We start from the raw sequence: 108,679 nt of genomic DNA, 5'->3' as shown, positions 1-108,679 counted from the left end.
GATTATCTGGACACCGGCCTGTTCCTGGACCATCGTCCGCTGCGCTGGCACATGGCGCAGGAGGCCCAGGGCAAGCGCTTCCTCAACCTGTTCTGCTACACCGGCGTCGCCTCGGTGCAGGCCGCCGTGGCCGGTGCCGCGACCACCACCAGCGTGGATCTGTCCGGCACCTATCTGCAGTGGTGCGCCGACAACCTCGCGTTGAACGGCAAGGGCGGCAGCCAGCACCAGCTGATCCAGGCCGATGCGCTGGCGTGGCTGGAAGCCGAGCGTCACCGCTTCGACGTGATCTTCTGCGATCCGCCGACCTTCTCCAACTCCGCCCGCGCCGATGATTTCGACATCCAGCGCGAACACGTGCGCCTGCTGCGTGCGGCCGTGGCGCGGTTGAGCCCGGAAGGCGTGCTGTATTTCTCCAACAACTTCCGCCGCTTCAAGCTGGACGACGAAGCGATCAAGGAATTCGCGGCGTGCAAGGAGATTTCGCCCGAGACCATCGGGGCGGACTTCGAGCGCAACCCGCGCATCCATCGCGCGTGGGAACTGCGCCGCTACGGCGCCTGACGGACCGGGGGGCTGACATGGACGCCAGCCCGCTTCACGCCGAGGGACTGCTGCTGCGTCCGTTCGAGGCTTCCGATGCCGCCCCCTTTGCGGCGGCGGTGCGCGAATCGGCCGAGGGCATGCGGCGCTGGATGCCGTGGAGCGCGGTCGACTACCGCGCCGAGCAGGCGCTGCAGTGGTTCCAGGCCTGCCGCGATGGCTGGGCGGCAGGCACCGCCTGCGAATACGGAATCTTCGACCAGGACACGGCCGCCTTCGTCGGCGGCGCGGGATTGAACAAGATCCAGCACGACCCCCGGTTCTGCAACCTGGGCTACTGGGTGCGGCAGTCGTGCCGTGGCCAGGGCGTGGCGCCCCGCGTCGTGCAGGCGCTGGCTGCCCAGGCATTCGGGCCGCTGGGCCTGCATCGGGTGGAGATCGTCGTGGCCGTGGGCAACCTGGCCAGCGAACGGGTGGCGGTAAAGGCCGGCGCCCTGCGCGAGGGCGTGGCGCGCAACCGATTGGTCATCGACGACCGGCCTGCCGCCGCGCACATGTTCTCACTGGTGCCCTGATCGGCGATCGCGATGCGGCTGCGTGGCTGCTCCCTCAGCGCGCGACCAGCGCCACCGCCAGCCCCACCACCGGCAACGCGCATGCCAGCGGCGCGATCCAGCGCGGGCGGTACGGGTACAGCCCGAACGCGATCACCACCCCGCTGATCGTCAGCGCGCCCAGCCACAGCACCGGGCCGATCGCCCAGCCGTGGTCCATCACGCACAGCGCGAACGTGACGGCCAGCAACGTCCACCCCACCCAGCGCCACACCCGCATGCGCGATGCGCTGGCGCCGGCTTTGCCGTGCAGGTCCAGCTGGTGCTTGTCCATGGCCAGCGACAACGCCGTGAACGCGGAGAAGGTCAGCGTGATTGCGAGCAGCATCATGCCGTCGCCCCCGCAGCAGCGGCCTGCTGGCGGCGCCTCTTCTCGGCCGCGCTCAGTGGTGGCTGCCAGCGCTGCATGCGATGGCCGCAGTAGGCCAGCATCGCGCCGAACGCGAGCATGGTCAGATCGAACCCGGCCAGGACCCAGTCACCGCTGCGCAGGGTGACGCCCAGATGCGCATGCGTGGTGAGTGCGTTGACCACCGGAATCAACGCAAACAGCGCGCCGCCCAGGTACAGCTGCCAGGTCCACATCCTCCGTTTGGGCCAGAGGAAACCGGCCAGCAATGCGGCGGCCCATGCATAGAAGAACGCATTGACCTCGGCGTTGGCGCGCTCGGCCATCTGGACCGGCAGCAGACGATTGGCCAGGAAATAGGTGGCGAACGCGATCGGCAGGCCAGCCACCGCGCCGATGTTGAGCGCATCGACCAGGCGCAGGCCGAACCCGGTCTTGCCGGACTTGGCGTGCTTGGGCCGTTCCTTCACCGCCCACAGCACCACGCCGCTGGCGACCATCAGGCAGCCGATCAGGCCGGACAGGAAGAACAGCGCACGCAGGCCCCAATCGGCGAAGCGCGCCAGGTGCAGGCCGTACATCACGCCGCGGGTCTGGGTGGCGCCGCCCGAGGCCGGGCTGGCCTCGAGCAACTGGCCGGTGATCGCGTTGAAGCGCAGCGACGGTGTATCCACCGACAGGCGCTTTCCATCGCGCTGGGTGATATCCACGATCGCATTCGCCGCCCCCGGGTGGTACAGGGTGAAGCCGGCCACATCCGCACCCTTCCATTCGGCGCGGGCGCTGTCCAGCAACTGCTGGATCGGCAGCGGCGTGGCGCGTCCTTCGGCCGGGGTCTCGATCTCGGCCAGACGCGCGAAGGCCTCGCTGAAGAACGCCTCCTCATCCTTGGGGTAGGCCACGCTCACGCCCCATGGCAGGTACATGAACATCAAGGTGACGATGCCGGTGTAGGTGATCATCGCGTGGTACGGCAGCGCCATCACCGCGCTGACGTTGTGGAAGTCCAGCCACGACCGCAGGCCCTTCTCCGGGCGGAAGGTGAAGAAGTCCTTGAAGATCTTCTTGTGCGTGATCACGCCGGTGATGATCGCCACCAGCATGAACATCGCGCAGAAGCCGACCAGATAACGCGCCCAGTACACCGGGATGTAGTGTAGGTCGAAATGCAGGCGGTAGAAGAAGTCGCCACCGCGGGTTTCGCGTGCGGCGATCTCCTCGCCGGTGTTCGGATCGACGGTGGCATCACCGAAGCGGCCACCGCCGCGCCGGCGGCGCTCGCCTTCCACCGGCGGCTTGACCATCGATTCGGGATTGCGCCAGAACATGCGCATCGCCGGGTTGCGCGGGTCGGGCAGGGTGACGTTCCAGCTCTCGGCCTGTGGGGCCTTGTGCTGCAGGAAGGTCAGGGCGCGCTCGGCGGCGACGTCGGCGGTGACGCTGCTGCGCGGAAGCTCCGGGCGCATCCAGCGGCTGATTTCCTCGCGGTAATAGCTGGCCGTTCCGGCCATGAAGATCAGCAGCAGCAGCCAGCCGACCAGCAGGCCGGTCCAGGTGTGCAGCCAGGCCATCGATTGGCGGAATCCGTTCTTCATGCGGCCCCCTGCAGCAGGCGGGTGCCCACCCAGAACAGCAGCGTGGGAATCAGGATGCCCACCCAGGCGCGCAGGGCGGTGCGGGTAGCGAACGCCCACAATGCCGCGCAGGCGCACAGCACGATCGCCACCAGCATGCCGGTCAGCACGGCCTGCCCGCGTGCGATCGGCAGCGCGACCGCGAAGAACATCGAGCAGGTCGCGGCCAGCGCGTAGCCGCCGAAGATCGCGGCGAGCGAACGTGACAGGACACCCAGCCAGGGGCGGGTGAAGAGGGAACCAAGACGGTTGAACCTGGCGCTGGCGTGCGGCGTGCTGTCCACGGAAACCTGCTGATCAATCGGGGAAACGGGCATCACCGGCCGCAGCCGGTGATGAAGGATAGTGGCCATCCGTGGCCGTGTTCACTGCGCGTCGCAGTGGTCCCTTGGAGCCTGTGTCAGAGCTTCCAGCGCAGGTTCAACATCACGTTGCGCGGTTCGCCCCAGTACACGCCGTTGTAGAAACCGACGTTGCTGTAGTACTTCTTGTCGAGCAGGTTGTTGACGTTGAGCTGCGCGGAGAAGGTGTCGTTGAAGCGGTAGCCGGCGAACACATTCACCAGGTAGAACGCATCCTGGGTGATGAACGCCGATTCGGTACGGCCGCTGGTCGCGTAATCCGCGCGCGGCTTGGTGCTGGTGCGGTAGATCCGGCTCTGCCAGGTCACCCCGCCGCCCAGCGAGAGGCGGTTCCATTCACCGCTCGGGCGCCAGCTGGTGTTGAGGCGGAACGTGTCCACCGGGTTGGTGGTGTTCTGCGCCACGCCGGCCTGGTTGCGGATGGTGGTGTGCGCGAAACCGGCCGAGAGGTTCCAGTTCTCGGTCAGGCTGCCCTGGGCTTCCAGTTCCCAGCCCTTGACCTTGTTGCCCTTGCCGGTGGACCGGTAGGCACTGCCGCCATCGGGCAGCGAGGCGGCCGGTACCGAATCGTCGAGCTCGGCCACATTGTCCTTCTCGCCCTTGAACACCGCGGCGGAGGTGTTCAGGCGGCCACCGAAGAATTCCCCCTTCAGACCGGCCTCCCACATGTCGCCGACCACCGGCTCCAGGTAATCGTTGTTCTTGTCGCGGTAGTCCTGCGGCTGGAAGATGTCGGTGTAGCTGGCGTAGGCGCTGAACTGCCTGCTGAAATCGTAGACCAGGCCGAAATAAGGGGTCAGCGAATCGTCCGGCTTGTAGCCGCCGCGGGTAGTACCGGTGCGGTTGCCGGCCGCATCGTTGGTATAGCGCCAGCTGCGGGTTTCCCAGCTGCCATAGCGCGCGCCGAGCACGGCCAGCAACGGATCGGCCAGCTGCAGGCGGGCGGCCACGTAGGCAGCCTTCTGCGTCAACTCGTTCTCCGAGGCCAGCCAGTCATGCCGGGTGAGCGGCAACGGGGCGACATCCCCGGTCCAGGTGCGCCAGTCCGGTACCACGTCGTAGCCCGGCGGCTGCGTGAATTCCGAGGCAGGCGATTCGCCCTTGCGAACCGACTGGCCGACGCCGAACACCAGTTCATGCTCGCGGCCGAACAGCTGGAACGGGCCGCTGGCGTTGAGGTCGAACACGTTCATTTCGCTGCGTTCGGCGAAATGCGAGAGGTAGGCGCGCACACCGGTGCCATCCGGCGCGGGATAGCCCTGCGCGCCATACCAGACGTCGCCATCGGTGTTGCGCTTGGCCTGGGTCGCGCTGGCCTTCAGCGACCAGCCGTTGCCGAGCTGCTGCTCCAGGCGCACGAAGGTGGTCTTCTCCACGATCGGCCAGCTGCTCCAGCGTGCCGAGAGGTTGGTCGAGCGCGGCAGGTTGGCCGGCTTTCCGTCCGGACCCCAGTACGGCACCACGCCCCAGGTCACGCCCTTGGTTTCCGGCGACTGGTAGTCATAGCCGACTTCGAACAGGGTGCTGTCGGTCAGGTCGGCCTGCACGATGCCGTAGAACACGTCCTTGTCCAGACGGTACACATCGCGGAAGGAATCGCTCTGCTGCTTGGCGGCGACGAAGCGCGCACGCACGCGGCCGTCCAGCGCGACCGGGCCGCCGATGTCCGCTTCCAGGCGCTGGTTGCCCCAGCGGCCCAGGGTCAGCCCGGCGCTCATCGCCATCTCCTGGGTCGGGCGCTTGCGGACCATGTTGATGGTGCCCGACGGGTCACCGGCACCGGTGGTCAGGCCGGTCGCGCCGCGGACCACTTCGATGCGCTCGTAGATCGCGCTGTCGGTGTTGGTCTTGAGCGAGCCACCAAACGTGTTGAGCATCCCGTCGATCTGGAAATTGGTGATGCTGTAGCCACGCGAGATGTAGTTGATGCGCTCCGAATCGGTGACCGATACATGCACGCCGGTGACCTGGCCCATCACATCGGACAGCGCGTACAGGCCCATGTCGTCCAGGCGCTGGCGGGTCAGCACGGTGACCGACTGCGGCGTGTGGCGCAGCGACAGGTTCAACTTGGTGGCGGTGCTGGCCTGCTTGACCGTGTAGGCGTTCGGGATCTCCCCGTCGGCGGTCACCTTGATCGTGTCCAGGGTGGTCGCATCGCCAGGTTCGGCCTCGGCGAACGCCGGCAGCGCCGGGCCGGCGAGGGCAGCAACGAGCGCGATCGCCAACAGCGATGGCCGGGACAAAGGTGAAGCGGACGAGCAGGGCATGGCAACACTTCCAGTGTGGGAGAACGTCAGCGCGCCACGCACAGCGGCGCTGCCGAAGGCAGCAGGGCAGGCAAGGCAGCGGATCAGGGGGTGTACACGGGGCGTTGCGCGGGGAAGGCGTGGTGCATCCGGGCGCCGGTTGGCTAGGCGTACAGCCGATCAGTGAATGATAGTCATTATCATTTCGTTAGACAAGCGTTATGCCGCTGTCGAAGCCATGCAAGGCCGTGCGCTGGCGTATGTGTGGCGGCCCGCAGCCACCGTCGCCTGCGTGTCACTGCCGGGCAACATCGCGTCAACAGACTGTGAGGATGTCGTGACACTCGGTCACGCCCATCCCCACCTGTTCGTTTGCGGAGTCGTCAGTGAATCGTTGTGTGCTTGCTGTAGCGGTGTTGTCAGTCCTTACCTTCGCCACGGCCGCCGATGCGCGCGCCGAGGCCGCCCCGGCAGGGACTGCCGCGGCCCCCGCCACCCTGGACACGATGATCGTCACCGGCACGCGCGGCAGCAACCGCACGCAGTTCGATACGCTGGCCCCGGTGGACGTGTTCTCGCAGGAAGAGATCCAGGCGATCGAGTCCTCCGACCTCAACGACGTGCTGGCCCAGTTGGTGCCGTCGTTCGTGGTCCAGCGCATGCCGATGAACGACGGGCTGGTGTTCGTGCGGCCGGCCACGCTGCGCGGCCTTTCGCCGGACCAGACCCTGGTGCTGGTCAACGGCCGCCGCTTCCATCGCTCGGCGCTGCTGGGCGCGCGCGGCGCGCAGGGGCCGGACCTGGCCCAGATTCCGGTGCACGCCATCCAGCGCATCGAAGTGCTGCGCGATGGCGCGTCGGCGCAGTACGGCTCGGACGCCATCGCCGGGGTGATCAACATCATTCTGGATGACCGCGTCGGCGGGGAGCTGTCGCTGGGTCTGTCCGAATACAGCGAAGGCGATGGGACCGGTCGCAAGATCGGCGGCCGCCACGGGTTCGCGCTGGGTGACAAGGGCAGCCTGTCGCTGTTCGCCGACTGGGACAGATCCGATGCGACCTCGCGCAGCCGCCAGCGCGCCGATGCGATCGCCTTCCAGAACGCCCACCCGGATCTGGTCGTGCCCGATCCGGTGCAGCGCTGGGGCCAGCCGGACCTGGAAAACCGCCATTTCGGCTTCAACCTCAACCTGGCCTTGAACGACAGCGTCGATCTCTACGGCTTCGGTCTGTACGGGCACAGCGAGGGCGTCAGTGATTTCAACTGGCGCAATCCCGATGGCACTGCCTCGGTCTACAACCGCAGCCGTGTGTTCCCCGGTTGGGATGCGCGCAGCCTGTACCCGACCGGCTTCAGCCCGAAATACGGCAACGAACAGGACGACCTTCAGGGCGTACTCGGTCTGCGCGGCTACTGGGGCGAACGCTGGCGCTGGGATGTGAGCGGCTCCTACGGGCGCAACCGCATCGACTACACGCTGGGCAACTCGATCAATGCCTCGCTCGGCCCGGACAGCCCCACCTCGTTCTACCTCGGCCGCCTCTCGCAGGAAGAGAAGAACCTCAACGCGGATATCGTCTATTCGCTGCCGGTCAGCGCGCTGGCCGCACCGATCAACATCGCCTTCGGCGCCGAGACGCGCGAGGAAACCTACGGGGTGGATGCCGGTGATCCGGCGTCGTATGCGATCGGCCCGGGGGCGGTGACCGGGCTGGCCGGGGGCGCCAACGGTGCGCCGGGCTTCAGCGCGGCCAATGCCGGCCGCTGGAGCCAGCGCAGCCGCGCGGCCTACATCGATGTCGAAGCACCGTTGACCGCCCGCTGGACCGTCGGCGCGGCGACCCGTTACGAGCACTTCTCCGCCTTCGGTGAAAGCCTGGACGGCAAGCTCTCCAGCCGCTTCGAGTTCACCCCGGACCTGGCCGTGCGCGGTTCGCTTTCCACCGGCTTCCGTGCGCCCACGCCGGGCCAGCTCTACACGCAGAGCACCCAGCAGGGCCTGGACACCGTGACCCTGCAGGTGTTCACCACCGGCCGCCTCTCGCCCAGCGATCCGCTGGCGATCCAGCTCGGTGCCCAACCGCTCAAGCCGGAGCAGTCGCGCACCGCCTCGCTCGGGCTGACCTGGAAGAACGAGCTGGGCTTCTCCGGCTCGGTGGACCTGTACGACATCAAAGTCACCGATCGTTTCAGCCAGTCGGCCTCGTTCGCAGTGCCGGCCGGCGTGCCCAATCCGCTGGCGTACACCTCGGTGAGCTTCTACACCAACGATTTCGACACCACCACGCGCGGTGTCGACGTGGTCGCCAGCCACGCCACCGCGCTCGGCGCGGGCCGGCTGAGTACCACGCTGGGCTACAACTACAACCAGACCCAGGTCGACAGTGGTGCCACCGGCGTGGCCACCAATGAAAGCCAGCGCCGCATCTTCGAAGAGCGTCTGCCGCGGCAGAAGGCCACGCTCAGCAGCACGTATGCGTGGGGCCGCTTCAGCGTGCTCGGCAAGCTGCGATACTACGGGGCATGGACGGACTCTTCGGGCAATGCCACCGGCGACATCTTCCAGCGCTTCGGGGCGATGAGCTTCGTCGATCTGGCGGTGAGCTGGAATGTCACCGAGCAGCAGACGCTGCGGATCGGCGCGGACAACCTGTTCAACCGCTATCCGGACGAAGCCAGCTTCCAGGCCAGCCGTGGCCTGATCTACTCGCGGAACGCGCCGTATGACACCGACGGGCGCAACCTCTACGCCGAATACCGGATCCGTTACTGATGGACCGGCAACGACGACACCTGCTGCGTGGCGCACTGGCCCTGCCAGTCGCTGCGGCACTGACCGGTGCGACTGCCATGGGCGCTGAGCCGATGACGCTGCCGGCAGTGGGCACGCGCACGCCGGCCGAGCTGGCCGCCGACGAAACCTGGTGGGCCCAGGTGCGCGCGCTGTACGACCTCACCGACGAGGTCGTGATGCTGGACAACGGCTACTGGGGCGCAATGGCGCGCCCGGTGCTGCAGGCCTACCAGCAGGCCACCGCCACGGTGAATGCCGGTAACGCCTGGTTCGGGCGGCTCGCGTTTCCACCGCTGTTTGAACAGGCGCGCGTGCGCCTGGCACAGGTGCTGGGCGTGGAGACCGACGAGATCGTGCTCACCCGCGGTGCGACCGAGGCGATGCAGGTGTTGATCGGCAGCTACCGCAGGCTGTCGCCGGGCGATGCGGTGATGTACGCCGACACCGACTACGACAGCATGATCAGCGCGATGCAGTGGCTGCAGGCGCGGCGCGGCGTGCAGCCGGTGGCGATCACGCTGCCCGAGCCGTTCGACCACGACAGCATCGTGGAGACCTACCGCCGCGCGCTGACCGCCAACCCGCGCGTGCGCCTGCTGCTGCTGACTCACGTCAATCACCGCAACGGCATGCTGCTGCCGGTGGCCGAGATCGCCGCGCTGGCCAGGGCGGCCGGCGTGGAGGTGGTACTCGACGCCGCGCACGGCATTGGCCAGGTGGACACGCCGCTGCGCGCGTTGGGCGTGGATTTCATCGGGATCAACCTGCACAAGTGGATCGGCGCGCCGGTCGGTGTCGGGGCGGTATATGTCCGCCGCGGGCGGGTGCGTGACCTGGATCCGTACATGGGGGAGCAGGACCACGACGACATCCGCACCCGCGTGCACACCGGCACGGTCAATTTCGCCGCTTACATGGCGCTGCCGGCCGCACTGGACCTGCACGAGCGCATCGGCGTGGCCAACAAGCGGGCGCGCCTGCTGCGCCTGCGCAATCAGTGGATGGACGCGTTGCGCGGCGACGCGCGCATCCAGCTGCTCGGCTCGGACGACCCGCGCCTGTCCAGTGCGATCACCTCGTTCCGGCTGCGTGGGCAGACCACGATGCGCGACAACACGGCCACCTCGCAGCGGATGGTGAAGCAGTCCGGCGTGTTCGTGGTGCCGCGCGAAGGGCTGGCCTCGGGCGCCTGCCTGCGGGTGACGCCAGGCATCTTCAGTACGCCGGCGCAGATGGACGCACTGGTGGCGGCCGTACGCGCGGTCGCGGGCTGACGTACCCAACGACGCTGGCGGTGTTTCCGCCAGCGTCGCCAGCCGACGCGAGCGGTTATCGCGTTACCAGTGGAACCATACCGTCAGTGCATGCAGGATCACGCCGATCAGGCCACCGACCAGGGTGCCGTTGAAACGGATGAACTGCAGGTCGCGGCCGACGCTCAGTTCCAGCTGCTCGACCAAGTGGCGTTCGTCCCAGCTTTTGACGGTCTGTGCGATGTGCTCGGTCACGCCGCTGCGCAGCCGCGTGGTCAGGCGCTCGGCACCGTCCATCAGGTGCTGGTTGAGCGCCTCGCGCAGCGACGGGTCGGCCTGCAGTGCCTCGCCCACCGAGGCCAGGCTGCGGCGCAGATGGCCGGCCAGTGCGGAGTCCTCGCTGGCCAGGTCGGCTCGCAGGCTGGCATGGATGCGCGCCCACAGGCCCTGCACGTACTCCTGCACGGCCGGGTGGTCAATCACCTGCTGCTTGAGCTGTTCCACCTTCTCGGCCAGGGCCGGGTCTTCGCGCAGCCGCTGGATGTAATCGCTCAGCCAGGTTTCGTAATCGCGCCGCAGCGGATGCTCGGGCTGGGCCAGGATCTGCTGCAGTTCTTCCAGCACCGCATGCGCCAGGCGCTCGGCGAGGGTGTCGCCGATCTCATCGATCGGTTTGACCCAGTTGACCGTGCTGGCCAGCTTGGGCCACTCGCGCTGGATGTAGCCCACGATCAACGTGGACGCGCGGTCTTTGACCTTCTCGTTACCCAGCCATTCGCTGATCCGGGTCAGGCCTTCGTCCAGCACGCGCTGGTGGCGGTTGTCGGCGGTGAGCAGGCCGAGCAGTTCCCCCGCGGTGGCGGCCGCATTCCATTGCCGCAGCTGCTGGATCACGAAGCCCTGAATGCTGCGCCGGACGGCCGCTTCATCGAGGAAGTCCAGCGCCTGCAGGGCCCAGCCGCGCGCCATGTCGGCCAGCATGCGGGCTCGCGCCGGCTCGGCCAGCCAGCTGCCCAGGCGGCTGGCTGGATCGAATACCTGCAGCCGGGCCAGCAGGGCCTGCGGTTCCAGGAACTGGTCGCGCACGAACAGCGCCAGGCTGTCGGCAATGCGGTCCTTGCTGCGCGGGATGATCGCGGTATGCGGGATGGGCAGGCCGAGCGGCCGACGGAACAGGGCCACCACCGCGAACCAGTCGGCCAGCGCGCCGACCGCGGCAGCCTCGCAGAAGGCCGAGACCCAGGCCCAGATGCCGCGTTCGCCGTGCCAGTGGCTGACCGCGAAGCCGGCCAGCATCGCCACCAGCATGGCCAGGGCGATCAGTTTGAGCCGACGCAGCTGGGCGCGGCGCGGGTCGGGAGGGGAGGTGGGCGTCATTGCGGCAGTTTAACGACCCCGGCATGAGCAACAGGTAGTGCCGGCCGCTGGCCGGCAACCACGCCTCAGATGTCCGCCACCTGCTTGCGCAGCGCGGCCAGCTGTTGGCGCAGGGTGTCGTTTTCCAGGGTCAGCGCGATGATGCGCTGGCGCAGCTCGGCCGGCCCTTCGCCCAGGGCGTTGAGCGCATCGGCGATCTCGGCGGCGCGGCTGGGGTCGGCCTCGGCCTCGCCGTCGGCACTGTGCAGCACCTCCTGGACCGGCTTGCGCGGCTTGCGCTTGGACTCGCGCACGCGCTTGGCGGCCTGCTTGAGCTCGTCCTTGCCGGCGGCGGCCGCGGCGCGCTGCTCGTCTTCGGGCAGATCAGCCACGGCGGCTGCGGCGCTGATCGAGATCACACCGGTCTTGACCGCTTCCACCAGCTCCGGTGCGGCCTGCTTGTGGATGCGCTCGATCATCGTCACCTGGCTGCTGCTCAGGCGCGCTTCGCGGGCCATGTCGGCGCGGCTGACCTTCGGCGCGGCGGCCCACGGCGGGCTGTCTTCGTCACCGGCATCGGCCGGCCCGCTGATCTCGCCGTCGCTTTCCTTCTGCAGCTGGGCCTGGTCGGCGCGGTGGCGCTCGGCCAGGATGTCGCGCTTGCGCAGCGCCAGCACGCCACGCTGGAAATCGGAGACGCTGCGGCGCCCCAGGTGCTGTTCGATCATCCACAGGTGGACGTCATCCATCGACTGGAAGCGGGTGTTCTGGATCGTCTGGAACGGCAGGCCGTGCTTCTGGCAGATGCCGTAGCGGTTGTGACCGTCCACCAGCACCTCGCCCCACAGCACCAGCGCATCGCGGCAGCCTTCGGCCAGGATGCTGCGCTCCAGCGCGTCGTGCTCGTCCTGCGTCAGCGGGTCGATGTAGGCCTTGAGTTCTTCTTTGACGACAATGTCCATGCAATCCGGTACGCGAGCGAAACGTGACCGACCATTGTAAGGATCGCGGCGGTCGCCGTCGTCGCCGGCGGATTCAGCCTCAGCCGGTGGCGCGGATCATCTCGCCCAGCACGTCCACGATCCGGTCGATGTGGCTGCGCTCCAGGATCAGCGGGGGGGACAGGGCGATCACATCGCCGGTGCAGCGCACCAGCAACTGACCATCGCGGAAGCAGCGCTCGAACACCTCGTAGCCACGCGCGCCCGGTGCGTCCTTGCGCGGCATGAGCTCGACCGCGCCGATCAGCCCGAAATTGCGGATGTCGACCACATGCGGCAGCCCGCGCAGGCTGTGCAGCCGCTCCTGCCAGTAGTCGCCCAGCTCTAGGGCGCGCTCGAACAGATGCTCCTCGGCGTAGGTATCCAGCGCCGCCAGGGCCGCTGCGCAGGCCAGCGGGTGGCCGGAATAGGTGTAGCCATGGAAGAACTCGATGGCGGCCGGTGGGCCCTGCATGAAGGCGCCGTGGAGCGCGTCGCTGGCCAGCACCGCGCCCATCGGCACCGCGCCGTTGGTCAGCCCCTTGGCCAGGGTCATCAGGTCCGGGGTAACCCCGAAGCGCTGCGCAGCGAAGGCGTTGCCGACCCGTCCGAAACCGGTGATCACCTCATCCAACACCAGCAGGATGCCGTGCTGGTCGCAGATCTCGCGCAGGCGCTGCAGGTACCCCGGTGCGGGCAGGATCACCCCGGCCGAGCCGGCGATCGGCTCGACGAACACCGCCGCGATCGTGGACGCATCGTGCAGTGCGATCAGGCGTTCCAGGTCTTCTGCGAGTTCGGCGCCGTGGCGCGGCAGGCCGGGGCTGAAGGCATTGCGCTCCAGATCGAGCGTGTGGCGCAGGAAGTCGCTGCCGGCCAACAGCGGCCCGAACGTCTTGCGGTTGTTGGGCAGGCCGCCGATCGACAGGCCGCCGAAGCCCACGCCGTGATAGGCCTTTTCGCGGCCGATGAAGCGGGTGCGGTGGCCCTCGCCGCGCAAGCGGTGGTAGGCCAGCGCGATCTTCATCGCGGTGTCGACTGCTTCGGAGCCGGAGTTGGTGAAGAACACATGGTTCAAGCTCGCCGGTGCCAGCGCAGCGAGGCGCTGGGCCAGCACGAACGGCAAGGGCGAGCCCATCTGGAACGGTGGCGCGAAATCCAGCGTGGCCGCCTGCTGCTGGATCGCCTGCACGATCCGCGGCCGCGCATGCCCTGCGTTGCAGCACCACAGGCCGGCCGCGCCATCCAGGATCGGACGGTCGTCGATGTCGTGGTAATACATGCCCTCCGCACGCACCAGCAGGCGCGGGGCGGCCTTGAACTGGCGGTTGGCGGTGAATGGCATCCAGTAGGCGTGGAGACTATCCGGCTGCGTGGTGGCCAGGACGCTGAGCGGCGGGGTCGGGGAGGGCATCGCAGACTCCAGAACGGCGGCGGTTGGTCCGACTGTAGCGTAGGGATGCTCCGCTCTGTCGTGTCGGACGACGGAAAATGAGCAGCAGGTTCAAGTGCCTCTCGGCGATTCCGCAAATGATTCACAGACGGAGTGGTTCGTCCGGCTTGAATCCAGATAAAAGCGGTGAACTGCTGCAGTCTGCACAACAATCGAAAAAAGGGGTGACGCCACCGCGGAATGAAGCGCAGGTGGATCACAAGACGCCGCGCGCAGCGGGTGGAACAAATGACCCAAAAAAACGCGCAGGTCCTGTCGAGGAAAGAAAACATACAGAAATCGGACAAAATAGAATGAGCAAGTTCAGTCAAGTTGGCCCAGCAATGGCGGCGATCGTTCGTGAGCATATTGCGAAATCAGGGGCGGTGATACTATGCGCAAATCGCGAGGTTCCAGAGGAACCCGCAGATAGCGGTTGGCAATTCTCTTGTGGTTCGATGGATGAAAATGTCGATGGCGCGGAGGTTTGGAGTGTTCGTGAGGTTCTGGATGTCGCGCCAGAGTTGGAGGTCTTTATCAATCTGCCGCCAGGTGTTGAGCTGAGTCGTGCTGGACCATCCAGCTTGTGGATTGCCACCAATACCGATGATCCTGTCAATGAGTGAACCGGGCAGTTCTTTGCATCGCTGAGGTGGGTGGCGGTCCTGGTGTGCCGCCGTGTAATCCATGTGAGTGATCCCGTGAGCATTGGAGCAATGATGCTGAAGAAGCTGCTCAAGACCTTCGCGATGATGGGGATTGCGCTCGCCATGGCGGCTCCCCACGCTCAGACGACGGTGCGCTACCTGCATACCGATGCGCTGGGTATGGTGGTGACGAAGACGGATGCCAACGGCAACGTTTGTCGAGCAGACTACGTTCGAGCCGTACGGGGCGATGGTGGTCGGCGCGGTGGCTGACGGCCCGGCGCGCCTTGTGAATAGCCCGGTGATAACTAAACATATGTGCAAGCTGAATGATTTTGTAGCAGGAGCGGCTGATAAGGGCTCTCCAGCGCCTCCCGCATCTTCGGCGGGTTTGGCCGGGGCGGCCGTGGGTGAGCGAATTGAGAGTATTGGCGGTGAGTAGCAACAATGAAGACGGTTAATAGCCTGTTTGGTGTAATGTTCATTGTTTACGGGTTGTGTTTGATTTTTGGAGTTGGCGGCCAGCCTGGATTTCTCAAGGTAATTGACTTGTCAATTGATCCGGTTGGGTTTGGTGCCTTCTTCTTGCTGCTTGGAGTATGGATTGTGATGAACGATAAGAGGGGGGCGCTTGATCAGACTGCTGTGGAAGTACTTCACTTCAATCTTGTTGATCTTATTCGGCTTGTCAGTCCTGATTGCTGATGCTGACAAGCCATACTCTGAGACAGTTCCGATAATTCTTGGTTCCTATCAAACCATTGTCGGGGCTGCTCTCCTGTTCGTTGGATTTTTGGTGGGATTCGCAATCCATCATTACTCAGGAGAGAGTAAGTGAGAGGGTGATCCCTCCGCTTTTAGCGGTCGCCAAAACTGGAACTACGCGCCCAGTGCAATCCTCTGCATTGGCGTGATACCGCCAATACTGCGCCGGGCCACACAACACGGAGCACGGCAACTGGCGGCCCCCGGCTACGCACACCCGTCTCACGTCATCCCGTGATGGCGCCGGGTATAACCTGGAACGACCAGACTTCTCAGATAAACCCAAACCGCCACCACCTCGTGACGACCTAAAGCGTTGAGAATGCACATGACAGGTTATCGAAGAATTTCTTTCAGATTGGAGAGGGATGAAGGCGGATATCCGCATTCTGATTACGAGCGACTGTGGATGGTTCCACTTCCTATGGGACAACGATGGGGACTTCGACAAGGCCAAAGCGCAAGTCGACAGGCAACATGCGACGGACCTTAAGGTGGCCGAGACAATTGTTGACTTCACTGCTGTGGGGCTAGTGAAAGATGCTGTTCAAGTGTCCGTTAAAGTTGCTAACGGTGAAGATGCTTTGGGGCAGGGAACTGGCTCTGTAACGGGTGAAGTAGCGGGTCAGGTGACGGAGAGAATTCTGGGCGGGAAAATAGGTAAAGGTGCTGCGCAAGCGGTTGGCGCCGTAGTCGGGAAAGCTGTCGGGGATACCGTTGAGGCCACAGTTGATCGATCTCGCGCTGGCAATTTTCCTGGTGTCTCAGCAGTTGGCAACTCAGACCCAGTGAAGCCATCCGAGCCTATAAATCTGCGTGACAAGCGATAATTTTGCCTTGAGTACGTTATAGGGTGAGCGCCTTGAATATTTCTAGAGTTATGTTGTTTGCGATTGTTCTTCTAGTACTGCGGGTTATTGTCAGTGCCGTGTTCGCCAGTCCAGGAGGGAGCGAAGACCTTACTGCGCAGCTTCTTCTGAGGCATTCGCTTGGCTATTTGTTGGACGCGGTCGTTGTGCTTGCAGTATTTGCGAGGTTGGCGCGAGTGCAGGTGCAGTCGCCGTACATTCATGCTTTTTGTGTAGTAGCGCTTCAAGAATTGTTAGGCTTTGCATTGCTGTTCGCAATTGGTGGGACTAATCCTGAGTCTCCGCTCTGGTTGCTGGATTGGACGGTCTTGGGGGTATCGGTTTTGCTGGGTACAGAGTTTGGGCGGCGTCGGCGTGTCATCGTCGAAAAGAAGGCAAAAAGCAGAGGTGCGTTGACTGGCCCCCCATAAAGCGCCTTGCAGCGACACGAAGCCCGCCGCGCAGGGGTGTCTGTTGTCGGTTTGGCCGGGATGGGCAATGCGGCAAGTTAGGCGTGAGTGTTGCTCTGGCGATGATTCTATGTGCATATCGCGAATATTTCATGGGGCGCAGATGGCATTTGGCAGTTCATTGCAGAGTAATAACTAAATATATCGATGGCGCAGAGGTTTGTCGTTTTCACGAGTTTCTTGCTGTTCCGCCGGGCGTGAATGCTTCCCAGTCTCCGGCCATGTGTGGAACTGAGTCGTGCTTGACCATCCAGCGTGTGGATCGCTACCGACACGAATGGTCCTGCCAACGAGTAAACGAGCCAGCGCTTTACAATGCTGTGGCGGCCTGCCACCGCCCGACGGCGGTGTGCTAGCTGCATGCCTATCCATGACGTACGGTCGTCGCGAAGACGAAGAAGGCCAATGGCAAGGTTGTGGAGCGGACTGCATTCGAGCCGTGTAGGGACGGCAACTGGCGGCCCCGGCTACGCACACGCGCCTCACGTCATCCCGTGACGGCTACGGGTATAACCGCCTTACCCGACTGAGTGGATGAGGACGACGCCGATGACCACCGCACGCACCCGCGACGACTGGCAGCGCCAGGCCGATGCACTGACCTTCCAGGGCCAGGCGTTCATCGATGGACGCTACGTCGACGCGGCCAGCGGCGCACGTTACGACTGCATCAGCCCGATCGATGGCCGCGTGCTGGTGCAGGTGGCCGATGCCGATACGGCGGACGTCGACCGGGCGGTCGCGGCGGCGCGGCGCAGTTTCGATGCGGGCGACTGGTCGCGGGCTGCGCCCTCTCATCGCAAGCAGGTACTGCTGCGGCTGGCCGATCTGGTCGAACAGCACGCCGATGCGCTCGCGTTGCTGGAGACCCTGGATATGGGCAAGCCGGTACGCGATGCGCGCGAGGGCGATCTGGCCGGTGTCGTGCGCTGCCTGCGCTGGACCGCCGAGGCGGTGGACAAGGTGTACGGCGAGGTTGCCCCGACCGCGCTGGATACGCTGGGCCTGATCACCCGCGAGCCGGTGGGCGTGGTGGCGGTGATCGTGCCGTGGAACTTCCCGCTGTTGATGGCGTCGTGGAAGATCGCCCCGGCGCTGGCGGCGGGCAATTCCGTGGTGCTCAAGCCCTCCGAGCGCTCGCCGCTGAGCGCGATCCGGCTGGCCGCGCTGGTGGCCGAGGCGGGGGTGCCCGATGGTGTCTTCAATGTGCTTCCCGGTCATGGTGAGCGGACCGGCGAGCCGTTGGCGTTGCACATGGATGTGGATGCGCTGGCGTTCACCGGTTCCACCGCCGTGGGTCGCCGGTTGCTGCAATGCGCCGGGCAATCGAATCTCAAGCGCACCTGGCTGGAGTGCGGCGGCAAGAGCCCGAACCTGGTGTTCGCCGACGCGCCCGATCTGGACAAGGCTGCGCAGGCGGCGGCCACCGCGATCTTCTACAACCAGGGCGAGGTGTGTACGGCTGGCTCGCGTTTACTGGTCCAGCGCTCGATCAAAGACGCGTTCGTGGCCCGGGTACTGGCGCATGGCCGGCATATGCAGCCGCAGCACCCGTTCGAACCGGACGCTGCGATGGGCGCATTGGTCGACGAGGCGCATGCGGGCCGCGTGCTGGGTTACGTGGCACGCGGCGAGGCCGATGGCGCGCGGCTGCTGCTGGGCGGCAAGCGGCTGGAGGTGGTGCCCGGTGGCAGCTACGTGGAGCCGACGGTGTTCGACGAGGTCGATCCGCAGCACACCATCGCCCGCGAGGAGATCTTCGGGCCGGTACTGTCGGTGCTGACCTTCGATCATGAAGACGATGCCCTGCGCATGGCCAATGATTCGATCTACGGGCTGGCCGCCGGGGTGTGGACACGCGACCTTTGCCGTGCGCATCGGGTAGCACGCGGGCTGCGCGCGGGCAGTGTGTGGGTCAATCAATGGGATGGTGGCGACATGACCGCCCCGTTCGGTGGCTACAAGCAGTCCGGCATCGGCCGCGACAAATCCCTGCATGCCTTCGACAAGTACACCGAGCTCAAGGCGACCTGGATTCATCTGGGCGGCTGACGCCGCTCAGCAGTCCTGGCTGTGGCGGATCAGCGACTCGCGCAGCAGGTCGCGATCCATTTCATCCACGGCGTTGCGCAGGTAGTCGATCTGCTGCCGCGTCAGGCGGCACGGGTCCACCGTGTAGCCCGGGGGCCAGGCGCCGATCAGCTGGAAGATGCCGTGCACGATCTGCTCCGGGGTCATCCCCGCCTTCATGCGGAAGCGCTTGGGTTTGGGCTGGAATGCCGGGTGTACCTCCCGGTCGCCCAGCCCACGCGGAACCAGCAAGGCGGCATCGATGCCGTTGCCCATCAGCGAGCCCGGCACGCTCAGGTCCAGTGCGGCGCGTGGCGCCTGCGGATCCACCGCCGCAGCATGTGATGCGATGGTGGGCGTGGCCACGCGTGGCCCAGGCAAACGCTGCGAGGCGGCGGGCTGCGGCATAGGGGGCGCGGGAGTCGCCAAGGGTGGGGGAACCGGCGCAGGCAACGGCCGCGGCAGCCAGTACACCGCCAGGCGGGCGTCCTCCGCGACGCCACCGGGCTGCGGTGAACGCAGCAGCACGCCCAGCATCAGCCCGTGCACAACGATCACCACCGCGATGGCGGCCGGCTGCGCCCAGCGCGAGGGGGCGGTACTCTTCCGTGAGGCTGACATCCGGGACCGTCCTGGTGGGGTGACCGCGGTCAGACCCTGCGGTGCCGGGGAAGTTCCTGCCCGATGCGCAGGCCGCCGACCCGGTCACAGGCTGACAGTCTCGTCTGCAACCATTGCGGCAGCCAGCGGAAGGCCGTGGCAGAATCCGGCAGCTGCCTTTTTCTGCGTACCCGATGTCCACACCTGCTGTCGCCCCTGTCGTGAACTCTCCCCGCCGCATCCTGCTGGCGAGCCTGATCGGCACCACCATCGAGTTCTTCGATTTCTATATCTACGCCACGGCGGCGGTGCTGGTGTTCCCGCACCTGTTTTTCCCGGAGAGCAGCGATGGTGCGGCGATGCTGCAGTCGCTGGCGACCTTCGCGGTGGCCTTCATCGCGCGGCCGGTCGGCTCGGCGGTGTTCGGTCACTACGGTGACCGCATCGGGCGCAAGGCGACGCTGGTCGCTGCGCTGCTCACGATGGGCATCTCCACCGTGGCGATCGGCCTGCTGCCCACGCATGCCAGCATCGGGTTGGTGGCGCCGGCCCTGTTGGCGCTGTGCCGCTTCGGCCAGGGCCTGGGGCTGGGTGGGGAGTGGGGCGGCGCCGTGCTGCTGGCCACCGAGAATGCGCCGCCCGGCAAGCGCGCCTGGTACGGCATGTTCCCGCAGCTGGGCGCACCGCTGGGCTTCCTGCTTTCGGCCGGCATCTTCCTGCTGCTGGGCCGCGCGATGAGCGAGGCCGACTTCCTGCAGTGGGGGTGGCGCGTGCCGTTCCTGGCCAGTTCGCTGCTGGTCGGCATCGGCTTGTGGGTACGCCTGAACATCCACGAGACCCCGCAATTCCAGGCCGCGCTGGACCGCAACGAGCGGGTCAAGCTGCCGATGTGGACGGTGCTGCGCGAACATCCGCTGACGCTGGTGCTGGGCACCCTGGGGGCATTCGCCACCTTCGTGCTGTTCTACCTGATGACGGTGTTCACCCTCGGCCATGGCACCACCGTGCTCGGCTACTCGCGCGAGCAGTTCCTGCTGCTGCAGATGGTCGGCATCCTGTTCTTCGCCGCCGGCATTCCCATTTCAGCCTTGTATGGCGACCGCTGGGGCACGCGCCGCACGATGATCGTGGCCAGCGGCCTGATCCTCGCCTTCGGCGTGGTGTTCGCGCCGCTGTTCCAGGCCGGCAGCCCGTGGCTGGTGCTCGGATTCCTGGCGCTGGGGCTGTTCCTGATGGGCCTGACCTACGGCCCGTGCGGCACCTTCCTGGCCGAGATCTACCCGGTGCAGGTGCGCTATACCGGCGCCTCCTTGTCGTTCAACCTGGCCGGCATTCTCGGTGCCGCACCGGCGCCGTATGTGGCCACCTGGCTGGCCGAGCGCTATGGCCTGGTCGCGGTGGGCTATTACCTGTGCGTGACCGCACTGGTCACCATCGTTGCCTTGCTGGCGATGGGGCGGCGCGGGCGCTGATCAGCGGAAGAAGCGCTTGAGCGTGCGGCCCAGCCAACTACCCTGCTGGTGGTCGCGCGCGAACTGGTTGAGGTGCTGTTTGACCTGCGGCGCGTACGCCTTGTCATCGCCACGGATATGGTTGAACAGCCAGCGCGACAGCATCGTACGCAGCTCTTCGGTGATGTCCTCACCGGCCTGGAAACGGAGCCGGTACTCGCCCACGCGCTTGCCGAAGATCTCGTGCACACGCTTGTGCGCCGAACAGAACGGGTACCCGGCTTCCTCCATCAGTTCTTCTTCGAAGGCGAAGTGGGACATCGTGTAGTCCACCAGTTCGTCGATGACCTCGGCCACGGCCAGCCGCTCCAGGCTCTTCTGGGCGACGTGCAGGTGGTTGAGCATCTCCACGATGCGCATGTGCTGGTGATCGATGACATCGATACCGATGTTCAGATCGTCCTGCCAGACCAGAAGTGCCATGGTGCGTTCCCCGCGCTGTTCAACTGGGGGCGACTCTAGGCAGTCGCGGCCGGGGCCGCGTTGATCTCGATCAAGGCGCCAAGGCAGGCTCGCGCTGGCGTGGGCCGGTCGCCACGGTAGCGCAGTGGACGCGATTGCGGCCGCCGGCCTTGGCCAGGTACAGCTGCCGGTCGGCCTCGGAAATCAGCCGGTGCAGGGAATCGCGCTGCGGCCGCAGGCAGCACAGCCCGATGCTGACCGTCATGCGCAGGGTGGTGTGGCCCAGGTCGACCTCCAGCGCGGCGATGGTCTGGCGCAGTTCGTCGAAGTACTGCACGGCCTGCACTTCATCCATGCCCGGTACCAGCAGGCAGAACTCCTCGCCCCCGAAGCGCGCGATCAGATCGTCCTCGCGCGCATGCTGGGCCACCGCTGCGGCCACCGCGCGCAGCGCATCGTCGCCGGCCTCGTGGCCATGGGTATCGTTGATGTGCTTGAAGTGATCGATGTCGATCATCGCCACCGCGACCTGTTCACCGTCCAGGTGAAGCTGCGGCAGCTGGCGCTGACTCTGCTCCAGGAAGCAGCGACGATTCGGCAGGCCGGTCAGGAAATCGCGGGTGGCCAGGTCCTGTAGCGTGCCGATCAGCTCGAGCTGATCCACGTTCTGCGAGACGCGGCAGAAGAACTCCTCGCGCGAGAAGGGCTTGCGCAGGAAATCGTTGGCGCCGTTCTTGAGGAAGCGCGGAATCAGCGACGGATCGGTATTGCCGGAAATCCCGATCACGGCGAGCTTGTCGCGCGAGCGCATCGTGCGCAGACGGCGGGTGAATTCCACCCCCTCCATGCCGGGCATTTCCTGGTCGACCACGGCCAGCCGGATCGCCGGGTGGGCCTCGATCGCCTTGAGTCCCTCGGCACCGTCGGCGGCCTCGTAGACGTCGTGCCCGTACATGCGCAGCAAGGAGGCGGCGTACATCCGTGCCGACATCGAGTCGTCCACCACCAGCGCGGCAATGCGCCGGTTGCGCTCCAACCGCTGCACCAGCCACACCAGATAATCGATGCTGCCCGGAGTGTTCTTGAGCACGTAATCGATGATCTGCTGCTGCAGCACGCGCTTGCGCAGATCCTCGTCATACACGCCGCTGACCACCACCGTGGGCAGCCCGCGCGACAGGAAGTAGTCCACCACGGTATCGCGGTCGCCATCGGCCAGCACCAGCCCGGTCAGGACCAGGAACCAGCCCTGTTCCTCATCCAGCAACCGCCCGGCCTCGGCCAGGCTGGTCGCCACCGAGACCGGCAGCTCCAACCGCTGCTCGATCGCCTCGCGCAGCATGCTGGTGAACGTGCGCGAGTTTTCCACCAGCAGGATCCGCTGGGGCAGGGCATCACCGGGGTCGCTGAGAACAGCGCCCTGCAACAGTGCCGGCATGAGGCGTACGCTCGATTCCGAGTGGGTCGGGACTGGTAGCGGCCGTTTCACATGCAACTTTAGGGGGAGGGGGTGCCGCGCAATGTCGCAGCCTCCGCCTGGCTGCCGTGTGGCTCGTCGTCCTGTGCTGGCGGCTCAGGCGGTCCCCGTTTGCTCGATGGACGTCCGCTTACGGTTACTATCGCTGAAGTTCCCCTCGACGTTTTAATCAGGAGGTAAATGTGCGCATTCCAAGGATTGTGGGTGTTGTGGGTGTCGTTATTCTCGCGTCGGTTCCAATGGTTGGAATGGCGCAGTCAGATAGTCACGGAACTCCTCTGGCGAGAAGTGGACTCGGCCAGGCACAACCCATGGCTGTCAACTTAAGTCAGGATCCGAACTGGCTCGTGTACGGATTCCAGCGAGACGGTATCTCGTATTTCCAGGTGAATGATCTTGCCGGGCGTGTGCAGGTAATCATCGGGAATACCGATGATGTGTTCTGGACATTGCCCGCCGGCGACGGCCGGGCTCGGGTTTCGTTGCCGATGCAGCAAGTACGGCATTCCACGAACGCATCACGCGTCGAAGTGTATCGGGGGCCCAAATTCTCGTTGGTGCGCTACGGACACGGCGGCGACGCCGTGTGGGCTGTCGAAGCCAAGGATGACCTGAACTAGGAACTCGCTGACAGGTCAGTCATGACGTGCTGTCATCCCAAGGGTGACAGCACGTTGTTCAATGAAAAGCTGGTGCAACGGGCCGTCCAGTAGCTGACCTTGGTCATCGGGAGCGAGCGCAGAAGCATGCGTCAGACCGCGATTAGGTCAACGCTTTGCTATTGTCCACGTCAGATGTTCCGCGGCCCGCCGAGTGGTAGCGGGCGGCTCTGTTGGAGGAGCGTGTTGGTGCTTCCGTGAGCACCATTCTGATCCGGTTGCGACGGCACTGCACGACGCCGCCATATGCGAGAGGCAGGCCGGCCAAGCGTTCATCTGCCATAGCGATAGTCGTCTCAGACAATCCACTTCCAGAATCAAGACGAGCGACCACCACGAGGATTCCCCGCTGCGGTCCGAAGCGTCCGCAGCGCGCGCGAACCAATACCTGTCCCTTCTCATGCTCCAGCAGAAGGGATACGGCATCGGTCAGTGCGCGATAGGCAGCCAGCTGCAGGCCATTGCTCAGCATGCAAGGGTCGCCCTCCAGCCGAGGCCGGGTCACCCGGTCGCTCTTCTCCCACGCTTCGCGCACGCCACCGGTCTGCAGGGCTACATAAAGACCCAGTTGGTCCAAAGTGGTGGGATAGACCATGCTTGCCTGCTCCCGAAACAGGCGCGAATGCACCGTTGCAGTGTGCAGCAGGCCGCTGGCGATTTCATGATGTCCATGCAGCTTCAACCAGTTCACGACTTCGTTGAGGGAGACATCAATGCCATCTCCAAGCTTCCGGAGGCTAAGCGCACGCTCGCGCAGACCGTTTTCCCTCGCCATATGGGAGTTTCTGGCCAGCTTGATAGCGTTCTTCTCACCATCGTCCCGGATTCGGTAGCGGTGATAGTAATGAGTGATCCGGGAGCCGAACATCAGTAACGCGGCACCTGCAATGGCCATGATCATCTGCGTGGTAAACGTCGAGGGATCAAATGCCGACGGATAGGGCTTGGGCGTGGTAAGACCAATGATCAGATTAAGTGTTGGCACCGCCACTGCTGCGCCACGCCAGCCGAGCAGGCACGTCAGTGCAATGGCCGGGAGCGCCATGAACAGCTGCAGGCTGCTCTTGGCTGTGGGCGATTCCGCAGGGGTCAGCGTCATGCATATGCCTAACATGATCATCAAGGCGAGTGCGGCAATGATTGGCGTGAGTAATCTGCTAGTCCATGCCGGCTCCGTGTGCCGCTTTGCCCAAAGCAAGGCCAGCGGCGCCACGGTCAGGATCCCGATGAAGTCACCTACGATGTAGCGCGCGATGCCAGTGAGCAATGGCATATCCGGCGTTGTCCAAAGCAATTCCGCCAGAGCAAGATTGATTGACGTAACGGCTACGGCGGATGCCGCGCCAACTGAGAGCAACCAGGCCTGCGTGGTGGCGGCCATCATCTTGCGATGCAGTCGCACGATCATTGCCACCGTGGGCATCAGCGAGACGGAGGCGAGAACGACCCACGTCAGCCCGTACTTCTCCACCATCGGGTAACGCATCTGGGCGAAGTAGGCGTACTCACCCAGGAACAGATAGGGCCACAGTCGTGGTGGACAGAGCAGGAGTGCAGCCACGCGTATGCCAGCAGGCAGGTAGAACTGGTCGAGGGACAACTTGCGCGCGCCCCAACATGCAAAGGCGTAGATGACGGCAAGAACAAGCCCGATCGGCTCGATGCGCAGATTCACCTGAAGTCCATTTTTCCACCATTCTCCTCGCACCGGCTCCCCCTGTTCGTGCCTTCAACGTCCCTGTGTATCAATGCCGCGATCAGATTGGACGGTATATATACGCGCCGGATTATGCAATTGCGCAAGTGGTCCGGCGTGATGGCGCGCACAGCGTATGGATACACATGTAGACACGTGTCACGCCCATGGGCGTGACAAATATCTCATTTTTTTATGAAACTCTTCACGCCGGTCATGGGGGCCGCATTCGAGCTGCGCCGCGGACATGCAGATGACTCCCCGTGGTTGAGGAGTGCCAATCTCTGCCACTGAGGGCATTGATATGACGCATTCTCCACACTTCGCTGGTCTGTGACGCGCGGCGTGCACAGCACGGCAAGCGCTCCCATACCATCTGCTGGCACTCGCCGTTCTGGAGCTGCCGGGAAATGGAAAGCCCGTTTTCAGATCCCGCGCCGTGTCTCACTTTTCCAACGTGGCACCCTCGCCGAGCCCGCCACCCCGAAAGCCCCTTAAGCCCTCACCACAACGCGTCCCGCAGTTTGCACCAGGACATCGCCGCCACCAGCAGCGGGGTCCGCAGCATGCGCCCGCCGGGGAAGGGCCGGTGGGGAATGCGTTCGAACACATCCAACCGCTCTGCCTGCCCGGCGATGGCTTCGGCCAGCACCTGGCCCGCCAGGCCCGCCGCGGCAACACCGTGGCCCGAGAAGCCCTGCGCGAAATAGACATTCGGGGTCAGTCGGCCCCAGTGCGGGGCGCGGTTGCGGGTGATGTCCACATAGCCGCCCCACACGTACTCCAGCTCCACGTCGGCCAGCTGCGGAAACACCGCGCGCATGCGCCGGGTCATCACACCGCGCAGGCCAGGCGGGGGCAGGGCGGAGTAGCTGGCTTGGCCGCCGAACAGCAGGCGGTGATCGCGGCTGAGGCGGAAATAGTCCAGTGCCCAGCTGACGTCGGCCACCGCCATGCCGTTGCGGATCAGCGATTCCGCCCGCGCCTGCCCAAGGACCGCACTGGCGCCGATATAGGTGCCGACCGGCATGATCCGCGATTCCAGCTCCGGCGCGATGCCCTCCAGCCAGGCGTTGCCGGCGATCACCACGTGGTCGGCGCTGACCGTGCCGTGTGCGGTACGCAGCTGCGGCCGGGGCCCGCGGATCAGCTGCAGGACCGGGGACTGCTCGTGGATCACCGCGCCGGCCGCCTCCGCGGCACGGGCCAGCCCCTGCGCGTAGGCCAGCGGATGCAGGTGGCCGCTGTGGGGATCGAACATCGCCCCGCGATAGCGGGGGCTGTCCAGCTGCCCGCGCAGCTGCGTGCGGTCCCACCATTGCAGGGGATAGGCGTAGCGCTGGGCCAGATCGATCAGCCCGGCGCGCAGCATGCGCTCCTGGCGGGGTTTGATCGGCACGCTGGCGTGGCCATCGCGCCAATCGCACTCGATCTGGTGATGGGTGATGCGATCACGCAGCAGGCGCATGCCATCGCGCGAGAACTCGAACAGCGCCCGCGCGTCTTCAGCACCCACCAGATGCTCGAGCGTATCCACTTCGCAGCCGTAGCCGACGATCGCCTGGCCACCGTTGCGGCCGGACGCACCCCAGCCCACGCGGTGCGCCTCCAGCAGCACGACGCGATAACCGCGCTCGGCCAGGGTCAGGGCGGCGGACAGGCCGGTGTAGCCGGCACCCAGCACGCAGACATCGGCGCTGAGATCGCCCGTCAACGGTTCACGTAGCGGCGCGCCCGGCACGCTGTCGGCGTACCAGCTGGGTGCATGCGCCTCGCCGGCAGCCGTCATGCCGGGCACCGGCGGGAAGAGGACAGGACAACAATCATGGACAAAGGATGCCAGCAACCGGCGCGCGGGACAGGGGTCAGTCTGTCGCAGCTACTGCCGCCGGCGTGTGAGGGGCGCGCGCGCCGGCGGTGGCGCGCTGTGTTGCGCGAGGTCTGCGCACGGGGGTAACGTGGCTGCAGGTCATCCGAGCATGACGCATGGTCTCGCCCCCTTGGGTCGGCCTGCCCACCGACAGCACGATGCTGGGCCATCACCGCTTCGCGGCGGCGGGTGAGAAGTACATCCGCGCGCTGGCCGAAGCGGCCGGTGTTACCCCGGTGCTGCTGCCCAGCCTGCAGCCGCCGTTGCCGGCCGCGCATTGGCTGGACCGCCTGCACGGCCTGCTGCTGACCGGCGCGGTGAGCAATATCGAACCGCATCTGTATGCCGGGCCCCCGAGCTGGCCCGGCAACCGCCATGATCCGGCGCGCGATGCGAACGCGCTCTCCCTGTTGCATGAGGCGCTGGCCCGCGACCTGCCCGTGCTGGCGATCTGCCGGGGTTTCCAGGAATTGAACGTCGCGCTCGGTGGCAGTCTGCACCCGCGCGTGCACGCGGTGCCGGGCATGAACGATCATCGTGAAGACCCGGAGGCGCCGGTCGAGGTGCACTATGGGCCGGCGCATGCGGTCCAGCTGTGTGAGGGTGGTTGGCTGGCCGGCTGGGCCGGCGCGCCCACGGCACGGGTCAATTCCGTGCACGGGCAGGGCATCGATCGTTTGGCCGAGGGCCTGCAGATCGAGGCCGTCGCTGAGGATGGCCTGATAGAAGCCGCCCGCAGCACCGCGCATCGTTTCGTGCTCGGGGTGCAGTGGCATCCGGAGTGGCGGGTGGCCGACAATTCGTTCTATCACAGCATTTTTCACGCTTTCGGCGATGCTTGTCGCCGCAACTCTCTTACAGCAGACCGGTCATGACCACCCGAACGCGTTCGCGCAAAGCCGCCGCCCCCAAGCCTGTTCCGCAGGAGAGCACGCTGCTGCGCTGGCTCAAGGACCGGCGTATCACCGAGGTGGAGTGCCTGGTGCCGGATATCACCGGCAACGCGCGCGGCAAGATCATTCCGGCCGACAAGTTCTCCCACGATTACGGCACCCGCCTGCCGGAGGGCATCTTCGCCACCACGGTCACCGGCGAATTCCCGGACGACTACTACGAGCTGACCTCGCCCTCGGACTCGGACATGATCCTGCGCCCGGATGCCGATACGGTACGGATGGTGCCCTGGGCGACCGATCCGACCGCGCAGGTCATCCACGACTGTTTCACCAAGACCGGTGAGCCGCATGAGCTGGCCCCGCGCAATGTGCTGCGGCGCGTCCTCAATGCCTATGCCGAACTGGGCCTGCGCCCGGTGGTGGCACCGGAGCTGGAGTTCTTCCTGGTCCAGAAGAACACCGACCCGGATTTCCCGCTGCTGCCGCCGGCCGGCCGCTCCGGGCGTCCTGAAACCGCGCGCCAGTCGTACTCGATCGATGCGGTGAACGAGTTCGATCCGATCCTCGATCTGATGTATGACTACTGCGATGCGATGAAGCTGGACGTGGATACGCTGATCCATGAATCCGGCGCCGCACAGCTGGAGGTCAACTTCACCCACGCCAATGCGATGGATCTGGCCGATCAGGTATTCCTGTTCAAGCGCACCATGCGTGAGTCGGCGATGCGCCACGGCATCTATGCCACCTTCCTGGCCAAGCCAATGGAGAACGAGCCGGGCAGTGCGATGCATATCCACCAGAGCCTGCTGCGGATCAGCGATGGCAGCAACGTATTCACCGGCGAGCATGGCGGTGAGGATTTCAGCCCGTTGTTCGGCCATTACCTGGCTGGCCTGCAGAAGTACGTCCCGGCGGCGATGGCGTTTTTCGCTCCGAACGTGAACTCCTACCGCCGGCTGATGTTCGGCGAGGTTTCCCCAAGCAACGTGCACTGGGGCTTCGACAACCGCACCTGCGGGCTGCGCGTGCCGCTGGATACGCCGGAGAACATGCGGGTGGAAAGCCGGTTCGCCGGTTCGGATGCCAACCCCTACCTGGCCATCGCCGCGACCCTGGCGGCTGGGCTGCTGGGCATCCGCGAGCAAGGCTCCCCGACCGCGCCGATCAGTGGCAGCGCCAAGGAGCTGGGCTATGACCTGCCGCGCTCGCTGGGCGAGGCGCTGGACGGGCTGGAAGGCTGCCCGGAACTGCGCGAGATGCTCGGCGAGCGCTTCTGCCGCGCCTACGTGTCGGTCAAGCGCAAGGAGTACGAGACCTTCTTCCGGGTGATCAGCTCCTGGGAGCGCGAGTTCCTGCTGCTCAACGTCTGACCCGAGGCACCTGATCCGGCATGGCCGTGAGGGCCATGTGCTGGGAAAATGGGGGCATGCCCGGTAGGCTGGCACCCGTTGCGCCGGTCCGGCCGGTTCCCCCCAACTCGCACCTGACCTGTGGAGAGTCCGATGAAGCTGCGAATCCTCACCCTCGGCATTGCCGTATCCGTGCTGACCGCCTGTGGCGGCGGTGACAAGCAGGACGACGCCAAGGTGCTGAACGTCTACAACTACAGCGATTACATCGCCGAAGACACCATCCCGAACTTCGAAAAGGCCACCGGCACCAAGGTGACCTATGACGTGTTCGACAGTGATGAGATGGTCGAAACCAAGCTGTTGGCCGGCAACAGCGGCTATGACGTGGTGGTGCCAACGCTGAACTTCTTCGGCCGCCAGATCAAGGCCGGCGTGTTCCTGCCGCTGGACAAGAGCAAGATCCCGAACCTGGCCAATCTCGACCCGGAGGTGATGAAGCGCATCGCCCAGCAGGACCCGGGCAACGAGTACGGCGTGCCGTACATGATCGGCACCACCGGCATCGGCTACAACGTGGAGCTGCTCAAGCAGCGCTTCGGTGGCAGCACCGACATCGCCAACAGCTGGGATCTGATCTTCAAGCCGGAAAACATCGCCAAGATGAAGGACTGCGGGATCACCATCCTGGATACGCCGTCGGACATGATCCCGATCGCACTGCACTACCTGGGCGAAGATCCGCACAGCCAGGACCCGGTCACGCTGGAGAAGGCCGCCGCGCTGCTCAAGACGATCCGCCCGTACGTGCAGAACTTCCACTCCTCGCAGTACGTGGGCTCGCTGGCCAACGGCGGCACCTGCCTGGTGGTGGGCTGGTCCGGTGACATCATCCAGGCGCGTGACCGTGCAGCTGAAGCCTCCAATGGCGTGACCGTGGCCTACTCGATCCCGCGCGAAGGTGGCCCGCAGTGGTTCGACATGCTGGCCATCCCCAAGGATGCCAAGCACCCGGAGGCCGCCTACGCCTTCATCAACTACCTGCTGGAGCCGAAGGTCGCCGCGGCCAACACCAACTTCATCCATTACGCCAACCCGGTGACCGCGGCCACGCCGCTGGTGGACGAATCGATCCGCACCGACCCGACCATCTACCCGCCGGCCGATGTGGCGGCGAAGATGTTCACCTATTCGATCAACACGCCGGAAGTGGACAAGCTCTACACCCGGTTGTGGACCGAGGTGAAAACCGGGCGCTGACCGCCCCCGCGACGCCGGCCCCGCGCCGGCGTCGTCGTTTCAGGGGGTAGGACATGACGCGGCCACCACCGGTAAAATGGCATTCTCCCCCCGTCCCGCCGCCGCTCCCGGAGCCGCTGACCATGCCATTTGAAGCCAAGCCGGAAGGCGCGGTCCTGCCGGTCCTGGAACCGGGCTACCTGTCCATCCGCGCGCTGCGCAAGGAGTTCGACGGCTTCGTCGCGCTCGACGACGTCACCCTGGACGTGCGCAAAGGCGAGATATTCGCGCTGCTGGGTGGCTCGGGCAGTGGCAAATCGACGCTGCTGCGCTGCCTGGGCGGCTTCGAGACCCCCACCCAGGGCACCATCGACCTGGACGGCCAGCGCATCAACGCGCTGCCGCCGTACCAGCGCCCGATCAACATGATGTTCCAGTCCTACGCGCTGTTCCCGCACATGACGGTGGAGCAGAACATCGCTTTCGGCCTGAAGCAGGACGGCATGGCGCGTGATGCGATCAACCGCCGTGTCGGCGAAATGCTGGAGCTGGTGCAGCTGGGCAAGCTGGCCAAGCGCAAGCCGCACCAACTCTCCGGCGGTCAGCAGCAGCGCGTGGCGCTGGCGCGGTCGCTGGCCAAAGGCCCGAAGCTGCTGTTGCTGGATGAGCCGATGGGCGCGCTGGACAAGAAGCTGCGCTCGCAGATGCAGCTGGAGCTGGTCAACATCATCGAGACCACCGGGGTGACCTGCGTGATGGTCACCCACGATCAGGAAGAGGCCATGACCATGGCCACCCGGATCGCGGTGATGGATGCCGGCTGGATCCAGCAGGTCGGCAAGCCGGATGAAATCTACGAGCAGCCGGCCAACCGCTTCGTGGCCGAGTTCATCGGCTCGGTGAACCTGTTCGATGGCGTGCTCGATGAGGACCTGCCCGAGTACGTCACCGTGCGCACGCCGCTGTTCCCCGCACCGATCTACGTCGCCCACGGCATCACCGGTTACGAAGGCCAGCCGGTGGCGTTCGCGCTGCGCCCGGAGAAGGTGATGATCGGCAAGGACGAGCCGGCCGGGGATACCAACAAGGCCCAGGGCGTGATCGAGGAGATCGCCTACTTCGGCAGCCACTCGGTATTCCATGTGCGCCTGCCGAGCGGGGCCAAGGTGCTGTCCAACTTCGCCAATTCGCAGCGCTGGGCCAGCGATGGCCTGACCTGGGGTGACGCCGTCTGGGTGCACTGGCGCGACAACGACGGCGTGGTGCTGACCTCATGAGCGCGACCGGCTGGAAGCGCTGGCTCCCGGGCACGCGCGCCGGCGTGATCGCCGCGCCGTACCTGTGGCTGCTGCTGTTCTTCGCGGTGCCGTTCGTGATCATCCTGATGATCTCCTTCGCCCGCAGCCAGGTCGGCTCGCCGCCGTACACCTGGCTGCTGGAGTACGTGGACGGCGCGTTCTCGCTCAAGCTCAACCTCGGCAGCTACGCGGCCCTGGTCAAGGACAACCAGTACGCGCTGGCGTACCTGAGTTCGATCAAGATCGCGGTCATCTCGACCCTGCTCACGCTGCTGATCGGCTACCCGATGGCCTACGTGATCTCGCGGATGAGCCCGGCCGCGCGCAATGTGGCGATGATGCTGGTGGTGCTGCCTTCGTGGACCTCGTTCCTGATCCGCGTGTATGCCTGGATCGGCATCCTGGACCGCAATGGCCTGCTCAACCAGCTGCTGCTCAAGCTCGGCCTGATCGATGCGCCGCTGCAGATCCTGTACACCCCGACCGCCGCCTACATCGGCATCGTGTACTGCTACCTGCCGTTCATGGTGCTGCCGCTGTACGCCAATCTGGTCAAGCTGGACAACCGCCTGCTCGAAGCCGCCTACGACCTCGGCGCCAAGCCGTGGCAGGCCTTCGTGCGGATCACACTGCCGCTCTCGCGCACCGGCATCATCGCCGGCTGCATGCTGGTGATGATCCCGGCCGTGGGTGAGTTCGTGATTCCGGAAATGCTCGGCGGGCCGGATACGTTGATGATCGGCCGCGTGCTGTGGGGCGAGTTCTTCAACAACCGTGACTGGCCCACGGCCTCGGCGGTGGCGATCGTGATGCTGGCCCTGCTGCTGGTACCGATCCTGCTGTTCAACCGCATGCAGCAGCGCGAGCTGGAAGGAAAGCTGGCATGAGCATGGTGCGCAGCAACCGCTGGTTGGGCTGGAGCCTGCTCGGGCTGGGCTTCGCCTTCCTGTACCTGCCGATCCTGTTGTTGATGGTGTACTCGTTCAACGCCTCCAAGCTGGCCACGGTATGGTCGGGCTTCTCCACGCGCTGGTACGGCGAGCTGTTCAACAACCGGCAGATCCTGGACGCGCTGTGGATCAGCCTCAAGGTCGCGTTCTGGACGGCCTGCGCGGCCACCGTGCTGGGCACGATGGCGGCGATGGTGATGACCCGCATGCGCCGCTTCCCGGGCAAGACCGTGTTCGGTGCGTTGATCACCGCGCCGCTGGTGATGCCCGAAGTGATCCTGGGCTTCTCGCTGATGACCCTGCTGGTGGCGATGGGCGGCATTCCCGGTTTCCCCAGCCGCGGCGTGACCAGCATCTGGATCGCGCATGTCACCTTCACCCTGTCCTTCGTGACGGTGGTGGTGTCCTCACGCCTGCAGGAGCTGGACCGCTCGCTGGAGGAAGCCGCGATGGATCTCGGCGCGAGCCGGTTGAAGGTGTTCTTCCAGATCACCCTGCCGATCATCGCCCCGGCGCTGGTGGCCGGCTGGCTGCTGGCGTTCACGCTGTCGCTGGATGACGTGGTGATCGCCAGCTTCGTCGCCGGCCCGAACTCGACCACCCTGCCGATGAAGGTGTTCTCCTCCGTGCGGATGGGCATCAAGCCGGAGATCAACGCGCTGGCCACCTTGATGGTGCTGGCGGTGTCGATCGCGGCGGTGGTGGGCTGGTACATCACCTCCCGCGCCGAGAAACGCCGCCAGCGCGACATGCAGATGGCGCTGCAGGACCCCAGCTGAACGTCATCCCGATCCGGCAACATCCGGATCACGGGGCCGGGCGCACACTACGGGTCTGACTTTTGGAGACCCGCGATGACCGCTGACATCATCAATCCCGCGACCGGCCAGGTCACGTATCGCCATGAACTGCTCACCGCCACGGAGGTCGAGCAGCGCCTGGCCGCGGCCGCCGAGGCGTTCCCGGCCTGGTCAGCGCGTTCGCTGCAGGAGCGCGGGGCGATCCTGCGCGCCATCGCGGCCCAGCTGCGCCAGCGCAAGGGGGACATCCAGCAGGCGATGACCACCGAGATGGGCAAGCTCAAGGGGGAAGCGCTGGGTGAGATCGACAAATGCGCCGAGGCCTGCGAGTTCTACGCCGATCACGCGGCCGACTACCTCAAGCCGCAGCTGATCGATACCGAGGCCCAGTGCAGCTACGTGCGCTACGAGCCGATCGGCTGTGTGTTCGCGGTGATGCCGTGGAACTTCCCGATCTGGCAGGTATTCCGTTTCCTTGCGCCGGCGTTCATGGCCGGCAATGTGGCGCTGCTCAAGCACGCCAGCAACGTGCCGCAATGCGCCGACCTGATCCTGGCGGTGTGCCGCGATGGTGGGCTCCCCGAGGGCGTGTTCGATGTGCTGCATATCGACAACGACCAGGCCGCCGAGGTGCTGCGCGACAAGCGGGTCAAGGCGGTCACGCTGACCGGCAGCGAGCGCGCCGGGCGGTCGATTGCGGCCAATGCCGGTGACCAGCTCAAAAAGTGCGTGATGGAGCTGGGCGGCAGCGATGCCTTCGTGGTGCTGGACGATGCCGATCTGGACAAGACGGTGGCCGCAGCGGTGAAGTCGCGCTTCGACAACAGTGGCCAGACCTGCATCGCGGCCAAGCGCTTCATCGTGGTCGATGCGATCGCCGATGCGTTCGTGGAGAAGTTCGTCGCCGCCGCCGGCAAGCGTGTCTACGGCGATCCGCAGGACGAGAAGACCACGCTCGCGCCGATGGCGCGCGCGGACCTGCGCGACGAGCTGCACAAGCAGGTGCAGGACAGCATCGCCAAGGGCGCCACGCTGCTGCTCGGCGGTGAGCCGGTAGCCGGCTCGCATGCGGGCTACCCGGCCACCATCCTGGACAACGTGACGCCCGGCATGCCGGCCTATGACGAAGAACTGTTCGGCCCGGCCGCCGCGATCCTGCGCGTCAGCGATGACGCCGAAGCACTGCGCGTGGCCAACGACACCACCTTCGGCCTGGGAGGCAGCGTGTGGACCACCGATGCGGCGCGCGGCGAAGCCATCGCCCAGCAGCTGGAATGCGGTGCCGCCTTCGTCAACGCCATCGTCAAGAGCGACGTACGCCTCCCCTTCGGCGGCAGCAAACGCTCCGGCTTCGGCCGTGAACTCGCCGAACATGGCATCCATGAGTTCATGAACATCAAGACCGTTTACGTGGCCTGATGCCATGAACCGGGTAGTGCCGGCCGCTGGCCGGCTCACGCCCATGCCCCGGACGGCCGCGAACATGAGATGAGGGTCATGCCACCGGAGGAGCCGGCCAGCGGCCGGCACTACCCACCGTCGTGGCCAGCCGTCGCCCGCCGTAGCCAGCAACGGTCACCACCGTAGCGACCAACGGTCGCCTACCTACACCTACAACCAGCGCGCACGCTTGAACAAGCGGTACAGCCCCACGCACACCGCACCGACGCCGATGATCATCGCCGGGTAAGCCCACGGCTTGTCCAGCTCGGGCATGTTCGTGAAGTTCATGCCATACCAGCTGGTGATCAAGGTCGGGGCGGCCAGCAGCGCCGCCCAGGCGCCCAGGCGCTTGACCGTCTCGCCCTGCGCCAGCGTCACCAGCGACAGGTTGACGCTCAGCGCGGTACCCAGCATTTCGCGCAGGGTGTCGATCACATCACTGATCCGCACGGCGTGGTCATGCACATCGCGCAGGTACAGCTTCACTTCGTCCGGCACCAGCTCGCCCTGGTAGCGCTTGATCTGCGAGAGCATGTCCTGCAGCGGTGCGACGGCCATGCGCATCTTGTTGAGCTCGCGCTTGAGCTCGTACAGCCGCACCACGGTCTGGCGCTTGTAGTTGTCGGAGAAGATGTCCTTCTCCAGCAGCTCCAGCGTGTCGCGGTAGCGCTGGGTGATCGGCAGGTAGTTGTCGACCACGAAATCCAGCACCGCATACAGGCAGTACGACGGGCCCATCGTGCGCAGCAGCTCCGGCTCGCGCTCCACGCGGGCGCGCGGGGCGGCATAGGACAGCGATGCGCCATGGCGCACCGTGACCAGGAAGCGCGGCCCGAGGAAGGCGTGGGTCTCGCCGTAGCGGATCCGCTCGTCCACCATCTGCGCGGTCGTGACCACCACGAACAGCGAATTGCCGTAGGCCTCCACCTTGGGCCGCTGATGCGCATTGCGGGCGTCTTCGATGGCCAGCGAGTGCAGGCCGAATTCTTCCTGCAGCTTCAGCAGCACGCTGTCGTCGGGTTCGTACAGCCCCACCCACACGAAGCCGTTGTCGCTGGCGATCACATCGCTGATCGCATCCAGGCCGATGTCGTGGCGCTTGCCCTGGTCATCGTAGTGAACGCAGTTGATGACGCAGGCGGGGTTTTCAGGTGTGACGGTATCCATGGCGGGCATCGTGCGTCAGCGGCCCGTGACGGGCAGGTCACGGCGGCTCAGCACCCATGCCAGCGCCACGTGGATGGGCAGCAACAGCACGATCCACTGCAGGTTGTACTGCGCCTGCAAGGTCAGCCAATGCAGCACCAGGCCGAGCAGCGACACGCCGGCGACCGCCCACAGCACGAACCGGAACCACGCGCGCGGCACGCGGCCGCGCAGCAGGGTGATCGCAGCGGGAACGAGCAGCAGGCACAGCGGCGAGAGCTGCAGCAGGTTGCGGTTGGCCCAGGCGGCCTGGTGCGCACTGAAGCCCCACAGGTAGGTCAGCAGGGCGCCGCCAATGCCGCAGAACAGCCAGAACGGCAGCGCCAGGCCACCCAGCAGCCGGTGCCGGCGGCGCAGTGCAACCACACCCGCAGCGGCGATCAGGCCGCACAGCAGCCACGGCCACCAGCGGCGCGGGGACTCGGTCGGCTCCGGGGCGATCCGGTGCGGCAGCAGTTCCTGCTCGGCCTGCACCAGCGGGCGACCTTCGCTGTTGCGCACCTGGCGCAGCGCATCGGCCAGGCGCATCGGCACGAAGGCTTCCTGCCAACGCGACAGCGGCTGGTCGGCGAACGGCCCCAGGCCGATATCGAAGCCCAGCCACATCCACGGCGACGGCGAAGCCAGGCGCACCGATTCACTGCGGTAGGTGTTGCCGCGCGAGCGCCCGGACAGCTGCGAATGCAGCCCGCCGCCCAACGCGCCGTCGATCGCATCGCGGACCATGGTGGCGCAGTTGGCGGTGTAGTAATCGTAGTGGTAACGCGCGTTCTCGGGCTTGGCCCGCTCGGCCAGCGACGCGGCCAGGGTACGCGCCTGCGCAGGCGTCAGATCCAGCCACTGCACGCTCGCACCGCGGCCGCTCTCCTGGTAGTACGACAGGTCCTGCCCAAGCGGCAGCGCGACCAGGTAGTACATCATGTCGCCGCGCACGAAGTTGCCGATGAAATCGGACTCGCTCGGGTCGAAGTAACCGAAGTTGTACGAGGTGGCGTCGCCGGTGACCGGATCGACTACGACCAGTGCGTCATGTCCAAAGCGTTCAAAGAAGATCTCGCCCGGCTGCATGGTGACCACGCCGATGCGTGGCGCCTCGGCGGAAGTGGCCGGGGCGGCATCCTGCGCGGCCAGCGCCCCGAAGGGCAGGCTGGCCATCGCAAGCAGCGACAACACGAACAACAGGCGGCACGGCGACCACCGATTCAAAGGGGGCCGCATGGCGTGGGTCAATCCTCGTTGTGGGTGTCGGGCGGCAGCACGGTCACATGGAACGCCTGCACGCGTCGGGCATCGGCACGCGCCACCCGGAACACGAAGCGGTCCAGGGTGAGCTCGTCGCCGGTTTCAGGCAGGTGCCCGATCGCCTCGGTGACCAGGCCACCGATGGTGTCGTAATCATCGTCGGGGAACGTGGCACCGAAGCGCTCGTTGAAATCCTCGATCGCGGTCAATGCATCGACCACGTACTGGCCGTCGGCCTGGATCGCGATCTGCGAGGTGTGGTCCTCTGCCTCGTCGTGCTCATCGTCGATCTCGCCGACGATCTGTTCCAGCACGTCCTCGATGGTAACCAGCCCGGCGACACCGCCGTACTCATCGACCACGATGGCCATGTGGTTGCGCGAGAGCCGGAACTCCTTGAGCAGCACGTTGAGCTTCTTGGCCTCGGGGATCAGCACCGCCGGGCGCAGCAGCTCACGGATGTTGGCCGGCCCGTTGTCGGCCACCACGCCGCGCAGCAGGTCCTTGGCCAGCAGGATGCCGAGGATGTCGTCCTTGTTGTCGCCGTGCACCGGGAAGCGCGAATGGCCGGATTCGACCACCTGCTTCATCAGGTCAAGGAAGGGGGCTTCGACCGGCAGGGAGACCATCTGCGAGCGCGAGATCATCACGTCGCCGACGGTGAGCTCGGCCACCGAAATGGCGCCTTCCATCATCCGCAGCGTGTCGGCGGCGATCAGGCCGTCTTCGTGCGCGGTGTGCAGTACCGCCACCAGTTCGTCGCGGGTGTGGGGTTCGCCGGAGAAGGCAGCGGTCAGGCGTTCGAGCCAGCTGCGCTTCTTTTCATTGTGCTCCTGGGTGGAGCTACTACTGTCGTCTTCAGACATCTCTGGAAAAAAAGGCACCCGGCGTGCCGGGCGTTGGATTTAGTCTATCAGGATGCGGGCGCCTGTCAGCGCCCGGCCGAGGGCGGATTCACGCCCGGCAAGGGGGCCGGGGCGGCGCCCGCCGGTGGGGTGTCTTCCTCCGGTGGCAGGTCCAGGCTGTAGGTACAGCCGGCCAAGGTCTTGCCGGGGTGGGATTTGACCGTGGACAGGCTCAGGATCACCGATTCGATCAGGGCCTCGCCGGTACGCGGGTCGGTGACGTCGCGGCTGACCAGCTCGCGCCCGGCCATGAACTTCGCCGGGGTATCCACGCCGTCTTCCAGGGCCAGGCGCTTGGCCAGCGGGCGTGGGTCGGCCAGGTCCAGGATCGCCATGATGCTGGCGCCGGCCACCGTGATGTACTCGGCACGCTCGCCGAACACCGTGATCGGGGCGGCCAGGCGGAATTCGGTCATGAACTGGTTGGTCTGCGGCAGCGGCTGCAGGCCGTTGGCGACCGCCTTGAGCGGGTCGGCCACGACCGGGGCGACGGCATCGTAATCGCTCACGCTCTTGCGGCATTCAATCAAGGAGGGCAGGTCCAGCGGCGCCGCCTCGGCGAAGGCCGGGGTGGGCAGCAGGGCGAGCAGGCCCAGGCAGGCACATCGGAACGGGATCATCGGAACAGGTCCATCAACTAAGGCGTGCAGCGCACGGACGCGGCGACGATCATAGCCGGCACCGGCCGGCGGTGGCAGGCGTCAACGACGGCGGAACAGCCAGCGCAGGGTGGCGGAGAAGGTGACCACCGCGATTCCCGCCGCCCACAGCACCAGGGCCGCGGCAGCCAGATGCAGCGCGCCCGGCCCGTCGGCGGTGGCCGACAGTAGCGCGCGCCCGAACACCAGGGCGAATGCAGCGGCAAGGACGAACAGGAGCGCGACCTGCACCGGCCGCGCGTGGAAGGTCGATGACTGCGCCGGGGAGGCGCCGTCGCGACGTGACCAGCGATACAGCGTGCGCCAGCCCAGCGGCGCCACCAGCGCGGCCGCCAGCCCCGACCAGATCACCACGCTCAGGCCGGCGGCGCTGAGGGTCGCTTCGTCAGCACCGGCCAGCAGATGCGGCAGGATCAGGCCCGCCACCACGCAGGTCAGCGTGCCCAGCACGAACACGCCGGCAGCCAGGCCGGCCAGACGTCCGGCCCATGCGGCGGACAAGGGGGCGCGTCGCTGCCGCGCCGCCCACCAGCTTCGCGCGGGCGCCAACGACAGCACGGCGATCACCGCCGACAGCGCAAGCATGCCCAGCTGCAGCGCGCCCGGGTCACGGCCGGCCGGCGTCAGCGCGGCGAGCCCGGGGGCACCGATCGCGGCGTACAGCAATCCCACCCACGACAGTGCGAGCAGCACGGGGCCCAGTACAGAGCGACGATCAGGAACCAGCATGGCGGCATACATCCTTGTATGGTTGAGCAATCAGTGCACGCAACGCAGGGGACGCTCAGCGTTCGCCGGCATACGGATCGGCAATGCCCAGCTCGGCCAGGATGTCCCGCTCGAGTTGTTCCATGGCGTCGGCTTCTTTCTCGTCCTCATGGTCCCAGCCGAGCAGATGCAGCACGCCGTGCACGGTCAGGTGCGCGTAGTGGGCGTTGAGCGCCTTGCCCTGCTCGTCGGCCTCGCGGGCGACCACCGGGGCGCAGATCACAAGATCGCCGAGCAGTGGGAACTTCACGCCCTTGGGCAGACCCTCCGGCAGTTCGGCCGGGAAGCTGAGCACGTTGGTCGCGTAATCCTTGCCGCGGTAGTGCCGGTTCAAGGACTGCCCTTCCTTGGCATCGACCAGACGGATCGCCAGGTCGGCCTCGCGGATGCGGCCCTTCAGTGCGGCGGCCACCCACTTGCGGAAGCTCACCGCCGAGGGCAGGCCAGCCCGGGGCAGGGCGTAGCTGATGGCGACGTCCAGTCGCACGGGACCACGGGTCATGGGGTCGCTCCGGGTTGGACCTGCTGCAGATCGCGGCGGTCGTAGGCGCTGACGATGCGGGCCACCAGCGGGTGACGGACCACGTCGCGCGCTTCGAAAAAGGTGAAGCTCACGCCCTCGACATCACGCAGCACATCGATCGCATCGCGCAGGCCGGACTTCACGTGCTTGGGCAGATCGGTCTGGGTGAGGTCGCCGGTCACCACGGCCGTGGAGCCGAAGCCCAGGCGGGTCAGGAACATCTTCATCTGCTCGACCGTGGTGTTCTGCGCTTCGTCCAGGATCACGTACGCATCGTTGAGCGTGCGGCCGCGCATGTAGGCCAGCGGCGCGATCTCGATGACGTTCTTCTCCAGCAGCTTGAGCACTTTCTCCACGCCGAGCATTTCGTACAGCGCGTCGTAGAGCGGCCGCAGATACGGGTCCACTTTCTGGCTCAGGTCGCCGGGCAGGAAGCCCAGCTTCTCGCCGGCTTCCACCGCCGGGCGGACCAGGATCAGGCGCTGCACGCGCGCTTCATTGAGCGCTTCCACCGCGCTGGCCACGGCCAGGAAGGTCTTGCCGGTGCCGGCCGGGCCGATGCCGAAGTTGATGTCATGCGTGGTGATCTGGTGCAGGTAGCGGGCCTGGTTGGCGCCGCGGCCGCGCACGGTGCCGCGCTTGACCTTGATCGCCACGTCCTGGGCCTCGTAGGCGCGCTCGACCACATGCTCCACGTTGGCCTGGTTCAGCCGCAGGTGGATGGCATGGCTGTCGAACACCACGTCGCCGGCTTCGGCGTACAGCGCTTCGATCAGGGCCTGCGCATCGGCCACCACGGCCTTGGGGCCGGTCACGCGGAACACGTGGCCACGGTTGGCGATTTCCACGCCGAGTTTGAGTTCCACCTGGCGGAGATGTTCATCGAACGGACCGGCCATGTTGGCCAGGCGCTCGTTGTCTTCCGGGGTGAGGGTGAAGTCGCGTTGTGCGAGTGCGGTCATTGCGTCCGGCGGCCGCCGGTCCAGCCGACCGGGCCGCAAGCAGGGAAAGGGAGAACAGGGTAGCGCGGGTGTGGGGCTGCCGCTACAGCACCGGCGGAAAGTGGTTTTCCACAGGGGCTGTGCAATGCCGGTGCAGCAACCTGTGGATAGGTGGCGCCAGCCCTACTGCGGCAACGGGTTCGATTGCGTGGTCAAAAAAGCGTCAACGATGGCCGGACCGCGGTCCGGCCATTGAGCTCAGTCTGCCGTCACCATCCGCGCGCGCAGCGAGTTGCTGTACGCCTCGGTGATCACCACATCCACGAACTGGCCAATCAGGCGTGGGTGCCCCGGGAAATTCACCGAGCGCATGTTCTCGCTCTTGCCGGTCAACTCGTTCGGGTTGCGCTTGGACGGACCCTCCACCAGCACGGTCTGCACGGTGCCGACCATCTTTTCCGAGATGGCTGCAGCCTGCTCGTTGATCCGGGCCTGCAGGCGCGACAGGCGCGCGTGCTTTTCCGCATCGGGGGTGGTGTCTTCCAGATCGGCGGCGGGCGTGCCCGGGCGGCGCGAGTAGATGAAGGAGAAGCTCTGGTCGAAACCCACGTCCTCGATCAGCTTCATGGTCTTTTCGAACTCAGCATCGGTCTCGCCGGGGAAACCGACGATGAAATCCGAGCTGATCGAGATGTCCGGACGCACCGCGCGCAGCTTGCGGATTTTGGACTTGAACTCCAGCGCGGTGTAGCCACGCTTCATCGCCGAGAGCACGCGGTCGCTGCCGGCCTGCACGGGCAGGTGCAGGAAGTTGGCCAGCTGCGGCACATCACGGTAGGCATCGATCAGCGAATCGCTGAACTCCAGCGGGTGCGAGGTGGTGAAGCGGATCCGGCCGACGCCGTCGATCTCGGCGATGGTGCGGATCAGCAGGCCCAGGTCGGCGAACTCGCCGTCGCCATACGGGCCGCGGTAGGCGTTGACGTTCTGGCCGAGCAGGTTGATCTCCAGCACACCCTGCGCGGCCAGCTGCGCCACTTCCACCACCACGTCCTCGAACGGGCGGCTGACCTCGGTGCCGCGGGTATAGGGCACCACGCAGAACGAGCAGTACTTCGAGCAGCCTTCCATGATCGAGACGAACGCGGAGGCACCCTCGGCACGCGGCTCGGGCAGGGCATCGAACTTCTCGATCTCCGGGAAGCTGATGTCCACCTGCGATTTGCCCGATTCACGGCGCTGGCGGATCAGCTCCGGCAGGCGGTGCAGGGTCTGCGGGCCGAACACCAGGTCCACGTGTGGCGCGCGCTTGATGATCGCCTCGCCTTCCTGCGAAGCCACGCAGCCGCCGACCCCGATGATCACGCCACGGCCGTTGTTCTTCAGTGCCTTCCAGTAACCCAGCTGGCTGAACACCTTCTCCTGGGCCTTCTCGCGGATCGAGCAGGTGTTCATCAACAACACGTCGGCCTCGGCCGGGTCGTCGGTGAGTTCCAGCCCTTCCGAGGCGGCGAGCACGGCGGCCATCTTGGTCGAGTCGTACTCGTTCATCTGGCAACCGTGGGTCTTGATGTACAGCTTGCCGCGCACCGGACCGGTCACCTGCGGCGTGGCGCCGGGCAGGGGGAGCAGATCGGGGCGGGGGGCGGAGCTGGGCGGAGCAGAGGCAGGCAAGGCAGAACCGGCCGAAGTCGGCGCGGTCGAAGCTGGCGTCCCGGTCATGGCGCTTATTCCAGTCGGGTGGGCGGGCAGGCAGCCGGATGGCTGCGGTGAGCAGGCCATTGTAGCCGGGTCGGGCGCCCCCCTTGGCAATCCCCGGCGAATTGGGGACACTCCCGCTCATGAAGGGGATGTTGGGGATCGCTGCGCTGGCCTTGGCTGCGCTGACCGCTATGCCGGCCAGTGCGGGCACCCTGTACAAGTGTGTTGGTGCCGACGGCATTCCCAGCTATGTGAGCAAGCGCGTGGGCGGGGCCAGCTGCAGCGTGATCAGCAGCTACCGGCCCGACCGCAGCGCGCCCCGCCGGGCCCCGACTGCGCCGCCCGCGCCGCCCGTGCCGACCCCGGTCGCCCAGATCGCCAGCGCCACACCTGCAGCGGGGGGCACCGCCGCGCCGGTCCGGGCCGATACCGCCACGGTCGCCACCGCGATCACGCCCGCCCCGGTTCCGGCTCCGGCTCCGGCCGCCGTGCTGACCGCGCCGCCCACCCGGGCCCCCGCAGCCGGCAAGGCTGGGCAGGTCCGCAGCGGTCAGCTCTATTCGTATATGAAGGACGGCGTGCGCCATTACACCAGCGCACGTCCGGCCCAGATGGCCAGCCTCGGGCAGGTCCGCACCATCCATTACACCTTCATCGAACGCTGCTATGCCTGTGGCGCGAACCCCTCGGTCAACTTCGGCTCGGTCCGCCTCAACACCACGGCCTATCAGAGCGAGATCGCCGCGGCCGCCCGGGAGTTCGGGGTGGAAGAAGCGATCGTGCGCGCGATCATCCATGCCGAGTCCGCCTACAACCCACTGGCGCTGAGCCGGGCCGGCGCGCAGGGCCTGATGCAGCTGATGCCGCCCACCGCGCGTCGCTTCGGAGTCAGTGATTCCTATGATGCTTCGCAGAACATCCGCGGCGGCGTGCAGTACCTGTCGTGGCTGCTCAAACGCTTCAATGGCGACCTGACCCTCGCCGCCGCGGGCTACAACGCGGGCGAGGGCGCGGTAGCCCGTCATGGCGGCGTGCCCCCTTACAGCGAGACCCAGTATTACGTGAAGCGGGTGGCCGTATTGGCCGACCGCTATCGAAGTGCGGTCGCCACCCAGCAATAACCCATGGCGCCGGTGGTACCTGATGCCGTACTGTCGGGGTAATGTCGTTCCGTAGTACCGCGTTGTGTGGCCGACTTCGGTTCAGCTACACTCGCGGCTGATTCAATGTGGACTGGCCCCCACCGGTCTGCTGGCAGCCTCAAGCTACCTAAATCAATATCGGAGTGCCGGATGGCCAACGATGGGGTAAACGATCCAGTCAACACTGGACGTCGGCGGTTTCTCTCAGCAACCACTGCGGTGGTCGGAGCGGTCGGCGTCGGATTTGCAGCGGTACCGTTCATCAAGTCCTGGAATCCCAGCGCCCGCGCCAAACTGGCCGGTGCCCCGGTGATTGCCGACATCAGTGCGCTCCAGGAAGGCCAGCGTCTGGTCATGGAGTGGCGTGGGCAGCCGATCTGGATCGTCAAGCGCTCCAAGGCCATCCTCGATGCGCTGCACGGGCTGGACGGCCGCCTGAAGGATCCCGAGTCGGGCGAGAAGGAACAGCAGCCCGAGTACGTGCTCAAGCAGAATCCCGAATTCCGTTCGATCAAGGCCGAGGTCTCGGTGCTGGTCGGGCTGTGCACCCATCTGGGCTGTTCGCCGGAAATGGTCGCCGAGATCCGCCCCGAGCCCTACGACCCGCAGTGGAAGGGCGGCTACTTCTGCCCCTGCCACAAGTCGCGTTTCGATATGTCCGGTCGCGTGTTCAAGGATGTTCCGGCACCGATCAACCTGCTGGTGCCGCCGCACCATTACCAGGACGACAACACCATCATCATCGGCGTTGATCCGCAGGGGGCGGCTTGATCATGGCCAATATCCTTTCCCGCACCGCCACCGGACTGGCCGACTGGGTCAACGCCCGCGCGCCGGGCCTGATGCCGGTCTACCGCAAGCATGTCAGCGAGTATTACGCGCCGAAGAACTTCAACATCTGGTACTACTTCGGTTCGCTGGCGCTGCTGATCCTGGTCAACCAGATCGTCACCGGCATCTTCCTGACGATGCACTACAAGACGAACGCGGCCGAAGCGTTCGCTTCCATCGAATACATCATGCGGGACGTGGAGTGGGGCTGGCTGATCCGCTACATGCACTCCACCGGTGCCTCGCTGTTCTTCATCGTGGTCTACCTGCACATGTTCCGCGGCCTGCTCTATGGCAGTTACCAGAAGCCGCGCGAACTGGTCTGGATCCTCGGCATGCTGATCTACCTGGTGCTGATGGCCGAGGCCTTCATGGGCTACGTGCTGCCGTGGGGCCAGATGTCGTTCTGGGGCGCGAAGGTGATCATCTCGCTGTTCGGCGCGATCCCGGTGATCGGCACCGGCCTGACCGAATGGATCATGGGCGACTACCTGCCCAGCGACGCCACCCTCAACCGCTTCTTCGCCCTGCACGTGATCGCACTGCCGCTGGTGCTGTTGCTGCTGGTGGTGCTGCATCTGGGCGCGCTGCATGAAGTGGGCTCCAACAACCCGGACGGCGTGGAGATCAAGAAGGGCCCGAAGGGCAACCGCTGGTCGGCCATCGCGCCTACCGATGGCATTCCCTTCCATCCTTACTACACGCTCAAGGATGCGGTCGGCGCCGGCTTCCTGCTGATCATCGCCGCCTTCATCATCTTCTTCGCCCCGGCCTTCGGCGGGTTGTTCCTGGAGCACGACAACTTCACCGAGGCCAACCGCCTGGTGACGCCCGAGCACATCAAGCCGGTCTGGTACTACACCCCGTATTACGCGATGTTGCGCGTGGTGCCCAACAAGCTCGGTGGTGTGATCGTGATGTTCTCGGCGATCGCCATCCTGTTCCTGGTGCCGTGGCTGGACCGCGCGCGGGTGAAGTCCTACCGCTACCGCGGCCTGCTCTCGCGCGGCCTGCTGGGCATGTTCGCGGTGTGCTTCGTGTGGCTGGGCGTGATCGGCTCCGGCCCGGGTACGGATGCGCACGAGACCTACATCGGGCGCGTGCTGACCTTCCTGTATTTCGCCTTCTTCATCACCATGCCGCTATGGACCAAGCTGGACAGGACCAAGCCGGTACCGGACCGGGTGACCACGCATGACTGACCACTGGATTGTCCGGCTGGCCTGCGCGGCGGCGCTGATGTTCGGTGTCGCGGTGGCCGATGCCGCCGAGGGCGCCAAGACCCTGCAGGCAGGCAATGACCTGAGCGATCGTGCCTCGCTGCAACGCGGCGCACAGCTTTACATGAACTACTGCTCCGGCTGCCACGCGCTGAAATACCTGCGCTACTCGCGCATGGCCGCCGATCTCGGGCTGAGCGAAGAAGAGGTCATGAACAACCTCAACTTCACCGGCACCCCGGTGGGTGAGCCGATTCCGGTGACGATGCCCAAGGCGCAGGCCGAGAAGTGGTTCGGCAAGATGCCGCCGGATCTGAGCCTGATCTCGCGCGTGCGGGGCAGCGACTGGGTCTACACCTACCTCAAATCGTTCTACCTGGATCCCACGCGGCCGCTGGGCTGGAACAACACCGTGTTCCCCAACGCCTCCATGCCCAACCCCCTGTGGGAAATGCAGGGGTTGCAGCATGCGGTGCACGGCAAGGCCGAAGGCCCCGGGCTGGATGCACCGGTGGTTGGGCTGAAGATCGAACAGCCGGGCAACATCGATGCCGGGCAGTACGATCAGGTGGTGCGCGATATCACCAACTTCCTGGAGTATGCCGGCGAGCCGGCGGCCCTCAAACGCCAGAAGCTGGGCGTGTGGGTGATCCTGTTCCTGGCGCTGCTGACCTTCCTGGCCTATCTGCTCAAGAAGGAATACTGGAAGGACGTCCACTGAGCGGCCGGGCGCCTTCCCGTGTCGATCGTTCCTGCCGTGGGACGATCGACCTATTGGCTTTTGTGATGTGCGGTTGCACACTCGGGTACTGTGACGACCGTTGGCAATGGGCTGGCGGCGCCGATACGACCGGCGGTTACCGGACGTTGGAGAGCCTTTGATGGCGGCGAGCGTACGCATGCGGAATACCCTGACGCTGTTTTCCTCGAACGACGATGTGCTGTGCCATCGCGTGCGGCTGGTACTGGCGGCCAAGGGCGTCACTTATGACTCCGTGCCGGTCGACCCGCAGAACCCGCCCGAAGATCTCATCGATCTCAATCCGTACCACTCCGTGCCCACCCTGGTGGAACGCGAGCTGGTGCTGTACGCGGCGTCGGTGGTCAGCGAATACCTGGACGAGCGCTATCCGCACCCGCCGCTGATGCCGGTCGATCCGCTCTCGCGGGCCCGCATCCGCCTGGCGATGTTGCGCATCGAACACGACTGGGTGCCACAGGTGCAGGCCATCCAGCTGGGCAACAAGACCCAGGCCGAGGCCGGGCGCAAACGCTTGAAGGAACTGCTGACCAGCGCGGTGCCGTTGTTCAAGGCCAGCAAGTTCTTCCTCAACCCGGAAATGAGCCTGGCCGACTGCGCGATGGCACCGATCATCTGGCGGCTGCAGGCACTGGACGTGCCGCTGCCGAAGGATGGCAAGTCGATCGAAGACTATGGCAACCGCATTTTCCGGCACCCCGGCTTCATCCGCAGCCTGACCGACCAGGAAAAGAAACTGCGCGATCTGCCGGTCTGATCGGGGTACGTGTGCCGCATGCGGCACACCCGTGTACTGAACGAAATCGCGGTGCCGGTACGCGCCATGGCTGACCTGCGGGTAGGCGGGCGCGTACACTTGCATCAGGCAATCCGGATCAAGAGCAGCCGAGCACGGCTCGGCTCTACCACATGACTGAAGACACTTTTCGCATGACCAGCCACCGCCCGTACCTGTTGCGGGCCTTGGTGGAATGGATCAATGACAACGACCTGACGCCGCATATCCTGGTCGACGCCGGCCTGCCTGGCGTGCAGGTGCCGCAGAGCGCGGTCAAGGATGGCCGCGTCGTGCTGAACATCGCCGAGCGCGCCGTGGTGCGCCTGCATATCGACAATGACAGCGTCAGCTTCTCGGCCCGCTTCTCCGGCACCAGCTACCCGGTGCAGGTGCCGATCTCGGCCGTGCTGGCCGTGTATGCCCGCGAGACGGGGCAGGGCATGGCGCTGCCGGATGACATCCCGGGCCATGAGCCGGGTCCGGACGATGAGCTGCCGCCGGACGATTCACCGACCCCGCCGGACGACGCACCGCCCAAGCCCAGCGGTCGCCCGCATCTGCGGGTGGTCAAATAAGATCCACCATGGCCGCCGCAAGGCGGCCATTTCATCAGACGTCCTCGGCATCGCGCGTATCGATATCGCGCCGGATCTCGCTGATCCGTGCCGCCGATGGCCCCACGAACGTGATCAGCTGATCACCGCGCAGCACCATGCGCCCGCTGTGGCGGTCCACGCCATCGTGCGAGTACTCGAACTTGAAGGTGCGCTCCCAGCCCAGCCAGCCGTTGTCCTTTCGGCATACGCGCAGGCCGGTGGCGTGCACGCTCTGGTCCAGCCACTGCACATCGGCAGCGCGGCAGGCATTGCGCCCAAGCACGCCAGCACGTTCGGCGGCGGCACGCGAAGAATTCCAGAAGGCGTAGGCAAACGCGCCGGCAATCATCAACAGGATCAAACTGGGCATCGGTGACTCGGCGCGGTCAGGGAGGTCGGTCCCTCCAAGATGGCGACGAATGCGGCGCGGATCAAGCCATCCGCGCGATCGCGATCAGGGCGTGCGCGGTGGCGGTGGCGGTGGCGGGACGGGTATCGGTGTCGGTGTGGGTGTCGGCGTCCGAGTCGGGCTCGCCGGCGGGGCCGGAACCGGGTTCGCGCTCGGGACCGGCGGACGGGGCGGCACCACGGTGGGCGCGCGCATCGGTGCCTGGGAAGCCGGGGCGGCCATCGGCGGTGCCGTCGCACCGGGAGCGGGCAGGGTCGCCGGGTCCGGAGCTCCCATCGGCACCGCCGCCGGCGCGGTGGCCACCAGTTTCAGCAGTGCGGCCCAGTCCTGGCGATTGAAGCTGCATTCCTCTTCGCGGCCCGGCGTGCAGCCCAGATCCACGCCATCGCCTGCATTGGCCTTCGCCGGCGGCAGTTCGATCCGGCCGCTGCGGTCCAGCGACAGTTTGCGCAACGCCACGGTGTTCATGACATTGCCACCAATCAGATACAGCGTGCGGTCGCCGCCCATGTTGGCCGCGATCACCACTTCACAGTGCGATTTCCAGTGCGTCACCGCGCCGCTGCCCAGCGACTGCACCAGCCCGGTGTAGCTCAGGGTCTCGCGGCGGTCGCGCAGGTAGCACAGCAGGTCGCCGGGCGCGGGTTTCTCCTGCGCCGGGTCGGTCAGCCGGTACGGCCCGCTGTTCTGGTAGGCCGCGCGGATGTAGTCGATGTGGCGGGGCGAGCGGGTGAAGCCGGGCACCGAGGCGCGGGTCATCACCCAGGAAATGAAGGCGGCCGACCACGGGTTGTCCACCAGGAACGCACGGCAGTCGCTATCGGTGTAGCGCGTGCCCGGTGGGGCCATGCAGCTCGATGCGCCGGGCTGGCTGCCCATCGGCGACAAGGTGCCGCTCTGCCGCCAGTAGCCGACCACCCGCTGCCACGCGACAAGGCCGTTGTCGGCCAGGTGGACGTCCTCGGCTTCGGTCACGCTGAGACTGGCCGCGCGGCCATCGCGATCGATGAAGGGCCGGTACCAGAGGCGGTGCTCATTGCACGCGGTCTGCACGATGGCCACGGCCAGCGGGCTCAGCCCGAACCGCGGGGGTACATCGCAGACCTCGGCGGCGGACGCCTGCGGCGGCAGCAGCGCGAACAGGGGAGACAGGCAGGCGAGAAGCGGCAGGCAGCGCATGCGTGCATTCCAGGTGGGGGCAGACGCAGCCTCGCAGACCGCATCTGCCCATACCGTGAAAGCGGCATCAGCCCTGTGGGGGCGGGCCCAGTTTCAATGACAGGTCGATTGCCTGCACATGCTTGGTCAGCCCGCCGATGGAGATGCAGTCCACGCCGTCCTCGGCGATCGCGCGCAGGCCGTCCAGGCCGACACTGCCGGACACCTCCAGCGGAATCCGCCCGGCCGCGATGCGCACGGCCTCGCGCCGCGTGGCGGCGTCGAAATCGTCGATGAGGATGCGGGTGCAGCCCACCGCCAGCGCCTCGCGCAGCTGGTCCAGGTCTTCGACCTCGACTACCAGCGGCAACGCCGGCCATTGCGCACGCGCCGCCAGCACCGCTGCGGTCAGTGAGCCGGCCGCACGGATGTGGTTTTCCTTGAGCATCACCGTGTCGAACAGGCCCAGGCGATGGTTGTCGCCGCCACCGCAGCGGACCGCGTATTTCTGCGCGACGCGCAGCCCGGGCAGGGTCTTGCGGGTGTCCAGGATCCGCGCGCCGGTACCGGCCACGGCCGCGACGTAGTGCGCGGTGGTGGTCGCCGTGCCGGACAGCGTCTGCAGGAAGTTCAACGAGGTCCGCTCGGCACTCACCAGGCTGCGGTTGCGACCCTGCAGCAGGGCCAGTACGGTGCCGGCGGCGACGCGGTCGCCCTCGGCCACGCGCCACTCGATCCGGACCTCTGGATCGAGCGCCCGGTGGGTCGCATCGAACCACGGGCGGCCGGCGATCACCGCGTCCTGCTTGCACAGCAGGTAGGCGCTGTCGGGGCGGTCGGGGAGCAGGGCGGCGGTGACATCACCGCTGCCGATGTCCTCGGCCAGTGCACGGGCCACATCGGCGGCCACCAGGGCGGCCTCGGGGGCCGGCACGGGGAGCTGGCTCATTTTTCCGGGAAATCGGCGATCTGGGCGGTGGCGATGGCCTCTTCGGCCAGCAGCACCGGGATGCCGTCGTCCACGCGGAACACCTGCTTGCGGTCACGGGTCAGCAGGGCCTCGCGCAGCGTCTGCGCCTGCGGGCTGCCATCGGCCTTGAGCACGGCACCGCTGCCGATCGCGCGGTTGAGCGCGTCCAGACCGGTGGCGTCGAGCAGGGACAGGGGCTGGCGCGTATCGGGCGAGCACAGGAGGTCGAGCAGCTTGCGATCCATGGATTCTTCGTCTTGCGTGGAAGACGGCTAGAATACGTCTTTAAGGCAGGTGACGGCCAATGACCCTCAACCAAACCGCGCCGCTCGTCGGCATCGTCATGGGATCCCGCTCGGATTGGGAAACCATGCAGCACGCCGCCCAGAAGCTGGATTCGCTGGGCGTTCCCTATGAAGTGAAAGTGGTTTCGGCGCACCGCACGCCGGACGTGCTGTTCACCTACGCCGAGCAGGCGGGCCAGCGTGGCCTGCGCGCGATCATCGCCGGTGCCGGCGGGGCCGCGCACCTGCCGGGCATGATCGCCGCCAAGACCGCCGTGCCGGTGCTGGGCGTGCCGGTGCAGTCCAAGGCGCTGAACGGCATGGATTCGCTGCTCTCGATCGTGCAGATGCCGGCCGGTATCCCGGTCGCCACCTTCGCCATCGGCAACGCCGGCGCCTCCAACGCGGCGTTGTTCGCAGCCGCCATGCTGGCCTCGGACCAGCCGGCGATCGGTGAAGCGCTCGAGGCCTTCCGCGCCCGCCAGACCGAAGATGTCATGGCCCACGACGATCCGCGTCAATGACGTCCAGGACCGTTGGCATTCTGGGCGGCGGTCAGCTCGCCCGCATGATGGTGCTGGCTGGTGCGCCGATGGGGCTGCGCTTCGAGCTGTTCGACCCGGCCGCCGATGCCTGTGGTGCCCAGGTGGCCCCGCTGCAGGTGGCCGCGTTCGAGGATGAGGCGGCCCTGGCTGCGTTCGCCGCCCGCGTGGACGTGGTGACCTTCGATTTCGAGAACGTGCCGGCGCGCAGCGCCACGTTCCTGGCCGAGCGCGTGCCGGTGTATCCCAATCCGGATGCGCTGGCCGTGGCCCAGGATCGGCTCAGCGAGAAGACCCTGTTCCAGTCGCTGGGCATCCCGCTGCCGGCCTTCGCCGATATCCGCAGCCGCGATGAACTGGCGGCCAAGGTCGCCGAGTTCGGCATGCCCTGCATCGTCAAGACCCGCCGGCTGGGCTATGACGGCAAGGGCCAGTTCCGGATTCGCAGCGCGGCCGACATCGACGCGGCATGGGAAACCCTCGGCAGCTACGTCGAAAAGACCGGCCTGATTCTGGAAGGCTTCGTCGCCTTTGATCGCGAGGTCAGCGTGGTGGCGGTCCGCGGGCAGGATGGCGAGTTCCGCGCCTGGCCGATCACCGGCAACTGGCACGTCAATGGCGTGCTCTCGGCCAGTCTGGCCCCGGCGCAGCTGCCGGCGGCCCAGTACGAGGCGGCCATCGGCTACGCACGTACGCTGGCCGAGCGCCTGGACTATGTTGGCGTGTTCGCGCTCGAACTGTTCTGCCGCGGCGATGAACTGCTGGCCAACGAGATGGCGCCGCGCGTGCACAACTCCGGCCACTGGACCATCGAAGGCAGCGAGACTTCGCAGTTCGAGAACCATCTGCGTGCCGTGCTTGGCCTCCCGCTGGGCGACACGCGCATGCTGGGCCATGCCTGCATGCTCAACTGGATCGGCCAGATGCCCGGTGCCGCGGCCGTGCTCGGCCAGGCCAGCGGCCATTGGCACGATTACGGTAAGCAGGCGCGGGACGGCCGCAAGGTCGGCCATGCCACGCTGCGCGATGATGATGCGGCGGCGCTGGCCGGTGCATTGGAAAGCGTCGGTGCGCAGCTCGATCGCGGTGAGCAGGTCGCGCCGGTGATCGAGATCCTGCGCGGTTGAGCATCGGGTAGTGCCGGCCGTTGGCCGGCACCGCCTCAATCGCGCAATTGCGCGGTGACGAAGTCCCAGTTCACCAGTTTCCAGAACGCCTCCAGATAGCGTGAGCGCTCATTCTGGTAGTCGGTGTAATACGCGTGTTCCCACACATCGCAGGCCAGCAGCGGAGTGCTTTCGCCCGTCAGCGGCGTGCCCGCATTGCGCGTGGCCTGGATCGCCAGTGCGCCATTGGGGTGCTGCACCAGCCACACCCAGCCCGAGCCGAACAGGCGCAGTGCGGCGCGGTCGAAGGCCTCGCGCAGGCGCTTGGCATCCCCGAAATGACGGGTCACCAGTTCACCCAGCCGGCCCTGCGGATCGCCACCGGCGCGCGGGTGCAGGCACTGGAAATAGAACTGGTGGTTCCAGGCCTGTGCCGCGGCATCGAACAGGCTGCCCTGGCTCTGGCGGACGATCTCCTCCAGCGGCAGCTCGGCCAGCTCCGTGCCTTCAATACGTGCGTTCACCGTATCCAGGTAGCCACGGAAGTGGCGCCCGTGGTGCAGGTCCAGTGTCTCCGCCGACAGGTGAGGCTGAAGGGCGGCGCGGTCGTAGGGAAGGCGGGGCAATTCGAGGGGCATGGGCACGACAGATTGGGAAGGGAGAGCGCCGATCCATGGCGGATCGTCATCAGTGTGGCCGATGGCAGGGTGCCCACCACCCGAAGGTAGGGCATACAATGGCGGCCAGGGAAGTCTATCCGACCGGTGAGGCCGGGTTGTCCCATTGGAGGGAGAGTCGTTGTGGCGGTGATGCAGCAGATCCAGTCCGAAGTCGAACGTTACCCCCTCGTGTTGTTCATGAAGGGCACGCCGCAATATCCCATGTGCGGCTTTTCCAGCCGTGCCATCCAGGCGTTGATGGCCGCCGGCGCGATCGCGCTGCGCACGGTCAACGTCCTGGAAGAACCCGAGATCCGCGCCAACCTGCCGCGCTTCTCCAACCTGCCGACCTTCCCGCAGCTGTTCATTCACGGCGAGCTGATCGGCGGCTGCGACATCGTGCTGGAGCTGTTCGAATCCGGCGAGCTCAAGCGCATCGTCGAAGAGGCTTCCCAGCCGTGAGTGCGGTCCCGTCCGTGGTGGTCGGGACCGGATCGCTCGCCGATCGCGTCATTCTTATCGCCGGGGCCGGGGGAGGCTTTGGTAGCGCCGCCGCTGTCGCCTGCGCGCAGGCCGGGGCAACCGTGGTCCTGCTGGGGCGCAAACCCCGCCGCCTGGACCGGGTCTACGCCGCCGTCGAGGCTGCCGGCCCCGAGCCGCTGCTGTATCCGCTGGATCTGGAAGGCGCCACCCCGGACGATTACGCCACCCTGGCCGAGCGCCTGCACTCCGAGCTCGGTCATCTGGATGGGGTGCTCTACTGCGCGGCCGATTTCGCCGGGCTGACCCCGTTCGAGCTGGCCGACCCGGCCGCCTTTGCCCGCGCCGTGCATGTGAACCTGACCGCGCCGGCCTGGCTGGCCCAGGCCTGCCTGCCGCTGCTGCGCCAGAGTGACGATGCCGCGCTGGTATTCACCGTGGATGACCCGGCGCGGGTAGGGCAGGCGTATTGGGGCGGCTACGGCGCGGCCCAGCACGGACTGCGCGGCCTGATCGCCTCCCTGCATGACGAACTCGGCCGCAGCCCGGTGCGGGTCAGCGGCCTGCAGCCCGGCCCGATGCGTACGGCGCTGCGCGCCCGTGCCTTCTCCCTGGACGAAGACCGCACCGCCCGTGACCCGGCCGAGTGCGCCGCCGCGGCGGTCATGCTGCTGTCCGCCGCCGGCGCTGCCCATCGCGGCCAGATTCTCGAGGCCTGAGGGCGGGAAGGGCGTCACCGTCGGGTGACCGTGCCCAGGGCGACCGTGCCCAGGGCCGTCCCACGGCTGTCAGGTAGTGCCGGCCGCTGGCCGGCTCCCCAGTGAACCTTGAAAACCCCGCAGGACCCTCCCGAAACCGCTGGCGGCGCCAAATGGCCCGCATTCAGCCGGTCACAATCAGATGTGAAGATAGCGTCACGATCCCGTTGTGATGGCGTGTGTTTTGTAGCGAAAACGTCACAATCCGGGGTTACCGTGTTAATCTAGTGTTAACCGTTGCGGCTGAAACCAGCTCGCGGCTAGGGAACCCAGATAAAAGTCCAGTCAGCCGCCAGCAAGGCTGCTTGGGCGCGTTTTTTTCTCCGCCATCGCCAATCTCGCATCGAGGCTACTCCCCAATGACCCACTCCCGTTGTCTCCGGATGTCCAAGCTGACGCTTGGTCTCGTGGCTGCACTTGCCGCCGCTCCCGCCTTCGCCCAGAGCACCTCTGCCGGTGTCGGCGGTCAGGTTACGTCGGCCGCAGGCGCGCCTGTCGTCGGTGCCGAAGTCACCATCACGCACACCGAGTCGGGCACGGTCAGCCGTGCGACCACCGATGCGTCGGGTCGTTACAACGCGCGCGGCCTGCGCGTGGGTGGTCCGTACACCATCACCATCAACAAGTCCGGTGAAGGCACGAAGACTGAAGAAGGCGTTTACCTGAACCTCAATCAGGTAAACACCGTCAACGCCAACCTGGCCGGCGATATCGCTGCCGGTGCCACCAACCTCGAGGCCGTGCAGGTTGTGGCTGTGGCGGGTGGTTCGGACGTTTTCAGTTCCTACAAGATGGGCACCGGTACCAACGTCGATCGCCAGACGATCGAGTCGCTGCCGTCGGTCAACCGCAACATCCAGGATTACATCCGCCTCGACCCGCGCATCTCGCAGGTCAGCAAGGCCGACGGTGCGATCTCGGTCGGTGGCCAGAACACCCGTTACAACGCGATCCGCATCGACGGCATCGGTGCCGGTGATCCGTTCGGTCTGGAATCCAACAACCTGCCGACCGAGCGTCAGCCGGTGTCGATGGATGCGATCCAGGAAATCAACATCGACATCGCCAACTACGACACCACCATCGCCGGTGGTACCGGTGCGGTGATCAATGCGGTGACCAAGTCGGGCACCAACAACTTCGGCGGCACCGTGTACTACGCGTACCGCGACAAGGACATGGTCCGCAAGGATCTGGAAGGCGTCCGCTTCAACGGCTTCGATGACGAAAAGACCTACGGCATGACCCTGGGTGGCCCGATCATCAAGGACAAGGTCTTCTTCTTCGCGAACTACGAAAAGATGGAGCGTTCGGCCCCGGGCGTCAGCCTGACCGATTCGCCGTACGGCAAGGGCACCATCACCGACGCCGACATCACCCGTGCGCAGCAGATCGCCACTGGTTACGGCTTTGATGCCGGTTCGCTCAACGCGCCGGCCAACAAGACCGAAGTGGAAGAGTACGCACTGAAGGTTGACTGGAACATCAGCGATAACCACCGTGCTGCCGTGCGTTACAACAAGCTCGAGCAGAATGTGGTCCGCTTCCCCCAGATCAGCAACAGCGCCGTGTCGCTGAGCAGCTTCTGGTACCAGCAGCCGAAGACCTATGAATCCTGGATGGGTGAACTGTTCAGCGACTGGTCGGAGAACTTCTCGACCGAGTTCAAGCTCTCGCACAAGGAATACACCTCGGTCCGCACCACGCCGTCGAGCTTGCCGCAGATCCAGATCCGTGGCTTTGGCAACGGTGGCAATGATTCTCTCTACTTCGGTACCGAGCAGAATTCACACGTCAACGCGGTCGAGAGCAAGGAACTGAGCGCCTTCGGTGCCGCCACCTGGTACGTGGGCGACCACACCGTCAAGTTCGGCTTCGATTACTCCGACAACGACCTGCTGAACTACTACGGCCGCAACGTCAACGGTGCGTACGTGTTCTCCAACCTGGCTGATTTCGCTGCCGGCCGCGTCAACCAGTACGTTGTGCGCGCGCCGCGCGCCGGCGGCAGCTATGACGACATTCCGGCCAAGTACACCCTGAAGAACACCGGTGTGTTCGTCCAGGACAGCTGGGCGGTCAACAGCAACCTGACTGTTCAGGCCGGCGTCCGTGTTGATATGCCGGACTTCAGCTCGCAGCGCCTGTACAACCCGCGCATCATGGAGCTGTACGGCTACGACAACACCAAGCTCCCCGATGACAAGCTGGTGCAGCCGCGCTTCGGCTTCAACTACACCTTCGATACCGATCGCCCCACCCAGATGCGCGGTGGCGTGGGCCTGTTCGGCGGCGCCGCCCCGAACGTCTGGCTGGCAGGTGCGTACCAGAACACCGGCCTGAACTACACCGAGTACACGGTCCGCAACCAGAACGGGATCTTCACGCCGGATACCAATCCGCCGTACATCCCGGCTGCCGGCGCGGGTGCGCGTCAGAACGTGGATATCGCGGCACCGGATCTGAAGCTGCCGTCGGTGTGGAAGACCAACATCGCGTTCGATCACGAGCTGCCGTGGTACGGCATCGTGGCATCGGCCGAGTTCCTGTACACCAAGGTCAACAACGCGATCTACTTCGAGCGCCTGGACCTGCGTGGCAAGAATGGCCCCGTTGCTGCAACCCGCATTGGCCAGGACGGTCGTGAGCTGTACTGGAACGACGCCGGCTACGTGCCGTGCGTTGGTCTGGCCGCCTCGCCGACCAACTGCTCGGTCCGAGAGGGTGCCGCCGGAGCGGGTGGCAAGGCGAATCGTCCGGATGACATGGGCGACGTGCTGCTCATGAAGAACACGGACAAGGGCAGCAGCCGCCAGTTCACCGCGGGCCTGAACAAGCCGCTGACCGAGAACTGGGGCTGGTCGCTGGCCTATACCTACACCGCCGCGAAGGAAGTCAGCCCGCTGACCAGCTCGCAGAACACCTCCAACTGGGGCAGCACCCTGATCGGGACCGCCAACGAAAACGTGGCCTATGATTCGCGTTACGCGATCAAGGACCGTGTGACCGGCTCGATCAACTGGAAAAAGGCGTTCTTCCGCGACTACAACACCTCGGTGGGCCTGTTCTACGAAGGGCGTTCGGGTCGTCCGTTCAGCTACATTTACTACAACGACATGAACGGCGATGCCGCTGCCACCACCGGTGCCGGCTACTTCAACGATCTGTTCTACGTGCCCAACGGCTACGGTGACGTCAAGTTCACCGGCGGCGCGGCGATGGAGAAGCAGTTCTTCGACTGGCTGGCGGCCAACCCGCAGCTGGAGAAGTACCAGGGCCAGATCGCCCCGGCCAACGCCTTCCGCACCAAGTGGACCAACAGCTTCGATGTGCACATCTCCCAGGAGTTCCCGGGCTTCATGAAGGAGCACAAGGGTGAACTGGCGCTGGACATCATGAACGTCGGCAACCTCATCAACAAGAAGTGGGGCCACATCGAAGACTACGGCTTCAACTCGACCGCTCGCGTAGCCAGCTACGCAGGTATCGATCCGGCCACCGGCAAGTACATCTACAACTTCACCGGTTCCACCGATACCCCGACGATCCAGGAAAACAACAACGACAAGGGCAACACCGGCGTGTCGCGCTGGTCGATGCAGCTGACCCTGAAGTACAAGTTCTGATCCGTCAGGACCTGGTGCAGTAAATGGAAGCGGCCGGGGAAACCCGGCCGCTTTCTTTTTGGGGCCGGCGTTGCCGTTGTTCTGTCGCCTCGGCGCCCTTGCCAGAACGGCACCGTGGATGTATCTTCAATGGGTTGCGCGGAAATCAGCGCAATTGCGACGGCCCAGTGCCCCTGTCGCGGTCAGGACACATCCAACGGTCGGGTTTCCCGGCCGTTTTGCTTTTTAAGGGGGCAGCGGTACAGTCGGTAACCTTGAGGAAAGCGAAAAAGATGGACATGACGATCAACGAAAAGCCGGCGCGGACGCTGCCGGTGCAGGACGCGCGGATCTACCCGCGCGGTGGGCTGGATGTGTTGTCGCGCGCGGAAGTGGCGCGCCTGCGCGATGCCTCCGGTGGCGGTATGCACGAGCTGCTGCGCCGCTGCGCGCTGGCCGTGCTGACCAGCGGCAGTGCTTCGGACGATCCGCGCGCGGCGCGCGATCTGTATCCCGATTTCGATATCCAGGTGGCCCAGCAGGACCGCGGCGTGCGCATCGATCTGGTCAACGCGCCGGCGATGGCCTTCGTGGATGGCGAGATCATCCGCGGCGTGGCCGAGCTGCTGTTCGCGGTGGTCCGCGATCTGGCCTACATGGCCATCGAGATGGGCCCGGCGTACGCGGCGGAGCTGGAATCTTCGGAAGGCATCACCAACGCGGTGTTCGGGCTGCTGCGCAACGCGCGCATCCTCAACCCGGGCGACCCGAACCTGGTGGTCTGCTGGGGCGGCCATTCGATCGGCCGCGATGAGTATCTGTACACCAAACAGGTCGGCTACGAGCTGGGCCTGCGCGGGCTGGACATCTGCACCGGCTGCGGCCCGGGTGCGATGAAGGGCCCGATGAAGGGCGCCACCATCGCCCACGCCAAGCAGCGCAAGACCACCACGCGTTACATCGGCCTGACCGAGCCGGGCATCATCGCCGCCGAGTCGCCGAACCCGATCGTGAACCACCTGGTGATCATGCCGGACATCGAGAAGCGTCTCGAAGCGTTCGTGCGTATCGGCCACGGCATCATCGTGTTCGCCGGCGGTGTCGGCACCGCGGAGGAGATCCTGTATCTGCTGGGCATCCTGCTGCGCGACGAGAACAAGGACCTGCCATTCCCGCTGATCCTGACCGGCCCGACCGTCGCCGCGCCGTACTTCGAGCAGATCGACCGCTTCATCCGCCTCACCCTGGGTGAGGAAGCTGCCAGCCGCTACGAAATCATCATCGGCGACCCGGTCAACGTGGCCCGCAAGATGGCCCAGGGCATCAAGCGCGTGCGCGAGCACCGCCTGGCGCAGAAGGACTCGTTCTTCTTCAACTGGTCGATCGAGATTCCGTGGGAATACCAGCAGCCGTTCGTGCCGACCCACGAGGCGATGGCCGCGCTGGACCTGCATCACGGCCGTCCGCCGCATGCCCTGGCGGCCGACCTGCGTCGCGCGTTCTCCGGCATCGTGGCCGGCAACGTGAAGGAAGACGGCATGCGCCGCATCGAGCAGTTCGGTCCGTTCGAGATCCATGGCGATGCGGACATGATGCAGGCCCTGGATGAGCTGCTGCGCGCCTTCGTCGAACAGCGCCGCATGAAGATCTCGGGCGAGTACCAGCCCTGCTACAAGGTCATGGCCTGAGGCCCTGACCGGGCCGGCGGCGGGCAGGGGCCGGCCGTCGGTCTGGATCTGCGTCAACTGATTGACGCCTGTCGCCTCCGGGCGACCGTTCGTCCTGCCGCCTCTTGCTGATCGGCGGCGGGACGTTCATCTTCTGTGTCATCAACGCTGGGGAGCGTTTCATGTCTTTGCGCCGGTCCAACGGCTTCACACTGATCGAGTTGATGGTCACCATCGCGGTGCTTGCCATCCTGGCAGTGATTGCGTTTCCGAGCTTCCAGGGCGTGCTGCGCTCGAACCGGGCGGCCACCACCACCAACGAGCTGATCGCTTCATTGGCGCTGGCGCGCAGCGAAGCGCTGAAGAACACCCGGGGGGCGGGGGTATGCGCCTCATCCGATGGCACCAGCTGCAACGGTGATACCTGGGGCGACGGCTGGATGGTCTGGTCCGATGCCGACGGCAGCGGCAGTTTCGATTCCGGCGAACCGGTGCTGCGGTACTCGGCTGGCTCGACCAAGATGCTGGGCAGCGAGAACAACCTGACGTTGGCCTTTGACGGCCGGGGTCGAAATCGCGCTGCATCGGCGCTGGACATCACCCTCAAGCCCGATGAGTGCGGGGACCTGCCGCTGCAGCGCACGCTGCGGCTGTCGGCGGTGGGGCAGGTACGTGTGGAACGGGAGAGCTGCAAGTGACGGCAAGACATCTTGGCGCGCGGCGCGCAGGGCAGGGCGGCTTCACCATGATCGAGGTGCTGATCGCGATCGTGGTGATGAGCATCGGCCTGCTTGGTTTCGCGCTGCTGCAGACGATGAACGTGCGGTTCGTGCAAAGCGCGAATTTCCGCACCCAGGCGACCAACCTCAGCTACGAGCTGCTGGACCAGATCCGGATCAACCGCGTCGCCGCGACGACCTACGTAGGCACCTACGCGGCCACCACCAAGGCGGCCGATTGCAAATCGCCGATCGGCGCCAAGATCACCAAGGATCAGTACATGACGGACTGGCGCTGCCGGCTGGGCAAGGCCCTGGGCGATGAAGCCAGTGCCAAGGTGACCCGCAGCGGCGATGAAGTGACGGTCAGCGTGAGCTGGGGCGACGAGCGCTGGCTGGATGCCGCAGACACCACCTTTGCGGCGAGGACCCAGCTGTGATGCGCGCCATGTCGTCCCGAGAACGCGTACGCGGTCTTTCGCTGATCGAGTTGATGATCGCCATGGTCATCGGCCTGGTCCTGCTGTTGGGCCTGATGCAGGTGTTCGCCGCTTCGCGCACGGCCTCGCGCCTCTCGGAAGGGTTGGCGCGCGTGCAGGAGAATGGCCGTTTCGCGATGGACTTCCTGCAGCGTGATCTGCGCATGGCCGGCCACTTCGGTTGCGTCAACGACCAGAGTCACAACGTGCAGAGCCCTGGCTCGATGCATACGACGTTCGATGCCGGCGGCCACCCGGCGCTGGATTTCATGCAGTCCATCCAGGGCTTCGAGGCCGCCGATACCAAGCCCGGCGACCCGTTGACCCTCAGTGCCACACCGTCGACCGGCGGCATCGAGTACACCCCGGCGCTGCCGACGGAATACGCCGCAGCGCTGACCAATCGGGTGGACGGCAGCGACATCGTCGCGCTCCGGTTTCTGGTGCCCGATGGTGTCCCGGTCACCGTGGTGGGGGGCACGGACGACAAGCCCGTGTTCAATTTCGACAGCAGCCGTTGGGCCGTTCTCCAAAGTGGTGTGGAAGCGCCGGGCCTGTTCGGTGTCGCCGACTGCCTGACCGCCACCATGTTCCAGGCAAGCGCGGTGAGTGGGTCTGCCGGTACCGTGACGTTCGAGTCCGCGCCGAACAACACCGGCAGCTTCACCAGCCTCTATACGCCGGGCCAGGCCATGCTGTACCGCGCGGAGAGCGTGGTCTATTACATCGGCTACGACGCCACCACCAAGCAGAGTTCGCTCTATCGCGTGCGGTTTTCGGCCAAACCCGGTGAAGCCCTGGTCGCGGGTACGCCGGAAGCATTGGTGGAGGGGGTCCGCAACATGCAGCTGCTGTATGGGCAGGATCGCTCGCTCAGCGCCGCCTCGCCGCCCACCGGCTACATCGATCGGCAGGGAACCGCTGCCGACGTGGATGCCTCGATCACGCCGGCCGCCGATGCGTGGCGCCGGGTCGGGTCAGTGCAGCTGGGCCTGGTGCTGGAAAGCCCGGATCCGTCAGCCGCAGCGCAGGCCAACGCGGATGCGGCGTTGACAGCCATGGGCGTCACCTTCACCGCGCCGACGGACGGTCGTTTCCGGACGGTCTATCAAACCACGATCGCCGTACGTAATCGCCTTTATGGCAATTGAGGCTTCCATGGCATCGCGTCCAAAACCCTTTGTCGCACCGCGCCGCCAGAACGGTGCCGTGCTGTATGTCGCCCTCATCATATTGATCCTGCTTGCCCTTCTCGGCGTAGCAGGCATGCAGGTGACCGGCATGCAGGAGCGCATGGCGGCCAACTACCTGCGCACCAACCTGGCCTTCCAGAATGCCGAGGCTGATGCACGCACGCTGGAGAACACCATCGATACCGACCTGGCGGCCGGCGGAACCTACACGGCAAAGCAGGAAGAGTGCAGCCCGATCTTCGATCCCCTGACCTGGGCCGACGGGACCTCTGATGCCAAGGCGAGCTATACCCGGCGCCTGGACAAGTGCTTCGCAGCCTCCAGTGCGCGCGTGGGTGAGCGTCAGAACGAAGAGACCGGCAACATCTACCAGATCACTGCACTGGCCAGTGACGAACCGACCAATCCCTCGGCCAGTGCGGTCGTCGACACGATCTATATCCCATGACCTCTGATCGCTTCCATTTCAGCAAGCGCACGATCAACTGGCTGCGCATTGGCTTCCTTGTCATCGCGGTGGGCTTCCTGCTCAGTCGCGTCGTGCCGCTGCGCGCCGCGCTGGGCGACTACGACATCGCGCAGGAGCCGCTGTATACCAAGCAGAGCCAGCCGCCGCTGATGATGATGGTGATGTCGCGCGATGAGCAGCTGTTCAACAAGGCCTACAGCGATTACAGCGATCTGGACGGTGACAAGATCATCGATACCACGTACCAGGACAAGTTCCCGTACGAAGGCTATTTCGATTCAAAACTCTGCTACAGCTACACCAGCAATCACTTCAAGGCATCAGGTCCGGCGACCGGCACCAACGGGCACAGCTGTGGTGGCACGGGCTGGTCGGGCAACTTCCTCAACTGGGTGACCATGAGCCGGCTGGACGTGATGCGCTACGTCCTCTACGGCGGCCAACGCTCCACCGATGATGCGGCCAAGACGGTCCTGGAGCGCGCGCAGATTCCCAGCGACCTGCATGCCTGGGTCAAGGTATATGCCGGCGCCGATATCAACAGCTTCACGCCATTGACCTCGACCACATCCTTCTGCAACGCAAGCATCAGTGCCAACGGCGCGCCGTTGATGCGGGTGGCCGGTGGCAACTGGTCCGAGTGGGCGTCCACGGCTTCGTATCAGTGTGGCGTCAACCGTACCGGCGAGGGTGGAGCGGATACGCCCAAGGCGACGACCGACTACGACGTCCGGGTGGAAGTTTGTGACCCCGCCAATGATGCGCATCGCGAGAGCTTCTGCCGCAAGTACAACGATGGCACCAAGGATCACTATAAGCCCAGCGGCCTGCTGCAGGCCTACGGTGAAAGCGGGCGCTTGCGTTTCGGCCTGGTGAGCGGCACCTATTCCCACCCGCGCGATGGCGGGGTCCTGCGCAGGAACATCGGCAAGATCGCCGGCAACGGCAGCAAGCTGTGTGATGCCGGCGATGAGATCAACCTGGCCACCGGGCAGTTCTGTCTGGCGCGCAACAGCGGGACGGAGGGCATCATCAACACGATGTCCAACTTCCGCATCGATCAGTGGAACTGGAGCAACAACTGGAACGACTGCAACGACTACAGCATCCTCAATCGCCAGGGTTTTGGTGATCGCGGCAACCTGCTGGACCCGGGCACGTCGGGTGACAAGGCCAAGAAGTGCAGTGCGTGGGGCAATCCGCTGGCCGAGATGTATGCCGAGGCACTGCGCTACGTCGGTGCCGGCACGAAGGTGTATGACGACACCGGCGATCTGTCCGGACTGCCCGTCGGTGTGGAGTGGAAAGATCCCTATCGGAGCCCTGCGCAGGGCGGAAATTCGTACTGCGCGACCTGCAACATCTTGGTGATGTCCTCGGGTCTGCCGTCCTTTGACAGTGACAACGTCGGCTCGGTCCCGCATCTTGCCTCGGCGGAGTCCGCCACGGATGCGCTTGGCGCCGCTGAAGGCATCAATGGCAAGCGCTACCTGGCCGGGCGCGTCACCGCAACGCCGCGTTACGCATCGATCAATACGCACGAGGATATCTGCCAGGCGCTGGAGGTGAACCAGCTCAGCCTGGTCCGCGGTATCTGCCCGGACATTCCGTCCACCGAAGGCAGCTATCTGATCGCGGGCCTGGCCAAGGCGGCCGCCGAGACGGACCTGCGGCCGGGCCTGGCAGGAAAGCCGGGCGATTACAAGGTCACGGCGACCACGTATACGGTGGCCATGTCCGAGAACCTGCCCAAGTTCGACATCAGCGTCGCAGGCGGCACGATTTCGCTGTCTCCTCTTTGCCAGGCCAACAACGAGGGTGGCGCAGGTTTCAACAGCAATGGCTGGCGCAGTTGCTTCCTGGGCTCGGTGGGCATCGGGACCAAAGAGGCGGCGGTCGGGCCCAAACGCGTCTACGGGCGCCCGTACCGTGCCGACGGAAAGTCCGGCAGTTTCTCGCTGGTCTGGGAGGATTCGCTCTGGGGCAACGACCATGACAACGACGTTGTGACCATGATGAGTTACTGCGTCGGCGCAGCCTGTGGCGACAAGGCGGGCATCGCGGACATGTGCTGGCGTTCGCCGAACAATACCGTGTGCTCCAACGAACTGTTGAGTGCGACCATCGGCGAAGACGAGGTGCTGGTGCGCCTTGAGAATCTGTCGGCGTATGCAGGCAATGCGATGCTGACCGGCTATACCATCGTTGGCTCCAATGCGGCCAACAACGTGCAGCGTCTGCTGCTGCGTCCTGGCAACAGCAATGGCTCGGTGCTCAGCTCCACCGAGAACCCGCCGAATAACTGGACCAAGCCTTCGGTGGTGCGCTACAAGCTCAGCGGATCCCAGGCCAACCAGTTGCAGAGTCCTCTCTGGTACGCCGCCAAGTACGGTGTCCCGAGTGGCAAGTGGGACACCAAGGTGCCGGGCACGCCGGACAACTACTTCCTGGCACGTAACCCGGCCGCGCTCAAGGCTGCCCTGGAGGCGATCTTCGAGAGTGCAGCCGAGGGGGACGCGCCGGTGGCTGGCGGCGGGTCCGGTGCGCGTATCAATGCGGGCTCGTTCACGGTCTCGGCCAGTTACAAGGTCGCCTCCGGAACGAATGACTGGGTGGGGGATGTCGTTGCCAGCAAGGTGTCCGACACGGGAACCGATGACATCGAGCTGTGGCGCGCTTCGACCAAGATGAGTTCCAGTGGCCGCACCATCGTCATGGCAACCTCGCCGACCACGGTCAATGGGAGCGGGGCGCTGGTGCCGGTGGCGGCCGCACCGTTCGAAGCAAACGATGTCCCGGGTGCGGACCGCAAGGCCCAGTTGGCCAACATGGGCTTCAGCAGCTCGATTCCCGACTGGTTCGGCTCGCACAGCGTGGCCGATCTGGTGAACTACCTGAAAGGCTCGGCCATCAGCGGCTTCCGCTCGCGTGGCTCGATTCTTGGCGATATCGTCAACTCCACCACCGAGATCGTGTCCACGGCCGACAACTACGGCTATGGCGCGTGGGGCTCCACGCCCACCTGGAAAGCGACGCTGGCGACCCGGTACAACGACTACCTGACCGCGAAGAAGAGCCGGAGCACCATGGTGTATGTCGGCGCGAACGACGGCATGCTGCACGCCTTCGACGCCTCCACCGGCACAACGGCGGGTAATGAACTCTTCGCGTTCATTCCGTCCACATCGCTGCAACACATGGCCGAGCTGGCCAATCCGACCTATTCGCATCGGTACTACGTGGATGGCGCGCTGACCTCGTCGGATGTCTATTACGGCGATGCCTGGCATACCGTGCTGGTCGGATCCACCGGTGCCGGTGGCGCCACCCGCGCGCCCAATGCAGAGGCTGTCGGCAACGGCGCGGTGTTCGGCTTGAACATCAGCAATCCGGGGGCTTTCACCAAGGATGACGTGCTGTGGGAAGTCTCGGGCAAGACCGATTCGGACATGGGCTTCGCGCTGGGCAAGCCGGTGATTGTCCCGGTCTCCGGCAGTACGGCCGACAGCGCGCCGCGGTTCGTGGCGATCTTCGGCAACGGCGTGAATGCATCCAGTGGCAAGCCGGTGCTGTTCGTGGTGGATATCCAGACCGGGCAGGTGCTCAAGCGGCTGTCGCCCAGCGGCAGCGGCTATGCGCTGCGCAACGGCCTGATCAACGTCGCCCCGGTGGCCGCCTACAACAACAACGGGATCGCCGACACCGTCTATGGCGGTGACATGCAGGGCAACCTGTGGAAGTTCGACCTCCGCGATCCAGATCCCAGCAAGTGGGCCGTGGCCTACAGTGGCGCGCCGCTGTTCACCGCCAGCCGCAACAGTGTCGCCCAGCCGATCATGGGGGGGCTGGAGGTCTCCAAGGCGGCCGGGCGTGGCTACAACATCGTGTTCGGCACCGGTCAGTACTTCACCAATGACGACAATTCCGTCAGTTCGTCTTCGCCGGTGCAATCGCTGTACGGCGTCTGGGACAACATGAGCTCGACGATTGGCGGACGCGGTGATCTGATCTCGCAGCAGATCACCTCGCGTGCCGGAAGCGGGGGGTACTCGCTGCGGGATGTCAGCAGCAACGCCGTCAATTATGTGAGCCAGCGCGGCTGGTATACCGACCTGATCGTCGGCGACGTGGTGGCCGGTGAGCGCTTCGTTGGCTATCCGACCATCCAGGACCGCAAGGTGGTATTCACCACCTACGAGCCGGGGCAGGCAGTCTGCGGCGGCGGTGGCGGCACCAACTGGATGTACTCGCTTGATCTGCTCACCGGCGCTGGATCGATGACAGGCCTCAGTCTGGACATCGGGGGCGATTCGCTGTGCACAGGCAACTGCGGCGGCATCGCGCTGACCAAGGGCGGGGCCACCAATAGCGGCCCACCAGTGAAGGACAGCAACATCTTCGTACCCAAGTTGACCCCGTGCGACCCGACCAAGGCCACCTGCACGGTGGATGAGTTGATCAAGGCCAACCAGTGCACCTTCGTGCTGCGTGCACCGGGTGCGGATCCGCTGTACATGCCGCGCCCCTGCGGACGCCAGTCCTGGCGGCAGGTGCGCTGATGACCTTCATGACGAGAGCCCCCATGCAGACCGCTTTGCGCCGCCGGGTCGCCGGTTTCACCCTGATCGAGCTGATGATTACGGTGGCCGTGGTGGCCATCCTTGCCACCATCGCCATGCCGGCCTACCAGGACTCCGTGCGGAAATCCCGGCGCGCCCAGGCCAAGGCCGATCTGGTGGAACTGGCCCAGAACCTGGAGCGTTACCACACGGTCCAGAACACGTACGCCACCGCCACGCTGCAGTTCACCCAGTCACCGCGCGATGGCACCGCACATTACACCCTGTCTTTCGACAAGGACCCGACGGCGAGTACGTTCGGTATCCAGGCCGTCCCGGTGGCCGGCGGAACCCAGGCGAAGGACAAGTGCGGCACGTTGGCGCTGGATCAGGCGGGGCGCAAGAAGCCCACTGAAAAGACCGTCTCCGGGTGCTGGTGACGCTGGCATATCGCGGGTTGTGTGGGAGTGCTTGCATCACACTGCCGATGCTGGCTAGAATGCGCACCCCGCCCGAATAGCTCAGCCGGTTAGAGCACTTGACTGTTAATCAGGGGGTCGTTGGTTCGAGTCCAACTTCGGGCGCCAGATCTGCAAAAGCCGCGAGCAATCGCGGCTTTTGCTTTTTGTGTTTCCGCGCGGCGGGCAACGCGTGCCTCAGCAGGCCACGGGACCACGCGGCCGCTCGCTGCGTATCCGGCCTGCAAGGCTGACCACCACCTTCCCTTGGGAGGCGCCGTCCAGGCAGAAGGTGACTGACTGATTGCTGCCATTCAGCCGCCCATCCGGCCGGAATTGGATGCGGGGCTTGGACTGACTCCCCCCGGCGCTCAGCCGCGAGCGGGCGTGCTGCTGCACCAGCAGGTGACCTGCGGAGGGAGCCTCGGCCGAGGAGGGCGTTGCGGGGGCATAGAGCACCCAGCCCCGGCTCCAGTTCCGGCCGCACGTCACGCCATCGTCAGTGGGGCAGACCGCGATCGGGCGCCGTTCGGTGATCGCCGTGTTGCGCGCGGTCGCCAACGCCGAGGCCAGCTGCATGCGCAGGCTGTCGGCCTGCAGGCGTTCCCGGGTCTGCTTGATGGCCGGCAGGGCCATGCCCGTGAGCACGGCCATGACCGCCATCGCGATCAGCGACTGGATCAGCGTCACGCCGGCGCAGGTGGCTGGGCGGGAGTGTTTCACGGTGACCGTCCAGGAGGGGGCAGGCAACCTTCACTCTGGCGGCCCGAAGGCCCCGCCGCCGCCGGTTCATGCCGCGTTTTGCTGTCGGCACTCCCCTCAACAGGCCGTCACCAACCCGGCCGTTATACTGAAGGCTTCCCGGCAGTGGCGGCACCATGAGCGATCGTTTCCAACTTGTATCCCCGTATTCGCCGGCGGGCGACCAACCGGCGGCCATCGAGAAACTGACCGCCAACTTCGAGGCGGGCATCGCCAAGCAGACCCTGCTCGGCGTCACCGGTTCCGGCAAGACCTACACGGTCGCCAATGTGATCCAGCGGGTGCAGAAACCCACGCTGGTGATGGCGCCGAACAAGACCCTGGCGGCGCAGTTGTACGGCGAGTTCAAGTCGTTCTTCCCGCACAACGCGGTCGAGTATTTCGTCAGCTACTACGACTATTACCAGCCGGAGGCTTACGTGCCCTCGTCGGACACCTTCATCGAGAAGGACAGTTCGATCAACGAGCACATCGAGCAGATGCGGCTGGCGGCGACCAAGACCCTGCTGTCGCGCCCGGATGCGATCGTGGTGGCGACGGTGTCGGCGATCTACGGCCTCGGCGCGCCCGAGGACTATCTGTCGATGCGCCTGATCCTCTCCACCGGTGAGCGGATCGACCAGCGCGACCTGATCAAGCACCTGACCCAGCTGCAGTACACCCGCAACGAGTTCGAGCTTCACCGCGGCACCTTCCGCGTGCGCGGCGAGGTGATCGATGTGTTCCCGGCCGAATCGGACAGCGAAGCGGTGCGCATCGAGTTGTTTGAAGGCGAGGTCGAGCAGATCAGCATGTTCGATCCGCTGACCGGCGAAAGCCTGCGCAAGATGATGCGCTACACGATCTATCCCAAGACCCACTACGCGACCACCCGCGAGCGCGTGCTGTCGGCGGTGGACACGATCAAGGCAGAGTTGAAGGTCCGCCTGGAACAGCTGTACGAACAGAACAAGCTGGTGGAAGCGCAGCGCCTGGCGCAGCGTACCCAGTTCGATCTGGAAATGATGGCCGAGGTCGGCTACTGCAACGGCATCGAGAACTACTCGCGGCATCTCACCGGCAAGAACGCCGGCGATCCGCCGCCGACGCTGTTCGATTACCTGCCGCCGGATGCGCTGCTGGTGATCGACGAATCGCACGTGACCATTCCTCAGATCGGCGCCATGTTCAAAGGCGACCGCTCGCGCAAGGAAACCCTGGTCGAGTTCGGTTTCCGCCTGCCGTCGGCACTGGACAACCGTCCGCTGCGTTTCGAAGAGTGGGAAGAGCGTTGCCCGCGCAGCATCTATGTCTCGGCCACGCCGGGGCCGTACGAGCTGCGCGAGACCGAAGGCGAGATCACCGAGCTGGTGGTGCGCCCGACCGGCCTGATCGATCCGGTGGTCGAAATCCGCCCGGTTGGCACCCAGGTCGATGACCTGATGTCCGAAGTCAACGAACGCATCAAGCTGGGCGACCGCGTGCTGGTCACCACGCTGACCAAGCGCATGGCCGAGAACCTGACCGAGTACCTGACCGAACACGGCATCCGCGTGCGTTACCTGCACTCGGATATCGATACTGTCGAGCGTGTGGAGATCATCCGCGATCTGCGCTTGGGCAAGTTCGATGTGCTGGTCGGCATCAACCTGCTGCGCGAAGGCCTGGACATGCCGGAAGTGTCGCTGGTGGCGATCCTGGATGCCGACAAGGAAGGGTTCCTGCGTTCGACCGGGTCGCTGATCCAGACCATCGGCCGCGCCGCGCGCAACCTGCGCGGCAAGGCGATCCTCTATGCGGACAAGATGACCCGCTCGATGCAGGCCGCGATCGACGAGACCGACCGCCGCCGCGCCAAGCAGGTCGAATACAACGAACTGCACGGCATCGTGCCCAAATCGGTGCTGCGTCCGATCACCGATGTGCTCGAAGGCGCGCGTTCGGAAGCGGCCGAGAAAGAGTCGCGCGGCAAAGGGAAGGGCAAAGGCAAGGGCGGGCGCGTGGCCGAAGAGTCCACCGATTACCGCACGATGGAGCCGGCTCAGATCGCAAAGCGCCTGCAGGCCCTGGAGCAGCAGATGTACCAGCACGCCCGCGATCTGGAGTTCGAAGATGCGGCCCGCGTACGCGATCAGATCCGCCAGTTGAAGGAGGCCAGTCTGGGCTGAACACCACGTTGTGAAATATCTTCACAAAAGTGTTGCGCTTTCCGGGGGGCGTCCGTAATATACGCGGCCTGCACCGACGCATTCGCAGCGGGACAGGAAAGCAAAACGGGCGGTTAGCTCAGCGGTAGAGCACTACCTTGACATGGTAGGGGTCACAGGTTCGAACCCTGTACCGCCCACCACTTCAGTCCCGGAGACTGTCGTGGCACAACAGAAAAGCCAGCCCTCGGGTTGGCTTTTTTGCTATGTGCATTTCCTGACAACGCCCTGCATGCTGCACTGATACCCCGCACTGCGCCCACGGTCGACACTCAGGGTTTCCTGGGTGCTGCACATGCGGCGAGTGCTACACACCGGCGGCATGGGGGCACACGCGTCTCTTCCCATTTTCGGCAAGGCGTGTGTGGTCGCTTTGCTGGCCGGCATCTGCGCGATCGTCTTCTCGCCCCGGCTGCTGCCGCTGGGGTGGGGCGTCGCCGCCGCAGTTGCCGGCGTCCTGCTCTGGATCCTGCCCTCCCGCCTCCGCCCGCTCGGTGCTGCTCTTTCCGGTCTCGGCTGGGCCGCCATGCACGCTCACGCCGGGCTGGCGCAGCAGCTGCCCCCCGGTGGGCCGCCGGTGGACCATGCGCTGCACGGCCGCGTGATCAGTCTCCCCGACCACGGTCCCGGGGGCACCCGCTTCCGGTTCCGGGTCGATGATGATCCGGCGATGCCAAGCGAACTCCGCGGCCGGGACCTCGCCCTGGGCTGGTATGACGGATTCCGTGGTGCAGCCGATGATCGCCGGCGCACGCTCCGAGCCGGCGAACGCTGGTCGGTCACGGTCCGTGTCCGGGCGCCACGCGGGCGGGTAAACCCGGGCGGGTTCGACGCCGAGGGTTTTGCGTTGCGGCAACGGGTGGCTGGCAGCGGGTACGTGCGGGAACCTGCCCAGGCGCATCCGCTGGGTGAGCCAACCGGATTGCCCGCGTGGCGCGAGCGGATGGCCAGTGCGATCGCCAGGGCGGTCCAGGGCGATGGCCGTCGTTTCGTCCAGGCGCTGGCACTGGGCGATACCCGCGGCCTGAGCCAGGCCGACTGGGATGACCTGCGCGCGCTGGGGGTGACCCACCTGGTGGCGATCTCCGGCTTCCATGTCGGCGTGGTGGCCGGTGTCGCTGCACTGTTGGCAGGCGGGCTCTGGCGGTGCCTGCCGATGCTCGGCCTGTACGTACCACGCCCGATGGGCGCTGCGGCGGCGGCCGTCGCAGGCGCGGCGCTGTACGCCGCAGCGGCCGGTTTCGCGCTGCCCACGGTGCGTACCGTGCTGATGATCGCGGTGGTGGCAGCGGCGCGCTGCAGCCGGCGGCGGGCAACCGTGGCGCAGTCGCTCTCCCTGGCGGCGCTGGCGATGCTGCTGGTCGATCCGCTCGCCGTCCTTGCGCCCGGCTTCTGGCTGAGCTTTGCCGGTGTTCTGTGGCTGATCTGGTGCCTGCCCGGGCGCGAGGAGAGCTGGCTTCGGGGGTTCCTGGGCGCGCAGGGCGTGGCGACCGTGGCGCTGCTGCCGTTGACCGTGGCGCTGTTCGGGCAGGCCTCGCGTGCGGGGCCGCTGGTGAATCTGGTGGCGATTCCCTGGTGGACGATGGTGGTGGTGCCGCTGGCCCTGCTGGGCACCGCGCTGGAGGCGCTGATCGACGGGGCGGGGCGCTGGCCGTGGCAGCTGGCGGCGTGGTGCTTCGAGGCGAGCTGGTGGCTGTTCGGGTATGCCGCGCGCAGCGAGCTGTCGCTGTGGTGGCTGCCGCAATCCAACCGCTGGGCGCTGATCTCGGCCGTGTTCGGCGTGTTCTGGCTGCTGCTGCCGCGTGGCAGTGGTGGCCGGGTCCCCGCACTGCTGCTGTGCCTGCCGTTGCTGTGGCCGGCGCGGCATGGGCCGGCCGAGGGCGAGGTGGAACTGCTGGTGATGGACGTGGGGCAGGGCCTGGCCGTAGCAGTGCGCACGCGTCGGCACACGCTGCTGTACGACACCGGGCCGGGGGCCGAGGACGGCTTCGATGCCGGTGAGCGGATCGTGGTGCCGACCCTGCGTGCGCTGGGGCAGGGGCGGCTGGATCGGATCATGATCAGCCACGACCATCGCGACCACACCGGTGGCCTGCGCGGGGTGCGTCGCAGCTTTCCCGGCGCGACGCTGCAGGCGCCGCCCGGCGCCCTGCGCGGCCGCGCATCGGCCTGCCATGCCGGGCAATCCTGGCAGTGGGATGGCGTGACGTTCCGGGTGCTGCATCCCCCGCGTGACGAACCGCAGCCGACCAACGACAGCAGCTGCGTGCTGCGGCTGGAAACCGGCCGGGGGGCGATTCTGCTGGCCGGGGACATCGAGAAGCGCAGCGAGGCCCTGCTGGTCCAGCACGCAGGCGCGCTGCTGGCGGCCCAGGCAGTAGTGGTTCCGCACCATGGCAGTGCCAGTTCGTCCACGCCGGCCTGGGTGGCGGCCGTCGCGCCGCGGCTGGCGATCGTCTCGACCGGTCACCGCAACCGGTTTGGCCATCCGCGTGCCGAGGTGGTGGAGCGCTGGCAGGCCGTGGGCGCCGAGGTGCTCAACACCTCCGAGAGCGGCGCGGTGCGGGTCTGGCTCGGGCGTGACGGCCTGCAGGTGCGTGAACAACGGGTTTTCGAGCGGCGTTGGTGGGATGCCGCGGAGCGGAGCCGGCCGGCTGCTATCCTATCGGCGATCAAACAGGCGGCCGCTGGGCCGGAGGATTGAAACGTGTGGGAACTGGTCAAGGCCGGTGGCTGGCCGATGCTGCCGCTGCTGCTGTTGGGCGTACTGGCTTTGGCAATCGTCCTGGAGCGTTTCTGGACCCTACGGCGCAATGAAGTCCTGCCCCCCGGGCTGGGCCAGGAAGTGCGCAACTGGGCCGCGCGCGGCAAGCTCGACCCGAGTCATATCCAGTCGCTGCGCGGCAACTCGCCGCTGGGCGCGCTGCTGGCGACCGCGCTGGAAGCACGCAACCGCCCGCGCGACCAGATCCGCGAACGCATCGAAGATGCCGGCCGGCATCTGGTTCACCGCATGGAGCGGTTCCTGAATGCCCTTGGCACGATCGCCTCGGCCGGTCCGCTGCTGGGCCTGCTCGGCACGGTGGTCGGCATGATCCAGATGTTCATGGGCATCCTCGACCACGGCGTGGGCGATGTGAACCAGCTGGCCGGCGGTATCGGCAAGGCGCTGGTCTGCACCGCCACGGGCATGATCGTGGCGATTCCGGCGCTGATGTTCCATCGCTATTTCAAAGGCCGCATCGCCGGCTACGTGATCGAGATGGAGCAGGAGGCGTCGGCGCTGCTGGATGCGCTTGATGGTCGCCCGGGCGTGATGAACAACGGGCCGCGTGCCGCCGCTGGTTCGGCCGGCGCCGCACCGGTCACGGTCAAGGGCTGACGGATGCGCATCCGCAATGACCGGATCCAGGACGAGCCGCATATCGATCTGGTTCCCCTGATCGATGTGATCCTTGTCCTGATCATCTTCTTCGTGGTCACCACCACCTTCGATGCGCGCTCGACGTTGCAGCTGCAGTTGCCGACCGCCAGCCAGCAGGACACCACCGAGCCGCCGCGCTCGCTGAGCGTGCTGGTCAATGCCGAGGGGCGTTACTTCATCAACGACCAGGAAGTGCTGCGCACCGACGTCGAGTCGGTCAAGCAGACGATTGCCGCCGTCGCCGGCAGCGATCGGGAACAGACCGTGCTGTTGCGCGCCGACGCGCGCACGCCTTACCAGGCTGTCGTCACGGCCCAGGATGCTCTGGGCCAGCTGGGCTTCCGCCGCATCGCCATCGCTACCGCGCCGGAGGTGCGTCCATGAGCAAGAAACATTCCCCCGTCTGGCCGATCTACAAGCGCCTGCTCGGGTATACCGGTGCCTATTGGGTGTTCATGGTCGCCGCCGTGGTCGCGATGGTGGTCGAGGCCCTGGCCGGTTACAGCTTCACCAAGCTGATGGAGCCGCTGGTCAACCGGGGGTTCGTCAACCCGGAGCCGCGGATGGCGGTGATCCTGCCGCTGACCATCCTCGGGTTGTTCATGATGCGCAGCCTGGCCACCCTGGTCAGCGATTACGCGCTGGCCCGCACCGGGCGCAGCGTGGTGCGCGACCTGCGTGAGCAGGTGCTGGAAAAGTACCTGCATCTGCCGTCTTCGCATTTCGATGCTGAAGCCACGCCGGTGATGGTCAGCCGCCTGAACTTCGATACCGAGCAGGTCACCCAGGCCAGCGCCGATGCGCTCAAGACCCTGGTGGCCGATACGCTCACCATCATCGCCATGCTGGTGGTGATGCTGCAGATGAGCGTCAAGGTCACGATGGCGATGCTGGTGGTGGTGCCACTCATCGGTGTGATCGTCTCGATCGTGGGCAAGCGCTACCGCCGGATCAGCCGTGGCATCCAGGACGGCATGGGCGGCATGGCGCAGACCGCCGAGCAGTCCCTGGCCGCGCAGCAGGAAGTGAAGGTGCATGGCACCCAGGCGCACGAGATCTCGCGCTATTCCCGTCTGGCCAACCGCATGCTCGGCCTGAACATGAAGGTCGAAACCACGCGCGCGCTGGCCTCCAGCACGGTGCAGTTCCTGGCGGCCTTGGCGCTGGCGGTGATCGTGTGGGTGTCGACCCGCGAGGCGCTGGCCGGCAAGCTCAACGCGGGCCAGTTCATGGGCCTGATGACCTCGATGATGGCGATCATTCCGTCGCTGCGTCGCCTGACCAGCGTGCAGACCTCGATCTCGCGCGGTGTGGCCGCGGCCGAGCGCCTGTTCGGGATTCTCGATATGCCCGTCGAGCGCGACGAAGGCATCCAGAGGATCGGCCGCGCACGGGGCGAGCTCGCCTTCGAGCACGTGATGCTGCGCTATCGCGAGGACACCGGCATCGCGCTGGACGACATCAGTTTCGTGGCCAAGCCGGGCACGGTGACGGCAATTGTCGGCCGTTCCGGCAGCGGCAAGACCAGCCTGATCCGGTTGGTGCCGCGCTTCTACGAACCCAGCGGTGGCCGCATCACGCTGGATGGGGTGGCGCTGGACGATTACCCGCTGGCGGACCTGCGTCGCCAGGTAGCCATGGTTGGGCAGAAGGTCATGCTGTTCGATGACACCGTGGGCGCCAACATCGCCTACGGCATGGACGCGACCGAAGCGCAGATCCGCGCCGCGGCCGAAGCGGCCAACGCGTGGGAGTTCATCGCGCGCATGCCGCAGCAGCTGCAGACGCCGGTCGGCGAGAACGGTGCGCTGCTCTCCGGCGGCCAGCGTCAGCGCCTGGCGATCGCCCGCGCGATCCTGCGCGACGCGCCGATCCTGATCCTGGATGAAGCCACCGCCGCGCTCGACAACGAGTCCGAGCGCCTGGTGCAGGATGCGTTGCAGCGCCTGATGCCCGAGCGCACGACGCTGGTGATCGCGCACCGTCTGTCCACCATCGAACATGCCGACCAGGTACTGGTGATGGACCATGGCCGCATCGTCGAGCGCGGCACGCACAACGAACTGCTGGCGCTGGGCGGCCTGTACGAGCACCTGCACAAGATGCAGTTCCGCGAAAGGCAGCCTTGATGGCAGGCAAGGGCACGCACACGCCGTCGTACTGGTATGACGGCAGCGCCATTCCGTTCCTGGCACGCTTGGCGTCACCGTTGTACGGTGCGGCGATCGTGCTGCGCAGGATGGCGTATCGCCGTCGCTGGCTGAAACGGCATTCGCTGCCGGTGCCGGTGGTGGTGGTCGGCAACGTCACCGCCGGTGGCACCGGCAAGACCCCGCTGACGATCGCCCTGGTCAACCGCCTGCGCGAAGCCGGCTGGAAGCCGGGGGTCGCCAGCCGTGGGTATGGCCGCGAGGATGCGGGCACCCCGCGCTGGGTGCTGGCCACTACCGATACCGCGATCGGCGGCGACGAGCCGGTGCTGATCGCCTGGAAAACCGGTGTGCCGGTGCGGGTGGATGCGGATCGTGTCGGGGCCGGCAAGGCGCTGGTCGAGGCGGGCTGCGACATCATCGTCTGCGATGACGGCCTGCAGCATTACCGGCTGGCGCGCGACATCGAAATTGAAGTGGTCGACGCCCAGCGTCGCTACGGCAACGGCCGGCTGATTCCCGCCGGGCCGCTGCGCGAGCCAGCCAGCCGTGCGCGCGACTGCGATTTCCGCGTGGTCAACATGGGCCAGGCCAGCGAGGGCACCGAAGCGCAGACCGCCTGCGGCTTCGGCGAATGGCCGATGCAGCTGCGCATCGACAGCGCACAGCCGCTGCAGGGCGGCCGCGCGCGGCGCCTCTCGCATTTCCAGGGCCAGCGCGTGCATGCGGTGGCCGGTATCGCCAATCCGCAGCGCTTCTTTGACATGCTGCGCGCGCATCGCATCGGCGTGGTGCCGCATGCCTTCGCTGATCACCATGCCTACCAGCCGTCCGATCTGCGCTTCGGCAGCGAACTGCCGGTGCTGATGACCGAGAAGGACGCGGTCAAGTGCAAGGCCTTCGCGACCGAATGGCACTTCGCCGTGCCGCTGTCGGCCGAGTTGCCGGCGGCGTTCTGGATCAGCCTGCTGGACCGCGTCGAGAAACTCGGCAAGCGTTGACGGGCCCGGTGCCGGTTGCGGCACACTGACGCCCGGACTGCATTCCTTTCGTACAGGTCATCCCCCATGAGCGCTTCCGTCGAGTTCGTCGTCGCCATTCCCGCCCGTTATGCCGCTTCGCGGCTGCCGGGCAAGCCGCTGCGCCTGCTCGGCGGCGAGCCGCTGGTGCTGCGCGTGGCGCAACGCGCGCTGCTCGCCGGCGCGCGCGAGGTGTGGGTCGCCACCGACGATCAGCGCATCGCCGAGGCCCTGCAGGGCCTGGCCGAAGTGCGCGTGGCGATGACCTCCACCGAGCACGCCTCCGGCACCGATCGGCTGGCCGAGTGCGCCGCACAGGCGGGCTGGTCCGATGACACCCTGGTGGTGAACCTGCAGGGCGATGAGCCGTTCGCCCCGGCCGAAGGAATCCGCGCGGTGGCCGAAGCCCTGGTCTACAGCGATGCGGAGATGTCCACGCTGGCCACGCCGGTGGAAGACGCGGACACCCTGTTCGACCCGAACGTGGTCAAGGTCGTGCGCAAGCAGAACCTGGATGCGCTGTACTTCAGCCGCGCGCCGATTCCGTGGCACCGCGATGCCTTCGCGCGCTCGCGCGATACGCTGCCCGGCCCGCACTGGCTGCGCCATATCGGCATCTACGGTTACCGCGCCGGCTTCCTGCGCCAGTTCGCCGCGTTGCCGGCCGGCACCTTGGAGCAGCTGGAATCGCTGGAGCAGCTGCGTGTGCTCGAAGCGGGGCACCGCATCAGCGTGGCGCTGACCCCGGCCGAGTTCCCGCCCGGCATCGACACCCCGGACGATCTGGCGCGCGCCGAAGCCTGGTGGGCGGCACACCCGTGACCGTGGCACGACGGTTGCATGACGCCGAGTCCGGCATAATCGGGGCATGAACGTCCAGCCCGTCCAGGATCTTCCCGAATTCGCCACCTGGCTCAACGCCAAACCGACCACCCTGGCCGAGTTGCAGGGTCGGCCGGTCGTGCTGGCCTTCGTCAACGCCGCCTCGGTATGGTGCGCGCAGCGGCTGGCCGAGCTGGCCCAGTGGCAGTCGCGCCACCCGGGCAAGCTGCAGCTGCTGGTGCTGCAGGTGCCACGTTTTGATGGCGAGCGCGATCCCGATCAGTCCCTCAAGCTGCTGCGCCGTCAGGGGCTGAACGCACCGGCCCTGTTGGACGCGGAATGGGATGGCTGGCGACGCTTCGGCGTGACCGCATGGCCGACCCTGGTCCTGCTCGATGCCCAAGGGCGCGAGCGCGAGCGTCTGGTCGGTCTCGGCGGGGAACTGGAACGCTCCCTTGCTGCGCTGTGCGAAGGCAGCTCGCGGCCGTCCGATGAGGACCTGCACGGCGCCCGTGAGCTGAGCCCCGAGCCGCGCCTGCCGCTGCGCTTCCCGACCGGGTTGGCGGTGACCACCGAGCGCCTGTACATCGCCGATACCGGTCATCACCGCGTGCTCGAGTGCAGCCATGGTGGCCGCGTGCTGCGCCAGTTCGGCATGGGCACCGCCGATTTCATGGATGGCGACCAGGCCCAGGCGGCCTTCCACCATCCCCAGGGCCTCGCGCTGGAGCGCGAATGGCTGTACGTGGCCGACACCGGCAACCATGCCCTGCGCCGCATCCATCTGCTCTCCGGCCAGGTCGATACGCTATGCGGCACCGGCCGCCCCGGCGAACCGATCGAAGGGCCGGTGGCCGATCCGCGCCACACCGTACTCAACCACCCGCAGGGCCTGGCCGTCGCCGACAACCAGATCCACATCGCCATGGCTGGCGACAACCGTATCTGGAGCTATCACCTTGGCCAGCGCAGCCTGCAGTGGCGCGCGGGCAGTGGGGCGATCGACGAGCGCGACGGCAGTGGCCACGTGGCCGCGTTCGCGCAGCCGTGCTCGGTCGCGGCGGTCCAGCAGGTGCTGTACGTCTGCGATGCGCTGGGCTCCTCGATCCGCGCCATGCAGTTGCGTGGTGACCTGGTGCAGACGCTGGTCGGGCAGGGGCTGTGGACCTTCGGCGAACAGGACGGCCCGCGCACCTCGGCACTGCTGCAGTACCCGCAGGCAATTGCCCTGAGTCCGGATGCGCCGCTGCTGTGGATCGCCGATGCCGGCAACGGCCGCCTGCGCACGCTGCGCCTGGGCGGTGGTGAGCTGAGCACGCTGGCGTTACCGCGCCGCCTGCACGGCCCGGCTGGCCTGGCACTGGGTGGTGGCGCGGTCTGGATTGCCGAGACCGATGCCCATGCCGTGCTGCGATTCGACCCCGTCAGTGGTGTCCTGAGCGACGTGCCGATCAACGAATGACTGTTTCTTCCGCCCCCGCCTTCGATGGCAAGGCATTTGCGGCCCACCTGAGCACCGCCCCCGGCGTGTACCGCATGTACGCTGCCGATGACACGCTGCTGTATGTCGGCAAGGCGCGTGCGCTGCGCAACCGCGTGGGCAGCTATTTCAACGGCACACCCAAGACCACGCGGATCATGTCGATGCTGTCGCAGGTCGCGCGCATGGACGTGACCGTGACCCGCTCGGAGGCCGAGGCGCTGCTGCTGGAAAACCAGCTGATCAAGTCGCTCTCGCCGCGCTACAACGTCTCCCTGCGCGACGACAAGACCTATCCGCACGTGCTGCTGACCCGTGAGCAATGGCCGCGGATCGCGCTGCACCGTGGCCCGCGCGCGGTGCCTGGGCGTTACTTCGGCCCGTACCCCGGCGTCACTGCCGTGCGCGAAACGCTCAACCTGATGCACAAGCTGTTCAAGCTGCGCAGCTGCGAAGACAGCGTGTTCCGCAACCGCTCGCGGCCCTGCCTTCAGTACCAGATCGGCCGCTGCAGCGCGCCCTGCGTGGAGCTGGTGGCACCGGAGGATTACGCCGAGTCGGTACGCCGCGCTTCGATGTTCCTGGAAGGCAAGAGCGACCAGCTCGCGCGCGAGCTCGGCACCCAGATGCAGACCGCCAGCGAAGCACTGGAATTCGAGCAGGCCGCGCGCCTGCGCGATCTGATCGCCTCGCTGCGCAGCATGCAGACCCGCCAATACGTGGATGGCCGCGCGGCGGATCTGGACGTGCTCGCCTGCGCCACCCAGGGCGCCAGCGCCTGCGTGCTGCTGCTGGCCTTCCGTGATGGCCGCAACATGGGCACGCGGCCGTTCTTCCCGCGCACCAATGGCGAGGAGAGTGCCGATGAAGTGCTGGGCGCGTTCGTCTCGCAGTATTACGCCGAGCACGCCCCTCCGCGCGAGATCCTGCTCGACCGCGAAATCCCGGATGCCAGCCTGATCGAATCGGCCTTGAGTGCCTCGGCCGAACACAAGGTGCAGCTGCGCTGGAACGTGCGCGGTGAGCGCGCCGGCTACGTGGAACTGGCCGCACGCAACGCGCAGATCACCCTGGTCACCGAGCTGGGCAGCCGCACCGCGCAGCACGCGCGCAGCGAAGACCTGCGGCAGATGCTCGGCCTGACCGAGCAGGTCAAGCGCGTGGAGTGTTTCGATATCAGCCACACCATGGGCGAAGCCACCGTGGCCTCGTGCGTGGTGTTCGATGCGGCCGGACCGGTGCGCAGCCAGTACCGCCGTTTCAATATCAGCGGCATCGAGCCCGGCGATGACTATGCGGCCATGCACCAGGCGATCGAGCGGCGCTTCCGCCGCGCGGTGGAAGAGGACGGCGTATTGCCGGATCTGCTGCTGATCGACGGCGGCGCCGGCCAGCTGGCCCAGGCGCAGTCCGCGCTGGCCGATCTGGGCGTGGAAGGGGTGATGCTGGTCGGCGTGGCCAAGGGTGTGGAGCGCAGGGCAGGGCATGAAGCCCTGGTCATGCCGGACGGCCGCGAACTGCGCCCGGGTGCGGCCTCACCGGCGCTGCAGTTCATCCAGCAGGTGCGTGACGAAGCCCACCGCTTCGCCATCACCGGCCACCGTGGGCGCCGCCAGAAGGCCCGGATGACCAGCAAGCTCGAGGATATTCCTGGCATCGGCCCGCGCCGGCGCGCCAGCCTGCTCAAACATTTCGGCGGCCTGGTCGGCCTGAAAGCCGCCGGCGAAGCGGAAATCGCGAAAGTGGACGGCATCAATGACGCCCTCGCTGCGCGTATCTACGCTAACCTTCATGGACTGCCCACGCCCGACGCGGCGGGCGAGTAGAGAGACGCAATGAAGTTGACCCTCCCCACCTGGCTGACCCTGCTGCGGATCGTGATGATCCCCGTTCTGGTGCTGGTGTTCTATCTCCCCTACAAGTGGACCAATTTCGCCTCGGCGGCGATCTTCGGCCTGGCTGCGCTCACCGACTGGCTCGACGGCTGGATCGCCCGCCGCTACGACCTGCAGTCCGCGTTCGGCGCCTTCCTCGACCCGGTCGCGGACAAGCTGATGGTGGCCGTGGCGCTGTTCCTGATCGTGCAGGGCCACCCCACCGCGTGGATGGCGGTCTGGGCGGCAGTGATCGTCGGCCGTGAAATCGCCGTCTCGGCACTGCGCGAATGGATGGCGGAAATCGGCCAGCGGGCCAAGGTGCGTGTGGCCGTGATCGGCAAGGTGAAAACCACCGCGCAGATGGTCGCGCTGCTGTGCCTGCTGTACTCGGTCGCACCGCACACCCCGATGCAGGACATCTGGATGGGCACCGAGGTCTTCCACATCGGCGACTGGACCCTGGCGATCGCCTCGATCCTGACGCTGTGGTCCGGCCTGCAGTACCTGCACGCGGCGTGGCCGAGCCTGCGCGAAGACGAGCGCCTCGCGCGTGAGAACACCAAAGCAAAAAAGAGTGCGTGAGGGCTGTTGACAGGGATGCATTTGGCTGTAGAATTTCGCCTCCCAAGCGGGAATAGCTCAGTTGGTAGAGCGCAACCTTGCCAAGGTTGAGGTCGCGAGTTCGAGTCTCGTTTCCCGCTCCAGATACCGCATCCCATCGTGATCCGTCCCGATGCGATGCAACGAAGAAAGCGACCTTCCGGGTCGCTTTTTTCGTTTGTGTGCCGTGCCTCGCGCATGCATCTGCATCATGGGTTCACTCCGTCAGCACCGCAGCGCGGTCGGCCATGGCGGGCCGGGCGACTACTCAGGCTGAGGCCGCTCGGGTGTCTCGCAGGAGTCGTCTACCCAGAGTCGTTGATGTGCGATGCGAACGCAGCGGGGATAAGGGCCATCCATGTCGAGCGCCTGAAATCGAGCCACCCACGGATGTGCCATTGGTTCCACGGCTTCCTGTGGCCAGTCGCCCAGGTCTGCGATCACTGCAATGGAACGTAAGCAGCTGTCGAGCAGCAGTCGGTCGAGCAAGGCCAGTCGGTTCGCGCGGAGTTCGATCAGCAGCACCTGGTCTTCCCGCCCCGAACCGCAGTAGGCCATCGGACGGGCGGAATTGGATGACGTGCGTACGAACAGCGTTACGCCCGGACCGCCCTCCAGCATGAAGGCGCTGCGGTTGATCGGAAACACGGTATCGGCCTGCATCAGCACCCGTCGCAGGTCGGCATCCACGGAAATGGCCCGACGTCTCCCCGACATCCGCTGCGCGTGTACGTGCTTGTCGCTGGCCGAGATGCTCAGGTGGTGGCCATCGGGCAGCGGGAATACGAGCGTCACGGGGGCGGCTATCGCCGATGCGCTCAATAACAGTCCCGTACAGGTGGCGGCCATGCGCGCAGGGCAACATTGAATGTAATGGAGTGCAGACAGCATCAGCCTGGTGCTGCTGCCAGAGGTGTGTGCCATGGGTGTCGGAGTCTTCAGGTGTGGGGTCCGCTGCATTGCATGCATCAGACGGCGTTGCACTCCCTTTGACAATACAACTTGTGGGAAACGTGCAACCAAACGCCGAACCTGCCGTGGCGGCTCGCCGGTGAGCTGCGCCCCAGTGGAGGGGCCTGCAGTTGCACCCGTCCTTCGCCCAGGACAGGGTGAAGGGGGTATTCGACGGGCGCCGGCTGCGCGAGGGCGTTGCGCTGCACTGGACGTGCAAGTCCGGGGGCGCTTCGGCGCGTCAACGTCTGGCAAGCCGGACATGGGGACTTTGTGCGGGAGCAGAACGGGGGAAGATGTCGGAGGCCGCCGTGACCGCCCGGTGGGAAACCACACCACGTTGCGGCGAAAAGGATGTTGACGACGTGAAGGAATTCCGACAGAATAGCGCTCCTTCGACGCAGGTCGAGGGGCCGACAGCCTCCAGCGCCTCAGGGTGCGGTGCGGTCGGGGCAAGCGAAAGTCTGCGGGAATAGCTCAGTTGGTAGAGCGCAACCTTGCCAAGGTTGAGGTCGCGAGTTCGAGTCTCGTTTCCCGCTCCAGATTTCGACAGGGCCCCCTTGGGGCCTTGTTTTTCTCCGCGGTGGCACGCGGGCATCCAGTCCGGAAGCATCGGCCGGGATGTGAAAAAAAGTGTGAAAAAGCTGGTGTGTTTCGAGTGGTTTCGGTAACATACACGCTTGATTTTGCGGGAATAGCTCAGTTGGTAGAGCGCAACCTTGCCAAGGTTGAGGTCGCGAGTTCGAGTCTCGTTTCCCGCTCCAAATCCTGACCAGGCCCCGTTCTCGGGGTCTTGTTTTATCGGGGCACGCAACACGCCTTCGATGATCGTAGGGTCACCGGCCTGGTGGCAGAGTGGTCATGCAGCGGACTGCAAATCCGCGTACGCCGGTTCAATTCCGACCCAGGCCTCCAAATGGAAAGTAGCCCAGAGCCCGCGAAAGCGGGCTTTGTGCGTTGTGGGCCTCCATTCAGTTTCGGAGGCCAGAGCCGACAGGGCCTACACAACACGCTTCGTATGCTGCGGCCGTCCACTTTGGCAGCCTTATGCAGACACAAAAAGCACGCGTAGCGACGGGTATCGAAGGCCTCGACAGCATCCTCGGCGGGGGCTTCCCGCAGGGGCGGCTGTACCTGCTGGAAGGACCGCCAGGCTCCGGCAAGACCACGCTGTCCCTGCAGTTTCTGCTGCATGGGCTGAGCAAGGGCGAGCGCTGTCTCTACATCACGCTCTCCGAGACGGCTGACGAGCTGCGCGAAGTTGCCAATGCTCACGGCTGGTCCTTGGATGGCCTGGACCTGTTTGAGCTGGCCTCGGCCGAGGAAGCGCTGGGCGACGGACGGATGCAGTCGGTACTGCACTCCTGGGAAGTCGAGCTGGACGAGACGGTCAAGCTGATCCTCGGCGAGGTGGAGCGCATCAAGCCGCATCGGGTGGTGTTCGATTCGCTGTCCGAGCTGCGATTGCTATCGCAGGATCCGCTGCGTTATCGCCGCCAGATCCTCTCGCTCAAGCAGTTCTTCGCGCCCAAGAGCGCGACCGTGGTGCTGGTCGATGACATGACGGCCTCCGGTGAGGAGCGCGATGGCCAGCTGCACAGCCTCTGCCATGGCGTGGTGTCGCTGGAACGCCTGACACTGGATTTCGGCCCGGCGCGCCGCCGGATGCATGTCCAGAAACTGCGCGGGGTGAACTTCACCGCCGGCTACCACGACATGACCATCCGTGAAGGGGGCCTGGAGGTCTTTCCGCGGTTGATCGCCTCGGACCACCACGCCACATTCAACGGCACGCCCATCAGCAGCGGGGTCGGCGAGATCGACAGTCTGCTCGGCGGCGGTCCGCTGCGGGGCACCAGCACGCTGTTGACCGGCCCGGCGGGCAGCGGCAAGACGAATGTGGCGCTGCAGTACGTCTGGGCGGCCTGCGAGCGCGGTGAGCACTGCTGCATTTTCGAATTCGATGAGCGCATCGGCACCTTGCTGGCCCGCGCCGAGTCGCTGGACATCGATCTGAGCAAACACCTGGCGTCGGGCCTGCTGGAAATCCTGCAGGTCGATCCGGCCGAGATCTCACCGGGCGAGTTCGCCTGGAACATGCAGCGTGCAGTCGAGGAGCGCCAGTGCCGCCTGCTGGTGATCGACAGCCTCAACGGCTACGTCACCGCGATGCCCCAGGAAAAGCAGCTGATGCTTCAGCTGCACGAGATGCTGTCCTATCTCAACCAGAAGGGCGTGGCGACCATCCTGATCAATCCGCAACACGGGTTGGTCGGCACGATGTCGACCGGCAATCTCAACGTCTCCTACATCGCGGACTCGGTCGTGTTGTTCCGCTTCTTCGAATCGCAGGGGCGCATCCGCAAGGCGATCTCGGTGATCAAGAATCGGGGCGGTGCGCACGAGAATACGATCCGCGAGCTGAAGATCGATGGTAAGGGAATTTCGCTGAGCGCCCCGCTCAATGAGTTCAAGGGCATTCTGACCGGCACGCCGGAATTCGTGGGCAATACGGCGCATCTGCTCGGCCACACCCGTGCAGAGTGACTCCGTTTCCGGTGTGGTGCATATCTTTGCGCCGTTCGGGCGCGATGCGCCGAGCATTGCCGGCGTACTCAATGCCGCCGGGCTGCGCACCGCGATCCACGAGAGCCTGCCAGGGCTGGCCGCCGCGCTTGATGATGACGTGGGCGCTGTGGTCGTCACCGAAGAGGCGGTCGCCAAGGGCACCGCCGCGTTGCTGGAGCCCTTGGCCAAGCAACCGTCCTGGTCGGATATTCCCGTCATTCTGCTGCGGTCGCCCCGCTCGCAGAAGCGCCCCTTGGCCGATCCTGGCCTGCAGTTGTCGATCAACATCATCGAGCTGGACCGGCCGCTGGGCAGCAGCTCGCTGCTCAGCTCCGTGCGCAGTGCGCTGCGTGCGCGCGACAAACAGTTCCTGGTCCGTGATCAAATGCGGGCGCTGGCCGATGGCCGTGCCGCACTGGAGCGCAGCGAAGCAGAACTGCGCCTGGTGGCCGATGCGATGCCGGTGCTGATCGCCTTCATCGACCGTGACCTGTGTTACCGCTTCGCGAACAAAGCGTATGAGGCCTGGTTCGAGCGTCCGGTATCGGCCGTGATCGGCAAACGCGTGCCGGAGGTCGTCGGGCAGGAGGTCTGGCGCACCCGCCGCCCGTTGATCGAACGTGCGCTGGCGGGCGAGCACATCGTGTTCGAGGCCAACTGGCCGTTCAGTGACGGCCGCCGGCGCGACAGCGAGATCCGTTATTCGCCGCGCTGGGATGCAGACGGCGCGCCGGATGGGTTCCACGTCTTCGTCACCGATATCACGGCCTCCAAGCTGGCCCTGGAAACGAGTCAGCAACATGCCTCGGACCTGGAGGCGATGGTGGCCGAGCGCACGGCGGAGCTGGAGCGGCAGATGGCCGCGCGTGAGGCCAGCGAAGCGGCCCTGCGCCAGTCGCAGAAGATGGATGCCATCGGGCAATTGACCGGCGGCATCGCGCACGACTTCAACAACATGCTGACCGGCATCCTCTCCTCGCTGGACATCATGCGCATGCGCCTGGACATGGGGCGCATGGAAGGGATGGAGCGCTTCCTGGATGCGGCCACCGCCTCCAGCCAGCGCGCGGCGGCCTTGACCCAGCGTCTGCTGGCGTTTTCGCGACGCCAGTCGCTGGATTCGAAGACGGTGGAACTCAACGCGCTGGTTGGATCGGTCCAGCACCTGCTGCGCAGCACGCTGGGCGAGAAGATCCGCATCCAGATGGCGACCAGTGACGCGCCGCTGCGCGCCAACCTGGACAGCAACCAGTTCGAAAGCGCGCTGCTGAATCTGGCGATCAATGCACGTGACGCGATGCCTGAAGGGGGTGAACTGATACTGCGGACCTCGCACGTTTTCGCCGCCGAGGGCGAAGTGCCGACCATTCCGGCAGGCGAGTACGCCGTGGTATCGGTCTCCGATTCCGGTACCGGCATGCCACCGGAGGTGGTCGAGCGGATCTTCGAGCCGTTCTTCACCACCAAGCCGATCGGCAAGGGCACGGGCTTGGGTATGTCGATGATCTACGGCTTCATGCAGCAGTCCGGCGGCCACATCACGGTCGATTCCACGCCAGGGCAGGGCACCACGGTAGCGTTGTTCATGCCGGTGGTGCACGACGCCGCCGAGGACGACGGTGCACCGAGCGCACAGCCAGTGTCGCTCGGCGCCGGGCAATCGATCCTGGTGGTGGAGGACGACGAGCAGGTGCGCATGCTGGTCACAGTGGTGCTGGAAGACCTCGGGTATACCGCCGAAGTCGTGGGTGATGCCGATGGCGCAATTCCGATCCTCGGCTCATCCAAGAAGATCGACCTGCTGATCACCGACGTCGGACTGCCCGGCCTCAACGGACGCCAACTGGCCGAAATCGCGAGGCAATCGCGGCCCTCGTTGCCGGTGCTGTTCATGACCGGCTACGCAGAGAAAGCACAGGAGCGCTCGGCATTCCTCGATAACGGCATGGCGATGATCGCCAAGCCATTCCTGCTCGATGCGTTCAGTGAAGCGGTACGAAGCGCGATGGCGGGACATCGGTAATCCCGCGGGGCCAGGCGTGTGCCCTGTCCGGCGAACGCGTGCAGGACGGGAGGCGCTCGTTTCAGGTATGTTCTGAATGCTTCAGGCAACGGCTTTATTTAGATACCTGAAAGTGCCAGCATAGTGCTTTGAAATCGTCGGAGTTTACCCATGCCCCTTTGCGCGATCGCGTATGTCAGCGACGTTGCAGGCCCGCTGTCTGCGGAGCATCTCGACGCACTTGTCGAGGATGCCATCCGCTTCAACAGCCTGGCCGGGGTCACCGGTGTGCTTCTCTGCGATGGCAATCGTTTCCTGCAGTACTTCGAAGGCCCGGATGACGGGGTGTCGGCAGTACACGAGCGCGTACTGCAGGCCCGCAGCCATCGGAACATCCGCAAACTCGGTCACGCCCGCGTGCCTGCGCGCTACTTTCCTTACTGGAGCATGCGCTGGCTGGGCGTGGAGCCGACCTTGGTCGAGACTTTGTCTGCCGGGGAGTGGGAGGCGTTTGCCGATCGCGCCGCGGGCGGACCGCCGGCAGACAGTGCCATGGAGCGTCTGATGCAGTTCGTCGCGCCGCACCTGCCCGAGCGCGCGGGTATGCAGGAGAGCCGCTCGGCGGCTGAGTGAGATTGCCCGCCCCTGTGCAGCTTCCCGGGGAGTGGCGGCCAAGCGCGGATTATCGGGCGCGCCGCCCTGACATATTGCTGTCAGTATCCGGCCTGCATGATGCAGGCACGGGTTCGGACGTTGTATGAACGGTTCATCGGGGGCGTGGCTTTTATCCTTCGGGTAATTGACTTAATGCGATGACCGTGCAAATTTTAGGTGAACCCGAAGTGAATCCGCCCCCTGAGGGGGTTTTGTCGTCCCTGAAGCAAGCAAGTCCCACGGAGGTCGTATGGAATACGGCGAACATGACTTGGCTGACGGAGTGCGAACCGAGCTGGAAGCCAGCTACGTGAAACATGGCTGCGGCCCGGAATTCTGGTCCACCTACCAGCGCGTGCTCGAGCGCCTGGTCCCACCCGCGCAGGGCACCGCGCGAACCCGTGTCACCAATGAGCTGGCGTTGATCATTGAGCAGTTGGGGATCGTGCGGCGCGCCCAGTTGGTGCCGCCGCGCAGCGTACGCCCACGCGCGCGCTGAAACCGGGTCGGGGGACCGGGGAAACGATACGGGGACAACCGCCAACGCGGCGCCACTACAGGTGATGAAGACCGATGGCCAGCAGCGCCAACAGCGTGCCGGCCGCGGCGAGCGTGCGCGGGCGGACCCAGCGTGACGGGCGGTGCTGCACGGCCGATGGACGCGCATAACGAAGCAATCCCGGTGGGAACTGCCAGGCACGCATGCGCGCATCGCAGGCATCCTGGCAGTCGCCACAACTGATGCAATCAGCGTTCGGCCCGGCGCGTACGTCCAGCGCCATCGGGCAGACGCTGACGCAGTCCCCGCAGTCCAGACAATCGCCGAGTCGATCGGCGCTGAAGTGCGGCATCGGGCCGGCGATATCCTCGTGCGCGGCGCGGAACGCATAGTCGCTGGCGCTGGTGGGATCAAGCAGTCCGCGGCCCCGCGCCTGGACACCGCCCAGCCCTGCCACGCGCGGGCCGCGCGGTTCGCCGCGGCGTGCGTGGTACTGCATGCGCGGCGTGTCGTTGTCGCAGAACATGCCGTGGATGCGCGCATACGGACACAGCTCGCGGCAGACGTGTTCGCGCAGGAAGCCGGCATTGCCCCAGGTGGCTGCGGCATAGAAGACGATCCAGAACGTTTCCCAGCCACTCCAGACCGGTGGCCACGGCGTACCGACCAGGCCGTGGATCGGGCTGAAAAAGCCCACGAAGGTGATGCCCGTCCACGCGGCTACCAACAGCCATAGCAGATGCTTGACCGCACGCGCTGCGCCTGTGGCCGGCAGCCAGCGCGCGGTGCCTTGATCCATCCACCGGAACAACCGGCTCCACACGGTCTGCGGACAGCCGTAGCCGCACCACACCCGGCCGGCCAGGTTGGTGAGCAGTACCAGTGCGGTGGCCAGCACGGCGGCCAGGCCCAGCAGGATGCCGACGTCGTGCGGCCAGAGGGTCCAGCCGAACAGATCGAAGCGGCGCGCGGTGAGGTCGAACAACAGCGCCTGGCGACCCTCCCAGCGCAGCCACGGCAGGAGATAGAAGCCGGCCAGCAGCATCGCCGGGAGCAGTGGCCGCCAGCGCAGCGGCGCGCGCCGGCCCGGGGCGGGCGGCGGGGGCGAGGGCGAGGGATCAACCAGATGCAGGGTGAGGCGGTCTGTCATGGTCACCCCAGTGGCAGGTCGTCATCGTCGCTGGGCATCGGCCGCAGCAGGTACCAGGTGATCGCGCTGGCGGCGGCGGTGACCGCCCAGAACATGAAGAACCCCAGCGTGTAGCCCAACTCGCGGCTGATCTCGTGTTGCGGGAAACTGATGTCGCGCAGGCGCAGCGGGTCGACAAAGGCGAAGAACACCACGCTGGCCAGGCCAGCCGCGACGAAGCTGGGCCACAGGATGGCGCCCCATTGCTGGATCAGCCGTCGGCGGCTGCCGTCGGGCGGGTCGTGCAGGTCGTTCATTGCGGCCACGGTCAGGAGGAGGGGGCAGGGCACGGCTATACTTCGCGCCGACCGGGGGCCGGGATCGCGAGTGCGCGCTTCCTGTCGAGCTCCCAGACTAGAAGGCTTCGCCGCCGGCTTCATTGATCCTGATCAAGGCAGCGGCAGGCCCTGCCGCCGATGCTGGGCGTTGCTGCCCGAGGGTGTTCATGTCCGATCCCACCGACAACGCGCTGCCCAATCCCGCGCTGGACCTGTGCAGCGAAGAGGAGGTCACCGGCCTGGTGCATGACTTCTACGCGCGCGTGCGCGAGGAGCCGCGCCTGGGCCCGGTGTTCACGGCGCGGATCCACGACTGGGATGCGCATCTGGCGCAGCTGGTCGATTTCTGGTCGGCGATGCTGCGCGGCACGCGGCGCTTCAAAGGGGCGCCGATGCCCAAGCACATGGCCATGGATGAGCTGGATCGCGATCTGTTCGACCGCTGGCTGGCCCTGTTCCGGCAGACCACCGCCGAATGTGGCAATCCACCGATGCAGCGGCTGGCCGATGATGTCGCCGAGCGGATCGCCGATACCTTCTGGCGTCGCTTCCAGATGCTGCGCTGGCCGAGCCTGCCGATGGCGGGCCGCCCGGGCGTGAATTGATCTGACGCAATGCGTGCGCACCCGTGCATGCGCAAGCTGGCGGCATGGATACCTTCTCGCCTGCCGCCGCCGGGCTCGCCTGGCACTTCGATCCCGAGCTGCTGCGTCGCCACGACCGGCCGGGCCCGCGCTACACCTCCTATCCCACCGCCCCGCATTTCCATGACGGCTACGGTGAGCTGGCCCTGCGCGAGGCCATCGTGAACAGCAACCGCCGGGGCCGCGCGCTGTCGCTGTACGTGCATGTGCCGTACTGCAGCAGCCCGTGCTTCTACTGCGGCTGCAACCGGGTCATCACCCGCGATCACAGCAAAGGCGTCAGCTACGTGGCCCGCGTGCTGAGCGAGGCGGACCTGATGGCACCGCAGTTCGATCCGGCGCGCGAAGTGATCCAGCTGCACCTCGGCGGTGGCACGCCCAACTTCCTGGCGCCGGCACAGATGCGCGAGTTGATCGATGGGCTGCGCCAGCGGTTCAACTTCAGCACGGCGGCCGCGCGCGACTTCTCCATCGAGCTCGACCCGCGCTTTGTCACACGCGCCGATATCGCGGTGCTCGCCGAGCTGGGCTTCAACCGCGCCAGCCTCGGCGTGCAGGATTTCGATCCGGACGTGCAGAAGGCCATCAACCGCGAGCAGGGCGTGGAGGACACGCTGGATATCCTTCGTGCCTGCCGCGAGCATGGGTTGCGCTCGGTCAATGTGGATCTGATCTACGGCCTGCCGAAGCAGACACTCGCCGGTTTCGCGCAGACGCTGGAAACCGTGCTGCGCGAGCGACCGGATCGCCTGGCGGTGTATGGGTACGCGCACCTGCCGCACCTGTTCCGTGCGCAGCGCCAGATCGCCGATGCGGATCTGCCCAGCCCCGAGCAGAAGCTGGCCTTGCTGGGCCTGGCGGTGCAGCGCCTCTCGGAGGCGGGCTATCAGTACATCGGCATGGATCATTTCGCGTTGCCGGAGGAAGACCTGTCGCGGGCACAACGGGCGGGGCAACTGCACCGCAACTTCATGGGCTATACCACGCACGCCGATACCGATCTGGTGGGCCTGGGGGCCAGCGCGATCAGCCACATCGGCGAGACCTACAGCCAGAACCCGCGTGAACTGCCAGCCTGGGAAGCGGCGGTCGATGCAGGGCGGTTGCCGGTCTGGCGCGGCCTGACCCTGGACCAGGACGATGTGCTGCGCGCGGAAGTGATCGGCCAGTTGATGTGCCAGGGAGAAGTGGACGGGGCTGCCGTGGCGGCACGGCACGGCGTGGACTTCGAGACGTATTTCGCCGAGGGATTGCGCGCGCTGGCGGCACTGCAGGCGGACGGCCTGGCCGATTACGCGCAGGGCGTGGTGCGCGCGAGCGAGCGCGGGCGCCCACTGCTGCGGCTGCTGGCGATGTGTTTCGACCGCTATCTGATGCAGGCGGACCAGCCCGTGCGGTATTCCCGCGCGATCTGAGCGGGCCCGCAGCGGCGCGTGCATTCCAAAACCGGGCGCGATCAGGCACCCTATGCGCGCCGTTGCCCGGGTGGCGAAACTGGTAGACGCATCGGACTTAAAATCCGCCGGGGGCAACCCCATGCCGGTTCGATTCCGGCCCCGGGCACCAAGGCTTTCAGTGGGTTATCCACAACCGATCAAGAAATGGCCTGTGCAGTTTTTGTGCAGTGAATGCTCAGGCCAGCTTTTGGATCGCATCGGCCAAATGGCCCGGCGCGAGGTGAGCATATCGCCTCGTCATCGCCAGCGAACTGTGCCCCAGCACCTCCGAAACCGTGTGCAGCGATACCCCGGCCTGGACGAGCCAGGAGGCGCACGTGTGCCTGAGGTCATGCCAGCGCACGTCCTGCAGCCCGCAGACCTCCCGCGCCGCCGCCCACGACGACCTGATCTGATCCTCTGAGATCGGCAGGGGGAGCCGCTGAGCGATCCCCAGCACCTTCGGGTGCAGCGGGACAAGCTGCAGCGAACTCGTCTTGCTCGTCCGGTCCAGCCGGATGAAGCCCTCCTTGACCTCGTGATGGGTCAGGCGCAGCAGATGCCCACGGCGAATGCCCGTGTAGGCCGCCAGACGCACGTAGTCGCCCGCCAATGGATTCGGGCAAGCCCTCGCCAGTGCCTCGACCTGCTCGGTCGTCAGGAACGTCTCGCGCGGCTTCTCAGGCAACAGCGCAATCGCCGCTGGCCTTTCCAACCAACCCCACTCCCGCCACGCCATCCGCGTGATCTGCCTCAGAATCCGGCCCTTGTGGTTCACCGTGGCCGGTGCCTTGCCGATTTCCGCAGCCTTGATCTCCGCCCACACCTTCGCCGTATCCGTCAGCTTCCTGCCTCGGATATAGGGCATCAGCGCCTTCACATGCGAGTTGGTCTTTGCCTCAGACCGCAAGCGGGGCAGATGCTCCACCTGGAACTTGTCGATGGCATCAGCTATTGATCGCTCGGGTTGACGACCAGCCGAAGCGGCGTTGAACGACGCGAGCCACTTCTTTTCGAAGGCTTTGGCCTCAGCGTACGACCAGCTGCGAGACGTCTTTCGATACGTTCTTCCGCCGTGTCCAACTGTAACTTGATAGCTTCCGTTGGGACGCTTGGTGATTGGCATGCCTGCAACCTGCATTTGGCCCACCAGACGGACAGGTCTGCGGGGTGGATTCGATCTGACTTCGCGCCCTGACCAAGGCGGCAGGCAGCTAGGCTACCCGCATCGATGGCCCGGCGGAGGGTCTTTGTGGAGCAGGCGCACTTTTCAGCCGCCTGCGCCAGGGTCATTAGTTGCTCAGCCGCCGACATCGGGGGCCTCCTGGTGGTGAATTACCTTTACCTCAATGCTGGCTTGCTTTCGGGGTGGGAAGGCAAGGGCGGCCGCGTAGAATGCGAGTGCCATGCCGTCGGCGAATAGCTCGGCCACGCTGCCGGGGCCAATGTTGTTGCCGAAGTAGCTGGTCTCCATAGCCCACCACAGCAGGCCAAGAGCGACGATAGGCCAGTTCACTCGGTTCACGGCGTCACCTCCTCACCAGTGAGTGCCTGGAGAGCCTTGGCGTACTTCCGGCGCAGTCGTGCAGCCGTCTTCTCATCCAGCAGCGAAAGCCGCTCTTCGGAGGAGTTGTCGGCGATGTCTGCCAGCTTTACGCGGAGCGCGAGCGGGTCGTTGCGGATCAGCGCGTAATACACCTCATCGGATGAATCCCCTCGTGTAAGTTCATTTACCGCGAAATTCACTCTCTGATGGAAGTGTCTAACTTCCTTGACAAACTCGATAGCGCAATCTTCAAGCACGTCATGCAGCCATGCGACCGCCTCGGCCTCCGGGTCATCGGAGACGGCAGCAGCCACCCGTGCGACATGCTCGATGTACGGGCGGCCAGCCTTGTCCACCTGACCCGAATGGGCGCGATTGGCGAGATCACGTGCCTTGGATACGATGTCCATCACTTCACCTCCGGGCGAGCGGCGTCTAGTTGCTCAATGAGCTCAGCCGCGAGATTCTCGGCGTTGTTGCGGCTCATGCCATGGAAGCCAGTCACGAACTCGCGCATTGAATCGAAGACCTTCCCCTCAACCAGCATGTAGCCCTCGGGAGGGGTGAGGGCTACGATGATCTGGGGGAGGATTTCGCACGCTGCATCATTTGCCGACCGAGCATCACACCAGTGGCCTGCCTCGTTTCGCTTGGCCTTCTGCAACCTGGCCAGCAGCTCCCGAGCCCTCTTCTCGATGTCATTCATTACTTGCCCTCCCCAGTGAGTTCGGCGCGGGCACGAGCGTAGTGATCGAGAGCGACCGCATGGATGACTAGAGCCTCCACAAGTGCGGCGATTTCATCAGCCTCATCCGGGGCCATCTGGCGGTCGTCACAAGTTAGGCAGTTATTGCAACTGCAACCCGTTGCGCGCCACGCTCCGGCGTAGTCCTGCAGGCGGTTCTTTGCTCGAAGGGCAGTGTGCATCAACTGACTCTTCCCCGCCGTAGTGCTGGTGTCGATCTGTTCGAGTTTCATCACTCACTCTCCTTCGGCGGCGGGGGTAGGGGCTTTGCAACCCAGGTGGTGAACTTTTCATTCAGCCACCAGAGCCAGCGGGCGCTCTGCCATTTCCATTTGAGCCAATCCGTGGCATCGGCGGCTTTCAGGATCGCCACCTCAATGAGGAAGAGCGGGACAAGAAGCAGGAAAGCGGCAGCGCCGCGAAGTAGCCACCCCTTGTTACCCCATAGCCTGGCGCGCCAATCCTTCTTTAGTTTCATGATTTCTTATCCCTCGGTGCGCTATCAATCGGCATCCACTCGGCGTGGCTGTTCATACGTCCTCCCGCAGCCTGGTGCGCAGGTCACGCGGCGGCTTGACGGTGGATAGGGTGTTGGGCTGGTCCGCGTGGCGCTTCACCTCATCGCCGATTACATGGTCATCCGTGGCCCAGCAGTAACAGGGCAGTGATCCGCACGATCCCCGGTAGACGTGATGTGTGGAATGCTCTTGGAAGATGCGTTCCCGGGCCTGCTGTTCGATATCAGCCATTGGGCTTCTCCTTCGCGACGGCGATCATGTGCGTGGAGCCCATGACCTGGAGGTTCTTGACGTAGCGGTTGCCCGCGCAGATCACGACGTAGTCGTTGGTGATGGTCTTTTCCTGCAGCACCTCGCCGGTGGCCGGGTCGGTGACGGTGACCTTTATGGAGTCAGCCATTGGTCGGCTCCTTCTCGGGTCCGAAGAACTCCGCCAAGCCCAGGTAGATGGCCTGCCCCTGTTCGTGAGTCATTTCGATGGAGAGGCCGCAGACGGTCAGCTGCAGGTCGAATACTACGATGTTGACGATGGAGGGCGCGCCTTCCTCGCCGGTGATATCGATGTGGACTTCAGCCATTGCCCAGCTCCTTCTGCAGTTGCTTAAGCAGGCGGCACAACTCCGGCACACTGGCCGGATCGATGACGATGTGGCGTCCCTCCTGCTCCAGGACGACCATGTCGCCGTTGTCCACTGAGGCAGCGATTGCCGCCTCGGTGATTCCGTCGTCATTCGTCTTCTGGAAGAGGACGTGCGCGTTATTGAAGAGACGGGAGATCATTGGCCCACCCCCGGCGCTGCATCGCGCTGGCCGTCGAGGGCATCCCAGATTTGCTCGCGCGCACTATCCAAGCCGCAGCCGCACGTCTGGAATTCGGCGTTGTTGTAGCTGTCGCTGTCACCGCAGCTTTCGTGGTGATCGGCGAATTCCAGCAGCGACTCCACTGCTGCGTGAACCTGCCCCAGGTCGATGCCCTGCTCGGGCGGCTCGACGTATCCGCTGTGCAGATTGGCGTCGTACTCCATGATGTCCGGCTCTTCGGCCAGTTCACCGATCAGATAGCGCAGGCGGTCGGCCTCGTAGCGAACACGATCCGGGTATTCTGAGCGTTCGATTTGCATGGACCCTTCGCGGAAAATATCACCGCCCTTGCGGTACAGCATCGCGGTCCAGTTCTGCCTGCCGTTCGACTCCAGCATAGGCCCGCACCACACGGCCAACTGCGCCCCCGGCTGGCGGGCGGCGAGGGCTGCTTCTTGCGCGCGTCGCTCCATGCCCCACGCATTGATGATGCCTCGGGAGAATTCGAGAAGTTCCTCGCAACTGAAGCACCAGCCGCTGAAGGGGCCGCCATCTTCCAGCATCTCGCCGTGCTCGCCTGCCTCGCCTTCAACCATGCGCGTGAAGTCGTCTTCGCTCATGGTGATGCGCGCATCCCCCTGCACCTCGCCAACCTGTTGCTTGCCAGTTGCGGCTTGCACCGCAGCCAGAACTGCGATGCGGTACGCGGCAGTCTCCGGGACGCGAAGCGCTGGCGTGAGGCACTCGTTGAAATCCGCCAGCGCATCCCCCTGCTGCTTGCCAGTTGCGGCGAGGGCGGATCGGATGCACTTTAGGAGGCCGATGCCCACGCCTATATCGTCCTCGTAACCCATGGCCCTGGCGGTTTTCAGTCGTTCGTCCACGTCGGCCAGCAACGAATCCACCCCCTGCTTCTCGCCCAACTCTCCGGAATTTCCGGATGGTTCGGCCAGCTCTGCGGGCTGCGGGTGGAGGTAGAGTTTCGCCTCGCCATCCAGCGCCTGGAGCTGTTCAAGGCCGCCGGACAGGAGGTTGCATTCCAGTACCCCGTACTGGCTAATGCCAGCAGCTACCGCAACCGCCTCGCTGATCTTGGTGTCAGACATTTGTGCTCTCCAATTCCTCATCAATGACTTTCTCAATTTCGTCGCTGATGGTTGTTTCCCAAATACAATTCAGCCGCAGCCACCGATGCCGCTCAGAATCCTTCCTCAGCCCCTCAACCTCGGCGCGACTCGCAGCAAGTGAGGAACGTAGGAACTCGTTTTCAGTGTCTACGTTGTACGCAAGTCGTTTCAACTCCCCCACCACCCGCTCGTGGTCGGTGAAGAGGATGTACTTGCCGTTTGCTCGCGGATTGACGCCCGGACCCGCATCCCACCGCGCCACAGCCTTGGTATCAGTAGTCATGGCCGGTCCTCAGAAGGGGAGATCGTCGTCGTTGAACTCGCTGGCCGGAGCCTGCTGGGCCTGCTCTTGCGGGGCGCGTCCGGTGCCTCGCGTGGAGTCATTGGACTGCGCGTCCTTGGGCTTGACCGACATGCTGAAGAACTTGCCCTTGTTACCTTCCTTGATCCAGGCCGACAGCCAGAACTCCTTGCCATCCACGTTGATCGAACCGGTGTAGTCCGGATGCGTGTCCTTCTCTTTGCGGTCGTTCTTGAACAGCACGCCACGGTTGGTGTTGTCGTAGTTCTGGCTCATTACGCTGCACTCCGTTCATGAATTTGATTGACCTTGACCTGCACCAGCTCAAGGAATTGGTTGCGACGTTCTGCGAGCTGCGACAACTCTTCCTGCACGTCGTCGCGGTAGGTCCGGTAGACGACCAACTGGCTCCACTCGGGGTAGTCCGAGCAATAGCTGACAAAATCGACCCAGTCCCGTCCCGAGCAATCCAAGTGACCGACGATCTGCCACTTGTAGGCCGGATCGGCCGAACCACGCTTTATCGTGGCCTCGTGGGTGCTGGCGATGACCGATTTGACCTCGATCACTCCGTCGCCCTCGACCAGCCCGTCCGGTGAGTCGCCGTAGTCACCGCAGTCAAAGAACCCGCCGTTAGCGATGTCCACAAACTGCTGTTCCTCGTACAGCATCCGTGCCATCGGCTCCTGTTCGTGGCCGCGCTCCATGTCGTCATTCTTAAAGCTGTATTCGGCTTTGCGGCCGGTCACGATCTCCAGCGCGATCTGCAGCGCGTACCGCTGAGCTGGTTCGCCGAACGCCTTGCCGTAGTTCGCCATGAACTTGCTGAAGCTGGATGCGGTGGCTTTGCCGATCCGCAGCTCTTCCCACTCGGGGCTGTTCTGCTGGACGTCAATCCACTTCATTCGTGGCCTCCTGCTTAGGCGCGCACTCGGCCTTCAGCTGGGCAATGTGTTCGTCGGTCATGTCGAACCGGGACAGCACCTTGTCCAGATTCCCATCACGCTGATAGGCATTCTTGGCGTTGGCCCACGTGGATGCGTTGTCCGGCGTCAGGGGGCGGCGTTCTGCTGCTGCACGCAGGCGCAGACCCTCTACCGTGTCCCGGCCGAACTTGACGTTCGCGTCCACGTAGACCGTCACTCGCTTCCCGGCCCAATCCTCGATGAAGGGCGTGCCGGTCAGGCGGTCCATCATCTTGGAGTTGGTCGCGTTGAGGATCATCGGCTTCAGATTCTCGCCGGGCCGAATCTCACGCTCCTGGAAGTAGGCCGTGTTGAACACGTCCTTGGTCTTCTTGGTCTTATCCGTCTCCTGCGTGACGCGGGCAATGGTCAGGACCACGGGGTCCACAATGTCCGCCGCGCTCAGGTAGGGCGAGTCGAAGACTTTGCGGTAGTGGGTCATGTCAGTCATGACTGCGGAATCTCCTGCCGGGAATCATCCCGGCGTGTTGAATGGGGTGGAGGGGCCGGTGCTGATCTCCGGCGTGGACTCATGTCGATTTCAGAGGCTCGTGGGTCCGTGACGCTCTCGTAGCGCATCAGCCTGCGCATTCCCTCCGTAGATCAGCCCTTCTCAGTGGTAAAGGGCGGTTGTGTCATGGCCTTGCGCGAGCGGTACTGGCGCAGGGCGTGGGTGATCTCGTCGCGGGTCACGGAGCCGGCTGCGATGAAGAATCCGAGCGCCGTGACGGTGATCGCGTAGGCCTCGCTGCGGTAGCTGATCCAGGCTGCGAAGGCGAACACGCCCAGCACAACGCCGCACATCAGGGTGGGGATTAGGTGGCGAACCATGCGTATGCCTCCATTCCAAGCTTCACCAACAACCCGATTAGGAAGAAGATAGCCACGCCGATACACCAGTTGCCGAGGAGGTCATCTTTCTGTTGCTGATCCATCAGGCTTCTCCCTTCGCTTTGGCAATAGCGGCGCGGGCACGCTCAACGGCCTTCTGCGGGGCATCGGTGTGGAAGTGAGCTTCGCCCGGGATCCAGCCGATCAGTTCGCTCAAGCAATCGATCAACTGTCCCTGAATCGGCTTGTTTGCGACAGCGAGTTGAGTCGCCAAACGTTCGCACTCGGCTTCGCAGAACGGCAGGTCGCGATGAATTCCGTACTCCTCCCGCTGCCACATGAAGGGGAGCGTCGGATAATCCCGGCGCATCCTCTCCAGATAGGCGATGCCAGGTGCATCCCCGGAGTGACCGCAGTCATATCCGAACCACCACAGACCATCACTCGCTACCGGGTAGTCATCCGTCCCGGCCGCGTACGTGATTCCGCCATGAACCTCGATGTCTTCCTCAATGCTGTCGTAATCGACACCGTGCAGCGGGTGCCCCGAAGGCACGCCTACATAGCCACAGCGATGACGACCATCGTCGATCAACAGGACGCATGCAGTCAGTCCCGCTTTGGTTTGCCATGTGCGTTCAACTTGATGCGTCATCACAATCTCCTTGTGCGCAGACCCCGTTCACTGCTTCGTCGGCGTCTACCGGGTCGATGGGCTTGGCATCCCGGACCGTCTTTGCTGCTGCAGTCCATGCAGTGCTGAGCGGATCAGGCCTCGGGATGTCGGCGAAGAGGCGGTCGAGTTCGGTGTTGACGTTCACAGGGCCTCCGGTGGATCGGGCAGCGGCGTCCAGTGGGTTGGGCCATCTATGTAGGGCCAAAACTCATCCGAATTCGCTACATAGAATTTCCGGTATCCGGAATTTCGATTCACATGAGCCACGTCACACGGCTTACGGTCATTACCGTCCTTTGATTCCGAAACCCAATGTCCGCCAAAGACAAGGAATGACCCTTTCGTAGGCGCTGTATCAATTGGTTGCCAGTCAGTCACCACACAACTCCTTGCATCAAGAGGGAAGCCACTGCGCCGAGCGCCATGAAGGTCAGGCCGAACGCGCACCAGAGAGATAGGTCAATCAGGGCTTCACGGCGGGGGTTTAGTTCGGTGTTCATGCGGCCCCCAGCGGTTCGTCACGGAACTGGCGGCGCAGCTTCTGTGCCGCAGCCACCACGGCCAGACCTCGATCACCCTGGCGCTGTGCGGCGATCAACTGCCGGAACAGCGGTGCCGGATTCAGGCCGGTAGCCCGCACGCTGTCGCGCACCGACTGGAACTCGCGAATGTCGTAGATCACTGCGTTCATGGCTGTTCTCCTTTGACGCGGTCGAGGGCGGATGCGCGCATTCGCTCAATCTCAGCCATGTCGGGGCTAATGTTGCTGGGCGTCGGGAACCGATAAACGATCTTCTTCCCGTGCGGGTTGGATTCGCCTTGGGGGAAATTGATCCCCAGGTACGCATCCTTGTAGAAGCTGTCGGTAACCGTGAAAGAGAAGCTCTCGGCGAATGCGATCAACTCGGCGACTGCGGCGCGGGCTTCGAGCAGGTCATCTTCTTCATCCAGTTGGGCACCGCTCCATGCCTCTCCAACCGGGATCGAATCATTTAGGCGTTTGATCGCGGCATCGATAACCGACAGCACATCGATAGAAGTAGTCACGCCGCGCTCCTCTGCTCGAACTTCTCGATGTCGGCGGCGATCTCCATCCGGTTGCGCTCTTCGGTCGCGGCGTCCTCGGCGTATTCGCGGAGGATCGGGGTGATCTGCTGTTTGATCTGCCATTGAAGCTGCCAAAAAGCCGTTCGGCTCTCGGAAGGGCTGAGGAAGAACGCCGTCAGATTCGTAACCAGCGACCCCTCATCAGCAAGGAAGAAGTCGGCCATAGCCTCCTCAACCTTCTTCACGTCGGCCGCGTACTCAACCTCAAGCTCAGCAGCACGCTCGGCGATCCACTCGGCGCGCTCTTCGTCGGCGATGTCTTCCGGCTCCAGCCAACGGTCGTGTGCGGTAGTCATGTCAAACCTCCTGCGGCTTGCCGCCGCGCAGCGTGTACCACGTGTCTGCCTTGATTCCGTCCTGGCCTACGATCCCAGCCCATACCGCAACGATCTTTCGGTCGCTATCGCGCTCGGCCAGGAAGAGGGCGCAGCCGTCCTTACCCATCGCTTTCCCGTTTCGGCCCGAGGCAGTGGCAGCGCCGTAGTCGCCCGAGGCAGTGGCAGCGCCGCAGTAGCCCGAGGCAGTGGCAGCGCCGTAGTAGCCCGAGGCAGTGGCAGCGCCGTAGTAGCCCGAGGCAGTGGCAGCGCCGTAGTCGCCCGAGGCAGTGGCAGCGCCGTAGTCGCCCGAGGCAGTGGCAGCGCCGTAGTCGCCCGAGGCAGTGGCAGCGCCGCAGTAGCCCGAGGCAGTGGCAGCGCCGTAGTCGCCCGAGGCAGTGGCAGCGCCGCAGTAGCCCGAGGCAGTGGCAGCGCCGTAGTAGCCCGAGGCAGTGGCAGCGCCGTAGTCGCCCGAGGCAGTGGCAGCGCCGGAGTCGCCCGAGGCAGTGGCCAACCCATTCGCCTTGGTGGAAACCGGACCCTCAGGCTTTGCCCGCGAGGTGCGGTACTCAATGGCTGCTTTGATCAGGCCCGGCAGGCCGATGGACGCCTTGATCGTGATCCGGCTACTAGCAACCTTCGAGTCATCCTCGTGGCGCGAAATCTGGCCGGACTGCTCGGTTTCAGCGAATACCGATGTGGCGGGCTTGTAGTAGCGCAGCACGTGCAGAGGGTCTTCGCAGGCATGGAACCCGGAGCTGCAGGCCTCAACGCTGCCCTCGTGCTCGTAGGTCTTGCCGACTTCGTACTGGAAGCCCCGGCAGGTCATGTCCTTCTCGAAGCCCTTCCAGGTGTGGACGACTTCCTGTTCCGGGTTCTGCTTCTTGGCTGCCATGTCCGATCTCCATGCCTCGACCCGGTAGTGGGTGTGTGCTGAGGCGATGGGTGTAGTAAACCATCCTTTACCTATACGGTCAACAATAATTTACCAAGCGGCCAATAAAAATCCTGAACGGTCAGAAATCCGTTCAGGATTTGGGCTTAGTTGCTATTACAAGTGGTGGTGCCGCCAAACGTGTTGCAGGTCGTAGTCCTAGGGAAGTTGGCCCGACGCTGGGCATCCTGCTGCGCCTGATATATCAGCCATGCCTGTCCGGCTCCGCGAATGCGGGCATCTCGGTCTGCCTTCCGCTGCTGTTCCGTCGCGGCGTCCTGCGCAACCTGGGCCTGTTGCGCCTGAAGGAATTGCAATCTGGCCTCAGCAATCTTGAGGTACGTTTCGGAGGGCGCGCAGTCTTCGCCGCGTTGCTCAAGGATCGGACGAACAGCATCCTTCGTCGCCTGATCTCCACGGATCATTCCAACAGCCATGGCGATGCATAGCTCATCGTTAGGCTGGCTACTGAGGTCCTGAGCCAATGCCGTACAGGCCAATAGCAGCAGAGAGCTGGCTACGGCAAAACGCATACCATTACGCATGACGCACTCTCCTTGTCAGTCAAAGTTGGAAACCAGTAGCCCCGCATCCTCGAATGCGATTCCCTCGCGAATGCAGTCCTCGGCTCTTTCGAGGTTCCGGTGCAGGGCGATCAGGCGCTCATCGTCTAGCTGCTCAATTCCGGCCAAGCCGAAGCAGGCCTGATCTATAAGCATCTGCATGGCCTTCCCCCTGCGCCAGCGGATATGGCGAATCATCCTGCAGTGGGATTCTCTTGCGATGGCATCCATGCCGTGCGGCTTCTCTGGCACTACAAAGAGGGTAGGGGTTGACGCCCTCCCGCCGCGAAGCTCAAGCGTCCTAGCCGCCAGGCGCTGCGCTAACTCCTCGAATCGATTGCTCATCCTTCTCTCCCCTTACTCGCCTTGCCAATACCTTGGTGAGATCGAGGACGTTCCCCGGCTCCACAGGCTTTCCGAACTCGTCCGCAACCATGTAGGCGGTCTCTAAGAGCGCCGGATCGCTGATCCATTCGGGCGGGTCGCCCACCAGCTCTAGATAGTGACTAAGTACGTTGACCGCTGACCCCATCATCTCGAAGTCCGGTCGCGAAACCTGAGACGCTCCCTGCTGCTCAGGTCCTTTTCCTGTAATCAGCCATTCCAAGCTTACGCCGTAATGTTTTGCCCATCTGAACAGGGTTAGGCCGCCCGGCTCCTTGGTGAGCCCCTTCTCAATCTGAGACATGGACTGCTTCGTGGTCCCGCCAATGGCCCCCGCCTGCTCCAAGGTCAGCCCTCGGGCGGTACGCAAGTCCTTCAATCGTTCGCCAATGCTCATGTCAACAATTCTTGACGAAAGACGGTAAATAGTGGTTGACAGACCGGGGTAAACAATGATTTACTCTGTCCATGAGCATGAACCTGACCAAGCGAGACGTAATGGCCGCCCTGGGGTTCGAGCAGGACACCCAGCTCGCTGCCTACTTCGACGTGACCAAGCAGGCGGTCGGCCGCTGGGCTGAAGACCTGCCGATTCCGGAGGTTCGCCAGTACCAACTGCGGGACCGTCGGCCGGACCTGTTCGTGGTCAGTGATCGTGCTGCCTAAGTAATCCATCTCTCTCGGGTCGTTCCATCTTGGGGCGGCCTCTTTTTTACCCCCGACCACCTTGTTAAGGCCTGTTTAGCCATGAAAGGACTCGAAATTCAACGTCAGATGCCAATGCTGGCGGGCCTCTCGGCCCCGAAGCTGGCCGACGAGAAAACGATCCGCCTGTGTGAGGGCGAAGAGGACGCGATCTCTGTAGCGATTGCCCTCAGCGGTCTGACCCAGGCAGAGATCGCCCAGCGGATGGGGATAACGGGTGCCTACTTGACCCTGATGAAACAGGGCCAGCGCTACATGAACTCCCGCCGCGCCGCTCAGTTCGCCGACGCGACCGGCTGGGACGTTCTCCGTCAGTACCGGGCCGTGCAGATGGCAATGCGCATGGCGATGGGGACTCCTCGCGAGTCTGACCGGATTTCACATATCGCTTCATTCACTGTCAGGAGAGCGGCGTGATGGCCGATGAAATTGATCTTGCGTGCGAGCGCGAACAGCTCGCCCGAGAGGTGGCTCTTAAGGCCCACCAGAACCGTCACCGCAGCCCCGTGCCGCTCTGCGAAGAGTGCGACGACCAGCGGTGCCACGTAACAGCCATCGGCACCGTGTGGCGCTTCTGCGCCGACTGCGCCGAACAGCGCCTGCGGAGCCAGTAATGAAGACCATCGCCACGGCCATGGAAGGCCTGAACCTTCCGGGGATCGAGCAGCTGCTGAACATGCCGCCGCACGATGCCGAGTCCCTGGCGATCTTTAACACCCAGCGTGCGGCTGAGATCGCCCGCGCTGAGCGACGCCGGATGCCGACGCCGCAGTTGCCTCTTGGGGAGGGCGTGTAACCATGGCTCGCATTCGGACTATCAAGCCTGAATTTTTCACCAGTGAGGACATCTGCAATCTGTCCCCCTTGGCCCGGCTGTTGTACATCGCACTGTGGTGCGAGGCGGACCGGGAAGGGCGTCTCAGCTGGAAGCCGAAGACCTTCAAGCTGCGGTACTTCCCCGCAGACGATTGTGACATTGACGCGTTGGCACGCGAGATCGTCGCGTCGGGACTCGTCATTCCGTACGGCGAATCACTGGCCTACATCCCCCAGTTTGCCAAACATCAGCACATCAACCCCCGTGAAACCCCCTCCTCACTCCCCGAGCCGCACGCGTCGGGACGCGTCAGTGACGCGTCCCTACCTGTCAGTGACGCACAGGGAGGAAGGGAAGGGAAAGGAAGGAGTAATAGGAACGACGCGTCAGGTGACACGTCGCCTCCTGATGCGATCTTGTTCCATGGGATTCCTGCTGAGGTGGTGGGCGACTTCAAGGAACTGCGCAAGCGAAAGAAGGCTCCGATCACCGCAACCGCTATCGCCGGGATCAAGCGGGAGGCAGATCGGGCTGGGTTGAGCTTGGAAAGCGCACTGCGGACGTGCTGCGAGCGCGGCTGGACTGGATTCAACGCAGACTGGGTGGCTGACGGTCGCGGCGGCGCAGTGGCCGGGAAGCAGCAATCCCCTGGCGGCGGCCGGAGGGAGCTGTGATGGCCGACATCGCTCCGAACTTTGCGGAAGAGGCTGTATTGGGCGGCCTGCTGCTGGCGAACGATCGGTACTACGACGTCGCGACGGTCCTCAGCGCTGACCAGTTCACCAGCGCCGCCCGCAGCCGCCTTTTCTCGCTGATCCGCGACCGAGTGCTGGCGGGTGAGCCTGCTGACGCGGTGACCATCGGCGAGCTGGACGCGGAGTTGTTCTCCTACGCCATCGACTTGGCGCAGAACACCCCGGGGGCTTCGCAGGTCACGGCCTATGCCGGGATCGTGCGGGGCAACTGGCAACGACGCATGGCGGCCAACATCGGCGCGACGCTGGTGTCCTCAGCTCGGGCTGGTGATCCGGACGCCGTGAACACCGCGCTATCCGAGCTGCTGTCACTCAACTCCACGGTCACCGAGTGCGAGTACACCGGCAAGCAGGCATTGCAGCAGGCTTGGCGGGCAGTTGAGGCGGCCCATGCGAACGGAGGCAAGCTCCCGGGTATTACCACCGGCCTAAGCGACCTGAATGACATTCTGGGCGGCTTCCACAACTCAGACCTCACAGTGGTAGGGGGTCGACCTGCGATGGGCAAGACGGCGTTCCTGGGCGGTCTGACGGAGGCTGCGGCAAATGACAATCGCCGCCCCGGTGTGATCAGTGCCGAACAGCCTGCTGTCCAGATGGCACTACGCCGCCTGTCGATGATTTCGAGCGTACCGGCATCCGCGCTGCGCTCCGGTCAGTTCCAGGATGAGGACTGGGCAAAGCTGCAGAGCGGCATGACCACCGCGCTGGGCCGCGACATGTGGATTTACGACCGGTCGGCCGTGACGCTCGATGAGCTGATCGGCATCGCCCGGAAGTGGAAGCACACCCACGACATCGGGATTCTGTTCATCGACTACGCCCAGCGCATCAAGGTGCCGGGTTGCCGTGACCGGATTCAGGAGGTTTCGGAAGTTGCGATGGGCATGAAGAACCTGGCCCGCGACCTAAACATCCCGGTCGTCGCGCTGGCTCAGGTCAAGGCGGCGGTTGAAACCCGTCCCGACAAGCGTCCCAACGCTGGCGATCTCGCCAACAGCGACGAGCTCACCCGCGAGGCCGATCAAATCCTGATGCTCTACCGGGATGAGGTCTACAACCTCGAATCCCAGCACAAGGGCATCGCCGAGATACTGATTGAGAAGAATCGACACGGGCCGACCGGCTTCAAGAAGGTCGCCTTCCTGCAGGAAACGATGCGCTTTGCCGACCTGGGTAGGGACTTCTGATGCCGATGACTCTCGACGAACAGATGCAACAAGCCTTCGACGCGGGCTGCTACATGCGGGTGTTCAACAAGCCCCGTAGCGACGTGCCGATGTACGAGATGGGCGAGGACGGCCGACAGCTCCGCCTGCGGTGGCTGGCCGGTTGGGATCGCTCGGACGTGCGGATTCGGGAGAGTCGCAAGGCGGAAGCGGCGGAAATCCTTAACTCGGTGCGGAATTCTGGAGGTGTGCAGTGAAACTCATCGTCAACAGCGAAACATCGCTCCAGTCTGCAATCGGCGAGCTGCGCGAAGCCTTCCGCCAGCGCAAGTACCTCACGGTCAGCGTGACCGAGGGCAAGTCGCGGAGCTTGGACCAGAACGCAATCAGCCACGCTTTTTACGAACAGGTAGCCCGTGAGCTGCGGGAAGACACGGCACTCGCGGTCAAGGCCTTCTGCAAGTTGACGATGGGCGTCCCAATCCTGCGCCTCGCAGATGACGATTTCCGCGCCAAGTACGACCGCGCCGTGAAGCCGATGGCCTACGAGGACAAGCTGACCCTGATGGAGTGGTTCCCGGTCACGTCCCTCATGACCACGCCGCAGCTGTCGCAGTACCTGGAGGCGATGCAGAAGCACTACAGCGGCCACGGAGTGTGGCTCCAGTTCCCTGAGCAAGTCATTCGGAGTGCAGCTTGATGGGTACTTTCTTCGTTGGGCAGCGGGTGAGGATCGTGGACATCTGCGATCCGAGAAACGCAAGCCTGTTGGGAATGGAAGCCCGCGTGACCGAGGTCACCGTGAAGTTGGGCTGGCCGATGATGGGGTTGGACATCAAGCCCATCGCCTGCGAGATCGGCGAGGACGGCGGTCTGATCTGGTACGGCTGGGGTGCGGCACAGCTCGAACCCATCCTCCCCGAGGGCCACACGCAGAGCATCTACAGCTTCCAAGAGCTGATGGACAAGTGCCGGGAAGGGGTGGCGGCGTGAGGCGCGGTCCATCCACCGGCAAGCCAACCAAGGAAGAAGAGGCCCGGATCATTGCGTGCAAGGAAGGCCCGTGCGTCGCCTGTCTGGTTTGGGCTGAGGGCGATGAGGCGCCACTGGGGTTCGCTCCTGTGTACGGCTGCGATTTTCATCATTTTTTGAGTGGTGGGCGTCGGCGAGGCCACATGTTTGGAATCGGACTTTGTGCGCACCACCACCGTGGCGTCCCCAACTGGGGCTGCACAGTTAAGGAAATGCGAGCGCACTACGGGCCGAGCCTGATGGATGGATCGAAGCTGTTCCACGCGGCATACGGCTCAGACGATGAGCTGCTGGCCGGTCAGGACCTGCTGCTGGGGGTGTCGTGATGGGCCACAAGTCATATCCCAAGGTGGAGATTGCGTTCAAGATCGCCGCCCGCTATCCGGATCGCATTCCGACCGCCGCCGAGCTGGAACTGGAATATGGGTTCAGCCGGTCGCGGGCGTACGAGTTCAAGCGAGCCATGCGCAAGGCTCGCGATCATGAGCAGGCAATGCAGGCTTCGCTAGATCGGATCAAGGATGCATGTGCACAGATGTCGGGGGCTATATGACCGAGCAAACGACAAAGCCGAAGAAGAGCGGCAAGTATCGCCGCGACAAAGGTTCTCGCGCTGAACGCGAGATTTGCAATCTCCTGCGTGAATATCTCGGAGTTCAGGCCACGCGCAACCTGAAGCAGTTCCAGCAGTCTCAGCAGGGTGACATCGAGGAGCTGATTGGCCCGTACCTGCTGGAAGTCAAGAATCAGGCCCGGATCACACTGGGCCCGTGGTGGGAACAGGCCAGGGGCGCGGCGGCACTCCGAACTGCGGTCCCGTGCGTGGCCTACCGCCTGCCCAATCGGCAACTGTATGACCGCTGGCGCTTTGTCGTACCTCTCAACGAGGCATGGATTGCTGGACAGGATTGGCGGGACGCCTACCGCTATACCGCAGACGTGGGGCTCGACGCCTTCGCCCTGCTGGTCCGGGAACACATCTCATCTCAGGGGAACTCCAATGGTTGACGTTCGCGAAAAGCTGGCACAACTGAATCCGTCCTCGGTGCGGTATGACGTTCTTCCCAGCGGGAACGGTAGCACTGAGAACCCGTATGCCATGGCTCTCGGATTCGTCCCGGCAGGCATGGGGCGTGATCTGCTGGAGTACCTGTATTGGACTGATGGAGCGGTTCGCCGAGGCGCGGCGATCTACCAAGGCATCGCCAAGGTGGCAATGGCCGAATGGGCTGACCGGATGCGCAAGCACGCTGACGCGCGGTGCAACTACGGGCTGGCGGAATCCCTGGCAAAGTTCAACGGGGATCGTAGCGAGGCAACCACGCGGCACCGCTCGATTCTTCAGGCCCGTGTAGCGGTTGCCCGCCAGAATCTGTGGCCGGAGAAGCTGCAGGACAAGCTCCCCATCCTGATTCCGATCCTGTTACACACGATGAAGAAGGACGAGGGGGTTAACACCAACACCAAGCGCGCCGATCTGCTTGGGATGACCGAGGCGAGT

General features: G+C 65.1%; 120 protein-coding genes, 7 tRNA genes and 2 pseudogenes (2 of these 129 cut by a window edge). 73 read left to right on the top strand and 56 right to left on the bottom strand.

The window, feature by feature from the left end; all coding sequences use genetic code 11:
• Together rlmKL and AC1DIQ_RS09175 are read left to right on the top strand one after the other, a co-directional pair.
• On the top strand, positions 1-564 hold the 3' portion of the coding sequence (rlmKL, locus tag AC1DIQ_RS09180) for a bifunctional 23S rRNA (guanine(2069)-N(7))-methyltransferase RlmK/23S rRNA (guanine(2445)-N(2))-methyltransferase RlmL (protein ID WP_478049900.1). 1,581 nt of this gene lie to the left of the window's left edge; 564 of the gene's 2,145 nt are visible here — the last part of the coding sequence; its start codon lies off the left edge, out of view; the stop codon is at positions 562-564.
• A gap of 17 nt (positions 565-581) precedes the next feature.
• On the top strand, positions 582-1,118 hold the full coding sequence (locus AC1DIQ_RS09175; protein WP_478049899.1) for a GNAT family N-acetyltransferase: 537 nt from the start codon (positions 582-584) through the stop codon (positions 1,116-1,118).
• 34 nt (positions 1,119-1,152) lie between these two features.
• On the opposite strand, the gene AC1DIQ_RS09170 is transcribed toward AC1DIQ_RS09175, so the two are convergent.
• The 4 genes from AC1DIQ_RS09170 to AC1DIQ_RS09155 all read right to left on the bottom strand — a co-directional run bounded on the left by AC1DIQ_RS09170 (position 1,153) and on the right by AC1DIQ_RS09155 (position 5,772).
• Positions 1,153-1,488, bottom strand: coding sequence for a DUF3325 domain-containing protein (locus AC1DIQ_RS09170; protein WP_478049898.1), 336 nt, complete (start codon positions 1,486-1,488; stop codon positions 1,153-1,155).
• A complete protein-coding gene (locus AC1DIQ_RS09165; protein WP_478049897.1) occupies positions 1,485-3,101 on the bottom strand; it encodes a PepSY-associated TM helix domain-containing protein in 1,617 nt (538 codons plus the stop codon). Before AC1DIQ_RS09165 ends, AC1DIQ_RS09170 begins: the two co-directional genes overlap by 4 nt.
• On the bottom strand, positions 3,098-3,457 hold the full coding sequence (locus AC1DIQ_RS09160; RefSeq protein ID WP_259462166.1) for a DUF3649 domain-containing protein: 360 nt from the start codon (positions 3,455-3,457) through the stop codon (positions 3,098-3,100). Before AC1DIQ_RS09160 ends, AC1DIQ_RS09165 begins: the two co-directional genes overlap by 4 nt.
• Positions 3,458-3,540: 83 nt before the next feature.
• Entirely contained in the window at positions 3,541-5,772 is a 2,232-nt protein-coding gene (locus AC1DIQ_RS09155; RefSeq protein ID WP_282262563.1) for a TonB-dependent siderophore receptor, read from the bottom strand.
• 392 nt (positions 5,773-6,164) lie between these two features.
• Between AC1DIQ_RS09155 and AC1DIQ_RS09150 the strand changes: the two genes are divergently transcribed.
• Both AC1DIQ_RS09150 and AC1DIQ_RS09145 read left to right on the top strand, forming a co-directional pair.
• Positions 6,165-8,525, top strand: a complete 2,361-nt coding sequence (locus tag AC1DIQ_RS09150; protein ID WP_282262564.1) for a TonB-dependent receptor plug domain-containing protein — start codon at positions 6,165-6,167, stop codon at positions 8,523-8,525.
• Positions 8,525-9,820 (top strand): aminotransferase class V-fold PLP-dependent enzyme, encoded by a 1,296-nt coding sequence (locus AC1DIQ_RS09145; protein ID WP_282262565.1) that lies wholly within the window; start codon positions 8,525-8,527, stop codon positions 9,818-9,820. Before AC1DIQ_RS09150 ends, AC1DIQ_RS09145 begins: the two co-directional genes overlap by 1 nt.
• A gap of 63 nt (positions 9,821-9,883) precedes the next feature.
• Here the strand turns inward: AC1DIQ_RS09145 and AC1DIQ_RS09140 are convergent, their stop codons facing one another.
• From AC1DIQ_RS09140 to aptA, 3 genes are all read right to left on the bottom strand, one after another.
• A complete protein-coding gene (locus AC1DIQ_RS09140) occupies positions 9,884-11,176 on the bottom strand; it encodes a DUF445 domain-containing protein (protein ID WP_070426981.1) in 1,293 nt (430 codons plus the stop codon).
• A 65-nt stretch (positions 11,177-11,241) separates the two neighbouring features.
• On the bottom strand, positions 11,242-12,117 hold the full coding sequence (locus tag AC1DIQ_RS09135) for a plasmid replication/partition related protein (RefSeq protein ID WP_478049896.1): 876 nt from the start codon (positions 12,115-12,117) through the stop codon (positions 11,242-11,244).
• A gap of 79 nt (positions 12,118-12,196) precedes the next feature.
• Positions 12,197-13,561, bottom strand: coding sequence for an omega-aminotransferase AptA (gene aptA, locus AC1DIQ_RS09130; protein WP_478049911.1), 1,365 nt, complete (start codon positions 13,559-13,561; stop codon positions 12,197-12,199).
• Between the two features lie 65 nt (positions 13,562-13,626).
• Between aptA and AC1DIQ_RS09125 the strand changes: the two genes are divergently transcribed.
• The 6 genes from AC1DIQ_RS09125 to AC1DIQ_RS09100 all read left to right on the top strand — a co-directional run bounded on the left by AC1DIQ_RS09125 (position 13,627) and on the right by AC1DIQ_RS09100 (position 18,349).
• Complete coding sequence (locus AC1DIQ_RS09125; RefSeq protein ID WP_478049895.1) at positions 13,627-14,193, top strand: hypothetical protein; 567 nt, start codon at positions 13,627-13,629, stop codon at positions 14,191-14,193.
• A gap of 93 nt (positions 14,194-14,286) precedes the next feature.
• Positions 14,287-14,487 (top strand): hypothetical protein, encoded by a 201-nt coding sequence (locus AC1DIQ_RS09120; RefSeq protein WP_147433896.1) that lies wholly within the window; start codon positions 14,287-14,289, stop codon positions 14,485-14,487.
• Between the two features lie 174 nt (positions 14,488-14,661).
• Positions 14,662-14,919 (top strand): hypothetical protein, encoded by a 258-nt coding sequence (locus AC1DIQ_RS09115; RefSeq protein WP_478049894.1) that lies wholly within the window; start codon positions 14,662-14,664, stop codon positions 14,917-14,919.
• Between the two features lie 428 nt (positions 14,920-15,347).
• A complete protein-coding gene (locus AC1DIQ_RS09110) occupies positions 15,348-15,809 on the top strand; it encodes a hypothetical protein (RefSeq protein WP_282263763.1) in 462 nt (153 codons plus the stop codon).
• 23 nt (positions 15,810-15,832) lie between these two features.
• The gene (locus AC1DIQ_RS09105) at positions 15,833-16,258 is read left to right on the top strand and encodes a hypothetical protein (RefSeq protein ID WP_478049893.1); all 426 of its coding nucleotides are present in this window, start codon (positions 15,833-15,835) and stop codon (positions 16,256-16,258) included.
• Positions 16,259-16,846: 588 nt separating this feature from the next.
• The gene (locus AC1DIQ_RS09100; protein ID WP_478049892.1) at positions 16,847-18,349 is read left to right on the top strand and encodes an aldehyde dehydrogenase; all 1,503 of its coding nucleotides are present in this window, start codon (positions 16,847-16,849) and stop codon (positions 18,347-18,349) included.
• A gap of 6 nt (positions 18,350-18,355) precedes the next feature.
• On the opposite strand, the gene AC1DIQ_RS09095 is transcribed toward AC1DIQ_RS09100, so the two are convergent.
• Positions 18,356-18,988, bottom strand: coding sequence for a hypothetical protein (locus tag AC1DIQ_RS09095; protein WP_478049891.1), 633 nt, complete (start codon positions 18,986-18,988; stop codon positions 18,356-18,358).
• 173 nt (positions 18,989-19,161) lie between these two features.
• Here AC1DIQ_RS09095 and AC1DIQ_RS09090 point away from each other — a divergent pair, with 173 nt between their 5' ends.
• Positions 19,162-20,439: an MFS transporter gene (locus AC1DIQ_RS09090; RefSeq protein WP_121041609.1), complete on the top strand. Its 1,278-nt coding sequence runs from the start codon at positions 19,162-19,164 to the stop codon at positions 20,437-20,439.
• Here the strand turns inward: AC1DIQ_RS09090 and AC1DIQ_RS09085 are convergent, their stop codons facing one another.
• Positions 20,440-20,901, bottom strand: coding sequence for a bacteriohemerythrin (locus AC1DIQ_RS09085; RefSeq protein WP_152151837.1), 462 nt, complete (start codon positions 20,899-20,901; stop codon positions 20,440-20,442).
• A gap of 70 nt (positions 20,902-20,971) precedes the next feature.
• Entirely contained in the window at positions 20,972-22,318 is a 1,347-nt protein-coding gene (locus AC1DIQ_RS09080) for a diguanylate cyclase (RefSeq protein ID WP_121041613.1), read from the bottom strand.
• A 350-nt stretch (positions 22,319-22,668) separates the two neighbouring features.
• Here AC1DIQ_RS09080 and AC1DIQ_RS09075 point away from each other — a divergent pair, with 350 nt between their 5' ends.
• Positions 22,669-22,977, top strand: coding sequence for a hypothetical protein (locus tag AC1DIQ_RS09075; protein ID WP_478049890.1), 309 nt, complete (start codon positions 22,669-22,671; stop codon positions 22,975-22,977).
• A gap of 142 nt (positions 22,978-23,119) precedes the next feature.
• On the opposite strand, the gene AC1DIQ_RS09070 is transcribed toward AC1DIQ_RS09075, so the two are convergent.
• Positions 23,120-24,724, bottom strand: a complete 1,605-nt coding sequence (locus AC1DIQ_RS09070; protein WP_478049889.1) for an MASE1 domain-containing protein — start codon at positions 24,722-24,724, stop codon at positions 23,120-23,122.
• Positions 24,725-25,214: 490 nt separating this feature from the next.
• A complete protein-coding gene (locus AC1DIQ_RS09065) occupies positions 25,215-26,501 on the bottom strand; it encodes an NAD(P)/FAD-dependent oxidoreductase (protein WP_478049888.1) in 1,287 nt (428 codons plus the stop codon).
• A gap of 197 nt (positions 26,502-26,698) precedes the next feature.
• On the opposite strand from AC1DIQ_RS09065, the gene AC1DIQ_RS09060 reads away from it, so the two are divergent.
• From AC1DIQ_RS09060 to AC1DIQ_RS09030, 7 genes are all read left to right on the top strand, one after another.
• The gene (locus AC1DIQ_RS09060; protein WP_478049887.1) at positions 26,699-27,457 is read left to right on the top strand and encodes a gamma-glutamyl-gamma-aminobutyrate hydrolase family protein; all 759 of its coding nucleotides are present in this window, start codon (positions 26,699-26,701) and stop codon (positions 27,455-27,457) included.
• Positions 27,454-28,851 carry a glutamine synthetase family protein gene (locus AC1DIQ_RS09055; RefSeq protein ID WP_123728825.1) on the top strand — a complete coding sequence of 466 codons (1,398 nt, stop codon included), beginning with the start codon at positions 27,454-27,456 and terminating at the stop codon, positions 28,849-28,851. The genes AC1DIQ_RS09060 and AC1DIQ_RS09055 overlap by 4 nt, the downstream gene beginning before the upstream one ends.
• Positions 28,852-28,983: 132 nt before the next feature.
• A complete protein-coding gene (locus AC1DIQ_RS09050; RefSeq protein ID WP_121041627.1) occupies positions 28,984-30,090 on the top strand; it encodes a polyamine ABC transporter substrate-binding protein in 1,107 nt (368 codons plus the stop codon).
• Between the two features lie 122 nt (positions 30,091-30,212).
• A complete protein-coding gene (locus AC1DIQ_RS09045) occupies positions 30,213-31,346 on the top strand; it encodes an ABC transporter ATP-binding protein (protein ID WP_121041629.1) in 1,134 nt (377 codons plus the stop codon).
• Positions 31,343-32,254, top strand: coding sequence for an ABC transporter permease subunit (locus tag AC1DIQ_RS09040; protein ID WP_478049886.1), 912 nt, complete (start codon positions 31,343-31,345; stop codon positions 32,252-32,254). Before AC1DIQ_RS09045 ends, AC1DIQ_RS09040 begins: the two co-directional genes overlap by 4 nt.
• Positions 32,251-33,096, top strand: coding sequence for an ABC transporter permease subunit (locus AC1DIQ_RS09035; protein WP_121041633.1), 846 nt, complete (start codon positions 32,251-32,253; stop codon positions 33,094-33,096). The genes AC1DIQ_RS09040 and AC1DIQ_RS09035 overlap by 4 nt, the downstream gene beginning before the upstream one ends.
• 75 nt (positions 33,097-33,171) lie before the next feature.
• A complete protein-coding gene (locus tag AC1DIQ_RS09030) occupies positions 33,172-34,536 on the top strand; it encodes an NAD-dependent succinate-semialdehyde dehydrogenase (protein ID WP_478049885.1) in 1,365 nt (454 codons plus the stop codon).
• Positions 34,537-34,728: 192 nt separating this feature from the next.
• On the opposite strand, the gene AC1DIQ_RS09025 is transcribed toward AC1DIQ_RS09030, so the two are convergent.
• From AC1DIQ_RS09025 to miaB, 8 genes are all read right to left on the bottom strand, one after another.
• Entirely contained in the window at positions 34,729-35,727 is a 999-nt protein-coding gene (locus AC1DIQ_RS09025; RefSeq protein WP_121041637.1) for a magnesium and cobalt transport protein CorA, read from the bottom strand.
• Between the two features lie 15 nt (positions 35,728-35,742).
• Entirely contained in the window at positions 35,743-36,984 is a 1,242-nt protein-coding gene (locus AC1DIQ_RS09020) for a lipoprotein N-acyltransferase Lnb domain-containing protein (RefSeq protein ID WP_478049884.1), read from the bottom strand.
• Positions 36,985-36,992: 8 nt separating this feature from the next.
• Positions 36,993-37,874, bottom strand: a complete 882-nt coding sequence (locus tag AC1DIQ_RS09015; protein WP_121041641.1) for an HlyC/CorC family transporter — start codon at positions 37,872-37,874, stop codon at positions 36,993-36,995.
• A gap of 65 nt (positions 37,875-37,939) precedes the next feature.
• Positions 37,940-38,533 carry a hypothetical protein gene (locus tag AC1DIQ_RS09010; protein ID WP_478049883.1) on the bottom strand — a complete coding sequence of 198 codons (594 nt, stop codon included), beginning with the start codon at positions 38,531-38,533 and terminating at the stop codon, positions 37,940-37,942.
• A gap of 81 nt (positions 38,534-38,614) precedes the next feature.
• The gene (locus AC1DIQ_RS09005) at positions 38,615-39,301 is read right to left on the bottom strand and encodes a hypothetical protein (protein WP_147433897.1); all 687 of its coding nucleotides are present in this window, start codon (positions 39,299-39,301) and stop codon (positions 38,615-38,617) included.
• Positions 39,302-39,356: 55 nt separating this feature from the next.
• Complete coding sequence (gene ybeY / locus AC1DIQ_RS09000; protein WP_121041647.1) at positions 39,357-39,842, bottom strand: rRNA maturation RNase YbeY; 486 nt, start codon at positions 39,840-39,842, stop codon at positions 39,357-39,359.
• Positions 39,839-40,825, bottom strand: a complete 987-nt coding sequence (locus tag AC1DIQ_RS08995; RefSeq protein WP_176989570.1) for a PhoH family protein — start codon at positions 40,823-40,825, stop codon at positions 39,839-39,841. The genes ybeY and AC1DIQ_RS08995 overlap by 4 nt, the downstream gene beginning before the upstream one ends.
• A 237-nt stretch (positions 40,826-41,062) precedes the next feature.
• The gene (gene miaB, locus AC1DIQ_RS08990; protein ID WP_282263519.1) at positions 41,063-42,526 is read right to left on the bottom strand and encodes a tRNA (N6-isopentenyl adenosine(37)-C2)-methylthiotransferase MiaB; all 1,464 of its coding nucleotides are present in this window, start codon (positions 42,524-42,526) and stop codon (positions 41,063-41,065) included.
• Between the two features lie 119 nt (positions 42,527-42,645).
• Here miaB and AC1DIQ_RS08985 point away from each other — a divergent pair, with 119 nt between their 5' ends.
• The 6 genes from AC1DIQ_RS08985 to AC1DIQ_RS08960 all read left to right on the top strand — a co-directional run bounded on the left by AC1DIQ_RS08985 (position 42,646) and on the right by AC1DIQ_RS08960 (position 47,811).
• On the top strand, positions 42,646-43,626 hold the full coding sequence (locus AC1DIQ_RS08985; protein ID WP_478049882.1) for a lytic transglycosylase domain-containing protein: 981 nt from the start codon (positions 42,646-42,648) through the stop codon (positions 43,624-43,626).
• A 171-nt stretch (positions 43,627-43,797) separates the two neighbouring features.
• Complete coding sequence (petA, locus tag AC1DIQ_RS08980; RefSeq protein WP_019186259.1) at positions 43,798-44,418, top strand: ubiquinol-cytochrome c reductase iron-sulfur subunit; 621 nt, start codon at positions 43,798-43,800, stop codon at positions 44,416-44,418.
• Between the two features lie 2 nt (positions 44,419-44,420).
• Positions 44,421-45,680, top strand: a complete 1,260-nt coding sequence (locus AC1DIQ_RS08975; RefSeq protein ID WP_121041653.1) for a cytochrome b — start codon at positions 44,421-44,423, stop codon at positions 45,678-45,680.
• A gap of 37 nt (positions 45,681-45,717) precedes the next feature.
• Positions 45,718-46,419 (top strand): cytochrome c1, encoded by a 702-nt coding sequence (locus AC1DIQ_RS08970; RefSeq protein WP_478049910.1) that lies wholly within the window; start codon positions 45,718-45,720, stop codon positions 46,417-46,419.
• A gap of 160 nt (positions 46,420-46,579) precedes the next feature.
• Positions 46,580-47,215 carry a glutathione S-transferase N-terminal domain-containing protein gene (locus tag AC1DIQ_RS08965; RefSeq protein ID WP_019186262.1) on the top strand — a complete coding sequence of 212 codons (636 nt, stop codon included), beginning with the start codon at positions 46,580-46,582 and terminating at the stop codon, positions 47,213-47,215.
• A 152-nt stretch (positions 47,216-47,367) separates the two neighbouring features.
• Positions 47,368-47,811: a ClpXP protease specificity-enhancing factor gene (locus tag AC1DIQ_RS08960; RefSeq protein WP_121041657.1), complete on the top strand. Its 444-nt coding sequence runs from the start codon at positions 47,368-47,370 to the stop codon at positions 47,809-47,811.
• A 34-nt stretch (positions 47,812-47,845) separates the two neighbouring features.
• On the opposite strand, the gene AC1DIQ_RS08955 is transcribed toward AC1DIQ_RS08960, so the two are convergent.
• The 4 genes from AC1DIQ_RS08955 to AC1DIQ_RS08940 all read right to left on the bottom strand — a co-directional run bounded on the left by AC1DIQ_RS08955 (position 47,846) and on the right by AC1DIQ_RS08940 (position 50,614).
• Positions 47,846-48,202, bottom strand: coding sequence for a DUF3301 domain-containing protein (locus AC1DIQ_RS08955; RefSeq protein ID WP_019186192.1), 357 nt, complete (start codon positions 48,200-48,202; stop codon positions 47,846-47,848).
• An 84-nt stretch (positions 48,203-48,286) separates the two neighbouring features.
• Positions 48,287-49,420, bottom strand: a complete 1,134-nt coding sequence (locus AC1DIQ_RS08950) for a DUF2272 domain-containing protein (protein WP_478049881.1) — start codon at positions 49,418-49,420, stop codon at positions 48,287-48,289.
• A 67-nt stretch (positions 49,421-49,487) separates the two neighbouring features.
• Positions 49,488-50,348 (bottom strand): carboxylating nicotinate-nucleotide diphosphorylase, encoded by an 861-nt coding sequence (gene nadC, locus AC1DIQ_RS08945; protein ID WP_478049880.1) that lies wholly within the window; start codon positions 50,346-50,348, stop codon positions 49,488-49,490.
• Positions 50,345-50,614 carry a Trm112 family protein gene (locus AC1DIQ_RS08940; protein WP_019186189.1) on the bottom strand — a complete coding sequence of 90 codons (270 nt, stop codon included), beginning with the start codon at positions 50,612-50,614 and terminating at the stop codon, positions 50,345-50,347. The genes nadC and AC1DIQ_RS08940 overlap by 4 nt, the downstream gene beginning before the upstream one ends.
• A 59-nt stretch (positions 50,615-50,673) precedes the next feature.
• Between AC1DIQ_RS08940 and purE the strand changes: the two genes are divergently transcribed.
• Positions 50,674-51,177 (top strand): 5-(carboxyamino)imidazole ribonucleotide mutase, encoded by a 504-nt coding sequence (gene purE / locus AC1DIQ_RS08935; protein ID WP_019186188.1) that lies wholly within the window; start codon positions 50,674-50,676, stop codon positions 51,175-51,177.
• The gene (locus AC1DIQ_RS08930) at positions 51,174-52,322 is read left to right on the top strand and encodes a 5-(carboxyamino)imidazole ribonucleotide synthase (protein ID WP_478049879.1); all 1,149 of its coding nucleotides are present in this window, start codon (positions 51,174-51,176) and stop codon (positions 52,320-52,322) included. Before purE ends, AC1DIQ_RS08930 begins: the two co-directional genes overlap by 4 nt.
• A 35-nt stretch (positions 52,323-52,357) precedes the next feature.
• Here AC1DIQ_RS08930 and AC1DIQ_RS08925 read toward each other — a convergent pair whose 3' ends face one another.
• Positions 52,358-52,939, bottom strand: coding sequence for a superoxide dismutase (locus AC1DIQ_RS08925; protein WP_478049878.1), 582 nt, complete (start codon positions 52,937-52,939; stop codon positions 52,358-52,360).
• A 162-nt stretch (positions 52,940-53,101) separates the two neighbouring features.
• Here AC1DIQ_RS08925 and grxD point away from each other — a divergent pair, with 162 nt between their 5' ends.
• The 11 genes from grxD to AC1DIQ_RS08870 all read left to right on the top strand — a co-directional run bounded on the left by grxD (position 53,102) and on the right by AC1DIQ_RS08870 (position 67,476).
• Positions 53,102-53,422 (top strand): Grx4 family monothiol glutaredoxin, encoded by a 321-nt coding sequence (grxD, locus tag AC1DIQ_RS08920; protein ID WP_019186185.1) that lies wholly within the window; start codon positions 53,102-53,104, stop codon positions 53,420-53,422.
• Positions 53,419-54,159: an SDR family NAD(P)-dependent oxidoreductase gene (locus AC1DIQ_RS08915; protein WP_152151460.1), complete on the top strand. Its 741-nt coding sequence runs from the start codon at positions 53,419-53,421 to the stop codon at positions 54,157-54,159. The genes grxD and AC1DIQ_RS08915 overlap by 4 nt, the downstream gene beginning before the upstream one ends.
• A 398-nt stretch (positions 54,160-54,557) precedes the next feature.
• A complete protein-coding gene (locus tag AC1DIQ_RS08910) occupies positions 54,558-57,824 on the top strand; it encodes a TonB-dependent receptor (RefSeq protein ID WP_282264226.1) in 3,267 nt (1,088 codons plus the stop codon).
• A gap of 278 nt (positions 57,825-58,102) precedes the next feature.
• Positions 58,103-59,491, top strand: a complete 1,389-nt coding sequence (ppnN, locus tag AC1DIQ_RS08905) for a nucleotide 5'-monophosphate nucleosidase PpnN (protein ID WP_121042205.1) — start codon at positions 58,103-58,105, stop codon at positions 59,489-59,491.
• A 161-nt stretch (positions 59,492-59,652) separates the two neighbouring features.
• Complete coding sequence (locus tag AC1DIQ_RS08900) at positions 59,653-60,168, top strand: GspH/FimT family pseudopilin (protein WP_121042207.1); 516 nt, start codon at positions 59,653-59,655, stop codon at positions 60,166-60,168.
• Entirely contained in the window at positions 60,165-60,629 is a 465-nt protein-coding gene (pilV, locus tag AC1DIQ_RS08895) for a type IV pilus modification protein PilV (RefSeq protein ID WP_152151464.1), read from the top strand. Before AC1DIQ_RS08900 ends, pilV begins: the two co-directional genes overlap by 4 nt.
• A gap of 8 nt (positions 60,630-60,637) precedes the next feature.
• The gene (locus AC1DIQ_RS08890; protein ID WP_259462170.1) at positions 60,638-61,819 is read left to right on the top strand and encodes a PilW family protein; all 1,182 of its coding nucleotides are present in this window, start codon (positions 60,638-60,640) and stop codon (positions 61,817-61,819) included.
• Positions 61,820-61,826: 7 nt separating this feature from the next.
• Complete coding sequence (locus tag AC1DIQ_RS08885; protein ID WP_121041674.1) at positions 61,827-62,309, top strand: pilus assembly PilX family protein; 483 nt, start codon at positions 61,827-61,829, stop codon at positions 62,307-62,309.
• Positions 62,306-66,889, top strand: a complete 4,584-nt coding sequence (locus AC1DIQ_RS08880) for a pilus assembly protein (protein ID WP_478049877.1) — start codon at positions 62,306-62,308, stop codon at positions 66,887-66,889. The genes AC1DIQ_RS08885 and AC1DIQ_RS08880 overlap by 4 nt, the downstream gene beginning before the upstream one ends.
• A gap of 23 nt (positions 66,890-66,912) precedes the next feature.
• On the top strand, positions 66,913-67,329 hold the full coding sequence (locus AC1DIQ_RS08875) for a type IV pilin protein (protein ID WP_183073773.1): 417 nt from the start codon (positions 66,913-66,915) through the stop codon (positions 67,327-67,329).
• Between the two features lie 70 nt (positions 67,330-67,399).
• Positions 67,400-67,476 (top strand) — tRNA-Asn (locus AC1DIQ_RS08870).
• Positions 67,477-67,545: 69 nt separating this feature from the next.
• Here the strand turns inward: AC1DIQ_RS08870 and AC1DIQ_RS08865 are convergent.
• Positions 67,546-68,070, bottom strand: coding sequence for a GspH/FimT family pseudopilin (locus AC1DIQ_RS08865; RefSeq protein ID WP_152151469.1), 525 nt, complete (start codon positions 68,068-68,070; stop codon positions 67,546-67,548).
• 155 nt (positions 68,071-68,225) lie between these two features.
• Between AC1DIQ_RS08865 and uvrB the strand changes: the two genes are divergently transcribed.
• The 12 genes and pseudogenes from uvrB to AC1DIQ_RS08805 all read left to right on the top strand — a co-directional run bounded on the left by uvrB (position 68,226) and on the right by AC1DIQ_RS08805 (position 81,771).
• Positions 68,226-70,256 carry an excinuclease ABC subunit UvrB gene (gene uvrB, locus AC1DIQ_RS08860; protein WP_121041682.1) on the top strand — a complete coding sequence of 677 codons (2,031 nt, stop codon included), beginning with the start codon at positions 68,226-68,228 and terminating at the stop codon, positions 70,254-70,256.
• A 107-nt stretch (positions 70,257-70,363) separates the two neighbouring features.
• Positions 70,364-70,438, top strand: a tRNA-Val gene (locus AC1DIQ_RS08855).
• A gap of 179 nt (positions 70,439-70,617) precedes the next feature.
• A pseudogene (locus AC1DIQ_RS08850) lies at positions 70,618-73,112 on the top strand (DNA internalization-related competence protein ComEC/Rec2).
• Positions 73,003-73,677, top strand: a complete 675-nt coding sequence (locus AC1DIQ_RS08845; RefSeq protein ID WP_121041686.1) for a MotA/TolQ/ExbB proton channel family protein — start codon at positions 73,003-73,005, stop codon at positions 73,675-73,677. Before AC1DIQ_RS08850 ends, AC1DIQ_RS08845 begins: the two are co-directional and overlap by 110 nt.
• Before the next feature lie 3 nt (positions 73,678-73,680).
• Entirely contained in the window at positions 73,681-74,103 is a 423-nt protein-coding gene (locus tag AC1DIQ_RS08840) for an ExbD/TolR family protein (RefSeq protein ID WP_019183376.1), read from the top strand.
• Positions 74,100-75,848, top strand: coding sequence for a lipid A export permease/ATP-binding protein MsbA (gene msbA / locus AC1DIQ_RS08835; RefSeq protein ID WP_152151472.1), 1,749 nt, complete (start codon positions 74,100-74,102; stop codon positions 75,846-75,848). The genes AC1DIQ_RS08840 and msbA overlap by 4 nt, the downstream gene beginning before the upstream one ends.
• Positions 75,848-76,870, top strand: a complete 1,023-nt coding sequence (gene lpxK, locus AC1DIQ_RS08830) for a tetraacyldisaccharide 4'-kinase (RefSeq protein WP_478049876.1) — start codon at positions 75,848-75,850, stop codon at positions 76,868-76,870. Before msbA ends, lpxK begins: the two co-directional genes overlap by 1 nt.
• 66 nt (positions 76,871-76,936) lie before the next feature.
• Positions 76,937-77,710: a 3-deoxy-manno-octulosonate cytidylyltransferase gene (kdsB, locus tag AC1DIQ_RS08825; protein WP_478049875.1), complete on the top strand. Its 774-nt coding sequence runs from the start codon at positions 76,937-76,939 to the stop codon at positions 77,708-77,710.
• Positions 77,711-77,756: 46 nt separating this feature from the next.
• A complete protein-coding gene (locus AC1DIQ_RS08820; RefSeq protein WP_478049874.1) occupies positions 77,757-79,172 on the top strand; it encodes a hypothetical protein in 1,416 nt (471 codons plus the stop codon).
• The gene (gene uvrC, locus AC1DIQ_RS08815) at positions 79,169-81,016 is read left to right on the top strand and encodes an excinuclease ABC subunit UvrC (protein WP_121041696.1); all 1,848 of its coding nucleotides are present in this window, start codon (positions 79,169-79,171) and stop codon (positions 81,014-81,016) included. The genes AC1DIQ_RS08820 and uvrC overlap by 4 nt, the downstream gene beginning before the upstream one ends.
• Positions 81,017-81,025: 9 nt before the next feature.
• On the top strand, positions 81,026-81,649 hold the full coding sequence (gene pgsA, locus AC1DIQ_RS08810) for a CDP-diacylglycerol--glycerol-3-phosphate 3-phosphatidyltransferase (protein ID WP_121041698.1): 624 nt from the start codon (positions 81,026-81,028) through the stop codon (positions 81,647-81,649).
• A 46-nt stretch (positions 81,650-81,695) separates the two neighbouring features.
• Positions 81,696-81,771: transfer RNA gene (locus tag AC1DIQ_RS08805), tRNA-Gly, on the top strand.
• 160 nt (positions 81,772-81,931) lie between these two features.
• Here the strand turns inward: AC1DIQ_RS08805 and AC1DIQ_RS08800 are convergent.
• Positions 81,932-82,558 (bottom strand): hypothetical protein, encoded by a 627-nt coding sequence (locus AC1DIQ_RS08800; protein WP_183073774.1) that lies wholly within the window; start codon positions 82,556-82,558, stop codon positions 81,932-81,934.
• Between the two features lie 526 nt (positions 82,559-83,084).
• On the opposite strand from AC1DIQ_RS08800, the gene AC1DIQ_RS08795 reads away from it, so the two are divergent.
• The 7 genes from AC1DIQ_RS08795 (at position 83,085) to AC1DIQ_RS08765 (ending at position 88,341) form a co-directional block, all read left to right on the top strand.
• Positions 83,085-83,160: transfer RNA gene (locus AC1DIQ_RS08795), tRNA-Gly, on the top strand.
• A 146-nt stretch (positions 83,161-83,306) separates the two neighbouring features.
• A tRNA-Gly gene (locus tag AC1DIQ_RS08790) sits at positions 83,307-83,382 on the top strand.
• A 77-nt stretch (positions 83,383-83,459) separates the two neighbouring features.
• Positions 83,460-83,533, top strand: a tRNA-Cys gene (locus AC1DIQ_RS08785).
• Between the two features lie 42 nt (positions 83,534-83,575).
• Complete coding sequence (locus AC1DIQ_RS08780) at positions 83,576-85,165, top strand: DUF7125 family protein (RefSeq protein ID WP_282261186.1); 1,590 nt, start codon at positions 83,576-83,578, stop codon at positions 85,163-85,165.
• Positions 85,155-87,209: a hybrid sensor histidine kinase/response regulator gene (locus tag AC1DIQ_RS08775; protein ID WP_478049873.1), complete on the top strand. Its 2,055-nt coding sequence runs from the start codon at positions 85,155-85,157 to the stop codon at positions 87,207-87,209. The genes AC1DIQ_RS08780 and AC1DIQ_RS08775 overlap by 11 nt, the downstream gene beginning before the upstream one ends.
• Positions 87,210-87,359: 150 nt before the next feature.
• Positions 87,360-87,821, top strand: a complete 462-nt coding sequence (locus AC1DIQ_RS08770) for a BLUF domain-containing protein (protein WP_282261190.1) — start codon at positions 87,360-87,362, stop codon at positions 87,819-87,821.
• Positions 87,822-88,092: 271 nt separating this feature from the next.
• Positions 88,093-88,341 (top strand): hypothetical protein, encoded by a 249-nt coding sequence (locus AC1DIQ_RS08765; protein ID WP_088433206.1) that lies wholly within the window; start codon positions 88,093-88,095, stop codon positions 88,339-88,341.
• Positions 88,342-88,396: 55 nt separating this feature from the next.
• Here the strand turns inward: AC1DIQ_RS08765 and AC1DIQ_RS08760 are convergent, their stop codons facing one another.
• Complete coding sequence (locus tag AC1DIQ_RS08760; RefSeq protein WP_478049909.1) at positions 88,397-89,386, bottom strand: 4Fe-4S dicluster domain-containing protein; 990 nt, start codon at positions 89,384-89,386, stop codon at positions 88,397-88,399.
• A 107-nt stretch (positions 89,387-89,493) separates the two neighbouring features.
• On the bottom strand, positions 89,494-89,787 hold the full coding sequence (locus AC1DIQ_RS08755) for a hypothetical protein (RefSeq protein WP_121041710.1): 294 nt from the start codon (positions 89,785-89,787) through the stop codon (positions 89,494-89,496).
• 188 nt (positions 89,788-89,975) lie between these two features.
• On the opposite strand from AC1DIQ_RS08755, the gene AC1DIQ_RS08750 reads away from it, so the two are divergent.
• The 3 genes from AC1DIQ_RS08750 to AC1DIQ_RS08740 all read left to right on the top strand — a co-directional run bounded on the left by AC1DIQ_RS08750 (position 89,976) and on the right by AC1DIQ_RS08740 (position 92,018).
• The gene (locus AC1DIQ_RS08750; RefSeq protein ID WP_121041712.1) at positions 89,976-90,413 is read left to right on the top strand and encodes a group III truncated hemoglobin; all 438 of its coding nucleotides are present in this window, start codon (positions 89,976-89,978) and stop codon (positions 90,411-90,413) included.
• 44 nt (positions 90,414-90,457) lie between these two features.
• Positions 90,458-91,867, top strand: a complete 1,410-nt coding sequence (gene hemN, locus AC1DIQ_RS08745) for an oxygen-independent coproporphyrinogen III oxidase (protein ID WP_152151488.1) — start codon at positions 90,458-90,460, stop codon at positions 91,865-91,867.
• Positions 91,868-91,931: 64 nt separating this feature from the next.
• Positions 91,932-92,018: transfer RNA gene (locus AC1DIQ_RS08740), tRNA-Leu, on the top strand.
• 66 nt (positions 92,019-92,084) lie between these two features.
• On the opposite strand, the gene AC1DIQ_RS08735 is transcribed toward AC1DIQ_RS08740, so the two are convergent.
• The 27 genes and pseudogenes from AC1DIQ_RS08735 to AC1DIQ_RS08605 form a co-directional block, all read right to left on the bottom strand.
• Positions 92,085-93,014, bottom strand: coding sequence for a tyrosine-type recombinase/integrase (locus AC1DIQ_RS08735; protein ID WP_478049872.1), 930 nt, complete (start codon positions 93,012-93,014; stop codon positions 92,085-92,087).
• A gap of 23 nt (positions 93,015-93,037) precedes the next feature.
• Positions 93,038-93,181, bottom strand: a pseudogene (locus tag AC1DIQ_RS08730) (helix-turn-helix domain-containing protein); the annotation flags it as partial.
• A 7-nt stretch (positions 93,182-93,188) separates the two neighbouring features.
• Entirely contained in the window at positions 93,189-93,413 is a 225-nt protein-coding gene (locus tag AC1DIQ_RS08725) for a hypothetical protein (protein ID WP_478049871.1), read from the bottom strand.
• Positions 93,410-93,844 carry a phosphohydrolase gene (locus AC1DIQ_RS08720; protein ID WP_478049870.1) on the bottom strand — a complete coding sequence of 145 codons (435 nt, stop codon included), beginning with the start codon at positions 93,842-93,844 and terminating at the stop codon, positions 93,410-93,412. Before AC1DIQ_RS08720 ends, AC1DIQ_RS08725 begins: the two co-directional genes overlap by 4 nt.
• The gene (locus AC1DIQ_RS08715) at positions 93,844-94,140 is read right to left on the bottom strand and encodes a hypothetical protein (RefSeq protein WP_478049869.1); all 297 of its coding nucleotides are present in this window, start codon (positions 94,138-94,140) and stop codon (positions 93,844-93,846) included. The genes AC1DIQ_RS08720 and AC1DIQ_RS08715 overlap by 1 nt, the downstream gene beginning before the upstream one ends.
• A complete protein-coding gene (locus AC1DIQ_RS08710) occupies positions 94,140-94,412 on the bottom strand; it encodes a hypothetical protein (protein WP_478049868.1) in 273 nt (90 codons plus the stop codon). The genes AC1DIQ_RS08715 and AC1DIQ_RS08710 overlap by 1 nt, the downstream gene beginning before the upstream one ends.
• Complete coding sequence (locus tag AC1DIQ_RS08705) at positions 94,412-94,657, bottom strand: hypothetical protein (RefSeq protein WP_478049867.1); 246 nt, start codon at positions 94,655-94,657, stop codon at positions 94,412-94,414. Before AC1DIQ_RS08705 ends, AC1DIQ_RS08710 begins: the two co-directional genes overlap by 1 nt.
• A gap of 52 nt (positions 94,658-94,709) precedes the next feature.
• Positions 94,710-94,928, bottom strand: a complete 219-nt coding sequence (locus AC1DIQ_RS08700) for a hypothetical protein (RefSeq protein WP_478049866.1) — start codon at positions 94,926-94,928, stop codon at positions 94,710-94,712.
• Positions 94,921-95,097 (bottom strand): hypothetical protein, encoded by a 177-nt coding sequence (locus AC1DIQ_RS08695; protein ID WP_478049865.1) that lies wholly within the window; start codon positions 95,095-95,097, stop codon positions 94,921-94,923. Before AC1DIQ_RS08695 ends, AC1DIQ_RS08700 begins: the two co-directional genes overlap by 8 nt.
• On the bottom strand, positions 95,090-95,275 hold the full coding sequence (locus AC1DIQ_RS08690) for a hypothetical protein (RefSeq protein ID WP_478049864.1): 186 nt from the start codon (positions 95,273-95,275) through the stop codon (positions 95,090-95,092). Before AC1DIQ_RS08690 ends, AC1DIQ_RS08695 begins: the two co-directional genes overlap by 8 nt.
• Entirely contained in the window at positions 95,268-95,477 is a 210-nt protein-coding gene (locus tag AC1DIQ_RS08685; RefSeq protein WP_478049863.1) for a hypothetical protein, read from the bottom strand. Before AC1DIQ_RS08685 ends, AC1DIQ_RS08690 begins: the two co-directional genes overlap by 8 nt.
• Entirely contained in the window at positions 95,474-96,604 is a 1,131-nt protein-coding gene (locus tag AC1DIQ_RS08680) for a hypothetical protein (RefSeq protein ID WP_478049862.1), read from the bottom strand. Before AC1DIQ_RS08680 ends, AC1DIQ_RS08685 begins: the two co-directional genes overlap by 4 nt.
• The gene (locus AC1DIQ_RS08675; RefSeq protein ID WP_478049861.1) at positions 96,597-96,908 is read right to left on the bottom strand and encodes a hypothetical protein; all 312 of its coding nucleotides are present in this window, start codon (positions 96,906-96,908) and stop codon (positions 96,597-96,599) included. The genes AC1DIQ_RS08680 and AC1DIQ_RS08675 overlap by 8 nt, the downstream gene beginning before the upstream one ends.
• A gap of 9 nt (positions 96,909-96,917) precedes the next feature.
• Positions 96,918-97,202: a hypothetical protein gene (locus tag AC1DIQ_RS08670; RefSeq protein ID WP_478049860.1), complete on the bottom strand. Its 285-nt coding sequence runs from the start codon at positions 97,200-97,202 to the stop codon at positions 96,918-96,920.
• A complete protein-coding gene (locus AC1DIQ_RS08665; protein ID WP_478049859.1) occupies positions 97,202-97,831 on the bottom strand; it encodes a lambda exonuclease family protein in 630 nt (209 codons plus the stop codon). The genes AC1DIQ_RS08670 and AC1DIQ_RS08665 overlap by 1 nt, the downstream gene beginning before the upstream one ends.
• The gene (locus AC1DIQ_RS08660; protein ID WP_478049858.1) at positions 97,818-98,342 is read right to left on the bottom strand and encodes a hypothetical protein; all 525 of its coding nucleotides are present in this window, start codon (positions 98,340-98,342) and stop codon (positions 97,818-97,820) included. Before AC1DIQ_RS08660 ends, AC1DIQ_RS08665 begins: the two co-directional genes overlap by 14 nt.
• 152 nt (positions 98,343-98,494) lie before the next feature.
• On the bottom strand, positions 98,495-98,722 hold the full coding sequence (locus tag AC1DIQ_RS08655) for a hypothetical protein (protein WP_478049857.1): 228 nt from the start codon (positions 98,720-98,722) through the stop codon (positions 98,495-98,497).
• A 103-nt stretch (positions 98,723-98,825) separates the two neighbouring features.
• A complete protein-coding gene (locus tag AC1DIQ_RS08650) occupies positions 98,826-99,377 on the bottom strand; it encodes a hypothetical protein (protein ID WP_478049856.1) in 552 nt (183 codons plus the stop codon).
• Positions 99,361-99,543, bottom strand: a complete 183-nt coding sequence (locus AC1DIQ_RS08645) for a hypothetical protein (protein WP_478049855.1) — start codon at positions 99,541-99,543, stop codon at positions 99,361-99,363. Before AC1DIQ_RS08645 ends, AC1DIQ_RS08650 begins: the two co-directional genes overlap by 17 nt.
• Positions 99,540-99,656: a DUF551 domain-containing protein gene (locus AC1DIQ_RS08640; protein ID WP_478049908.1), complete on the bottom strand. Its 117-nt coding sequence runs from the start codon at positions 99,654-99,656 to the stop codon at positions 99,540-99,542. The genes AC1DIQ_RS08645 and AC1DIQ_RS08640 overlap by 4 nt, the downstream gene beginning before the upstream one ends.
• A 238-nt stretch (positions 99,657-99,894) precedes the next feature.
• Positions 99,895-100,089 (bottom strand): hypothetical protein, encoded by a 195-nt coding sequence (locus AC1DIQ_RS08635; RefSeq protein WP_478049854.1) that lies wholly within the window; start codon positions 100,087-100,089, stop codon positions 99,895-99,897.
• Positions 100,086-100,445: a hypothetical protein gene (locus tag AC1DIQ_RS08630; protein ID WP_478049853.1), complete on the bottom strand. Its 360-nt coding sequence runs from the start codon at positions 100,443-100,445 to the stop codon at positions 100,086-100,088. Before AC1DIQ_RS08630 ends, AC1DIQ_RS08635 begins: the two co-directional genes overlap by 4 nt.
• Positions 100,442-100,801 (bottom strand): hypothetical protein, encoded by a 360-nt coding sequence (locus AC1DIQ_RS08625; protein ID WP_478049852.1) that lies wholly within the window; start codon positions 100,799-100,801, stop codon positions 100,442-100,444. The genes AC1DIQ_RS08630 and AC1DIQ_RS08625 overlap by 4 nt, the downstream gene beginning before the upstream one ends.
• Position 100,802: 1 nt before the next feature.
• On the bottom strand, positions 100,803-101,714 hold the full coding sequence (locus tag AC1DIQ_RS08620; protein WP_478049851.1) for a DUF7666 domain-containing protein: 912 nt from the start codon (positions 101,712-101,714) through the stop codon (positions 100,803-100,805).
• A 146-nt stretch (positions 101,715-101,860) separates the two neighbouring features.
• Entirely contained in the window at positions 101,861-102,298 is a 438-nt protein-coding gene (locus tag AC1DIQ_RS08615) for a hypothetical protein (protein ID WP_478049850.1), read from the bottom strand.
• A 15-nt stretch (positions 102,299-102,313) separates the two neighbouring features.
• Positions 102,314-102,547, bottom strand: coding sequence for a hypothetical protein (locus AC1DIQ_RS08610; protein WP_478049849.1), 234 nt, complete (start codon positions 102,545-102,547; stop codon positions 102,314-102,316).
• Between the two features lie 70 nt (positions 102,548-102,617).
• Entirely contained in the window at positions 102,618-103,097 is a 480-nt protein-coding gene (locus tag AC1DIQ_RS08605) for a helix-turn-helix domain-containing protein (RefSeq protein ID WP_478049848.1), read from the bottom strand.
• Positions 103,098-103,168: 71 nt separating this feature from the next.
• Between AC1DIQ_RS08605 and AC1DIQ_RS08600 the strand changes: the two genes are divergently transcribed.
• From AC1DIQ_RS08600 to AC1DIQ_RS08540, 13 genes are all read left to right on the top strand, one after another.
• Complete coding sequence (locus AC1DIQ_RS08600; RefSeq protein ID WP_478049847.1) at positions 103,169-103,366, top strand: helix-turn-helix domain-containing protein; 198 nt, start codon at positions 103,169-103,171, stop codon at positions 103,364-103,366.
• Between the two features lie 81 nt (positions 103,367-103,447).
• The gene (locus AC1DIQ_RS08595; RefSeq protein WP_478049846.1) at positions 103,448-103,822 is read left to right on the top strand and encodes a hypothetical protein; all 375 of its coding nucleotides are present in this window, start codon (positions 103,448-103,450) and stop codon (positions 103,820-103,822) included.
• On the top strand, positions 103,822-104,019 hold the full coding sequence (locus AC1DIQ_RS08590; RefSeq protein WP_478049845.1) for a TraR/DksA C4-type zinc finger protein: 198 nt from the start codon (positions 103,822-103,824) through the stop codon (positions 104,017-104,019). The genes AC1DIQ_RS08595 and AC1DIQ_RS08590 overlap by 1 nt, the downstream gene beginning before the upstream one ends.
• On the top strand, positions 104,019-104,201 hold the full coding sequence (locus tag AC1DIQ_RS08585; protein WP_478049844.1) for a hypothetical protein: 183 nt from the start codon (positions 104,019-104,021) through the stop codon (positions 104,199-104,201). Before AC1DIQ_RS08590 ends, AC1DIQ_RS08585 begins: the two co-directional genes overlap by 1 nt.
• Before the next feature lie 2 nt (positions 104,202-104,203).
• Complete coding sequence (locus tag AC1DIQ_RS08580; RefSeq protein ID WP_478049843.1) at positions 104,204-104,896, top strand: hypothetical protein; 693 nt, start codon at positions 104,204-104,206, stop codon at positions 104,894-104,896.
• On the top strand, positions 104,896-106,167 hold the full coding sequence (locus AC1DIQ_RS08575; RefSeq protein ID WP_478049842.1) for a replicative DNA helicase: 1,272 nt from the start codon (positions 104,896-104,898) through the stop codon (positions 106,165-106,167). Before AC1DIQ_RS08580 ends, AC1DIQ_RS08575 begins: the two co-directional genes overlap by 1 nt.
• A gap of 5 nt (positions 106,168-106,172) precedes the next feature.
• Positions 106,173-106,403: a hypothetical protein gene (locus AC1DIQ_RS08570; RefSeq protein ID WP_478049841.1), complete on the top strand. Its 231-nt coding sequence runs from the start codon at positions 106,173-106,175 to the stop codon at positions 106,401-106,403.
• Entirely contained in the window at positions 106,400-106,846 is a 447-nt protein-coding gene (locus AC1DIQ_RS08565; protein ID WP_478049840.1) for a hypothetical protein, read from the top strand. Before AC1DIQ_RS08570 ends, AC1DIQ_RS08565 begins: the two co-directional genes overlap by 4 nt.
• Positions 106,846-107,139 carry a hypothetical protein gene (locus AC1DIQ_RS08560; protein ID WP_478049839.1) on the top strand — a complete coding sequence of 98 codons (294 nt, stop codon included), beginning with the start codon at positions 106,846-106,848 and terminating at the stop codon, positions 107,137-107,139. Before AC1DIQ_RS08565 ends, AC1DIQ_RS08560 begins: the two co-directional genes overlap by 1 nt.
• Complete coding sequence (locus AC1DIQ_RS08555; protein WP_478049838.1) at positions 107,115-107,504, top strand: Ref family recombination enhancement nuclease; 390 nt, start codon at positions 107,115-107,117, stop codon at positions 107,502-107,504. Before AC1DIQ_RS08560 ends, AC1DIQ_RS08555 begins: the two co-directional genes overlap by 25 nt.
• Positions 107,501-107,731 carry a hypothetical protein gene (locus AC1DIQ_RS08550; protein ID WP_478049837.1) on the top strand — a complete coding sequence of 77 codons (231 nt, stop codon included), beginning with the start codon at positions 107,501-107,503 and terminating at the stop codon, positions 107,729-107,731. The genes AC1DIQ_RS08555 and AC1DIQ_RS08550 overlap by 4 nt, the downstream gene beginning before the upstream one ends.
• Positions 107,728-108,186, top strand: coding sequence for a putative PDDEXK endonuclease (locus AC1DIQ_RS08545; RefSeq protein WP_478049836.1), 459 nt, complete (start codon positions 107,728-107,730; stop codon positions 108,184-108,186). The genes AC1DIQ_RS08550 and AC1DIQ_RS08545 overlap by 4 nt, the downstream gene beginning before the upstream one ends.
• Positions 108,179-108,679, top strand: partial view of a hypothetical protein gene (locus AC1DIQ_RS08540; protein WP_478049835.1) — the 5' portion only. Its footprint extends 111 nt past the window's final position; 501 of the gene's 612 nt are visible here — the first part of the coding sequence; the start codon lies at positions 108,179-108,181; its stop codon lies off the right edge, out of view. Before AC1DIQ_RS08545 ends, AC1DIQ_RS08540 begins: the two co-directional genes overlap by 8 nt.

The organism is Stenotrophomonas sp. 05L413, assembly GCF_056397945.1.
This window is presented reverse-complemented; position numbering and strand designations above follow the sequence as displayed.

Coding starts and splice junctions, on each gene's coding strand:
- ppnN (WP_121042205.1), top strand. CDS start 58,103: ATGACGATCAACGAAAAGCCGGCGCGGACGCTGCCGGTGCAGGACGCG.
- AC1DIQ_RS09010 (WP_478049883.1), bottom strand. CDS start 38,533: ATGATCCCGTTCCGATGTGCCTGCCTGGGCCTGCTCGCCCTGCTGCCC.
- AC1DIQ_RS08570 (WP_478049841.1), top strand. CDS start 106,173: ATGACTCTCGACGAACAGATGCAACAAGCCTTCGACGCGGGCTGCTAC.
- AC1DIQ_RS08965 (WP_019186262.1), top strand. CDS start 46,580: ATGGCGGCGAGCGTACGCATGCGGAATACCCTGACGCTGTTTTCCTCG.
- AC1DIQ_RS08750 (WP_121041712.1), top strand. CDS start 89,976: ATGTCCGATCCCACCGACAACGCGCTGCCCAATCCCGCGCTGGACCTG.
- AC1DIQ_RS08910 (WP_282264226.1), top strand. CDS start 54,558: ATGACCCACTCCCGTTGTCTCCGGATGTCCAAGCTGACGCTTGGTCTC.
- AC1DIQ_RS08770 (WP_282261190.1), top strand. CDS start 87,360: ATGCCCCTTTGCGCGATCGCGTATGTCAGCGACGTTGCAGGCCCGCTG.
- AC1DIQ_RS09075 (WP_478049890.1), top strand. CDS start 22,669: ATGGCTGTCAACTTAAGTCAGGATCCGAACTGGCTCGTGTACGGATTC.
- AC1DIQ_RS09040 (WP_478049886.1), top strand. CDS start 31,343: ATGAGCGCGACCGGCTGGAAGCGCTGGCTCCCGGGCACGCGCGCCGGC.
- AC1DIQ_RS09025 (WP_121041637.1), bottom strand. CDS start 35,727: ATGGATACCGTCACACCTGAAAACCCCGCCTGCGTCATCAACTGCGTT.
- AC1DIQ_RS09050 (WP_121041627.1), top strand. CDS start 28,984: ATGAAGCTGCGAATCCTCACCCTCGGCATTGCCGTATCCGTGCTGACC.
- AC1DIQ_RS08960 (WP_121041657.1), top strand. CDS start 47,368: ATGACTGAAGACACTTTTCGCATGACCAGCCACCGCCCGTACCTGTTG.
- AC1DIQ_RS08675 (WP_478049861.1), bottom strand. CDS start 96,908: ATGACTACTGATACCAAGGCTGTGGCGCGGTGGGATGCGGGTCCGGGC.
- AC1DIQ_RS08820 (WP_478049874.1), top strand. CDS start 77,757: ATGAACGTCCAGCCCGTCCAGGATCTTCCCGAATTCGCCACCTGGCTC.
- AC1DIQ_RS09015 (WP_121041641.1), bottom strand. CDS start 37,874: ATGTCTGAAGACGACAGTAGTAGCTCCACCCAGGAGCACAATGAAAAG.
- AC1DIQ_RS08680 (WP_478049862.1), bottom strand. CDS start 96,604: ATGTCTGACACCAAGATCAGCGAGGCGGTTGCGGTAGCTGCTGGCATT.
- AC1DIQ_RS09005 (WP_147433897.1), bottom strand. CDS start 39,301: ATGCTGGTTCCTGATCGTCGCTCTGTACTGGGCCCCGTGCTGCTCGCA.
- AC1DIQ_RS09100 (WP_478049892.1), top strand. CDS start 16,847: ATGACCACCGCACGCACCCGCGACGACTGGCAGCGCCAGGCCGATGCA.
- AC1DIQ_RS08840 (WP_019183376.1), top strand. CDS start 73,681: ATGCGCATCCGCAATGACCGGATCCAGGACGAGCCGCATATCGATCTG.
- AC1DIQ_RS08755 (WP_121041710.1), bottom strand. CDS start 89,787: ATGAACGACCTGCACGACCCGCCCGACGGCAGCCGCCGACGGCTGATC.
- AC1DIQ_RS09165 (WP_478049897.1), bottom strand. CDS start 3,101: ATGAAGAACGGATTCCGCCAATCGATGGCCTGGCTGCACACCTGGACC.
- AC1DIQ_RS08695 (WP_478049865.1), bottom strand. CDS start 95,097: ATGGCTGACTCCATAAAGGTCACCGTCACCGACCCGGCCACCGGCGAG.
- AC1DIQ_RS09030 (WP_478049885.1), top strand. CDS start 33,172: ATGACCGCTGACATCATCAATCCCGCGACCGGCCAGGTCACGTATCGC.
- AC1DIQ_RS09045 (WP_121041629.1), top strand. CDS start 30,213: ATGCCATTTGAAGCCAAGCCGGAAGGCGCGGTCCTGCCGGTCCTGGAA.
- AC1DIQ_RS09020 (WP_478049884.1), bottom strand. CDS start 36,984: ATGCGGCCCCCTTTGAATCGGTGGTCGCCGTGCCGCCTGTTGTTCGTG.
- AC1DIQ_RS09065 (WP_478049888.1), bottom strand. CDS start 26,501: ATGACGGCTGCCGGCGAGGCGCATGCACCCAGCTGGTACGCCGACAGC.
- AC1DIQ_RS08975 (WP_121041653.1), top strand. CDS start 44,421: ATGGCCAATATCCTTTCCCGCACCGCCACCGGACTGGCCGACTGGGTC.
- AC1DIQ_RS08930 (WP_478049879.1), top strand. CDS start 51,174: ATGACGTCCAGGACCGTTGGCATTCTGGGCGGCGGTCAGCTCGCCCGC.
- AC1DIQ_RS08660 (WP_478049858.1), bottom strand. CDS start 98,342: ATGACTGACATGACCCACTACCGCAAAGTCTTCGACTCGCCCTACCTG.
- AC1DIQ_RS09160 (WP_259462166.1), bottom strand. CDS start 3,457: ATGCCCGTTTCCCCGATTGATCAGCAGGTTTCCGTGGACAGCACGCCG.
- AC1DIQ_RS09060 (WP_478049887.1), top strand. CDS start 26,699: ATGGTCTCGCCCCCTTGGGTCGGCCTGCCCACCGACAGCACGATGCTG.
- AC1DIQ_RS09055 (WP_123728825.1), top strand. CDS start 27,454: ATGACCACCCGAACGCGTTCGCGCAAAGCCGCCGCCCCCAAGCCTGTT.
- AC1DIQ_RS08970 (WP_478049910.1), top strand. CDS start 45,718: ATGTTCGGTGTCGCGGTGGCCGATGCCGCCGAGGGCGCCAAGACCCTG.
- AC1DIQ_RS08650 (WP_478049856.1), bottom strand. CDS start 99,377: ATGACGCATCAAGTTGAACGCACATGGCAAACCAAAGCGGGACTGACT.
- AC1DIQ_RS08685 (WP_478049863.1), bottom strand. CDS start 95,477: ATGATCTCCCGTCTCTTCAATAACGCGCACGTCCTCTTCCAGAAGACG.
- AC1DIQ_RS09110 (WP_282263763.1), top strand. CDS start 15,348: ATGAAGGCGGATATCCGCATTCTGATTACGAGCGACTGTGGATGGTTC.
- AC1DIQ_RS08625 (WP_478049852.1), bottom strand. CDS start 100,801: ATGACTACCGCACACGACCGTTGGCTGGAGCCGGAAGACATCGCCGAC.
- ybeY (WP_121041647.1), bottom strand. CDS start 39,842: ATGACCCGTGGTCCCGTGCGACTGGACGTCGCCATCAGCTACGCCCTG.
- AC1DIQ_RS08595 (WP_478049846.1), top strand. CDS start 103,448: ATGAAAGGACTCGAAATTCAACGTCAGATGCCAATGCTGGCGGGCCTC.
- AC1DIQ_RS09095 (WP_478049891.1), bottom strand. CDS start 18,988: ATGTCAGCCTCACGGAAGAGTACCGCCCCCTCGCGCTGGGCGCAGCCG.
- uvrC (WP_121041696.1), top strand. CDS start 79,169: ATGACTGTTTCTTCCGCCCCCGCCTTCGATGGCAAGGCATTTGCGGCC.
- AC1DIQ_RS08940 (WP_019186189.1), bottom strand. CDS start 50,614: ATGGATCGCAAGCTGCTCGACCTCCTGTGCTCGCCCGATACGCGCCAG.
- AC1DIQ_RS08665 (WP_478049859.1), bottom strand. CDS start 97,831: ATGAAGTGGATTGACGTCCAGCAGAACAGCCCCGAGTGGGAAGAGCTG.
- AC1DIQ_RS08560 (WP_478049839.1), top strand. CDS start 106,846: ATGGGTACTTTCTTCGTTGGGCAGCGGGTGAGGATCGTGGACATCTGC.
- kdsB (WP_478049875.1), top strand. CDS start 76,937: ATGAGCGCTTCCGTCGAGTTCGTCGTCGCCATTCCCGCCCGTTATGCC.
- AC1DIQ_RS08955 (WP_019186192.1), bottom strand. CDS start 48,202: ATGCCCAGTTTGATCCTGTTGATGATTGCCGGCGCGTTTGCCTACGCC.
- AC1DIQ_RS08690 (WP_478049864.1), bottom strand. CDS start 95,275: ATGGCTGAAGTCCACATCGATATCACCGGCGAGGAAGGCGCGCCCTCC.
- AC1DIQ_RS08885 (WP_121041674.1), top strand. CDS start 61,827: ATGGCATCGCGTCCAAAACCCTTTGTCGCACCGCGCCGCCAGAACGGT.
- AC1DIQ_RS08605 (WP_478049848.1), bottom strand. CDS start 103,097: ATGAGCATTGGCGAACGATTGAAGGACTTGCGTACCGCCCGAGGGCTG.
- AC1DIQ_RS08880 (WP_478049877.1), top strand. CDS start 62,306: ATGACCTCTGATCGCTTCCATTTCAGCAAGCGCACGATCAACTGGCTG.
- uvrB (WP_121041682.1), top strand. CDS start 68,226: ATGAGCGATCGTTTCCAACTTGTATCCCCGTATTCGCCGGCGGGCGAC.
- AC1DIQ_RS08760 (WP_478049909.1), bottom strand. CDS start 89,386: ATGCTGCTGGCCGGCTTCTATCTCCTGCCGTGGCTGCGCTGGGAGGGT.
- petA (WP_019186259.1), top strand. CDS start 43,798: ATGGCCAACGATGGGGTAAACGATCCAGTCAACACTGGACGTCGGCGG.
- AC1DIQ_RS08705 (WP_478049867.1), bottom strand. CDS start 94,657: ATGAAACTAAAGAAGGATTGGCGCGCCAGGCTATGGGGTAACAAGGGG.
- AC1DIQ_RS08985 (WP_478049882.1), top strand. CDS start 42,646: ATGAAGGGGATGTTGGGGATCGCTGCGCTGGCCTTGGCTGCGCTGACC.
- AC1DIQ_RS08635 (WP_478049854.1), bottom strand. CDS start 100,089: ATGAACGCAGTGATCTACGACATTCGCGAGTTCCAGTCGGTGCGCGAC.
- AC1DIQ_RS09125 (WP_478049895.1), top strand. CDS start 13,627: ATGAGCAGCAGGTTCAAGTGCCTCTCGGCGATTCCGCAAATGATTCAC.
- AC1DIQ_RS08995 (WP_176989570.1), bottom strand. CDS start 40,825: ATGACCGCACTCGCACAACGCGACTTCACCCTCACCCCGGAAGACAAC.
- AC1DIQ_RS08900 (WP_121042207.1), top strand. CDS start 59,653: ATGTCTTTGCGCCGGTCCAACGGCTTCACACTGATCGAGTTGATGGTC.
- AC1DIQ_RS08615 (WP_478049850.1), bottom strand. CDS start 102,298: ATGCGTAATGGTATGCGTTTTGCCGTAGCCAGCTCTCTGCTGCTATTG.
- pgsA (WP_121041698.1), top strand. CDS start 81,026: ATGAAGTTGACCCTCCCCACCTGGCTGACCCTGCTGCGGATCGTGATG.
- AC1DIQ_RS08585 (WP_478049844.1), top strand. CDS start 104,019: ATGAAGACCATCGCCACGGCCATGGAAGGCCTGAACCTTCCGGGGATC.
- AC1DIQ_RS08890 (WP_259462170.1), top strand. CDS start 60,638: ATGTCGTCCCGAGAACGCGTACGCGGTCTTTCGCTGATCGAGTTGATG.
- purE (WP_019186188.1), top strand. CDS start 50,674: ATGACCCTCAACCAAACCGCGCCGCTCGTCGGCATCGTCATGGGATCC.
- AC1DIQ_RS08600 (WP_478049847.1), top strand. CDS start 103,169: ATGAGCATGAACCTGACCAAGCGAGACGTAATGGCCGCCCTGGGGTTC.
- AC1DIQ_RS09085 (WP_152151837.1), bottom strand. CDS start 20,901: ATGGCACTTCTGGTCTGGCAGGACGATCTGAACATCGGTATCGATGTC.
- AC1DIQ_RS09115 (WP_478049894.1), top strand. CDS start 14,662: ATGAAGACGGTTAATAGCCTGTTTGGTGTAATGTTCATTGTTTACGGG.
- msbA (WP_152151472.1), top strand. CDS start 74,100: ATGAGCAAGAAACATTCCCCCGTCTGGCCGATCTACAAGCGCCTGCTC.
- AC1DIQ_RS09145 (WP_282262565.1), top strand. CDS start 8,525: ATGGACCGGCAACGACGACACCTGCTGCGTGGCGCACTGGCCCTGCCA.
- AC1DIQ_RS09090 (WP_121041609.1), top strand. CDS start 19,162: ATGTCCACACCTGCTGTCGCCCCTGTCGTGAACTCTCCCCGCCGCATC.
- AC1DIQ_RS08875 (WP_183073773.1), top strand. CDS start 66,913: ATGCAGACCGCTTTGCGCCGCCGGGTCGCCGGTTTCACCCTGATCGAG.
- AC1DIQ_RS08765 (WP_088433206.1), top strand. CDS start 88,093: ATGGAATACGGCGAACATGACTTGGCTGACGGAGTGCGAACCGAGCTG.
- AC1DIQ_RS08655 (WP_478049857.1), bottom strand. CDS start 98,722: ATGGTTCGCCACCTAATCCCCACCCTGATGTGCGGCGTTGTGCTGGGC.
- AC1DIQ_RS08610 (WP_478049849.1), bottom strand. CDS start 102,547: ATGGATGCCATCGCAAGAGAATCCCACTGCAGGATGATTCGCCATATC.
- AC1DIQ_RS08670 (WP_478049860.1), bottom strand. CDS start 97,202: ATGAGCCAGAACTACGACAACACCAACCGTGGCGTGCTGTTCAAGAAC.
- miaB (WP_282263519.1), bottom strand. CDS start 42,526: ATGACCGGGACGCCAGCTTCGACCGCGCCGACTTCGGCCGGTTCTGCC.
- AC1DIQ_RS09170 (WP_478049898.1), bottom strand. CDS start 1,488: ATGATGCTGCTCGCAATCACGCTGACCTTCTCCGCGTTCACGGCGTTG.
- AC1DIQ_RS09140 (WP_070426981.1), bottom strand. CDS start 11,176: ATGACGCCCACCTCCCCTCCCGACCCGCGCCGCGCCCAGCTGCGTCGG.
- AC1DIQ_RS09080 (WP_121041613.1), bottom strand. CDS start 22,318: ATGCCGGCACTGTTGCAGGGCGCTGTTCTCAGCGACCCCGGTGATGCC.
- AC1DIQ_RS09120 (WP_147433896.1), top strand. CDS start 14,287: ATGCTGAAGAAGCTGCTCAAGACCTTCGCGATGATGGGGATTGCGCTC.
- AC1DIQ_RS08710 (WP_478049868.1), bottom strand. CDS start 94,412: ATGAAACTCGAACAGATCGACACCAGCACTACGGCGGGGAAGAGTCAG.
- AC1DIQ_RS08720 (WP_478049870.1), bottom strand. CDS start 93,844: ATGGACATCGTATCCAAGGCACGTGATCTCGCCAATCGCGCCCATTCG.
- hemN (WP_152151488.1), top strand. CDS start 90,458: ATGGATACCTTCTCGCCTGCCGCCGCCGGGCTCGCCTGGCACTTCGAT.
- AC1DIQ_RS08580 (WP_478049843.1), top strand. CDS start 104,204: ATGGCTCGCATTCGGACTATCAAGCCTGAATTTTTCACCAGTGAGGAC.
- AC1DIQ_RS09155 (WP_282262563.1), bottom strand. CDS start 5,772: ATGCCCTGCTCGTCCGCTTCACCTTTGTCCCGGCCATCGCTGTTGGCG.
- AC1DIQ_RS08620 (WP_478049851.1), bottom strand. CDS start 101,714: ATGGCAGCCAAGAAGCAGAACCCGGAACAGGAAGTCGTCCACACCTGG.
- AC1DIQ_RS08735 (WP_478049872.1), bottom strand. CDS start 93,014: ATGCCAATCACCAAGCGTCCCAACGGAAGCTATCAAGTTACAGTTGGA.
- AC1DIQ_RS09035 (WP_121041633.1), top strand. CDS start 32,251: ATGAGCATGGTGCGCAGCAACCGCTGGTTGGGCTGGAGCCTGCTCGGG.
- lpxK (WP_478049876.1), top strand. CDS start 75,848: ATGGCAGGCAAGGGCACGCACACGCCGTCGTACTGGTATGACGGCAGC.
- AC1DIQ_RS08545 (WP_478049836.1), top strand. CDS start 107,728: ATGACCGAGCAAACGACAAAGCCGAAGAAGAGCGGCAAGTATCGCCGC.
- AC1DIQ_RS08715 (WP_478049869.1), bottom strand. CDS start 94,140: ATGAATGACATCGAGAAGAGGGCTCGGGAGCTGCTGGCCAGGTTGCAG.
- AC1DIQ_RS09135 (WP_478049896.1), bottom strand. CDS start 12,117: ATGGACATTGTCGTCAAAGAAGAACTCAAGGCCTACATCGACCCGCTG.
- AC1DIQ_RS08925 (WP_478049878.1), bottom strand. CDS start 52,939: ATGCCCCTCGAATTGCCCCGCCTTCCCTACGACCGCGCCGCCCTTCAG.
- AC1DIQ_RS08800 (WP_183073774.1), bottom strand. CDS start 82,558: ATGCTGTCTGCACTCCATTACATTCAATGTTGCCCTGCGCGCATGGCC.
- AC1DIQ_RS08590 (WP_478049845.1), top strand. CDS start 103,822: ATGGCCGATGAAATTGATCTTGCGTGCGAGCGCGAACAGCTCGCCCGA.
- nadC (WP_478049880.1), bottom strand. CDS start 50,348: ATGAGCCAGCTCCCCGTGCCGGCCCCCGAGGCCGCCCTGGTGGCCGCC.
- AC1DIQ_RS08575 (WP_478049842.1), top strand. CDS start 104,896: ATGGCCGACATCGCTCCGAACTTTGCGGAAGAGGCTGTATTGGGCGGC.
- AC1DIQ_RS08700 (WP_478049866.1), bottom strand. CDS start 94,928: ATGGCTGATATCGAACAGCAGGCCCGGGAACGCATCTTCCAAGAGCAT.
- AC1DIQ_RS09175 (WP_478049899.1), top strand. CDS start 582: ATGGACGCCAGCCCGCTTCACGCCGAGGGACTGCTGCTGCGTCCGTTC.
- AC1DIQ_RS08950 (WP_478049881.1), bottom strand. CDS start 49,420: ATGCGCTGCCTGCCGCTTCTCGCCTGCCTGTCTCCCCTGTTCGCGCTG.